The sequence below is a fragment of the Polynucleobacter sp. JS-Fieb-80-E5 genome, assembly GCF_018882015.1.
Lineage (GTDB): Bacteria > Pseudomonadota > Gammaproteobacteria > Burkholderiales > Burkholderiaceae > Polynucleobacter.
On record NZ_JACVPH010000006.1, the window covers coordinates 1 to 115,343 of the forward strand.

Below are 115,343 nucleotides of genomic sequence, written 5' to 3' on the forward strand. Positions count from 1 at the left end.
GAATATATCGACTATTACAACCATGATCGGATCAAACAAAAACTGAAGGGATTGAGCCCGGTTAATTACCGAACTCAATCCCTCGTGCTAACCTAATTAAACTGTCCAACTTTTGTGGGTCAGTTCATGCGGAGTCCTTTTTGATTATCTTTTTACTTAATCATTATGTTTATTAAGCTGCAAACTAGGGTGCAAAGGCACCACCCGCTTCAAGAGACTTCAGTTCATCACCCGCAATACCGAGCTCAGCAAGAAGCTCGCTCGTATGTTCGCCCAGCAAAGGAGGGTGGCGATACACCTGTTGTGGTGTGCCATTCATTTTGACGGCAAAGCCAATATTAGGAACTTTGCCTTCTACCGGATGATCAATCTCCATCCGCATCTTGCGATGGCGGCCATGCTCACTATCAAATGCTTCTGGATAAGTATTAATTGGACCCGCTGGGATACCTGCATCTAGTAGTGCGTTAACCCATTGATCCGCAGATTTATTGGCAAATGATTTTTCTAATTCGGCGGCGAGCTCTAGGCGATTAGCTAAGCGTAGTGGATTTGTTTTGAAGCGGACATCTTCAAATAATTCGGGGCGTTCAATCTTGTCGCAAAGCAACTTCCATAGTTTCTGATTGGTTGCTCCCATCACAAAATACCCATCAGCAGCTTTCATGGCCTGGTAGGGGGCGCTCATATGATTGGCTGTGCCAAGCTTATAGGGTTCAACTCCGGTACCCCAGTATTGAGCGGTATCCCAAATGGAGAATGCCAAAGCGGAATCAAAGAGTGAGGCATCAATAAACTGACCTTCACCCGTTTTCGTTTTGCCAATGTATGCCGACAATATTCCGTATATCGCAAAAAGTGCGCAGCCAATATCAGCTACCGGAACGCCGGCTTTAACTGGAGGACCATCTGGATATCCTGTAACGCTCATGACGCCAGACATCGCTTGCGCCATGAGATCAAAACCAGGGCGATCTGCCCATGGGCCAGTTTGGCCAAAACCAGAAATGCTGGCATAGACCAAACCAGGATTGATATCTTTTAAAGAGGCGTAATCGATTCCTAGTTTTTTCATAACACCAGGCCGATAGTTCTCCACCAAAATATCAGCGGTTTTGACCAGCTCGAAAAATACTTTCTTACCAGCCTCGGTTTTGAGATTTAAAGTGAGACTGCGTTTATTGCGGTTCATGTTCAGAAAGCCCATGCTATCTGAACCTTTCATCTTGAAACCCATTGCGCCACGTGTCTGATCACCGGTACCAGGAGGCTCAATTTTGATGACATCCGCACCAAGGTCGGCCAAGAGCATGCAGCAGTAAGGGCCGGCCATGACCTGGCTGACGTCAAGCACACGTACTCCTGAGAGGGGTAATGGTCTTGATCCATCACGCGCGCTATTTAAAGTGTCATTTATAGGTGTTTTCGTCATTGTCTCGTTGCTTCTTATATGTTTAGAATTAGCTTCTAATAGTATCAAACACAATAAAAACAATATTGGAGACTTTATGTTGCTTAAATCGCCTCAGTGGGCTGTTCGTAGTTTGCTCGCAATTACGTTAGCCACGAGTTCTTTCTTTGCTCTAGGTCAGCAGTCCTACCCAACAAAACCAATCCGACTGATTGTGGGTTTTGCACCCGGTGGTGGTACCGATATTGTTGCACGAGCCCTTGCTCCAAAAATGGGTGAGATTCTAGGTCAAAGCGTGATTGTGGAAAATAAATCGGGTGCGGCAGGGACAATTGCAGCCGATCAAATTGCTAAAGCAAATCCTGATGGCTACACTTTGCTGGTAGGGCACTCCAATTCCAATGCGATTGCACCATTTGTTCTTACTAACGTTCAATACAATCCCGCAACGGATTTCACTCCCATTACTTATTTGGGATATGTTCCTAATGTTTTAGTAGTGAAGGCTTCTTTGCCTGTGAACTCGGTATCACAATTGATTTCCCTTGCTAAAGCAAATCCAGGTCAGATGACTTATGGTTCGTCTGGTATTGGCAGTACGCAACACTTAGCAGGCGCTTTGTTTGCTAAGATTGCCGGCATTCAGTTAAACCATGTGCCCTATAAAGGTAGCGGTCAGGCCATCATTGATTTGTTAGGTGGTCAAATTACGATGAACTTTGATACCTTGCCACCGAACTTGCAGCAAATTAAAGACGGCAGCTTGAAGGCTTTGGCAATCTCCACCCCAAAACGATTATCTATTCTTCCTAACGTACCTACGTTTAACGAAGTGGGTATTACAGGATTTGACGTTACCAACTGGTACTCCATTATGGGTCCAAAGGGTATGGATCCAGCAGTTGTGAACAAGATTGACCAAGCTGTTAAAGCCGCCATGGCTGATCCACAAATTAAAAAGACGCTAGATTCACAAGGCTTGCAGCCTGAGGGGCCAGCAACACCTGCTGCATTTAGTTTGTTCTTGGCTGGCGAACTGGCTAAATACCAGCGTTTAGTAAAGAGTCTGAATATCAAGGCTGAATAAGCGTTTTATGACTGAACAAAATAAGGTGGGCAATATTGCACAGGTCTTATTAGAGATACGCAGCCATGTTGCCCACATTACCTTTGATCATGTAGCAGCCCGTAATGCAATGACAGTAGGGATGTATCAAAGCCTGAAGTCGATCTGTGAGGATATTGCCAAGAATCCAAAGATACGTGTAGCTATCTTGCGCGGCGCTGGCGGCAAGTCTTTTATATCCGGTAGCGATATAGCGCAATTTGCTAGTTTTAAACAGGGGCAAGACGGCATTCGCTATGAAGAGGGTATTGATGATTACCTGGGTCCTCTTGCCACCTTGCCCATCCCAACAATTGCCGTTGTCGATGGTATGGCTGTTGGGGGCGGATTAGCAATAGCCAGTTGCTGTGATTTCCGGATTTCAACTCCCGAAGCTAAGTTTGGCGTACCTATAGCCAAAACACTTGGCAACTGTTTATCTGCTGGAAATGTTGCTTGGTTAGTTGCTCATCTAGGTATCAATATTGTTAAGCGTATGCTGCTTCTTGCGGAGATGATTACTGCTCCAGAATTACTTAAGCAAGGATATCTTTTAGCAACATACGAACAAGAGCAGCTAGGTCAAGAGGCCGTCAATCTCGCAGAGCGACTGAGTAAGTTAGCTCCCATTACCCAAAAATCTAGCAAGCTGGTATTGGCAAGATTAATTAAAAACAATCTGCCCGACTGTAGTGATCTGATCAGTGAAACCTATGGCAGTAATGATTTCCAAAACGGAGTTGCTTCATTCTTAAAGGGTGAGTTACCTATTTGGACGGGTAGCTAGCGCTCAACGCACAGCAACTAAAGCGGTTTAATCCAAAAACAGCTCTTGAAGATTATTCAGGTAGCGCATACCTAATGGAGTGGCTTTCAGTTGACTGGGATTCTCATCCAGCAATTGCTTATTACTAGCTTCAGCTAGGCCTTTGCTAATCACGTTTAAAGGCAGACCAGTTCTCTCGCTGAAAGTATTGGTAGCAACGCCATCTGTCAGTCTTAGGGTATTGAGCATGAATTCGAAAGGCAGATCCTTGGCTTCAAGAACCCTGGATTCTATTAACGCATTACCTTTAGTTTCCATTGCATGCATATAACTGTCTGGATGGCGTTCCCTTACTTGGCGAGTAATTTTGTCTGGAAAAGAAACTTTTCCATGAGCGCCTGCTCCAATGCCAATGTAATCACCAAAGCGCCAGTAATTTAGATTGTGTTTGCACTCTTGGTTTTTCTGCGCATAGGCAGAGACTTCATAACGTGTGTAGCCTGCCTTGCTGAGTAAATCTAAATTCTGCTCAAAAATGGCATCCACTTCATCATCGCTAGGCAATTGCGGAGGAAAGTTTGCAAAGTAGGTATTCGGTTCTAGCGTGAGATTGTAGAAAGACAGATGGGGCGTTTTAAAAGAAAGCGCCGTCTCAATATCCGCTTTGGCTAACTCTAATGTCTGCTTTGGAAGTCCGTACATCAAATCCAGATTCACCGATTTGAAGTGTTTCAAGGCGATTGCTATTGCGCGCTTGGCCTCCTCGCCATTGTGTATACGGCCCAATGCTTTGAGCTGCTCATCCTGAAAGCTTTGAACTCCAATCGATACTCGATTAATGCCTGCCTTTGCAAATCCGGCAAATTTATCGGCCTCGATGGATCCTGGGTTTGCCTCCATCGTAATTTCAGCATCAGGCTCAAGATTCACTCGAGCACGAACGGCACAAAGTAATTGATCCATGCCTTTGGCTGATAGCAGGCTTGGCGTTCCACCACCAATAAAGATGCTGTGAACCTGACGCCCCCAAATATTAGGCAATTCAGTTTCTAGGTCAGCAATCAGTGCATTGATATAGCGCTGCTCATCAAAGCCCGCCTTACTATCGCCTTCTTTAATTTGATGTGAATTGAAATCGCAATAAGGGCATTTCTTTTCACACCAAGGAAAATGAACATACAAAGCCAATGGAGGCAATGCAGTCAGCGTTACTTTGTTGGGGCTGGAATTAAGCACGGCTTTTGAGTTGTGCAATCAATTCACGTAGCGCTTGACCCCGGTGACTGATTGAATTCTTTTTTTCTGGCTCTAATTCAGCAGCGGTGCATTTTTGATCCGGCAAAAAGAAATAGGGGTCATACCCAAAACCATTGCTACCAGCAGCTTGCTCAACAATCTGCCCATACCAACGTGTTTGCACAATGATAGGTTCAGGATCATTTGCGCTATTCACGAAAACCAATGCGCACACATAATGTGCACCTCGATCTTTGTAATCTTTTAAATCTTGAATGAGTTTTTGATTATTGGCGGCATCATCACCTTGCTCACCCGAATAGCGAGCTGACAAAACGCCAGGCTGGCCATTTAAAGCATGGGCACAAATTCCGGAATCATCGGCTAATGCTGGTAAGCCAGATGCTGTGCTAGCGTGTCGCGCCTTAGCAAGAGCGTTTTCCACAAAGGTGAAGTGGGGCTCTTCTGCAGCAGGAATGCCTAATTCACCTTGGGGGATCACTTCAAAGTTCAAGGGCGCTAATAGTGCCTGAAACTCTTTTACCTTGCCGGCATTGTTAGATGCGAGAACGAGTTTTTGCATGTCGATCTTTATTTCAATGCATCGCTTTGCATTTTGGTGAGCTCTTGAATGCCTTGCTCAGCTAAGTCTAGGAGTGCATTGAGTTCTACCCTTGAAAATGCCGCACCTTCAGCTGTGCCTTGCACTTCAATCATGCCGCCTTTACCGGTCATGACAACATTCATGTCGGTATCGCAAGAAGAGTCTTCTGGGTAATCCAAGTCCAACACTGGAACGCCTTGATAAATGCCAACAGAAATTGCAGCAACACTATCAAGTATTGGGTCTTTACTCAGTGCGCCACTTTTAAGAAGTTGGTTTACTGCATCTCGAGCCGCAACATAGGCGCCAGTAATTGATGCGGTGCGTGTTCCGCCATCAGCCTGTAGCACATCGCAATCGAGGTGGATGGTTCTCTCGCCCAATACTTTTAAATCAAAGACGCTACGCATGGCACGGCCAATGAGGCGCTGAATTTCTTGAGTGCGACCAGATTGTTTGCCGCGGGCAGCTTCACGATCGCTGCGGGTATGGGTGGAGCGGGGTAGCATGCCGTATTCAGCAGTAACCCAACCTTCGCCAGAGCCTTTCTTATGTGGAGGCACTTTTTCGAGGATGCTGGCAGTACACAGCACCTTGGTATCCCCAAAGACGATTAATACCGAACCTTCAGCATGCTTGGTAAAGGCTCTAGAAATGGTCACTGGGCGCAAATCGGTGGGCTCACGGCCGCTAGGGCGGGCAATATTGGCTGGGTTTGCTGTACTCATGGAAAGGGGGTCCTGTGGTGTTAGGGTCTGGATCGGGTCTAGTTCAATAATGAATCTACAATGTCCATATGATATCGAGCATGACTGGTTATGGCAGCGCTTCTCGCCAAGTCTCCCTAGGAGCGGGCGTAGTTGCTGATCTGCAGGTGGAATGTCGGGCTGTTAACAGCCGCTTTCTGGATCTAGGATTTCGTCTTCCGGACGAGTGTCGTGGGGCAGAGCCTGCCTTGCGAGAACTGGCTACCCAAAGCCTATCGCGCGGAAAAGTCGAGTTTAGAGCGGCATGGCGAGTCAATAGTGCCGCAGCAGGTGCTGCAAAAAGTAATCCCCACGCCCTAGGTGCAATTAGTCGAGATCGTCTTGATGCCCTTTATACCCTTCAGGAGAAAGCCCAAGAAGCTTTTCCAAAAGCCCAAGAATTGAGTATTGCTGAAGTGTTGCGTTGGCCTGGTATTGTTTCCGAGCCTCGGGGTGAAGAGGATGGTTGGATCACTGCCACTGTCGAGGCTGGGCGCGCAGCCCTAGCAGCCCTCATGGAGAGTCGTCATGCCGAGGGTAAGGCCTTGGTTGGTGTACTTACCAGTATCACTGGCAAGATGCGCGATATCGTTAAAGTAATTGAGCCTAAAGTTCCTGAATATGTAGCCCAGTACCAAGAAAAGCTCACAGAGCGTCTTGCTGAAGCGCTAGCTGCTCAAGAACAAGCCAAGGCGGGCGCTGAACTGATGGAGCGCATTCGTCAAGAGGTTGTGCTTTATGCAGTACGCATCGATGTAGCTGAAGAGTTTGCGCGCTTAAAGACCCATCTTCAAGCGGTAGACACTGCACTTGCAGGCAAAGGCCCTGTTGGTAAGCGTTTAGATTTTTTGATGCAAGAGTTGAATCGCGAAGCTAATACCTTAAGTTCCAAATCTGTATCAGAAGAGTGTACACAAGCAGCTCTAGAGCTCAAGTTATTTATTGAGCAAATGCGTGAGCAAGTTCAAAACCTCGAGTAATCCTTTTTATTGATTTATGACTAACGCTACTTCGACACCATCCTATCAAGGCAGCATGTTGATGATTGTTGCGCCCTCAGGCGCAGGAAAATCTTCTCTGGTTAATGCCTTGCTGAAAGACGAAGCCGGGTTGAAGTTATCTTTATCAACCACAACGCGTGCACCACGACCTGGTGAAGTAGATGGCAAGGATTACCGCTTTCTGACAAAAGAAGATTTTTTGCAAGAACGTGATCAGGGACATTTTTTAGAGTGGGCAGAAGTCCATGGTCATTTTTATGGGACTTCAAAGCCTTGGATTGAATCTCAAATGCAAGCTGGCAGTGATGTCATGTTGGAGATTGATTGGCAAGGTGCCCAACAAATTCGGGAGTTAATACCCTCTGTGCAGTGGATCTTTATCTTCCCGCCATCCATAGAGGCTTTAGAAGAGCGTCTACGTAAGCGTGGTCAGGACGATGAAGCAACGATTCAACGCCGCTTGGCAGCTGCCCATGTAGAGCTTTTGCATGCTCATGAGGCAGATTACATCGTGGTGAACGATTCTTTTGACCAGGCTTTGGTCGATTTAAAGCACATCTTAGCTTCCAGCCGTCTGCGCTCTGGCCCCAGTATGGCCAGAAATCCAGCCCTTTTGAAGCGCCTCGGGGTCTAATCAGTTATCCTATAGGTATTGAAGCTAAATTAAGTGAGTACAGCATGGCACGTATTACTGTAGAAGATTGCCTTAAAACTATTCCAAACCGTTTTGAACTGGTTTTGGCTGCGACATATCGTGCTCGCCAATTAGTACAAGGTCACTCCCCACGCGTTGAGTCCAGAGATAAAGCTACCGTAGTTGCATTGCGCGAAGTAGCTGCTGGTGTGACTGACCGTGACATGTTGACCAAAGTACCTTTGTAATTAAGGGGTTCCGGTGTGGAGCTCCCTTTAGGACTAGCCAATACATCGGAAAAAGTTGGAAGCATCTCGTCTAAGGATGCTTCGCTTGACTCATCACGAGACTCAGCTCAAAGCGGTAAAAAATCCATCATTGCGAGTTTGTTGGCGCAATCGAGTCGTCATTTGTTCGGTCCGACATCTGCGCCCAACCTTCCTCTAAAGCATCAGGTAGTTTCAATTGAAGGATTGCTGGCAAAGCTTTCCTATCTAAAGCCTGAAGAAATTGCGCAGGTTAAAAAGGCATTTCAGTTTTCTGATGCTGCTCATCTAGGTCAATACCGTCATAGCGGCGAACCTTACATTACCCATCCTGTTGCTGTAGCCGAGTTATGCGCAACATGGCGCTTGGATGCGCCATCCATCATGGCTGCATTGATGCATGATGTGATTGAGGATACTGGCTGCACTAAAGCAGATTTGGTTGAAAAGTTTGGCAATAAGGTGGCAGAGTTAGTTGAAGGCTTAACCAAACTCGATAAATTAGAATTTCAAAGTCATGCGGAGGCGCAAGCAGAGAGCTTTCGCAAGATGTTCATGGCTATGGCGCGTGACGTGCGTGTCATCTTGGTCAAACTTGCTGACCGCACCCACAATATGCGCACCCTGGACGCTGTACCCATGGAGAAGCGCCGTCGTGTAGCCGCTGAAACAATCGAAATCTACGCACCAATCGCCCATCGTCTTGGGTTGAACATCATTTACCGTGATCTACAAGATCTCAGTTTCCGTTACTCAATGCCCATGCGTTTCCGAGTCATTGAGGGCGCTGTTAAGCGTGCACGCGGCAACCGCAAGGAAATGGTGGAGAAGATTTTGCAGGCTTCACGCATGGCCTTTGCTAAAGCCAATTTAGAGGTTGATCTGCGCGGTCGTGAGAAGACGCTCTTTAGCATCTATACTAAGATGCGCTCAAAGCATTTAAGCTTTTCGCAGGTATTAGATGTGTATGCATTCCGGGTTACCGTACATTCCATTGATGAATGCTATCGCGCACTCGGTATCTTACATTCTCTATACAAGCCCATGCCAGGGAAATTTAAGGATTACATTGCGATCCCCAAATTAAATGGCTATCAATCTTTACACACCACTTTATTGGGTCCTTCAGGTGTGCCGGTGGAGTTTCAGATTCGTACAACGGAAATGCATGCGGTTGCTGAGGCGGGAGTAGCTGCGCACTGGGCTTATAAAGACGGCTCTCCTGATATGAGCGAAGTACAAAATAGGGCTCATCAATGGCTGCAGTCCTTGATTGATATTCAGGATAGCAGTGGCGACTCTCAAGAATTTTTGGAACACGTCAAAATTGACTTGTTCCCAGATGCGGTTTATGTATTTACACCTACTGGGCAGATTAGGGCGTTACCAAGAGGTGCAACTGCTCTAGACTTTGCTTACTCCATTCATAGTGATCTGGGAAATACCTGCGTAGCCGTCAAAATCAATGGCTTGCAATTGCCTTTGCGTAGTGAGTTGAAGAATAGCGACATTGTTGAAGTCATTACTTCAGCAAGTTCACAACCCAATCCTGGTTGGCTGGCATTTGTACGAACCGGAAAAGCGCGCGCTGCTATACGACATTCCCTTAAAACAAAACATTACTCTGAATCACTTCAACTGGGCGAGCGTCTTTTAGCAAATGCATTACGTCAGCAGGGCGTTGATGCTGCCTTATTAAGCCCAGAAATTTGGGAAAAGCTAACGCATTGGACAGGTGATAAAACTCGCGAAGAAGCTTGCGTCAATATTGCTTTAGGCAGACGCTCACCTCAGGAGCTCGCTATTCGTCTCAAGATTTTGATTGATGATGAAGGAGGTGCTGAGCAAATGCGTTTAGGTGTTGCTGATTGGGTTGCACCTAATCAAGAGGCTAGCCACCATCATCAACGCCAAGCTATCTTAGTCGATGGGCGTGAGGGTAATTCGATTCATTTCCAAACTTGCTGCCATCCCATTCCAGGCGACAACATCATTGGTTACCTTGGCAAGGGCGAAGGATTGCAAGTTCACACCAACGATTGTCCGGTGGCATTGCGCATGCTCTCTAAGGATAGCGATAAGTGGGTCGAGGTTGAGTGGGGCAAAGAACTGAATCGCGAGTTTGAATTGGATCTAGCAATCGATACGCGTCAGGGTAAAGGTGTTTTGGCTAGAGTGGCAAGTAGCGTTACCTCTGCAGACTCCAACATCATGAATGTTTCTATGGAAGATCGCTTCAAAGAAGATTCGGTCACCATTCGCTTTACGATCCAAGTCTACGATCGTTTGCATCTCTCTAAAGTGATGCGCAGTCTGCGCTCTAATCCTGACGTTATGCGGGTAACGCGTACTCGATCTGCTTAGGCTAGCCTAAGTTATTCAGTCCTTAAAGATATTGAACATCTAAAATCTCTATTTCAACCGGTCCAGTTGGAGTTTTGATAAAAACACAATCTCCAATGCGGGATTTAATGAGGGCTTTTGCTAAAGGTGAAACCCAGCTAACATGCCCCTGATCCAAATCAACCTCATCCACACCAACAATGGTGATCAAAGTCTCCTTGCCGGCCTGCATACCTTCTAAGGCCGCATAGGTCACGGTTGCTCCAAAGAACACCTGTTCGGCATCATGTTCACCAGCTTTTCGAGTGGAATTATCAACAACCACAGCAAATTCGAGGCGTTTATTGAGTAAACGAATTCGTCTATCGATCTCCCTCAGGCGCTTTTTTCCATAGATATAGTCGCCATTTTCCGATCGATCACCGTTACTGGCTGCCCAGTGCACAACCTTCACAACCTCTGGTCTATCAAGGTTTAAGAGCTGCAGGAGCTCGCTCTTGATGCGTTCATGACCTGCGGGTGTAATGTAGTTCTTCTCTTTCATGGCATAATTATGGCTGTTGCGGCTGTAGCTCAGCTGGATAGAGTACTTGGCTACGAACCAAGGGGTCGTGGGTTCAATTCCTGCCAGCCGCACCAACTATAAGGGCCTCCTGTCGGGGGCCCTTACCTTTTATACAGTAGATCGCCTTTTGTACAATAAAATAAATTTGTGTCTTGAGCATAGCTTTTACGATAGCGAACAATTCCCAGGGGTGTCCAATACATAATTTGAAGCCTGCTGGTTTGCCACCGGAGAGTTCGCGTAAGTGCTGAACAAACGCCATCATTTCTAATGAAATATATTTTGTAGACCCCATTAGTTAGCGGGAACAGTCTTTTATCAGTCGTTAAGCCTCAAATAGTTTTCCATCAGGGGCAAAATAAGCTAGCTTATTTTAATTGTGTCAACATCCTAGTAAGTCTATAAATGTAAGGATATTGATGACATTTCCGACAACGATCCTCCCAAATGTTAGTTTTTAAATTGAAGAGTGATCTGCAATACCTTAATTTTTAAGAAATTTGTTGCAAATTGTGATGCATAGCAATAGGATGAATATCCTATTTCAGCAAAGCAGAGCAAGAGATTTTCATGGAAACAATAAAAATACTCGTCACAAACCGTAAGGGTGGAGTTGGTAAAAGCACGATTGCCGCTAATCTTGCTGCATACCTAGCTCTTCAAAAGGGCTTGAAAATTTCATTGATTGATTACGACGAGCAAAGTTCATCTTCTGCCTGGATTAAAAAGGCTCCTAATATTGGTATTGAGACTTTTCGAGCTGAGATGTCTTATCAAAGTGCTGGCATTACACTATTGAGCGCCAGATCTTCTTTGCGTAAATTTTCAACAGGTTTTGATGTCAGCATTTCGGATCTTACTTGGACGCCAAATATGGCGGAGAATTTCATGCATGATTTCGATATCATTTTAGTTCCAACTTCAACTTCGAAATTTGAATTAGCTAGTACCGAAATATTTATCTTGGAATATGTATTACGCAACACCCCTTTTATTGCGAAAAATAAACAAGCAATCATGGCAGTTCCTAGTAGAGTCGAAACTAATTTTGCAGAAACCAGTATTTCTACAAATCTTGCTTCATTGAAAATGTGTTACGTCACTCCTCCTGTATTGCGTGCTAATGATATTGATAACTTTGTTTATGAAGATTTTTTCTGCGTATCCAGCAATGCCACTATCTCAAATTACTTTTGCCGCTTTGGGGAGTTTGTGGCCCAACAGATTTTAGATAAAAGGCGTGAGCGTGAAGCGCCTACTTCTAAATTGGGCTCCATTTATTCTGGTCTAGGTAAGGGTATTTTGATATTAGATCGCTACCGTCAAAACAAAAAATTATCAAGCATGCAAGCTCGTTCTCAAGGTCATGCACTGAAGTCTAGTGAGTTGATTGATAATACTTCTGCGTCTATTCCTGCCTTTCTGATAAAGCAAAATTAACGAGGTACGATGATGTTTGGTAAAAAGAATAAAGAGCACAAGTTTTCTGAACCGTTGATTGAATCATTTGGAACCATCATTGGGGGTGCTACAGAATTTCATGGCTCCTTAATTGTTTCTGAAAGTGTGCGAGTAGATGGCAAGATTTTCGGCAATATCGAGGAGCGTGCTGGCCAAAGAATCACCATAGCTATCGGTAAAGGTGGTGAAGTGCATGGTGATATCTTCGCATTCCGAATTCTCGTTGCTGGCATGGTGAATGGAAACACGTATGCACATGAAAGAGTGGAGTTGCATACAACCGCCAACGTTCATGGGGATGTTACGTATGACACCATCGGCATTGAGCCAGGCGCCACACTCAATGGTCAAATGATCTCGAAAAGGGCAGAGCCAAACTCTAGTTCCGACTCAGCTACGCAACTGCAAGATACTATCAACAAGATCAAGCAAGACGCAGGAATTTCTTCTTAGTTCTCTTTAGCTGCTGCTGGCTTAGTGAAAGCCAAGACATCCATTGGATTGAGTAGTGTGCCGTTCTTATAAATACTGAAATGTAAATGTGGCCCTGTAGAGCGGCCAGTATTACCGACCTCTGCAATGAGTTGACCGCGACTGACTACGTCACCTTGGTTTACTAGTAGTTTTTGACAATGAGCATACAGACTAGTGAATCCCTCAGTATGTTTTATTTCAATCACGTTTCCAAGTTCTGGATCCTGCTTTGCCTTAATGACGGTGCCATTACCTGCAGCCAAAACTTGAGTGCCGGCTTTTGCATTGAAATCAATGCCAGGGTGAAAGGCAGGACTGTTAGTGATCGGGTCGACACGTGCACCGAAATTGCTACTTAAGCCGTAGCCTGCGGCTAATGGTGGTTTTGTAGGCAGAGGAATTAGGCGCTCATACTTCTCAAGCCAAACCTCTTTTAGGGACTGTATTTTCTGATTCAGACTCTCTGTGGACTCTAGGGTTTTACTAAGATTAATTCTAAGGCCAGCATTTTCGTCAAAATTCACTTGATAAGGGAAAAGGGGTAGATAAGGACCGCCTTTGCCTGCGCCCGCTTCATTATCCTTATCTTTGCGTCTTTCCTTTAAAGGGAGTGGTGTTGCTAGCGCAGCATACTGTTCGTTAATCTTACTTAGGGCGTCAATTTTCTGGTCCATTGCCTTTAGGTTGCCTTGGAGCTTGGCAAGTTTTTCACGATATTCGTCCTCAAGGTGATAAAGCTCTTCAGAGGTAATGACACCACCCATATCGCGTGCCATGCCGGGATCAAATTTGATGGCGACCCTAAAACCCAAGAAATAAACTGCGCTTCCAATCATGATCAGCAGAATACCGAGTGCAGCAGTAAAACGTGTTAACTGCGTCTTAGTAATATTAAATTTTCTACAGTGGGAGGTTGCCCCTGAAATCCAGATGATTTGCATAATGTAATTCGATGTTTGAAATAAAGGAAGGGCTTAGCTTGCTTGCTTTGCTATAGCGTCACTCGCTATGGTCTTAAATGGATGCGTCATTTTCATATTACAAACGCTCAGTTCTTTGAGGCTTCGATGATTGAGGCGCTAATACCTTGGCTAGCGAGTTTTTTAGATATTGCTTCAGCACTCTGTTGTGTTGGCAAGGGCCCAATGCGCACGCGGAACACATTACTACCATTAATTTTTGCAGGATCAACAAAACTTGTATAGCCCTTTTGATTAAAGGCTGCAACCTGATCATTGGCAATCTCTTTTGTGAAAAAAGCGCCAGTTTGAATAAAGTATTTGGAGTCACTGGAAGGGTTTGCAGAGGCTTTCTCTGGGTTTGAAGTAGAGACATTTTGTGTTGCAGCCAATGGAGTTGTGGTTGCTGGAATTTTTTCAGATGGCTTGATGGTAGTTTTAGGAGGTGAGGCTTTGATGGCTGCCTCACTCCTATCCGCATTGCTTGCCTCAACTACAGTCGTTTTTTTAAGCGAGTCTTTTGAGCCATCGTCCGCCCCAAAGCGGACAATCTTGCGCACCACGCTAACGGAATATTCATTCTTGGTTTGAGAGTTTTCCAGCTTGATCTCAGCAGTACTGCCTACTTTGCCACGAAGCATATTCTTAATATTGCCTGGATCCATTCCTTTAAGACTTGATCCATCGACGCTAATCATGATGTCATTAACTTGAATGCCAGCCTGCGCTGCTGGTGAATTGTGCTCGACATACTTAATGACGATCATCCCATCGGCGTTTTTGGTGTAGCGAACCCCAACAACACCTTGCTTCTCGCTATCGGCATTTTGAGCAAAAACCAATTGTGTAGATAAAAGGAGGATGGCGATAAGGTATTTCACGTAATTACGGGCCTTAGATGCTAGGTTTTTTGCGAGGTTGCAAGAGAGGGTTATTTTAATGTAGTTGGTGATCGATGATGCTCGTCTTGCTGGCTTTTGAAAAGACAGAGAAATTCTTACAATCAGTGGGTAAAAATGCCCCTTTATGGAGCAAAAATTTAAAGGTTCATATGAGGGGGCCGATTGGGTCAGAGCGCTCTAAAAGACTGTTCGCATTGATAGTTTTTGCAAAAATGCTAAAATTGACGCGTTTAATTGTCACATTCCCCCTGATGCCATCCATTTTGACTGAAATTCGCTTATCTAGAAAATTGTGCCTAGCGCACAAATTCATACAATTTTTTCAGGGTGCTCTTTTATTGTTTTTTGTAAGCATTGCTCCTGCATTTGCTTATGTTTCTCCACAGCCTCTAGAAAATCTTCTATTAAAAGGCGATTCAAAAGCAGCTCTTGCACAAGCTGATGCGCTTAAGAAGGATTTATCACCGGTTGACTATGCCAACACTAAAGCCTCAGCTTTATTAATGTTGGGGCGCTGGCAAGAGGCTGCTAACCTTTTAGAGCCATATTATGAAAAGGACCACACAAATCTATTGCTGGCCAATAATTACGCAGTTGCCTTGTGGGGGATAGATAAAAAAGATCAGGCGCGCAAGGTTTTAGAAACCTCCCTCAATACTGCGTCGCCTGCATTCAGAAGTTTGCGTAAAATTTATTCAGCTCAGGCAGCTGAGGCCTATGCAAAAGCTTTAAATGAAAAAAATTTGTCTCCTCCACCCGTTCTATTAGCAGGCTCTAGTGGCGGTACTGATTTGGTGGATAAGCCGGTAGTCGTTACACAGGCTCCCAAAGCCCCCGCACCCCCAACGCCCACAGTGACGGCAGCAGCTCCAGCACCTAGTACCCAGGCGCCCAAGACAAGCCCTGTAGCTACCCCAGTTACAGAGGCGCCACCAGCTAAGGTTGCAGTAGTCGAGAAAGATGCTGCACCTCCTCCGCAAGAGCTCGAAACCATCAATGCAAATATGAATGGATGGGTTAAGGCATGGTCAAGTAAAAACGTGAAATCGTATTTGGCTTATTACTCGCCAAGTTTTTCACCTGACAAAGGCTTATCCTATTCAGAGTGGTATGAGCAAAGGAAGCAAAGGGTCGCTAAACCAGGTGCTATCAATGTTGAAATTAGCATCATGAAAGTGGTTAAATCGAAAGGCAAGATTGTTGTTACCTTTAGGCAGAAGTACAACTCTGCAAACGTCAATACAAATTCTGTGAAGTGTTTGGAATGGGTAAATGACAAGGGAACTTGGTTGATTGCTCGTGAATTTAACAAATAACTCTCACCTTGATAGCGGACACCTAAATTGCGCTTGAAGACCTTATTGATCGCTGGCTTTTTGATAGCCCCAATGCTTTGTTTGGCAAATGGCGATGCTACTGTTCGTCAGGCCACTCAAGAATTGGTTCGCAATGGTAATCTCGACAAAGCCCTAGACTTATTAAATAAGTCTGAAGTTGAGTATCCCAATTTCCGTTTGGCAACATTTATGCGTGCTGAATTATTAACTGCGCTTACCGGCGGGGCAATTGCCAATAAGTCTACGAGCGAGGTGCGGGATGTTGAAGCCCCTCAAAATTTATTATCGGAGCTTCAGTTAAGAAATTCCGTTATCCCTAATTTGACAGATCTTCGCCCAGCTCAGGTTCTGAAAATGCCTAAGAATGCAGATGTCATTTTGGTTGATGCCTCCATTTCTCGCGCCTATCTTTTGCGCAATAAAGATGGTGACCCTGTCTGGGAGAAAGATTATTTCGTCACTATTGGTAAATTAGGTGTAGGCAAGAAAAAAGAGGGTGATCTCAAGTCACCCTTAGGCGTCTACTCTGTCACGATGCAGATCCCTAAGCAACAATTAAGGTCCATCTTTGGGGCTGGTGCACTGGAATTAAGCTTCCCAAATGCGCTCGATAAGAAGTTAGACATTAGCGGTTCAGGAATTTGGTTGCATGGTGTGCCCAAAAACACTTACAGTAGAGCCCCTAAGGCCTCTGATGGATGCCTTGCTTTTGCCAACGATGATGTCCGAGAAATTATTGAGTTAGCTAAAAAACGCCAGATCCATGTGAGTGTGGTTCCTTCAGTTCAATGGCTAAAGAAGTCTGATTGGAATGCGCGTTCAGCTCAGGTCAGCAACGAAATCGCAGCATTTAGGGCCGAAAGCCTAAAAATAAAAACTTCTAGACCACCTGAGGCAATTTATGCCCCAGAGTCAACATCCACCTTGGTGATTGATCAGCCGATTGGCCAGGCACAGGGCTCCCCAGTCTACAGAGAATATTGGGATAAAAACGGCAATAGCTGGACCTTAAAGTTCAAAAGTCGTACTTAATAAAATACAAGCATCCTCTAAAACAGCATTTGATGCGCCCCAGCTTATTTAGGATTTTCCCTAATATTGATACAAATCCATGCTGATGGGGCTAAGATAGTCTTATATCAAGGATTGCTGTTTGAATTTGTATTAAAAAGTCTATTGCTTAGATAGAATCTACAATGACCAATATTGTTACTTGTTGGGTGCTCCAGCGCTGATATTGCTCTCCAGACACAAAAGGATAAGCACTGTATGCCATTAGTAAAAAATTGCTTGGCTAATAAATCGAATACACTCATCTCAGTGAAGCCCTCTGATTATGTTGTAAAAGTATTAGAGCTAATGCGCGATAATTTAGTGCGCTCGGTGTTGGTCATTGATTCCGAAATGTTGGTGGGAATTATTTCTCAAGGGGACTGCGCTATTAAAGTGCTGCTTCCTGGCCTAAGCGCTAAAGAAGTATTGGTCAAAGATGTGATGACTGCTAATCCAATCTCAGTTGGTTATGAAGATGATTTGCGTGACTGTATGCAAATCATGATTTCTAAAAGAATTCGTCACCTCCCTGTAGTAGATGGGGGTGTGGTTAGAGGGGTGATTTCTGTTGGGGATGTGGTGAAAGATACCCTCGAACACAGAACTGGCCAGATCAAATTTTTAGAGCGCTACATTAAAGAGTGGGATAACTCACAAAATGCTGATAAATAGCCTACTCAATACATTATTCATTAGAAAGACATTCTTTTTAGTAAGAAATTAAATGGCACTCTTTGGTAAAAAAACTCAGTCCACTCCTGTTCAGGCACCCAGGGAGCCTGAAAAAGTAGCTCCGGAAAATTCCTATCTAGGGCGCGAACCAATTATTGATCGTGACCAAGCCATCATTGGTTATGAACTTTTCTTCCGTCCAGGAACCACTCTCAAAGCCAAAAGAATTAACGAACGCAATGCGGTCTTGGCTCAAATTGCTAAGCGTCTGGCAGAAGATCCTAAGGCAGAAGTCACTTATCCTGATGAAATTACGGATGCCAATTTGCGGGATGACGATGGTAATGAAGTCAAAGAAGTCACGCTTAGTGAGATGCTTTATGCACTCAAGACAAAAGGTGTAGCTCAGTCACTTGGCCAGCATCTTGGCTTTATCAAAATCCACCCTCATCAATTGGGAGATGAGCTTCGCGGTATTCCTGCCGTGAAGTTTCCTTTGCAATTGGATTTAGCTGAGATCCTGGAGGCAATTCAAAAGGAAGCTTCTGAGGATGAGGATCTAGAGGATAGCAAGAAAGATGTCAAAAATCCTGATGCTTCTGATGAGCCTAAGGTGCCAGAGATTATAGAAAAGCTCGAAAAGCTAGCGAACATCGGGTACAAATTTGTACTTACTGGTTTGACAGAAGTGTTTGATGGCCTTGAAGATATCTTGCCGAAGTTTCGTTATGTCAAACTTGATATTCACCAAGTTGAGAATGCGGCAAGTCTGATCGAAGTCTGTAAAGCTACGCCTTTACCAAGAGATACGAAGTCTCCTGCAAAGAAGGGGGCAAAGACTGGTGATGATGGCGCTGTAATGAAAATGATTGCAACCCATGTAGAGACTCCAGAAGATTTCCATAAGACCCGTGACTTGGGTTTTGATGCTTACGAAGGCTTCTATTTTATTAAGCCTGATCCAGAACTTTCATTACATCGCGGTGATGACTATCGCAAAATATTAAAGCTTCTTACTTTATTGCTTTCATCTCCCGAATTACATGAACTTGTCGATGAGATTGAGTTGAACCCAGTAGTGGCAAAGCATTTAATGGTGATTGCGGAAGTGGATGCTGGCAGAAAGCGAGCCAAGCCAGAAAATATTCGAGATGCTGCGGTGATTTCTGGGGTCAAACGCATTACTCGTTGGACTCAATTATTGTTATATGCAGATAGTAAGGCTAAGGTCTCACTAGAGTCGACTCCTTTGCTTCAATTGGTTTGTGTCAGAGCTTTCTTCATGGAATTAGCATCTGGTAAATTACCTACCGGAGCGGGCTTGGGCTCTAGCGATTTGGCATTCTTAGTAGGCGGTTTATCCTTGATTGACAATCTCTTCGATGAGTCTAGTCGAGATATCCTATCTAAATTCAATTTGCCTGGTGTTGTTGTGGATGCCATTGCCGATCGCAGTGGCGTTTTGGGCGGTTTATTAACTCTTGCCGAAGCTGCTGAAATTGGTGACTTAGAAAAATGCCAGCAGCTGTGCTCAGGAGAATTGGGATTGCTTACCTTAGATGATGTTGCCCAAGATTCTCTTCTGGCTATTAAAACATTCGTTGCCCAAACTCAATTGGCTCCGGATGACGACGTTTGGGAACAGGCAGAAGCTCCGGTTGATGAGTAACTAACTAAGTTATTAAATTAGTGGCTTAATTAGCCGTTAAACTATCATAATCACTAATCAAGCTGGAGCAAACATGAGTGCACGTCGCCACTTTATAAAGACCTTTTCTTTATCTGGAATCGGTATTGTGGCAGCCTCAACTTTGGGATTCTCTTCTGATGCTGCTGCGCGCAGATTTAAATTTGCCAAAGAGCAAGAATCCTTTAGTGGTCCCCATATCATGGTTAAGAATGCCAAGATCCTCTCCATTAAAAATAGTGATGGTTCTGAGACGATGGGTGTCATCAGCCCAAAAGGGGTGATCGACATTCGGGCTGTCTCTAAGAAGCTGAATATTGCTGCTCCATACACTTTGGATCAGCTGCTACAAGAGGGTAACGCCACTGCATTTAATAAAGTCGTAGCTGGCGCTGATAAGTCCGGGGTGCCCTATTTAATGGAATCGAAGATTCGGTATGGCAGACTTTTTAAGAATCCTGGAAAAATTATTTGTGTTGGAATCAATTACCGACTGTATGCAGAAGAGGTTGGGGTAGCCAAGCCAGCAGTTCCTGCCTTGTTTAATAAGTATGACAATAGTCTGGCAGCCCATCATTGCGTTCTTGAAATACCACCACCCGATGTTTCTTATAAGCTAGATTACGAGACCGAGCTCTTAGTGGTGGTTGGAAAAAAGGGCCGCAATATTCCTGAGTCTGAAGCCCTTAATTACGTTGCTGGCTACTGCACTGCAAATGACTTTACTTCACGTGATTTGCAGCTTGATCTTCCAGGTGGACAATGGATGATTGGTAAAACGCTAGATCAATACGCACCCATTGGCCCCCATTTTGTGACCGCTGATTTGGTGGGTGACCCAAATAACTTACAAATACAGACCTTTGTAAACGGTGAAATGCGGCAGAACTCCAATACTTCAGACTTTATTCACAATGTCCAAAAGCTGCTTGCTTATATCAGCACCTACTGGGCGCTTGAGCCAGGCGATATTATTTTCACCGGCACCCCCCAGGGCGTTATTGCGAATATGCCTAAAGATCAACAAGTTTGGCTGAAAAAAGGCGATGTGGTTACCAGCGTGGTGGAAAAGCTTGGTGAGCTCAAATTTACTTTGGGATAGTTGCTAAAACTAGGTTCGAGAGTAGGATAGAGGTCTAGATTGATCTAAAGGAATAAAATGATGAAGCTCAAACTATTCGTAGCCCCAGTTGCTCTAATCATGCTTTCTTCCACTGGCTTTGCCGCTGAAATTGGTGGGGCAGGGGCCCGAGATATTGGCCGTGGTGGCAATAATGGGAACAACGGCTACGGCAACAATAATAACTATGTCGTAGTTCCATATGACGCAGGCAATGTTCCGGGTGCTCCCAATAGCAACCAGCCCGTTACTGTGATGAATGGCCCAAACGGCTCTACCCAAACCCAAGTTGGTACCACTACCTACTATTCTCCTGGCGGTAGTTCAGTTACAAACGGCAATCGAACCATTTATTCCAACGGCTCAAATTGTGTGGTGCAGGGCAACAAAAAGACCTGTAACTAGCTTTAGCTGGAAAAATTGACAGCGCAATGGACCAGAGAACTCAAATCGAGACCCTTTTGCATGATTTGGGTCAGCCTTTGTTGGCCATTCGCTTAAATGCTGAGCTGTTAATGCACTCTCTTGGTGAATCTGGTTCAGATGCCAGCAAGAAAAAAATCCAAGCTATTTTGCATGCAAGCCAAGAATCTATGGATATTGCAGCTCAGCTAGGAAAGTTAGATATAAAAAAATAGTCAATTAAATCAATTGCTTAATATTTATTAATCATAAAATTCAGAATTTCTTGAAATTGGGCTCAAGTTTTTAGTTTGAGGGCCGTAAAAGATGGTGAGGGCTTGTAAGTTATGTAGGTCCGGGTCGAAACCTCACGGTTTCATTGCAAAGATTTGAAAGGATAGCCAGGTTAAAGGAGCTTATATGAATATGCAAATAACTCCATCTGCTGCTGTTTCTAGTTATTCATCAGCCAGCGAATCACAGGCGCGCCAAGGTTACTTGGGCGCTTTGGCTGCTGCTTTGCGCAATGGTGATGTGGTTGCTGCTCAACAGGCCTTAATTGAGTTGCGTGGTGTTGGTGGTGGCGTTAGCCCTGATGCTCTCTTTGAGAAAATTGATAATTCAATCAAATCAAGCCGTTCTGATGAAATCAAGTCCGCATCTTTGGCTTTGGATGAGTACAGAAAAACTGGCCAAACCGACCCATATAACCCAAGTGAAAAAGCGCCTGGCGCCAAAAAAGACCCTATGCCAATTCAGCTAATGGCAGCCTCCGGTACGGGCACCTTGGTCAATATCAAGGTTTAATAGTAGTTCATTAGGCTTAGTTTCAGCTTAAGCCTTGAATCTTGAGAATAAGGCCTAAAAAGTCGCTTTATTCTTCAATTTGAAAATCTCTTCGCTCCTCTACATTGGTAGCTTATTTATCAGGATAGCCAAAGTCCGTCCATTTGCTGACTGGGGCCCCTTTAAACAAGGATCATATGATTGCGACAACTGAGTCTTCTGCGGATTTAAGTACCTCCGAAATTTTTCTTGCGCGCAATTCCGTATTCGATAGTTCGGGTAGGGTGATGGCTTATGAAATGCTCTTTCGTTCCCGTGAAAGCGTGGATGAAGGGCGTCCTGATGATTTAGCAACTAGCACCCAGGTGATCGTCAATTCGATGAGTCATTTTGGTTTAGAGGGAGTGCTTGGTTCTGCTGATGGTTTTATTCATGTGACTGAGAAGTTGCTCATGAGCAATACCTTAGAGATTCTTCCTGCTCAGCGCATCATTCTCGAAATCATGCCTGATGTTTCCTTAGGCTCAGAAATGCTCAAACGTTTGCAAGAGTTAAAAACGGCTGGTTTTCGGATTGCATTAGTAGATTCTAGTTTGGCTGACGCAACAGAATCAAAGGGAACGTTAGAGAGTATCGATACTATCTTGCCTTTAATTGACATTATTAAGGTAAATTTAAAAACAACTTCTCCTGAAGATATTCTGCAATTAATGGAGCGTGTGCGCTTATTGGCAAAGCCGATTTTTTGGGCAACGCAAGTTAAGACAGGCGAAGATTTATCAGCTTGTAAAGCGAAGGGCTTTAGCTTATTTAGCGGCCCTTATTTTTCCCAGCCTGTGGTGATGCGCAGTAAAAAACCCCAAGCATTGCAAGTAAGTCTCATGAAGATTGTAGGACTGCTATTTAAAGACGAAGGTATTGCGACTTTAGAGCCTCTTTTTAAGGCTAATCCTGATCTCACATTAGGCCTGTTTCGTTTAGTAAATTCCGTTGGTGTGGCAGGGCATTTACAGATTAGTTCTGTACGTCAGGCATTAGTTACCTTGGGACAAAAGCAACTCTTGCAATGGATGCTACTGTTAATTTATACGGAGGCTGGTAATGCAGCTACCTCAGAGCTGCAGCGCCGAGTGGTAAATCGTGCTCGCTTAATTGAGCTCCTCTCGCAGCATGAAGATATCACCCAGCCTGGATTAAGTGACCAGGCTTTTGTAGTGGGACTACTTTCTTTGGCGCATAAGGTGACTGGCCAAACTATGGAAGAAGTCCTTAAGCATATCCACCTAGCAGAGCATTTGCAAAATGCCCTTTTGCACCACGAAGGGATTTTGGGTCAATTGCTAGTCTTGACTGATGCCATTGAGGCGGCTGACTTTAGCCGTATGGAGGCCTCTAGAAGCCATTTAGGAATTTCTGCACAGTCCCTAACAGACTTACAGCTTCAGGCTATTGCCTGGACGAACGAGCTTGATCGCCAAATGAGCTCGATGAAGGGCTGATTCACAGGTATATTTGTCATTTTCGGCAATTCTATAGATTTCGTTAGAATGTCATAAAACTAAATTGAGACAGCTTTTATGACATTAATGAAGCATCTACGTATTGCACTTGCAGATGATCATGCGATCATCCGTGAGGGACTCATTCAGGTGCTCAATACACACCCTGGTATAGCGGTAGTGGCTGAGGCGAAGTCTGGTAAAGAGGCTATTAAGCTAGCAGATAACCCTGAGCTCGACTGTTTGGTGCTCGATATTGATTTGCAGGACCGTAATGGTATTGAGGTGATTAAATCTATTCGCCGCAATAATCAAAAGCTGCCTATTCTGGTTCTATCAATGCATCCCCCTTCGCAATATGCCGCCCGGGTTTTGTCTGCAGGGGCCTTGGGTTACATTACCAAAAGCGAGCCCACCCAGGAATTGGTCTTGGCGATACGTCGAGTTGCTACTGGCGCAAAATATATCAGCCCAATCGTTGCTGAAATTTTGGCAGAGCGTTTTGGCGATGCCCAGACTGCTGCTGATCCACATCAATGTCTATCTGATCGTGAGCATCAATTTATGATGATGGTCGCTACCGGTCTTACCGTCAATGCCATTGCCGAAAAGTTAAGTCTTTCCCCTAAAACCGTCAGTATGTACCGTACCCGTACGCTTAAAAAAATGGGTATGAAAACAAACGCAGAATTAGTGCATTACGCGATTAAAAACAATTTATTGGCTTAATTCAGGCCTTTGCAGTATAAAAGTTACTAGAAGCCTACTTAATTAATTTAGTTAAACCGCTTTTACAGGTCTTATGTTGGAATTGTTTGGGCTCAAAGTTTTGTAGTATCTCTATTGGATAAACAAGGTTTTCATACGATCAAAGCAATCGCTTTTACAAGTCAAAATTTAATGCCCAATAGCGACATGCTCTCCCTATATGAAGCTGTGACTGAAATCAGTCAGCAGATGTTACAAGCTGCTCGTCAAAAAGATTGGGATGGCTACGGTAAATTAGAGATTCTATGTCAGGGTTATATTCATCAAATTCCAGTACATGGCGAGCAAGCTCCCCTGACGCCTGAAGCCCTAGAGCGAAAAATTGCTTGCCTCAAAACGATCCTCTCAAACGATAAAGAAATTATGGATTTAATGCAGCCTTGGATGTTGCGCTTGTCAGACATCATGAGTGGTCAGTCTTTCAAGAAATAAGTAGATAGAGTATGCCCACGAATCCGATTGGTGGTATCAATCCAACGGTCGCTCCAGCGGGAATAGGGCAGTCTAGCCAGGCTACCCTGAGGGTTGGCTTGGAGTATGTTGGAAAAATTATCTCCTTTGATCCTGCTGGAATAGCGGAAGTGCAAATTGGTGACCAAGTGTTTGGTATGAAGCTGGGCAGTCATTTTGCAGTCGGAGATGTGCTGCATTTTCGCTTTCTCGGTAGCGATCCAAACCCTACCTTTCTCTTATTAAGTGCTGGCGCTAATCAATCCGCGTTTGAAAATGTCATTTTGAGCGGTACGAGTTTGTTGATCGCCCAATTGCAAGATGAAGCACAGTTACAAGGGCAGCTCTCAAAGGTTGAGAGCTTGCTGCCTCCTATGCTACAAAATCCCCAAAACTCTCAGCTTACTGCGGCTCAATTACAAAACGCTATCGTGATGAGTGGGCTCTTCTATGAATCGCATTTGGCCAACTTTGCTAAAGGCAAATGGCCCTTAAATGCTTTGATGAAGGAGCCTCAAAATCGCCCTAATTTCAATGCTTCGCAAATTGTTAATAAACAGTTAGATGCTTTGGAAAATCAAACCATCCGCTGGAATGGAAACGTCTGGCCAGGCCAACTAATGGATTGGCAGGTAGCATATGAACAGGAGCAATCTTCCTCATTGCCCCATGATGACAATACTGATCAGGCGATCGTCAGTGTGATTGAATTGGATTTACCCCAGTTGGGTAAAGTGCAGGCGCGCTTGACCCTGCGTGGTAATGCTTTAAGTGTTCAGTTGAAGGCTGAAAAGCCCCAGACTGAAAATCTCTTTAGACAAGAAATCTCAGGGCTTACAAATACCTTTAACGCTAATGGCCAAGAGCTCAAAGCAATGGAGGTCATTGCCCATGGATAAGGCCAAGATTTTGCAGCAAGCAGTAGCCTTGACATATGAGCAAGGCGAATTTGCACCAAAGGTATTAGCTAGCGGTAAGGGCCTTGTAGCTGAGCAAATTATTGCCAAGGCTAAAGAGCATCATATTTATATCCATGAATCTAAGGACCTGGTGGGCTTGCTCATGCAGGTCGATCTTGATGAGAATATTCCCCCTGCTTTATACCAAGCCGTAGCAGAAATATTAGCTTGGCTTTATCAGCTAGAAAAGCAGGCCTAGGGAATGACCTGATACAGTAATGCAGTGGATTGCTAAAATATTGGTAGCCAGGTAAGTCATTGAGTCTCAAAAACTATATTGCATGAATTGAAAATATGTCCGTTTCTATTGAAAGTACTCTTATTTTAGAAATGAGCGCTGCTTATAACGCGCATTTTATGCAAAATGCAAATGCGGGCGAAGCCCTGGTGCATATGATGGAGATGTGTAATTCTTTACACCCCAAGCTCAGATCAGTGAATCCTAAGGAGGTGTTGGCTTTATTAGCCATGGGTAAAACCTTTACCAGCAGGGCACAGTTACGAAACTTTGCAGTGGATGTGATTGTCTACCTAGTGGGCGACGTTGTGGGTTCCAAATACTCACACTCTGAGTTGATTGAAGTAACCCAGCAAAAAATTACTAGCTAATTATCACTATTGCGGTTGTGATTGAGCGCTAGACCTGCATATTCATAATGTCGTGATAAGCAGATACAAGCTTATTACGAACCTGTACAGTGGCTTGAAATGATAGGCTCGCTTTTTGTGTGGCCACCATGACATCGGAGAGGTTGACGCTGTCATCGCCTAAGGCAAAGTTTTTCCCCAGTTCTACCGCTTTAGCCTGGTGTTGGTTTACTTGATCAAGTGATGACCTCAGGGCAGTTGCAAAATCAATTGAAGGGGCAGTTTTAGGGCCATCCCCGTTGGTGATACCTTTAATGCCATCTAGACCCTGAATTGGGGCAGCAAGGTTTGCGGGGGCGGCAGAAGACGCAGCCTTTAATTGGGCCAACATTGCTTGAATACGCCCTGAATCTATAGCGCCGACACTCATGATGGAACTCCTCACTGAAACTGAACAATGGAAGTAATGTATCAGCAAAGAACGGCAGCAGTTTTGGCAATAAGAAGGAAAAAAAGGCCTTATTCCTTCAATTGAAATGAAATTTCCCTATTCATAATGACGTCTAAACATCATATTTATTTAGGGAGTATTGGAGAAATCATGCAAAAAACCGATCTTATCAGTTTCCAGAGTGTTCTTCAATCTGCCTTTTCATATCACTAATTGGCTGGGAAAATTGCTATGGAAAGCTTGTTAGCGCGCTTAAATTTGCAGGGCACTAGTAAAAAAGTGCTTCTATCAGCAGGGATTGCTGCGGTTGTTGCCGTGATGGCGGTCTTTTGGATCTGGAGTCAGGGCCCTAAATACAAGGTCGTGTTCTCCAATTTCAATGACAAGGATGGCGGGGCTATTGTTGCCGTTCTGGAACAGCAAAATATTCCTTATAAATTAGCCGATGGCGGCTCTTCCATTCTGGTACCAGCAGATTTGGTGTATCAGACCCGACTCAAATTAGCTGCTATGGGCTTGCCCAGAGGCGGTAATGTGGGTTTTGAGCTTCTTGAAAATCAAAAATTTGGGGTTTCTCAATTTGTAGAGCAGGTGAACTTTCAGCGCGCCTTAGAGGGTGAGCTAGAGCGCAGTATTCAATCGATCTCTGGAGTAGAGGGCGCTCGAGTGCATCTGGCAATACCTAAATCATCAGTATTTGTTCGTGATGCGCAAAAACCAACGGCATCGGTTTTAGTGAAATTAATGCAAGGCCGTACTCTAGATCAACATCAAGTAAGTGCAATAGCCCATTTGATTTCTAGTAGCGTGCCAAATTTAGGCCTTAGCAATGTTGATATCCTTGATCAAAATGGAAGCTTGCTATCAGATGTAAACAAGGGTGGCTCTAAAACTTTGGATACAAATCAACTCAAATATGTTGAAGATTTGCAAAAAAATATTGTGTCGCGAGTTCAGGCAATCATTACTCCAATCGTAGGCGAGAAGAATGTGCGCGCCGAGGCTAATGTCGAAATCGATTTTTCAAATACTGAAGAGGCTAATGAAATTTACAAGCCAAATCAAAAACCTGAAGTTGCTGTTATTCGTAGCTTGCAAACTAATGAGTCTATTGTGCCTTCAGGCTCAAACAATGGCGGCGTACCAGGTGCATTGAGTAATCAACCCCCTGCAAATGCAACTGCACCTTTAAATACAACTAACAATGCTGCTCCAGGCGGGGCTGCCGCTGGTGCAGGTGCTGCTGGTGCAGCTGGCGCTGCTCAAAATCCGATGAGCACGCAAAGAAATTCGATTACGAATTATGAAATTGATAAAACAATTTTGTTTACCCAAAAATCGATGGGTGGAGTGAAGCGTCTTTCCGTAGCAATCGTAGTCAACAATAAAGCTGACGTTGATGCTGAAGGTAAACCAACGACACGTCCTTTAAACGATGCTGAAAAACAGCAAATTATGGATTTAGCTAAACAAGCTATGGGTTTTAATGAAGCTAGGGGTGATAGCGTAAGCGTGGTGAATACACCGTTTACCCCAGTTAAAGAAGCTGATGTATCTGAATTACCAATCTGGAAAGACCCGGTTAATATTGAAATGGCTAAGAATATTGGTCAAATTGTTCTAGGCTTGATCGTGCTATTTGTGATGTATCGTAAGGCAATCAAACCGATGTTGGCCAATTTACTGGCGCCAGATGACGCCCCCGTTGAATTTGACGATAATCTTGACGAAAATGGCAGACCTATACCAAAATTAACTCCGTATCAAAAAGACCTCAAGGCTGTGCAGGCTTTGGCTAAGGAAAATCCAAAAGTAGTAGCTGACGTGGTTGCGGGTTGGGTAGGAAATAGCTAATGGCAACAAATCCAAACGAGAGCAGTGTTCTTAAAGCCGCTATTTTGATGTTGGCCCTCGGCGAAGAGGGCGCATCTCAAGTGATGAAACACGTCTCGCCACGAGACGTGCAAAAGCTGAGTGCTGTCATGACAACTCTGCGCAGGGTTGAGCAGGCTACAGTAGCTGACACTTTACGTGATTTCTTTAGTTATGCTGGTGAAGGTGCATCTCTTAATATTGATACCGATTCATTTACTCGGAATGTTCTAACCCAGGCCTTAGGCCAAGAAACTGCTTCCGGCTTATTTGAGCGTATCTTAGAGAATAAAGATTCTGAAGGTATTGATAACTTGAAGTGGATGGATGCCACAGCTGTCGCCGATCTAATTCGTTATGAGCATCCACAAATTATTGCCACAATTTTGGTGCATCTTGAGCCAGAACAGGCCTCACAAATTTTGACCTTATTCAATGAAGACTTGCGCAAAGACACGATGTTGCGGGTAGCTACCCTAGAGGAAGTAAAGCCTCAAGCGCTCAAAGAATTAAATGTGGTACTTGCCCGATTATTGAGTGGGGCGCAGACTTCCACCAAAAAACAAATTGGTGGTATTCGTGCTGCTGCAGACATCATGAACTATATAGGCCAAGCTCCACAACAAGTTTTAATGGATCGCATTAAAGAATACGACATTGAAATTGCAGAAAAGATTACCGATGAAATGTTCACATTTGACGACATTATCAATATTGATGACCGCGGAATCCAGACCATCTTGCGCGATGTTCAATCAGATGCATTGGTAACAGCCCTCAAAGGGGCAAGTGCTGAATTGCGTGAAAAAATCTTCAAGAATATGTCTTCTCGTGCAGCCGATATGATGCGCGATGACTTAGAAAACAAAGGCCCTGTAAAACTCTCCGAAGTTGAAGCGCAACAAAAAGAAATCCTAATCGTGGTCAGGGGCTTAATTGAGGATGGCTCGGTGATGTTGCCGGGTGCCGGAGGTGGTGAGGATTACCTCTAATATGGAAACATCTCGTGCTTGGCCTAAAGCAATAGGCGAATCTTTTTTTACTGATCTCATTCCGACTAAGCCCGCAGTGAGGCCTGAGCCTAGTGCTTCACAGTCTATTAGCTTCTCTCCTGAGAAAATTAAGGAGATCTTAGATAAAGCCTATTTGGATGGCTATGACCGTGGCATGAAAAGCGGTCACGAAGCCGGCATGAATATGGCAAATGAAAAATTGGCAGTGGAACAAGCCGATTTGAAAAATCTCATGAATGGCTTTTCCAATACTGCTAAGGAAAAAAGTAAGGTCTTGTGTGAAGACGTATTAGCGCTATCTCTCGACATCGCCAAAGCAATGCTTAAAGAGCATCTCAAGGTTAATCAAGAGGCAATTCTCCCTATTTTGCGACAAGCCACCAATAGCCTTATTGACAGTGAAGGGCCGCTGCATCTCAAGTTAAATCCTGAAGATGTCCAAATTGTGCGGAAATATCTCCAGGCCGAATTAAATCATTGGCAGATAGAGGAAGATATTTGCATTGAACGTGGCTCTTGCATTATCGAAACGTCTGGTAATACTGTAGACGCTACACATGAGAACCGCTGGCGTCTGATTTGTGATTCTTTGGGTCAAAATCATGATTGGCTGGCAGAAAAATCATGACTGTTGCCAACCAATTAGATTCGTTCGGTATTGATCAATCCCACCTGAATCTAGATGGGCTTCTCGATAACTACTTACGCCATTGCTCTAGTGCAGTTTCCACTGTAAATAATGTTGAAGTTGCTGGACGTGTTACAAAGGTAACGGGTTTAGTAATTGAAGCCGGTGGAATATATTTACCCATTGGGAGTGTGTGTGTGATTCCAATGGGTGACGGACAGCAGGTTGAGGCTGAGGTAGTTGGCTTTGATCATGGGCGCCTATTTTTGATGCCCCAAAGTAGCATTGAAGGGATTGCTCCTTCTGCTAAAGTTATTTTGAAGTCAATGCCTATTCGCACTTCACAATTTCATAAGCCGTTTGATCACAATGATGATTCCCCACAGAATGAAAGTCGGGTTACTCGTTTACCCGTTGGCGATCATCTGCTGGGGCGTGTACTCGATGCTGCTGGAGTGCCCTTGGATGATTTAGGTCCTCTGCAAGCAGATCATTTTGCTCCCTTACAATCTGAACCAATTAATCCTTTAAAGCGTGCACCCATTGATACGATTTTGGATGTTGGTGTGAAGGCTATTAACAGTCTGCTCACAGTAGGGCGTGGTCAAAGGATGGGTCTATTTGCTGGCTCTGGTGTGGGTAAAAGTGTCCTGCTTGGAATGATGGCTCGCTATACCGATGCTGATGTCATCGTGGTCGGTTTGATTGGTGAGCGTGGTCGCGAGGTCAAGGAATTTATTGAACACATTTTGGGAGAGGTTGGTCTAGCGCGTTCAGTAGTGGTTGCAGCCCCTGCAGATGCATCGCCTTTGATGCGTTTACAAGGCGCTAATTATTCAGCTACGATTGCGGAACACTTCCGCAGTCAAGGTAAGCATGTCTTACTTATTATGGATTCGTTAACCCGTTTTGCTATGGCCCAGCGTGAAATTGCTTTAGCGCTAGGTGAGCCACCCGCAACCAAGGGTTATCCGCCTTCAGTGTTTGCAAAACTACCCAAGTTGGTAGAGCGCGCAGGTAACAGTGATGTCGGCGGTGGATCGATTACTGCCTTTTATACTGTTTTAACCGAGGGCGATGATCAGCAAGATCCGATTGCTGATTCAGCGCGAGCCATTTTGGATGGTCATATTGTGCTGGATAGAACTCTAGCGGAAGCAGGCCACTATCCAGCGATTGATATTGAGCAGTCGATTAGCCGGGTGATGCATAGTATTGTGGATACTCAGCACCAGCAATCGGCGCGTAAGCTCAAACAGCTCAGCTCTAAATACAGTCGCAACCAAGATCTGATTAATGTAGGTGCTTATGTTCCTGGAGCAGATGCTGTTTTGGATGAGGCGATTCAGAAACGTATAAGTATTGAAAGCTTCTTGCAACAAGATTTTGCAACACAGTGCAACACCCAAGAAAGTATCGAGCAGCTTAATCAGATTATTACGCAGCAAGGTTAATCATGGCGAATATCCTCAATGGCATGAATACCCTCTTAGAACTTGCTAAACGTAATCTAGATAATGCTGCCGAAAGATTGGCTAAAGCAAATCGGGATGCTGCACAGGCACTTGATCAAGAAAAGCATTTGCAAAACTATCGTGGCGAATATATTGATCAGCGAAATGCGTTATCGCTGGAGGGTGTTACTGCTACCGATTTGCAAAATTACATGCTGTTTTTGAAGAATTTAGACCAAGCGATTGTTAGTCAGGGTAGTGCCATTCATCAATATGATGAAATCGTTAAGCATCACTTAGCCTATTGGCAAAAATGTCAGGCTAAAAAAAGATCATACGAAGTTATTATTGAAAGAAATCAATTACAAATGCAAAAGCTGGCAGCTAGACGCGAGCAAAAGCAAATGGATGAGTTCAGCAGTAATCAACGCCGCTTTTTATCTGCCAATAATTCTAGCGCTTAAAACACTGCTATGAATATCGATCTCAAAGCTCAAGCGCAATCTTTACTCAACACCAGTGTTGGGCAGGAGCCTGGAATGCAGTCTAACTCCAATGCTGCCAACGCTTCAGCTTTACCCATTTTTAGTCAGTTACTTTCTTCCCAAGTAAAGGTATTTCAAGAGCTAGACGCTAAAAATACAGTGAACACTGCACAGCTTCTATCGCCTAATATTGTCCAGGCCAGTAAATTACAGGCGAAAGATAACTCTCATCAAGAAGAGGTAAGGGCTGCGGTTGCAAGGCAGGCAGATGCCTTTGTGAATATCTCTAAATCAGGCGAAGTTAATTCATTTCAAGCACCAGCAACCCAAAGCACAAATATGAAGCAGGCTCATACAGAGTTTGCTTTTGCCAAACTGGCGGAAATGCAAGCGCAAGCCAAAAATATGCGCGTTATTTCAAGAGGGCCGGGGTTCACTTCTGATGTTGAGATTCTACAAACGCAAGCTAAACTTCTAGGCCCTTCCCAAGCATTATCCAAGAACGCGACATTGGAGATGCCAGGTAAAGATCCGCTAGTGCCCAAGAAGAACGCAAATCTTGAAAGCGATGCGATTACCGCTATCGGAATTTCTGCATCAGAAAATCAGGGTCAAGGTGGTCAAGCTAGCAGTGGTGGCGAATCAGAGTTTGGTAATGCACCAATTCAGGCCAATACGATGCATGGCCAAGTCCATGCCCAGTTTGGTTCCTTACAGTGGAGTGAAGAGATCTCCCAGAGAATGATTTTGATGGTTGGTGCTAATATGCATTTAGCCGTTTTAAATCTCAATCCTGACAATCTTGGACTTCTAAAAATTGTGATTACCGTTAAAGATCAACAAGTCAATGCGACTTTTGTGTCGAACAATGCGGATGTGCGTCAAGCTTTGCAAGATGGTATGGAGCAATTGCGGGGCTCAATGAGCCGGGCCGATCTCATTTTGGAGCAGGCGAATGTCTGCACTGGTACTAGCTATGAAGAAAGTCAGGCTAGCGTTCTCGCTGCCCAAAATCAGTCTGGCTCAAGTCTTTCATCTGAGCATCACAGTGCGCTTAGCCAGCTGCTCAATGAGCAAGCGGCGAAGGGCGGGAAAGTTCAGGATCCAAGTCTGCCGATGCAGTACGATGGCATTGTTAGTGTATTCGTGTAATTCTTTATGGCCACTTATCAACTCATCTACGTCAGTTCTGCAACAGAGACTTTTACTCGAGAAAAGTTTCTGGATATGGCTTTTCTGATGAGTAGTGAAAATACCAAGGTCGGTATAACCGGCATGTTGGTATTTAAAGACGGGAATTTCATGGAGGTTCTGGAAGGGGAAGAATCTGCTATCAAAGCGCTGTTTAGCAAAATAGAGCAAGATTCCCGTCATACCCTAGTAAGCGTGATTCAGGAGGGTGAGATTAGCTCCCGCGAATATCCCAGCTGGGCAATGACCTTTTATAACCCTAAAACTGAGGAATACGAGCATGTTGGCTCGCCAATTCAGTGGCAGGATAAGCTGTGAAACCGGTTCAAAATCCAGAACTAAGGGCGAAAAATCCCTTTATTCTTCGAATTGAATCTCTGCACCCCCTATAAAATCGAACGATGACTGATTTAGGCTTACCTACCTCTTTTGGCAATTCTCTGAACCCCGGCTTTCTGGCTAAAGGGGTTTCTGCTGAATTCCATGGCCCTAAAGGGGGGCAAGCATCCGCTGTAGAGGGTTCTTCATCTAGCTTTGTTGATAGTTTAGGTAGTGTTTTGGGTAAAACACTATCTGGCGGTCTTGCGCTTGCATCACTGGGGAGTTCAATTGCTTTGCCTGGTGCTTCTCTGGGCCTTTCTAAGCTGGGCGATGCCGCTGCAAGCACGCTTTTACATGGCTTACTCAGCAGCAGCAAACCCAGTGCTGACCAGAGTTCATTAGCTGGCATGACTGCCGCTGCAGGTCAAATGTTGCCACGCCACCCTTATCAAGCTCAGCCCGCTGCCTTGCCAGGCGCCAGTTTTATTACTTCGGCATAAGCTTTTCAGAATAATCCCTTCCTTCGGATTGGGATTTCTAAAGTAAACCCCTCCGAATCAACCCTAAAAGCACTATCTAAATGCCTTTATAAGGGGTGTTTCTACCTCTTTTCTGAGTATCTAGTGTCATGATTTCCCCCGATAATGAGGAATGATTTTCACAATGGAGCGGTAAATGGCAGAGAACGAACAGGCAGTTAAGCCTAAATCCAAAAAGATGTTATTCATCATCCTAGGCGTTGTGCTCGCCTTGGCTATTGGTGGTGGAGCAGCCTACTATTTCTTGGTCATGAAAGCCGACTCTCATGCAGCCGAGTCCAAACCAAAGACTCCAGATCTCCAAATTTTTGTTCCTTTGGAAGCATTTACCGTGAATTTGCGACCAGAGAGCACTGAACCCCAACAGTACTTGCAAACGACTTTAAATCTTCAAGTTCCTTCTGAAGAGATGAGCGCCAATTTAAAAGCGCATATGCCAGAGTTGAGAAGTCGTATTTTGTTTATTCTCACCAATAAAAAAGCCTCTGAAATCACCTCAGTTGAAGGAAAAAATACCTTGATCACTGAAATTACTGAGGAACTTCAAAAACCTTTTAGCGGTAGTCAGTCAGAACAAAAAATTACTGGCGTCTATTTAACTTCTTTCATTATTCAGTAAGCACGAGCCCATCATGGCAGATGAAAACCTCACCGCAGGTGAACTTGACGAGCTGTTAAAAGACGTTGAGTTAACTGAAGAGCAAAAAAATGCCCAAATTCAGGAGCAAAACCTGCAGGGCGCACAAGCTAAGACGTTTAATTTAGGCACCCAAGAGCGCCTGGTTCGTGGCCGTATGCCCACGATCGAAACAGTACATGAGCGTTTTATCCGTTTGCTACGAATTACGGCCTCCAATTTATTTGGCCAGCTTATTGAGGTAAAAACAAGCGCAACTACAACCTGTAAGTATGGCGAGTTGCTGGCTAAGCATAGCCAACCTAGTAATATTAATTTGATCAAACTGAAACCACTGCGCGGTACAGGTTTATTGATTATGGATCCCAATTTGGTGTTGTACACCGTTGATAACCTTTTTGGTGGTGGCGCCCGTTTTCCAGTCTCCATCGAAGGTCGTGAATTTACGGCTACTGAGATGCGGATTGTAGGTACGCTATTACAAACCTTCTTTGGTTCCTATAAAGAAGCATGGGCCCCAGCGTACCCTATAGAATGCGAACACGTTAGCTCAGAAATGAATTTGTCATTCGTCAACATTGCGATGGCTAGCGAGTTAATGTCAACCACCACTTTCACACTCGTCATTGGCGAAGCGAATTACGAGATTGAGCTGTGTGTCCCTTACATGATGCTCGAACCCATCATGGATATTCTGACATCTCAGACTCAGGGCATGGTGTCTGAGCATGATCATATCTGGGAACTGAGTTTGCTAGAGCAGGTACAAGCAGTTGAAGTAGAGGTAGTTGCTAATTTGGGCAATAAAACCATGTTGATGGAAGAAATCATTGCCTTAAAGAATGGCGACGTTATCCCCCTATCTTATTTAGCAGAAATTCCTGTGACCGTAGATAACGTACCTGTATTGTCTTGTCGCTACGGCATTTACAACAATCAATACGCATTACGAGTTGAAAAACTCTTAAAACCCGACGCATCTGAATATATTAAAGGAGCCAATGATGGCAAATGAAATTGAATCCGGCAATCAAGAGGGTGCCGAAGTATTTAATGAGCTGGAAGGGAATGATAAGTCCCAGCCACAGGAAAAGGATTTGGAATTTATTAAAGATATTCCGGTCCAGTTGTCTGTGGAAATCGGCCGTACCAAAATTCCAATTAAGACACTTCTGCAGCTAACTCAGGGCTCTATCGTTGAGTTAGATGCCGCATCAGGTGATTTGATGGATATTTTGGTTAATGGCACGATGATTGCTAAAGGCGAAGTGGTGGTGATTAATGAAAAGTTTGGTATTCGCCTGACTGAAATCATTACGCCAATTGAGCGCATTCGTAAATTAAATAAATAAATCAATAAATAATTAATTTAAATAAGCTCAATAAGCCAAAAAAGCACAAGATGACCATCCTGAAAATACGTAACTGGGCAATTCTCTCAAGCCTCTTCTTCGCTGAAGTAGCAATGGCTCAGGTCACCCGCGTTCCAGAGTCGGATGGTGGTCCTTTTAGAGTAATCTTGGGTTTGCTATTGGTACTAGGCTTGATTGCGGGTTTGGCTTGGGCAATGAAAAAACTCAATCATGCCAAGATTGGTAATCAATCCGTTGCCAAAATTGTTGGCGGCGTGAGTGTGGGGCCGCGTGAGCGAGTGGTAGTCGTTGAAATTGGTGGCAATTGGGTGGTTGTCGGTGTGGCCTCAGGTCAAGTCAATAGCTTGGCTAATTTCAAGGTATCGGATCTTGATTTTAGTGATGGCTATGAAGAGACGCCATTTTATGAAGATGAGCCCGCACCAAGTTCATCACAAAATAATCGCGCACAACGCCAGGCAGAACCCCGTTTTCAATTCCGATCTGAGTTTGATGAGGAACAGTCAACATCTTCATCTCAATTTCAAGAAGAGCCGCGCAATATACAAAGCAGCTTTAAACCACAAACTAATGCTGCCAAATTTCATAAAGAAAATGTGAAACGGTTTTTACGAAAAATCTTAAAAGTGGGTGATGGCAATGAATGATTTAACAGAATTCAAACCCATTTCTCTTAACGCAAAGACAATTTTTTGGGCGCTATGCCTAGGTTTTGCCTTGGCTTGTATTTTTTACACCATTCCAAGTTATGCGGCGAATAATTCATCTCTAAATGTTTTATCTAGCTCCGCTGGGCCTGGCGGCAGCCAAAACTACAGCTTGAGTCTGCAGACTCTGATTCTGCTCACTTCCTTATCTTTTTTACCAACCGTCTTATTAATGATGACCAGTTTTACGCGCATCATTATCGTGCTCTCACTCTTGCGTCAGGCTATTGGTGCACAAGCAACCCCACCTAACCAAATCCTATTGGGCTTAGCTTTATTTTTAACCTTTTTTGTTATGGGGCCAGTATTTGATCGAGTCTACAACGAGGCATATCAACCCCTCAATGACAACAAAATCACCATGCAGCAGGCTCTAGAAAAAGGTTCCGTACCGATTCGAGAGTTCATGCTCAAGCAAACCCGTGAAACCGATTTGGCTTTGTTCTTAAATATGTCTGGCAAGAAGGTCGCTTCACCGGATGATATTCCGATGAGTGTTTTGGTGCCTAGCTTTATGACCAGCGAGCTCAAAACAGGCTTTCAGATTGGCTTTAGTATTTTCATTCCCTTCTTAATTATTGATATGGTGGTCGCTAGTGTGCTGATGGCCATGGGCATGATGATGGTCTCGCCAGCAATTATTTCGTTACCGTTCAAGCTGATGTTGTTTGTATTGGTAGATGGATGGCAGCTCTTGCTAGGCTCCTTAGCAGCCAGTTTTGCGCAGTAAACAATAGAAATATAGAAAAATAAGACTAGGATAAAAGTCATGACGCCAGAATCAGTAATGAATATCGGACGCCTTGCAATGGAGACAACCCTCATGGTTGGTGCGCCTTTGCTCTTGGTGTCTCTGGTAGTGGGTTTGATCATTTCGGTGTTTCAGGCGGCAACGCAAATTAATGAAGCAACTTTGTCCTTCATTCCAAAGCTATTAGGCATCTTGCTCACGTTACTCATCGCTGGGCCTTGGATGATCTCTGTATTAGTAACCTATATGCGCGGTATGTTCAGTAACTTTTCGCTCTTGATGGGCTAATACAATAAATCCTCACCCATGCTGACGCTCAATAGCGAACTCATTCAAGCTTGGGTTGTCACCATCTTAATACCGCTTACGCGTATTTTAGGTTTTGTAGCCGTCGCCCCCTTTTTTGGTAATCAAGCGATCTCACTGCAGATTAAAGTAGCGATGGGTATTTTGCTTGCGATGGTGATTGCACCAGCAGCACCAGCAATGCCGAATATTGATTTACTCTCCTTGAGCGGTGCGTTGATTGTTGCCGAGCAATTGATTGTGGGTCTGGCAATTGGTTTTATGGCGCAGCTTATCTTTAGTGCGATTGAGTTTGCGGGTCAGGTGAGTGGTATGACCATGGGCTTTGGATTTGCTACCAATTACGACCCTCAGTCAGGCGGTACAACGGTAGTGATCAGCCAACTGATGGGTATCTTGGCGCTCTTAGTATTCCTAAGTATGAATGGTCACTTGATCATGATTTCTGCATTACTACAGAGCTTCTATGACTTTCCTGTCACTACGCAAGCCCATATGATAGATGGCATGATGATTGCTCTGTGGGGCGCTAAACTGTTTAGCATCGCTTTGCAACTCTCACTACCCATTGTGGCGACTTTACTCATTACCAACCTTGCCTTAGGTATTTTGACAAGATCCTCTCCACAACTCAATATTTTTGGTATCGGCTTTCCATTAACCCTATTGGTTGGATTCTTGGTAATCATGCTGATGCTACCCACCCTAGCAGCCCCTTATCAAATCGTGATCGAGCAGGGGATTGAGGCTAGTAAAAATATGTTGAAGTTGAGGTAAGAATTGGCTTAGTTATTTTTAGGCAAATTAAAGGTGGTTGCAATATTACAAATCCCGGACGCTTATAGGGATTAAGGTTTAAAAGATAGTTTACTTTATACCTATATAGGTATAATATGGACATGTCGAATTACTTAAAATCGTTGTATTGTTTTCAAAAGAAATCGACTAGCGGTATTGCTACTCTAAAACCGGATATGGATTTAATTCATGAGCGTCTAAAAGTTGCTCAAGAACATGCTAAAAGGAAATAGAGTATGACCAAAGTTGAAAACAGCAGCGGCAATGTCTATGCTGACCTGGGTGATAGCCAGGTAGAAGAAATGTTGGTTAAAGCTCGCCTAGCTTATAAGATTGGGGAAATTATCAAGCAGCGCCGTCTGACTCAAGTTGAGGCTGCTGAGCTTTTGGGGCTGACCCAACCGAAACTCTCCGGCTTACTTCGCGGTCAATTTAGAGGTATTAGCGAAACCAAAATGCTCGAATGTCTTAATCGTTTAGGTAGAGATGTGCAAATTGTGATCCGCAGAGGATCACGTTCGCAAGTTGATGGCCACACTAGCGTGGTATTTGCCTGAGCTCATCTTGGGCCTTAGTAGTTCAGGTTAGCGATCTAAAAGAAAAAAGAAAATAACAATGCCATTAACGAAGTTATTTCAAGATACAGTAACAGCTCGGGTTGAGCGTGATCCTGCTTTTAGAGAGGCTCTATTCCAAGAGACAATGTCTGCCTTTATTGAAGGTGATACCGTTCTTGGAAAAAGCTTACTTGGAGATCTAGTGAATTCGATTAATAAGTTAAATGGTCGTTTTAGGTGCCATCTCAGTACGCCCCATGCTCAAAAGTAGTGCTAACTAGATCAAATAATGTTATATTTAATGTGCTAATTATATCTTTATGGTATATAAAATGAACATAAATTATAATAAATCATCTAAAACCCTAGGTTCTCGTATGGCAGGATTAATTACGCACCTATATGAAAAAGGACTCATGACGTTTAGGGTAGCTGACGCCGTTAAATATACGGGACTATCGCCAGTTGCGGTAAGTAACTTATTGCACAAAGCGCAGCAACGCGGGCTCGTTACGCGACTAAAGCCCGGTCTATTCAACTTGGTGCCTTTTGAGTTGGGGGATGTGTCGGAGCATATCGATAGTCCTTATATTATCGCGAGAGAGATTGTAGGGATGGCGCCTTATTTTTTATCGTATGGAACTGCATTCGAGTTGCATCGGATGGTCACACAGCCAATATTCACTACATATGTTTCATCAACTAAGCGTTTACGTCCTCAGACTGTTGGAGGATATGACTTCAAGTTTGTAAATATAAGGGATGAACAGGTCTTTGGGATAGAGAAATACTGGGTAGATAAAGAGCGCTTTGTATTCATCAGTGATTTAGAAAGAACGCTGATTGATGGCTTAAAGCACCCAGAGTATGTTGGAGGAATTACTGAGGTGGCTAGGGGTTTATGGATGCAAAAAGAGGCGATTAATGTTAGAACTCTCATTGCATATGCTAAAGAACTCGGCGTAGGTGCGGTAATCCGGCGCCTCGGATATCTATTGGAGGGATATGGGTTGGCAGATGAAAATATGTTGCAAGAATTACAAAAGCACTTAAGTGCAACCTATCAGCTCCTAGATCCACAATTGCCTCCTGAAGGACCCTTTCTTTCTAGGTGGAAATTACAAATTAATGTGAGTCAAGAAGAGCTTGAAACTGTGAGGTTTGGATAATGATTCCGCAAAGAAATATTTCCCTGATCTCCAATCAATTATTAAGAGAGGGGGGTAAACGTGTTCCCGAGTCCGTGATTGAGCGTGACTATGTATTGGCTTGGTTTTTGACTGGACTTGCCAATCACCCTTTGGGTAAGGTATTGATCTTTAAGGGTGGAACAGCGCTTCGACGTTGCTGGATTGACCACTATCGCTTTTCAGAAGACCTGGATTTCACTTTAACGAAACCTATTGAGTTTTCAGAAATATTAGTTGGCTTAAATGAGATATTTCATAACGTATATAGAGAGTGTGGATTAAAGATAGAGTTCGATAGAGAAGATCAGGCAAGCCACCAAAATAGCTATACTTTTTACCTCAAATATCAAGGGCCGTTGCCAGCATCAAATGATGTCAAGGTAGACATCACGATTAATGAGGTATTTTGTTTCACCACAGAAAGTAAGCCTATTTTCCAAACCTATGATGCATTCGAAGATCTACCACGAGGATCAATGCTAAATGTATATGCCATTGAAGAAATTGTGATTGAAAAGGTCGCGGCTCTAAGTGATCGGGCTAGAAATGAACCTAGAGATCTTTATGACCTTTGGCATTTATTTGGAGAGTATTCAATTGTGCTTCAAGAGTTGCGCCCCGAACTAGAGCGCAAGTTGGCGCATCGTAATAGATTTGTAAATGGCCTTGAGCAAGCAATTGCTGTTAAAAGCGAGCGACTAAAGCGTAACTGGACAGGTCGCCTAGCGCATCAGATGAGTGCTCTTCCAGAATTTGATGGTGTTTTCAGGGACGTTATGAAGGAAATTAGAGCGGCTGATTTACCGGAATGATTACACCCTCTCTAAAACAGCCGGATTAGCAATCGCCCAATATAGAATATGAATACATCCTTCCAAAAAGCCTTCATACTTCACCAACAAGGTGAAGTAGAGCAAGCAAAATTGCTTTACGAAGATATTCTTCAAAATGACCCCAATCATTTTGACGCCCTACATATGTTGGGAGTGGCCATTACCGATTTAGATCCTTCAAGAGCAGTGCAACTGCTTTCTAAGGCGCTCGAAATCGATTCAACTATGCCCGAGTGCTTTAATAATGCCGCCAATGCACTGATGAAGTTAGGACAGCATGCCTTAGCCTTAGAGTGCTGCCGCCATTCCATCGCACTTGAAGGGGGTAATTGGACGACATACGCGAATGCTGCAGAAGCATTGCGCAATCTTCAGCGTCAAGAGGATGCCTTGGTGTCAATTAATGCCGCTATCAGCATTGCACCAACCATGGCCAAGCTCTATTCCAACCGAGGCAATCTCTTTAAGGAGCTAGGGCAGCATGAACAAGCTTTACTCGAATATCAAACAGCGATTGAGCTAGACCCAGAAGACGCTACTTTCTACGTCAACCGAGGGCTGGCGTATCAAGACTTAAACCTGATTTATCCTGCGATTGAGAGCCAAGAAAAGGCGATTGCTCTAGACCCTCAGTTAGGAGCCGCACACGATACCCTGGCAAAGCTCCATTTACTGAATGGCCATTTTCAATCTGGCTGGGGCATGTATCACTGGCGCTGGAAAGGCCTTGGCCTGACAACCCAGCCCTTAAAAACCAGCAAGCCAAGATGGCAAAACGGCAGTACACTTAAAAGACTATTGGTATGGGCAGAGCAGGGCGCAAGTGAGCATATTCTTTTTGGTAGCTTACTACTTGAGATGCAGCGATTAGCACCAAATCTATTGGTACAAGTTGACCCGCGTTTAATGCCGATTTTTGAACGCTCGATGCCAGAAATTACCTTTTATTCGTCAACAGAAACCGTAGATGAATCGCTCTATGATGCTCATATCCCCTTAGGGGATCTACCCGGCTTATTTAGAAACGATTTAGATGACTTTCTAAATGTCAAACTTCAGTATCTCAAGCCAAAATTTGAGCAAAGAAACCTCATTAAAGAAACGCTAACCAAGCCAGATGAGTTACTCATTGGCATTTCTTGGAAAGAAGAAGATCACTCAGCCAATAAATCAAGCAATTCCAACAAAACAAATAAAACAAACAAAGCAAACAACATAGAGCTGACTCAATTAGTCTCTTCTTTGAACATGCCTGGAATTAAATTCGTGAATTTACAACAGGGTATTAGCAATCAAGAGCTTGCAGATCTTCAGTCCAAACTGATGATCCAGGTTTATGGATATGAGCAGCTTAGTAGTTCATTGGGTTTTGATGACTTAGCAGCACTAGTCAGCGCATGTGACATCATCATCTCAGTAGATAATGAAGCAGCTCACTTGGCAGGTGCTATGAATATCCCTTGTTGGGTCTTATTACCCAAAGCACCTCATTGGCGTTGGCTATCTGGTGTGACTTTAAGCCCATGGTATCCCAGCTTAAGGCTTTACCGACAAGAGCAGCAGGGCGTTTGGGATGCGCCTCTAGATAAAATCCGCCATGATCTGGTACCGCTATTAAAGCAGTCTACTCAATACAACTGAGCAAGGTAATTAATGCATAGCACAAAGCAATACACCTAAGCTACTGCTTAGGTGTATTGAATATCAATCGAATTGAGAATTACAGAATTAAGCAGTGTGCTTCATTGGCTCTGCAGCCTCAGCTGGTGCTGCTATGGTTCCAGCCGTTCCCTTGTTGTAAGGGCCTAAGATAACTTCCATTGATGCAATGACCAGGGGAAGATACTCAAAATTCTGTGACTGAATGGCGCCATTGAGAATCTGAATATTGGTGCTATAGATCGTCTTGAGCATGGTGCGGTGTTGAGAATGTAATTTCTCATTGAGATTCTCTTGCACCCACTGTAAACCCTCAGCGATTTCTAATAATCTTTTGTGATTAGTTACAGGATCGAATTCACCAGCCATGATACGTTTGACCATGCTAATGACAGATTCAAACCAGCGTTTTTCAAAGCTAGCACCAGTCAGATTATTATCAACTGACACATAAGCATTAATGGCGTTTTTGCTATTAAACATGATGGTCTCTCGTTATCCGTTATTTTGTGTTCTTAGTTAAAAGTATTCTATCTGAAACCCCTTTGATTTGTATGAACTAATGGTGAAATGATCATTAGCGCAAATCAAAGGGTATCAGGATTCAAATTAACGGAATATTGACAAAATTGCAGCCGCTTCGGTATTCATTTGGCTTACCAAATAGTAGTCCACGCTTTGCTGAGTATTGAACTCTTGTAGCTTTGCTTGCAGAGCAGTTGGATCAATATTGGCAATCGCATCAATCGTCTTTTGCATACCATTCTTGATATTGGTTGCATTTTTCAATTGAGCTTCAATACCAGCTGTTGCTGCAGCAAGAGAAGCTTGCGCTGTAGAAACGGTATCAATTTGACTGGTAATCACCTGTGTTGCTTTATTGGCATTAGCAATTGCAGCATTTTGGGTATTCCAGGCAATCGTCGGTGGGGTAGTTGAGGTATTGCCAGGCTTATTATCAATGGCTAAAACGTTATTGCCTAAGTCAATTGCAGTGAAGTAATTGGTAAATTCAGAAACCTTACCAGTTAAAGAGCCGCCATTAACATCGGTATTGGCAAAAGAGCCGTATAGATTGCCTGTATCGCCACTATTAATAACGTTCTTAAAAGCATCTAAAACTTGTTGAGGGGTTGTAGTCTGCGTGGCTGTAAAAGTCAGACCATTAATAGTTACGCTATCACCAGGAAATAAATTGGCAGTACCAGCTAATAAATTTGTATTGGTAAATGTCAGAGCATTTCTGGTAGTTGTATTGCTATTTTGAGAAAGCAAGGCAATCCCGCCAGGAGTGCTACCTGTTGTTAGTGGATCTATTGTTGTTAAGCTAAATGTGTTGCTTGAAGTAACGGTTGCACTAACGCCATAGGCAGAGCCACCAGTGATTTTGGTGCCGGTATTGGCATTCATGCCTTTAGTGATAATGGTAGAAGGTACGTTTACTGTTACAGGGTTCGCGCCTGCAATAGTGTAAGAAGCAAGGCCTGAAGCAGTATTTCCTGTTGTTAAAAGGTTAGTTAATTGCCCACCTGTGGCGCTGTAGCTCCAAGCAATAGTCGTTGTAGAGCCGCCAGCACTAACTGCTGCTCCTAGTCCACCTACTTTAGAGCCACTCCAAGTACCATATTGACTCAGCGAAGCGGAGTTACCAATTTTGGCTAGAAATGCTGTTGAAAGTTGAGCCGCTGTTGTAGTTGCTGTAGCGGTAAAGGTCAAGCCACCAGCAGAGAAGCTATCACCAATTGCTAAATCACGGAAAGTAATTGTTTGAACTTGAGCAACCGCACTTGTTGTAGTGGTAAAAGTTCCAATGCTTGGATCAGGTTGAACACCATTATTAATGTAGTTAGCAAACGCCGCACTCACTTGTGATGGTGAAATGCCAGCAGCGCTAGTTCCTGGTCCAGGACCTGCAGTAAAAGTTAAATTACCAATCGTCAGAGAATTACCTTGAGCCATACTAGTAGTTGGAAGGGTAATAGTTTGAGTCTGGCTGCTAGCTGGATTGGTATATGTGGCAGTTGATGCTGCCGTTGCAGCTGCTGCTGTAATATTGAGAACACCAACAACAGGGTTTGTGGCTAAGCCTGGCGAAGTTCCGGTGAAGTTACCATATGTTGTTGAGGTACCAGAGGTAATATAAGCTGCAAAAGCGCTTGCTAGCTGGCTAGCAGTCATATCACTTGTAGCAGCGAGAGTTAATGTGACAGGGACTGCTAGACCAATCGTAATCGAGTATGAGTCCCCGGCCTTGATTCCAGCAGTTGGAAAGGTAACAATGGGTGCTATGTTGGTTCCCGTTACGGCGCCAGCTAATGTTCCAATAGCTGATCCAACAACCGTACTAACAGGAGCGGTTAAGTTGCTTGCTGCAAAAGTCTGGTCAGTAATTTGCATGCCAGTAATGAGTAATTGCTTTAGAGCAGTTACTAAATTACCCACATTGGTTGCATTGATTTGAGTTTGAGAACCTGGGGTACCATCAATACCAGTAGTCACTTGTAGACCAAAATCCGTATTGAGTAGATTGGCGCCATTCACGCTAGCGCTAGTAACCAACTGTTGTATTTGGTTCGTTAAATTCTGGAAAGTGAGATTTAAGCTATCGCGATCAGTAGAGGCAAATCCTGCACTTGAGGCTTGGGTAGCCAAGCCTTTTAGCTGACTCATAATCGTCGAGATGGACGTTAAGGCAGACTGAGCAACATCAACTGCGCTACCCGCATCAGTTAAGTTTTTAGTAACTGAGCCATAACCCGAGACTTGAGCAGTCATGCGACTGACAACCCCCGTCTCAGCGGCGTTGAGCGTCGCTTGACCAGAGGCAAGTTGGTTTTGGGTTTCAACAATGCCTTTCTGTACGGCGTCTACAGACTGTGTCAGTGTTGAAGCTAGCGAAGTAATAGTATTGCTCATGATATTTTTTCCTTAAATATCCAATCTTTTTATGTAAAATCCAGGTATACATACTTGAAAATCCTGGCCCCATACACGACAAAAATCAATAATTAGTGAAACTATATAAGGGAATCATCCCTTTGAATCCATTAAAAAAGCCGGGAATTACCCGGCTTTTCTAAGCTTAAACAGCTAAAACACTAGTTAAATCAACGGAATATCGACAAAATCGCTGCTGCTTCTGTATTCATTTGGCTAACCAAATAATAATCGATCGATTGTTGATTGTTCAATTGCTGTAACTTCGCTTGCATTGCAGTAGCATCAATGTTTTGGATTGAGTTTACTGTGTTAGTCAAGCCTGTTTTCAGGGCATTATTAGCGGAAGCCTGAGCAGTTAAGCCAGTAGCTGAGGCTGCCAAAGTAGACTGACCTGTGGATACTGTCTGCAATTGAGTCGTTAAAGATGCTACTGCTGCTGCTGCATTTGTCGCTCCAGCATCAATGATGACTGGTGCAGGTTGAACGCCAGTCAAGCTAGCTGCTTTTGTTAGTGTTAATACTGCGCCAGCCTGAGTTGCAGTTGCATATAAGGCTTGCATTGATGCTCTCGTGATACCGCTAAACGTTCCTTTGACTGAGGTTCCTGATGTAATGTAGCTTGCGTAGTCCGTAGCGATTTGAGTTCCTGTCGCACCTGCGTTACCAGCTGTAAAAACAAGTCCATCAATGGAAACTGTCTGGCCTGCACTAAGGGTAGCACTGCTAAAAGTAACGGCATCGATCTGATTTACTGCTGCTGTTGCCGCAACAGCAGCAGTAGCAGTTACGTGACCACCAGTAGCGGATGACACAGTGTATGACTGAGTACCTGCAACTGCATCAGTTAGAGTCAAAACGCCAGCAGCAGAAGTTGCGCCTGAATACAGTGCTTGCATTGTTGCTACTGAGGCACCTGAAAACGTTCCGTATGTGGATGTGGTACTGGCGCCTGTGATGTAGTTAGCAAAAGCGGTCGCCAGTTGGGTTACGTTCGGGGCCGATGCTCCTACAGTAAATGTTAATCCCGATACAGTAACAGTATCACCAGTAGTTGGAGTTGCAGCAAAGGTGACAGTATCTGTTTGCTTAACGTTTGCAGTTGTGACGTCTGTTGGAGTCGCGTAAGTGCTATTCACCAATAGGTTGCCAACTGTAGTTGCTAAAGTTGGAATATCTACTCCAGCAATAGAAGTAGAGTCTGAATAGGCGCCGCCGATACCAGTTGTTACGGAAAGACCTGTTGATCCACTTAAGAGATTATTGCTATTTACTGAAGAGCTAGTGCCTAGTGCTTTTACTTGACTAGCTAAATTGGCAAAAGTAGCTTGGATGCTATTTCTATCATTTGTTGAGAGACTTGCACTTGACGCTTGATTTGCTAAAGCTTGCATTTGGGTCAAGATTGAAGAAATAGATGATAAAGATGATTGTGCTACAGCAATGACGCTTTGTGCAGAACCAATGTTTGTCAGGGTCTGATCGTAACCAGTAGCTTGAGCAGACAAACGAGTAACAACACCAGCTTGACCTGGATTAAGAGTTTTGACTCCAGCAGCTAATTGGTTTTGTGTATCAACAATTTGATTTTGAACTGATGCAACAGAATTTGATAGGGTCTGTGCTAAACCTGATAATGGCATTGGCATGATTCTTTTCCTTTAGTATAAATTTATGCATCCACAATGGACTGCAATAAACGGTCTGGTTACGCGAAATGCATAACAACAAACCAACTTACGAAAAGCATCAGTGCGCAGTGCGTAGACCACATCAACAGAGCTTGGCGCTAACTTTTACATTAGCTATTTGAAAACTTCCGAAGAAGCCTTCGTTCTATATATTCTTTAACGGAGGAGCTTGGTAAAACTTAAGTATTTTTTAAATTTAATTCTTGATTTTTGCTAATCAAGAAGTGCAGCAGATCAACAAGAAGTATGGCGAGCTTTGTGCTGATTAACCGGCGCTTGCCTTAGCGTTAGCAACAATCAAAGCCTTGTAGGCATTTGGGTCTAACTGGCTAATTAATTGATAGTCAACATTTTGTTGGCTTTGTAATTGAGCCAGCTGCGCCTTAAGCTTTACTGGGTCAATATTCTGAATGGCACTAACTGAATCTTGGGCAGTCTTGGCTAAGCCAGTCAGTTTATTGGCCTGTGCGCTTAGTCTTGTCGATGTCATCTTGAGCAAGGATTGACCATTATTGATCTGGGCTAGTGCGCTATTGAGAGCATTCACTGCTGCTTGGGCATTTTCTGGTGTATCGAGTTTGATGCCACTCATCAAGCCCATGGTCATCATGCCGAAGATGTCTACTGGATTAACAAAGGCTCGTGATGCTGCAGTTTTATCGGTGCCGATGATGACATTCATACCAGCTGTGCCAGAGAGCAGGTTGGTGCCATTGAGGTTAGCTTTAGTGGCTAACTTACCAATTTCTGTTACTAGCTGCTGAAAGCGAAAGTTATAGTTAGTGCTATCAGACGAGCCTAAAGTAGGGTCGCTGGCTTGAGATGCTAGTTGTTGCAGCTGAGGCATCAGCTTCAAGATAGTTGTAATTGCCGTCTGGGCTACACCAATCGTATTTTGTGCCGCAGTAATGCTCGCTTGTGGTGTTGAGTAGCTTTGAGCTGCAGCGGACAGAGTGGTAACTTGATCTTGCTGCGCGGTTGTTAGCGTGGCTTTACCATTCTTTAACTGCGTGTTAATCGAATTAATTTTTGTCTGAAAATCTTTTACATAGTTTGTAAAAGTATTGACTAAATTAGTTTTGGCAATACTCATGATGATCTCTGATCTTGCCTAGGTGATTTATGTTGTTGCTTCAGTTGAATTGATTACGTAACTTCCGTAACGCAGATCATTATTTTTTGAGCAAGGCAACGGCATCGTTAATCATGCCGTCAGCTACTTTGCCAGTATCAACTGTGAACTGACCGCTTTCAATTTCACTGCGGATCATATCTACTTTTTTAGAATCAAACACTGGGCTATTAGCAATCGTTGCTTGCAATGCTTGCAACTGGCTAGACAATGTAGTGATGTCAGCAGCGGGTGGCTTTACTGAATTAGAACTAGGCCCAATCGTTGAAGTGGGATTGCTTTCACTCGCAGCAGGTTTTTCCACTACGGTATTGAGCGCGGTCTTCAAAGAATCATTAATTTTCATGGGAACACATTAGCCTAATTTAGGTGCTACTAGTTTCTCAGTTTCTGATCAAACTATCAAAACACGATAAAACTTGCTTCTCTTTTATTGCTTTTACTTTTTCTACACCTTCTGTAACGGCTTTATTTAGCCTAACTTTAGCTAAATCCGGTTTTCTTGGTAGGTTAGAGGATATGTAAATTATCTGTTTAGACTACTTACTCTGGCCGCCTACCTCAACTATGCCATTTTCTTTAGCAATTCCGGTTACAACACTACCATTACTGACTTTAACTTTAACTATCTCACCTTCGGAAGCTTCATTTAAGGCCTGGCCGTCGGTACTGATCGAGAATCCCTTGCCACCACTAGAAACCCTTACAGATTGCCCTTTTTGCACAATCAGGGGCATTTTGAGCATTTCTTTTTTGAGAACGGTGCCTGCAACTAGAGACATTCGGGCGGTTTGACCGATCACCCGGTTAAATTCCGTAAAGATGCCGGTTGGCAGGATGGTTAGATCACCTTTTTGTAGTTGTAATTCATTGGCGGAGATGGTTTGACCTTGACCGATTGGAGCTCCAGCGACAACATAATTAGCAATGATGCTGACATTAGCCTGGACATACACGGTCCAAGGCTTAGGTTGACCACAACGCACGCCCACAGTCGTTCTGCCCCAAGCAGCGCTATTGGGCGGAAAAAAGGCCTCTGGAGAAGGGCAGTAGGTCAATTGCGTGCCTTCTTCCATGGGGGTGACGGTAATTTCCGGTTTGCCAGGGGAGCCAGCGCTTTGAGCGGTCAAAAACTCCTTAACCTTTTGATTGATAACACGCAGATTCTGGAAAGTAGGCGGGTTACCAGCATTGGTGGCTGGATTCTGTCCTGTAGCTGATGCTGGGGCTGGAGCTTGAGCCCAGCTGATTTTGGGGTAGAGCACCACGAAAGAAAGTAATAAGGAGATCAACACACTAGCAATGATGCCAATGATCAGGGTCTCAAAACCTTGCAAAAAAGACCCAAAAAGGGGCTTTTGGGCTGTTTTCTTGAATTCTAAGGGGGTTTCGTATGAGGAATGCATGTTTAATTCCAGTCCAAAAGGATGGCGAAAACATGATTTTAGGATTCTAGAGGCAAGTCAATGCCTCAATTAGCCGAACTATTACCCCTTTTATTGTCAAATCAAGAAAGGGGCTGGCAAATTACATTAGTGAAAATGCCATAAATAGGTATTTGCAGTGCTACATAACCTATTACGGCTGACTTGAGGATTTCTTTAGGGAAATTGGAGAAATAAATGGATAAATTAGACGCGCTCTTTGATTTTAATGCAACCGCCCTGCGGGTGAGGGCTCAACGCCAAGAAATTTTAGCAGCCAATATCGCCAATGCAGATACCCCGAACTATAAAGCACGGGATATCGACTTTGCCGCATCCCTCAAAAAAGCCCTCGAGGCCAATGTGGCTAGTGCAGCCAATAATTCTGCGGTGAGTTCCAACGGCAATATGTCGCTTACTACTACTCATGGCCAACATATTCCGGGCGGCAATGGCCTCAGTGAAGCTGACTTGCTGTATCGCCCCCTCATACAGGGAAGTGTGGATGGCAACTCGGTCGATGGTGAAGTGGAAAGAACGGCATTCGTGGATAACGCAATTCATTACGAAGCCAATATCACGATGCTCAATGCTCAGATTAAAGATATGACCACAGCACTGAATTCTGGTAATTAATTTAGATAGAACGGAATAACTATGTCCTCCTTACAAAACGTTTTTAATATTTCTAGTTCAGCGATGAGCGCGCAGTCTCAACGCTTAAATACCGTTGCTAGTAACTTGGCCAACGTGGATAGCGCGACAAGTTCTAGTGGTCAGCCTTACAAATCCAAGCAAGTTATCTTCGAAGCAACACCGGTTGGCACATCAGGTCATCAGGGCGTTAAGGTCAATAAGGTGATTGAAGATCAAACACCCGCTCGCATGGTGCATGACCCAGCCAATCCATTAGCAGATAAAGATGGCATGGTAGCAATGCCTAACGTGAATGCTACCCAAGAGATGGTGAACATGATCTCTACATCACGCTCGTATCAAAACAACGTTGAAACGATGAACGCTGCAAAAACGATGTTGCAAAGAACTTTAACCATTGGCCAAAACTAAATAGGACCACACCATGACTACTATCCAAAATAATCCCAGCGTGACTACATTGCCAAGTGCGACTAATAATTCGAGTGCCGCTGGTAGTGCAAGTGCAGCGATTAGCGCCTCTGCTAGCTCTGCCTCACAAATACAGGATCAGTTTATGACCTTATTAGTTGCGCAAATGAAATATCAAGATCCAACCAATCCAATGAACAGTGCCGAGATGACAAGTCAGATGGCGCAGATTTCAACAGTAGATGGCGTGAATAAACTCAATGGCTCCATGAATTCTTTATTAACACAAATGCAAACCAATGAAGCTTATCAAGCTTCCAGTATGGTTGGTAAGAACGTCATGGTTCCTGGCAATACTTTGAACTTGACTAAGGGTCAAGCAAACTTTGGTGTGCAATTGAGCGCACCCGCAAGTTCACTCAAAGTCAATGTGTTAAATGCTGCTGGTCAAACTGTCAATGTGTTGACTTATGGTGCTGAGCCTGCTGGCACAGTGCCACTTTCATGGAATGGTAAAGATGCTGCTGGCAATCAATTGCCTGATGGTAAATACACTTTCCAGTTAGCAGCTAACGTTGCTGGACAAAATGTGAACCCAACTGGTTTAACAGTGGCAAGCGTTACTGGCATTCTGAATCCTACAGCAAATACTAGTACGCAGATCATGTTGGATAACAACACGACTACCAATATTTCTAACGTGGCACAGATTCGTTAATTTGCACGCTAAATATCCACTAATAATACTGATCATCACAAAAGGATTTATATGTCACTCGTCGAAGGATTAAGCGGTTTAAATGCGGCCTCAGAACATTTGAGCGTGTTAGGTAATAACATTGCCAACAGTGCAACTGTGGGTTTTAAGACTTCGAGTGTTGACTTTACCAACGTACTCGCAAGCCATCTGAATGCTGCTAATTCTGGATCACCAGTACAAACGGGTGGTGGCGTGCTGGCATCCAATGTGATGCAGTCTTTTACACAGGGTCCGATTAATACAACTACAGCACCACTTAATGCAGCCATTGTTGGCCAGGGAATGTTTGTATTGAAAGATCCTGTTTTGGGTCAGACAGTTTATACGCGCAATGGACAATTTACCGAGAGTGATACTGGATTTTTAGTAAATGGCTCTGGGTTTAAGGTTTTAGATATCACTGGTACGGCAATTCAATTGCCATTAGCACCGAATGATATTCGCCCTGGCTCAGCCAATACCAATCAGGTAGATGCGATTGGCTTTAATTCACCACTATCTCCTTATGGCACGGTTACTTTTGGTGGCTTAAGCTACACCAATACCGATGGCAAAACATTGACTGCTGCGCAAGTTGCATCCTTGTTTAGCGGCTTACAAGCGGGTGATACACCTGATACGATTGCAGCTCGCTTTAGCAATTCTGCTACGAATAATTACCCACTATTTACGCCTGCCAATAACACGGTGAGCTTTAATAATCTCGCCGCCAATGAGAGCATTACTGTCGCAGGGATGACATTTACCGCTGGTGCATCAGGCGCAACAGCAGCGAATGTGGCAGCAGCCTTTGCCGGTCTAGCGGATGGCACTGTTAAAAATAGTGTGAGCGTGACTGATGGCGTCATTAATGGCACTTTAACTGGCGTTAATACTACCGGCGCACAAGTCAGTAATGGCGCTCTTGCTTTTACCAATAGTAATAACACTACCAATATACAATTACCAGTAAGTGCTTCGAATGGAAATACTCCCAGTGTTGCTAATGCAGCACCAGTGCGTACTGGCCTATTCGCTGGTGTATTAAGTAATTACAACACGCTCGCTGCAGTGCCGGCTAATATTCCGACAACCTATTTAGGTCAGAATATTACACCCGCTCAGCAAGCAAATACCAGTTGGGTGCAGGCAACTTATACCGGATTTGGGTCGCAGCCAACAATTAATGTAACTGCATCTGGGTTCCTGACAGGATCTAATCCGCTAGTCGAGACTAAGACTCCTGGAACAGTTGTAGCCCATTTAAATACCATGGCTATTGATGAAACTGGCACCATTATTGGTACTTACAGCGATGGCCTCACTAGCAAAATTGCGCAAATTGGTGTGGCTACTATTCCTAGTTACACCGGTTTAAAAGCGGTAGGTAACGATACTTGGGTACAAAGCTCAAAATCAGGTACACCTGCGCTAGGTACGGTGCAATTGGCTGGTAGCAAGATGCAAGGTTCTGCACTTGAGGGGTCCAATGAGAATCAAACACAAGACATGGTGGCTTTACTAGCAGCACAGCAGGCCTATCAAGCCAGTGCTCAAGTGGTCAAAATTGAAAATCAAATCTATCAAACCCTCATTGGCATGAACGGCTAAGACGGATAGATGATGAGAGTTGAAAGCTAAGGAGAAAATATGGATCGTGTAATTTATACCGCAATGACTGGAGCCCAACACATCTTGGACCAGCAGGCGACGAACTCCAATAATTTGGCTAACGTATCGACTACCGGATTTAAATCTCAGATCGATTCTTTCCTATCCGTACCGATTAAGGGTGGTAGCTTAGATACGCGCTCTTTTGTAGTTAACGCCTCCGGCGGCACAGACTTTAGCCCGGGCGCTATTAAACAAACCGGTCGCACCTTGGATGTGGCGATTGAAGGTAAGGGCTGGTTTAGTGTGCAACGCCCTGATGGATCAGAGGGTTTGACCCGCAATGGCTCATTCAAGATTAGTGAGAATGGTATTTTGCAAACTGCTGGTGGACGCAATGTGCTAGGTGGTGGTGGCCCAATTACCATCCCCCCAAACGTGAATATCTCCATTGGTGCTGATGGCACTATTTCCAGCGTGGATCCTGCAGTGAGTGGAAGTCCTTCTACTCCGATTGACGTCATAAAGCTTTCGAATCCTGATGAAAAAAGCTTAGTTCGCGGTGACGATGGTCTATTTAAATCTGCCAGTGGCGCTGGTTTTGTAGCAGATCCTACCGTTAAGGTAGTGAATGGCGCCTTGGAGGATAGCAACGTGAGCGTGATTCATAGCATGGTCAACATGATTTCTTTGGCTCGTAGCTTTGATATTCAAATGCAGCTCATGAAGAATGCTGAGAATAGCGACCAACATGCCGCTCAGCTCTTCAATTTAAGTTAAGACTTTATGTGTCAAGATGCACCTAAATTAAAGGAAATAAGATGATACGCTCGCTCTGGATTTCAAAAACTGGCCTAGAAGCACAACAAACCCAAATGGATGTGATCTCCAATAACTTGGCGAACGTGAGTACATCTGGCTTTAAAAAATCACGTGCGGTGTTTGAGGATTTGCTCTATCAAACCCTACGTCAGCCTGGCGCCCAATCATCGCAGCAGACCCAATTGCCTTCTGGTATGCAAATCGGTACCGGTGTAAAGCCCGTAGCTACTGAGCGCATCTTTACTCAAGGTAACTTGCAGCAAACTAGCAACAACACTGATATCGCCATTAACGGTAGCGGTTTCTATCAGGTCTTGATGCCAGATGGCACAACCCAATATACCCGTGATGGCAGCTTCCAGATTAATAGCACTGGTCAGCTGGTCACTTCAAGTGGTTATACGATTCAGCCGCCGATTACAATTCCGGCTAATGCTCAGACTGTGACTGTTGCCGCTGACGGTGTGGTTTCTGTCACTTTGCCAAATACTGTTGCGCAAACGCAAATTGGCCAAATTCAGTTGGCAACCTTTATTAATCCAGCAGGTTTGAGTGCAAAAGGTGAGAACCTCTATGCAGAAACTGCAGCCTCTGGTACACCGAATCCATCGAATCCTGGCGCCAATGGCACCGGTGTTTTGGTACAGGGTTTTGTGGAAACTTCTAACGTGAACGTCGTTGAAGAAATGGTCAATATGATCCAAACGCAACGCGCTTATGAAATCAATAGTAAGGCGATTACAACATCCGATCAGATGTTGCAGCGCTTGGCACAATTGGGTGGTTAATTCAAATGCGTTTACCGTTTAATTCTCACTTGAACGCTTTATCTTGCGGCTCTACTATCAAAATGATCAGTGCCATCTCGGCACTATCGATCTTGGGAGCTTGTGCAGTAACGCCCTCGACAATTACGCAAAATCCGGGCCCAGGAACTACCCGTTCTTACGCTGGACAAGCTGCTCCTGGAACTATTTATAGCACTGGGAGCTATCGACCCATTTTTGAAGGTAATCGTGCCCGTGCCGTAGGCGACACTGTCACAATTGTGGTGGCCGAGAGTACTCAGAGTAAAACGACTTTAGATAATTTGTCATCTAAGACTGCATCATCTACTGCTACTGCAAAAGACCAGTTTGGTAATACGGTCAGTCCAACTTGGAGCTGGGCTAATGGTCTTTCAAATGAGAACAAGGGCGGGGGGCAGCAAGACAATACTTTTACAGGCAGCATTGCAGCAACTGTGCTCGAAGTATCACCTAATGGGTACTTAACAGTAGCAGGCGAGAAGCAAATCGGCTTTGATGAAGGTGCACAGTTTATTCGTTTCTCAGGAACGGTTAATCCAAAAATGATTACTGTTAATAATACTGTTGATTCCAATACCGTTGCAGATGCGCGCATTGAGTATCGTACCAATAACACCATTGATAGTTCTTATATGGCGAGTTCCGTAACCCGTTTTTTCAAAACCATGTTGCCTTTCTAATTGCTTATGTTATTGCTAAACAGAACCCATCGTTTTTCATTGTTTAGAGCAGACAAATCACCTCAGTGGCTAAAAAGTCTTGTGGTGTTTTTGGTCATTTGCGCTGGATTTTTGGCAAGTATGGTGATTGCTCCTACTGCACATGCAGAACGTATTAAAGATTTAGCAAATATCCAAGGCGTTCGTAGTAACCAATTAATTGGTTATGGCTTGGTAGTGGGTTTAGATGGAACTGGTGACCAAACTACGCAAACTCCATTCACCCTCCAGAGTACCTTGAACATGTTGCAGTCCTTAGGGGTTACTCTGCCTCCGGGTACTTATTCACAAATTCAGTTAAAAAACGTAGCTGCAGTAATCGTGACTGCCAACTTGCCACCATTTGCGCAAATTGGTCAAAACTTAGATGTCACCGTCTCCGCTATGGGTAACGCAAAAACACTGCGTGGCGGCACACTCTTATTAACACCCTTAAAAGGTGCTGATGGACAGGTTTATGCCATGTCCCAGGGTAACGTCGTGATTGGTGGCGCCAGCGCATCCGCTAACGGTAGCTCAGCAACCATTAACCAGCTCAATGCTGGTCGTATTTCTGCGGGAGCAACGGTTGAAAGAACCATTCCTAATAATTTGTTGGGTATGGAAATGGTGAGCCTTGAGCTAAGGCATTCTGATTTTTCAACCGCCAGTATCGTTACCTCTGCAATTAATAAGCGTTTCGGTAAACCGATTGCATTTGCTCAAGACTCTAGAGTGATTCAGATTGACCCGAATACCGTAGAAAACGGCAACCGCGTGCAATTCTTAGCCGCCCTAGAGAGTATTGATGTGATTCCGGCAAAGGGTGAGGCTAAGGTCATTCTTAATGCGCGTACTGGTTCGATTGTGCTCAATCAAACAGTTGAGCTAGAGAACTGCGCTGTAGCGCACGGTAACTTGACTGTTGTTATCAGCACAACGCCGGTGATTAGTCAGCCAAGCGCATTTTCCAATACGGGTACTACTGTTGAGGCTAAGGTATCCCAAGTTAGTCTGAACCAAGACCCTGGTAATGTGATTCAGTTGGCTGGTGGTGCATCATTATCTGATGTGGTTCGCGGACTCAATGCGGTTGGTGCCACACCGCAAGACTTGGTAGCTATTTTGCAGGCCATCAAAGCAGCTGGTTCGCTACGTGCTGAACTTGAAATCATTTAAGTCATAAAGATAAGAACGCAATGGCATTGCCTAGCAACTCTATTTCGGCGTCTGATGTCAGTAATCAGCTGGCATTAGACACGAATAGTTTATCTAGCCTCAAGAAATCTGCTAAAGAGAACTCGCCTGAAGCCATCAAGGGGGTTGCTAAGCAATTTGAGGCGATCTTTATCAACATGATGCTCAAAAGTATGCGTGAAGCCAGTCCACAGGACGGCCCCTTTAATACTGAGCAAAATAAACTCTACACTTCGATGTTTGATCAGCAGTTGAGCCAAAAGCTCTCATCGGGCAAAGGTATTGGCTTGGCTGATGTATTGGTGAAGCAATTGAGTAAGTCTGCAGGCATTCCAACGGACTCACAGAAGCCAGGGGATGATCCTATCACTTCCAAAGCTTTGGGCCTGAATCGCTTTGATCCTAATACTAGTTCAAAAGTAGCTGCCTATACCTCCATGGCATCTATGTCGAGTACTAAAGCGAGCCCGTCTTTCATGGATAAGGTTTCCAAACTCTTTACGTCGCTAGAGGATGCAGGTGAGGCAATGGCCTCCTCTGTGGGTAGTACTCTGAAAGAAACAGTCAGCTCCTTTACGAACAAAATGGCTGGTTATGCACAGCAAGCTAGTAATGCTACTGGGTTACCAGCACAGTTTATGTTGGGTCAAGCAGCACTAGAGACAGGTTGGGGTAAAAAAGAAATTAAAGGGGCTGATGGCACCCAGAGTAATAATTTATTTGGCATTAAGGCGGGCGGCAGTTGGACGGGTAAAACTGTTTCTGCAGTCACCACTGAATATATCAATGGTGAAAAGCAACAAAGAGTCGAAAAGTTCAGAGCCTACGATTCTTACGCGGATTCATTTAAAGATTTTGCAAACTTGATTTCGAGTAATCCACGCTACCAGAACGTTCTCAACAACCTCGGTAATATCAACAGCTATGCTGACGCAATGGCAAAAGCAGGATATGCCACTGATCCGGATTACGCCAAGAAGTTGGCTAGCGTGATTAAGCGCGTTAGCAATCCCTCTTAGTAAGTTCGGGCGAATCAACCCACTAGGTTTATTGCACCCACTCTTTGAGGGGGACTAGTTGCTCGTCTATAAATGCTTCCATTACGAAGCGATCAGCACCACTAAGATTGGGATTGATATGCTTGCATAATAGAAAAACAATCATTTGAATAGCATTTTTACGAAATTCATGAGGAAACATGACGTTCAATTGCAGATTCGAGGCGGCTAGGACACTTTTGGAGTCAAGGGATTTAAGTTCTGGAATCTGACTCTTTTGACCATCTATCATCTTCACTAAAGCGACTTTATATTCAGCCCCACTGCGCATGGCGTCATTAAAAGCCTGACACAGCAGTCGGGCAGCTCTTTTGTCGGCTACTCTGATTTTAGAGGCACTGGTTTTCATGGGATTTGGGTTATAAAGTCCTGGGATACCGCTTCATTTTAGAAGATGTCATAATGCCATGAATATTAAGATTTAATGTATTCAAAACTATAAAAACTGGACCCTGTATGGCTGCTTTAACCGAATCCGAGCTCATTGAAAGATTATGCAGAACCTTTAATACTCAGTTTTCTGGCAATCGTAATGCCATGCAATCGCTGGCTACGACTATCGAACTCTCAGAAAGCTTGCACCCTGGATTGCGCGGACTGAATGGCAAGAATTTTTTATCCTCATTCACAGATCGTATGAATGTTTGGCACCCAGATGAGGTGAGAGTACTCGTGATTGATATGATGATTCATTTGGTCAAAGAAAAAATCACTACGGATTCATCAAAACAAGCCCTCAACAGAGAGATTGACGGCTACTTATTGCCTATCAAGTTTTGGTAACGCGAGTTGACAGATAATAGCCTAGCAGCTAGGCAAGAAAATAACGATTAACCAGTTATTTTTTGATCGCCATTTCTTTCATCTTATCCCGCATACCTTTTAATTCAAACTCGACGCTTTCTACGCGAGTGCTAACACTGACCACTTTTTCGCGGGTCGATTCAAAAGCATCAATTGCATTACGGGCTTCTGCCTGATTTTCTTCAATGATTCTAAATAATGTCTTGAAGGTTTTTTCTTGCTTATCAATCGCATCACTCAGCTTGACCACGAAAGCAGCAATCCCGATCACCATAATGATCAAGATAATAAAGAGGAGGGGGCCGAGTAGATCAAGGAATGACATAGGGTGAGATTATAGCGTCAGTGTGTTTAGTTGGTTACAGACGGCACTCAAATCAACTTTATTGACTCTTCGTTTCCATAGGCTGATTCTGGGGCTGCACCGCTGGTTGCACTAACTTAGCAGGTGCAATATCGGAACCGGGTTGTTGGACAGAATCGTTCAATAGCAAAATTGAGACCCTTCTATTTTTTGCCTTCCCTACCGCAGTGTCATTTGAATCTATAGGTCTGGATGAGCCAAAACCGGTTGCACTCAAGCGGGATTCGCTAATGCCTTTTTGATTCAAGATATTCAGAACAGTAGTAGCCCTGATAGCGGAGAGCTCCCAGTTGGAGTTAAAGGCTTTGGTATTGATGGGTTGGTTATCGGTATGACCTTCAATATCAATTGCTTGATCACTTTTGGCCAGAATGGGGGCAATTTGGGCAAGCGTATTGAGCGCAGCAGGGCTAGTGACGCTAGCTGAGCCGGGGCTAAATAAATAACTATCAATGATGTCAATACGCACCCCTTTAGAGGTTTGCATTACTCCGATTTTGCCGTCTTCTATCAGTGGTTTTAAGGCCTTAGTTAGGTCTTTCTCAACTCGATTCATCTTCTCGCGCTTGATAAAGGCCATATCACGTTTGAGTCTAATTAGACCCAAGGGGTCAATGAGGATAGGGCTTGCGTCAGTTTGAGTCCCTGCAATATCGCCGTTAGACTTCATTTTGCTAGCTATCTTGTTATCCCCTTCGGTGGCTTGCAATGGTGCAAAGGCGGATATTAGAGAATTAGATAAGGCATCGTACTTTTTTTCATTAATACTGGAGCTGGCATACATCACTACAAAAAACGCAAAGAGCAGGGTAATGAAGTCGGCATAGGAAACTAACCAGCGATCATGGTGTTCGTGATCTTCTGGGCGCTTACGTCGCTTGAGGGGTGGGTTTTTAAAGGAGGTATCCAGACAAACGGTCCTCTATCACCTTGGTGTGTTCGCCATAAGCTATGGATGCTAAAGACTCAACAAGCATCTCGTATTTGGAAACTTCAAGCTGTAATAGCGTTTTGAGCTTGTTGGCAATCGGAATGAAAACCAGATTGGCCAAACCCACACCATAAATCGTCGCTACGAAGGCAATGGCAATACCGCTACCCAGTAAGGTCGGGTCAGAGAGGTTTTCCATTACATGGATTAAGCCCATAACTGCTGCCAAAATACCAATCGTAGGCGCATAACCACCAGCAGAGTCCCAAATCTTGATGGCATTACGCTCATGAAGTTCGTATTGGTAAATATCATTAGCACCGATTTCTTTAATGGTTTGCGGTGGCGCACCATCAATCGCTAAACGTAGGATCTTCTTAACAAAAGGATCGGGAGTCTCAACCATAAAGTTCTCGAGCTTTAAGACACCTTCTTTTCTGACCACCATGCTCCAGTGTGAAATCTCCATCGCCAAAGCCGTGCGTTGATCAACAGGTTCAACAAAGACATATTTGAGTTTGGCAATTCCGCTCCGAAAGTTCACGGGGCGACTTTGCAGTAAGACTGCGCCAAATGTACCAAAGGTCACAATGAAAAAGGCTGAAGGCTGCAGGAGTGATCCAATTCTGCCGCCATCAATCGATTGACCAATCAAAATTCCGATTAGTGCAAGTGCAATACCGCCTAGGCTGGCCCAGTCCATAATTTCTCTTTTAAGGTTGCGCGTATCCGAGCGACTGCTTGGCTATGCATTTGGGAAACACGAGATTCGGTGACGCTCATCACAGCACCAATTTCTTTTAAGTTCAGTTCTTGTTCGTAATACAAGCCCATCAACATTTTTTCACGTTCTGGCAAGGCATCAATCGACTCTTTCAGAGCCTCTTTAAAGTCCCTAGACAGCAGGCCGTTGATGACATCACTTTTATTATTCTGAATAAAGCGATCGAGAAAGTGATCTTCTTCTTCATTCTTATGAACATCTTCAAAGTAGATTAGCTGGTGTCCACCACAGTCAGTCAGAATCTGGAAATAATCGGCAATGTCGATCTTGAGCTTTTTAGCTACTTCGCTTTCGGAAGGGGCTCTGCCAAGACTATGTTGTAAGCTGGCAATCGCTTTTTCAACATCACGCATCTGTTTACGAATATTGCGCGGCAACCAGTCGGCACTGCGAAGTTCATCCATGATGGCGCCATGAATACGTTGAGTCGCATAGGTCTTGAACTGGGCGCCTTGGTTATCTTGGTACTTACCGGCGGCATCTAGTAAACCCATCATGCCTGCTTGGATCAAATCATCTGCCTCAACGCTAGCCGGTAACTTGGCCTTGATTTGATAAGCCATTTTTTTGACTAGGTCGGCGTATTGGTGGACCAGCGTTTCTTTTTGGTCTGTTTTTCCGTCGGCCTTGTACATGATTTATTGAGTGGGGGTTACGCCAAATTGGGGGGTAAAAATAGGGTCTCTTGTCATCGTTTGCGTCATTGCTGGGTATAAGTCTAAAACTACTGGACTTACCCAATTGTTACTAAGTGTACTAAAACCAATGATTTCCAGTTGAATCTGTGAAAAAGTCCGGCTGGCATGCTTTAGGTTACGAAAAACCGTCTTTGCTGTCTCCGCATTTTGGGCGCTGACGATAATGCCAAAAACCCGGTTTTCAGGACTTTTGGCCAGCAACTTAATGATCCCAAATGCCCGCTTTATAGATTCAGAGCTTTGCGCCAATTTGAGTACGATTTCGTGTTGATTTAAGAGTGCCAAGGGGAGCTCCTGAGCCCGGTCTAGGCTCATATCGATAAAGTGAATATTCCGTCCACCGATATCCATAGTTAGGTCTTGTAGAAGCTGACCTTTGCCTTGGGCTAGTTTTGTACTTAAGGCTTTAATTGGGCAAGCCTTGGTTGGCATCAAAATCCGCCTGAGACCTTCTGCTTGATCGCGTGGATTAAGCATATTGAACGTGCCCTTGTGTTATCGCTGTAGATTTGCTGAAAAAAGCAGGCAAGTCTTCTGGTCTGACAATCGAGAGGTGATCACTAGAGTCTTCTTGTTTGAAAGCCTCTTCAATCAAAGCGATTTTATCGACTAGAGCAATGTCTTCTGGAACACGTTGACCATTGGTGAGATACAGGACTTTCAGTTTATTTTGCAGAACCACATTAATAACGCCGCCCAAACCAATTGCTTCATCTACTTTAGTGATGATGCAGCCATCCAAACCTCTGCCAGCAAACGCCTTGCTCACATTATTGAGCGTATCCAAGGTGCCACTAGCATTTAGGCAAATGATTTTTTTGATATCACGTGATGCCTCGCACAGCATATCAAGCTGACTACTAACCATCTTGTCTTTTTGGCTTAAACCAGCCATATCGATGAGGACGAGCTTCTTGTCTTGTAATTTCTCAAGGGTCTGTTGCAATTCTTGAGCATCTTTTGCGGCAAACACTTCAACACCCAAAATCTTGCCATAAATACGCAATTGCTCATGACCGCCAATACGATAAGTATCAGTGCTTACCAAGGCAATGTCTTGATTGCCATGTTTAAGGACAAAGCGTGAGGCAATTTTGGCAATCGTCGTAGTTTTGCCGACACCAGTAGGCCCAAGCAAAGCATAAATACCATGTTGGTTCATGATTTCCGCTTCATTTTCTAGGGCCTGCATATTCTTAGCCAGTAAATTCATTGCCCAAGGCTTGGCTTCTTTAGCCGAAAAATCAGAAGGGAGTTTGCTAATCACGCGTTTAGCCAGATCTAGATTAAAGCCAGCAGATAAAAATTGACTCATCAAATCCCGTTTATTAGGGCTGAACTCAAGGGTGCTATTAGAGAGAGTCTCCAGTTGTGCCTGGAACTGATTGCGCATTTCGCGCATTTCTTTAAGCATCCCCTGAATCTGAGGATGATTGATGATCTCAACGGGCTGCTCTTTAGGCGCTATCACCTCTACATTAGTAGTAGTCAACTCGACAACAGGGGCAGCTACCTTAGAACTAGATCTACCATTGAGTAAATCGACAGTAGCCTGTACCTTTTTGGCTTGCAAGGCTTTTTCCGCTTGTTCCTTAGCAGTAGACACGCTGCCCAGCAGGTTTGAGCCAGGAAGAACGCTGGATTCACTGCGCGCCAAAATTTCTGTCCAGCCGTTAATCGAGCGATTAGAAATAATGGTAGCGTCTTCACCAAGCTCTGCTTTGACTTGCATCAAAGCCTGACGAGTCGTTTTGGCTAGAAATTTTTTCATGGTCATACTGAACCTCCAATTAAGTTGGCAACACGGATAGTTTTGGAATCGGGTAATTCTTCATGAGAGAGCACGCGTAGATTAGGCGTAACCCTCTTCAAAAATTTGGCTAAGGTCGCGCGTAAGGGTGAAGCAACGAGCAATACTGGGGAATGTCCGTTTCTCTCTTGTGCTTTAGCTGCTTCATTCGCTTCGTTGGCAAGGGTTTTAGCAATGCCAGGCTCAATTGAGCTGTTATCGCCAGAGCCAGTCACTGCTTGCATCAATAAACGCTCAAGATTGTTTTCTAATGAAATCACTGACATCTCATTGCTATTAGGGAAGAGCTGTTGCGTAATTGCGCGACCCAATTTGATTCTGACTTTCGCAGTCAGATCGGCAGGATCTTGTGTATGAGGAGCATATTCAATGAGCGTTTCCATGATGGTGCGCATATCGCGGATCGTGACACCTTCAACCAAAAGATTTTGCAGTACTTTTTGTACTACTGAAATCGTCAGTAATTTGGGAATCAGGTCTTCAACCAATTTTGGTGACTCTTTAGCAAGTAGAGTGACTAATTGCTGAACCTCCTGATGTCCCAGTAATTCTGAGGCATGCATCCCAATCACATGATTGAGGTGAGTAGCAATTACTGTACTTGCATCGACTACGGTATAGCCTTTACTTTGGGCGTCTTCGCGTAGTGAATTATCAATCCAGATAGCAGGTAAATCAAACGCAGGATCAGAAGTCACCGGGCCAGGTAGTTCACCAGTCACGTTACCAGGATTAATGGCTAAAAATTGACCGTAGTGGGATTCTCCTTTGGCAACCTCTACGCCCTTAAGCTTAATGACATAGGCAGATGGCTTGAGATCCAGGTTGTCGCAAATATGCACAGGTGGAGTTAAAAAACCCACATCTTGTGCAAACTTTTTACGAAGTGCCTTAATGCGTTTAATGAGATCACCACCGTGACGTGAATCAACCAAGGGAACGAGACGAAAGCCTACTTCAAGACCCAATGCATCGACTGGCATGACATCATCCCAAGTGGCATCAATAGATTCTTGAGCCACTTCTTGGCTTGCATTTGTCTCTGACTCCAGCAATTTTTTAGTTTGATTCTTTAATGAATAAGCAATGCCGGCAAGGGTGGCTGCAAGTAAAAGGAAGGCCAAATTCGGCATGCCTGGAATGAGGCCCATGCCACCAATAATGATGGCTGTAATATTGAGAATCTTCGGATTGGTAAAGAGTTGCTTGGTTAACTGTGTGCCAATATCTTGATTATTCGCAACGCGTGACACCACAATACCGGCCGCAACTGAAATGATGAGCGATGGAATTTGGGCTACTAAGCCATCACCAATAGCCAGTAAAGTGTAATTTTTAACGGCTTCACTAAAGCTTAAATCATGCTGGAGCATGCCAACAATCAGGCCGCCCAGAATATTGATGACGATTACCAGAATGCCGGCTATCGCATCGCCACGAACATATTTCGAGGCACCATCCATGGCACCATAAAATTCAGCTTCTTGACCAATATCTGCACGGCGGCTACGCGCTTCATCTTGACCAATTAAACCTGCATTGAGATCAGCATCAATTGCCATCTGCTTACCGGGCATCGCATCTAAGGTAAAACGAGCACCTACTTCAGCAATACGCCCAGCACCTTTAGTTACAACTGTAAAGTTAATGATGGTCAAGATGATAAAAACTACAATACCAACAGCGTAGTTACCGCCAATCAGGAAGTGTCCGAAAGCTTCGATGACCTTACCAGCGGCAGCAGGGCCTGTATGACCTTCAGTTAACACTAAGCGGGTAGAAGCTACGTTTAAGCTCAAACGTAACATCGTTGTGACTAAAAGCACTGTCGGAAAGGCTAAAAAATCCAGCGGTTTAGCAGTTTGCAGTCCGATCATTAATACCAAGATGGACAGGGCAATATTGAAGGTGAATAAGAGATCCAAGCCAATTGCAGGAATCGGCAAAATCATCATGGCCAGTAACATCACGATGATGATAGGACCTGCAATCGTCTTGCTATTGAGGTTTTTGAGAGACTCTAAAAATTGTGTGAAGTTCATGATGCAAGCTCAAGTTGCTTAGTGTTAGATAGCGGGTCTAATTCATCTGGCACAACAATATTGTGTGGTTGAGTTGGGTAAGCGCCGCTGCGACCATTGAAGTTCTTCACCTGGAACACAAAGGCCAAAATCTCAGCAACAGCGAGGTATAGGGATTCTGGAATTTCTGCATCAAGTTCAGTATTGGCATAAATTGCACGCGCAAGTTTGGGTGATTCCAATATCAAAATTTCATGCTCTTTAGCAATTTCTCGAATACGTAACGCCAAGGTATCTGTCCCTTTAGCTAGGAGCATCGGAGCTCGCATATCACCTTCTTTGTATTGAATGGCAACAGAGTAGTGCGTAGGGTTGGTGATAATGACATCTGCCTTTTGTACATTCGACATCATGCGGCGACGTGACATCTCTCTTTGTTGTTGGCGAATCTTGGCTTTGATTTCAGGGTTACCGTTACCTTCTTTAGATTCTTGCTTTAATTCTTGGCGGCTCATCTTGTGTTTTTCAGCATAGCGATAGAGTTGATAGGGGACATCAACTAATGCAATGACTACTAAAGCACCCACAATAAAAATGAATGCTTTGACAAGAAATAAGCCGGTCTTTGCAAGGCCTACTTCAACTGGAATCAGCGAGAGCGTAATCAGCTGAGGAAAATCTGCAGAAATTACAAAGTAAGCTACTACACCTATCAGGGTTGCTTTAGCAATGGATTTAACGAGCTCCACTAGGGAGTTTTTAGAAAAGAGATTGCCCATGCCTTTGATGGGATCAAGTCTTTCTAAATTGGGTGTGAGTAATTGAGTGCTAAAGTTCCAGCCGCCAACCAATACTGGCGCTGCAAGGGCGGCAATCATTAATGCAAAGCCAAGCGGAGCAAAGGCGATTAATAAGTCGATAACCTGATCAGATAAGCGGCCAAGACCGGCTTCTGGATTGAATGCCAATTTGCTATCAAAAGTCAGACCACTACTCAGCAGGTCTTTTAATGCGGAGTTGAGGTGATAACCCAACCCCCAGACTGACATGCCGGCAGTAAACAGCAAGACGCAAGTCGCCAATTCCTTGGAGCGAGGAACGTCACCCTCTTCGTACGCTTTTTCTAGTCGCGTCGACGAGGCCTGTTCTGATTTTTCTAAATCGCTTTCTTCTGCCACCGCTACACCTTAAAAGGATTAAATTGCTGATAAATGATTTTCAGCGAGCAGGGCTTAAATGAATTGCTGGAAAAGGGGGGTGAACCCCCCTTAATTCAAGCTTCTAAAACCCAGTTTATTGGCAATGGAAGGCCAAAAACATCCGATTTAGAGTGACTGTTGGGTATAGCGACGACCTTAGATGGGGCTTAAAACAGCTTCCAGTCAGGGTCTTTTTCAGCAGGATTTGCTGCGGGATTTTCAAGTTCTGGACTCTTTGGCGCATCAAGTGAAGTAGTCTTGACAGGGGTATTTTGAGGCGCTGAAACTGTCAAATGACCAAAAGTCTCAGCTAAAGCATTGGCATGTTGCAAGAGCATTTCCCCGCTGAGAGCCGTATCTTTCATGGTTTCGACATTTTTCTGGGCAATTTTTTCGACCTGGGACACGGCGCCATTCACCTCGTAGAGGTTCAGGCTCTGATCTAAAGAGGCGGTCGTAATGTTGGCGCTCATATCAGCAACATATTGCGTGGAGCTGGCAATACGCTCAACGACCTTATTAATGCCATCTATTTTCTCAGAAGGAATTCCTGCCTGAGCTACTTCGGTACTTAGGGCGTTAGCCATTTCTGTACTGGATACTGCCATGAGCCGAACTTGCTTAGCGTTTTCAGCATTTTGTTTAGTGCTTTCACCCAAACCTTGCATCTTCAGGTTTGAGTTTTGCAAGACTTGAGCCTGCTCTTGTGCGCCTTTGATCAGGCTTGCATGGTAAAGCGTTAATTCCTTAGCTAGCTTCTGAATTTCTACCCCTTGAACTTGGGCAATACTACTGAACTCTTCCATTTTATCTAGCAGTTGATTCATGGTCTTGTTGAGTAAATTGACTTCTTCCAGTTCGCTATCAACGGATAGCCGTTTACTTAGATCATGGTTTTGCAACGCTGCTGGAATGGTTTGAGCTTGCGCTAAAGCTTTTTGGAGTGCTTGCTCAATAGTGCGCTGCGCAGATTCAGATGCTTGACCTTTTTGCATTGCCAGATCAATAGTAGTGTTGAGTTCTTGAGCGAATTCATAAAAAGCACCGCGATGCTGATCTGCATCTCGGCGGCCTAAGAGTTTGCCGTCTTGCAGGGCGGCGTTCAAAATGCTGGTATCCAGTATGAACTGTTTCCACTCACCCTGAATCGCTTTAATGGCCGCCATTGCACTGCTATGATCACCTGCACTCAATGCAATGCGGTAATCTAATTGGCCGCTAGCGATATAGCCTGCAGCCTTCGTTAATTCTTCAGGACTAGCGCCTAAACTATGTTTGAGAGTTCGAGAGATTTGAGCAGCCAGGCTCAGCATGATTAGCATGCCGACAGCAATAATCATCAGCTTGTCAGTTGGCAAGCTGTTGTTGGAAGAGGGGGCGCTTGATTTTGCTGAGGGAGTATCTAAGGAAGCTTCGTTTGGCCGATTGGCTGGCTCACTTACAGAAGTTACGGGAACCGAAGGGGCTGCAGGATTCACTTCAGCAACACTTTTCTTTTGTAAGGCAATTAGTTTTGCGCTCGCTTGTGCCTTGATAAGAGCATCTAGATCTGTCATCACTTGCGTTTGCAAGCCTTGAGTGCGAGCGAGTAATGCGCTGGCTTGCGATAAATAATTGACTTGCAAAAGGTCAACGGCAGGTTTGATAGATTGGTTAACCAGCTTGTCAAAATCGCTTGTAAATTGGCTTGCTACCGTTTTTTCTTCAGCGCTTAAAGGCTGCGCTAAGAAGGACTGCCACATAGCATTCATCTGTGCAAGATCTTGAGTGACGCGTTCCGCTAGATTACGCACTTCCTCTGAGACGGGATCAGGAGATTTTTTCTCTGCGTATGCGGTATTTAAAAAAATACGATTTTGTGCAATCAGCTCTTTGAGCTTATTTAAATCAACAGGTGCAGGCGTATCCACTTTTGGTGATTCAGATGCAGTGTTTGTTGATGATGAAGAGCTTGACGACTTTAAAGTTATCTTGAATTCTGGAGTCCAGCTTTGGGTATTGATTAAGAGCAAGCCTGCCATAACAAGCGCGGTCAATAACATGCCGAGCAGGCTAACCTTGACTGGCAAGTAAGGAAGTTTCGAAAGTCCGGTATTGAGTTTGATCATGATTTACATTATTACAAATAAACGGAAGGGTAAATAACTCAATTGAAGTGGCAAAGCCTCAGGGTTTAACTTCTGTCTTAGCGGCTGGCTTCACATCTGGCTTGGCGTCTACCTTAGTGGTTGGCTTTGCCTCAGGGGCTGAAGTTGGGGCGCTTTTAGGGCCTGAAGCTTGTATACCTTTTTGTACCCCTTCAGCATTACCAGCTTCAATGGACATATTTTTCTCTATGCGCTCTTGCGCTTTTTTGTTCATCACAATAATGGAGATGCGGCGATTAATGGGGTTTAGTGGATCTGTCTTGTCATATAAAACTGCAGAAGAAAGACCAATCACTTGGAGTAATTTAGTTTCGTCCATACCGCCGTTAACCAATTCTCGCCTGGCAGCATTCGCTCTGTCGGCAGACAGTTCCCAGTTGCTATAAGACTTTTCTTTATTAGGGAAGGGCAATGCATCGGTGTGACCAGACAAAGTAAGTTTGTTCTCAACACCATTGAGTGACTTGCCAATCGTTTTCATAATCTCCCGCGCATAAGGCTGGAGTTCATCATCGGATAAGGCAAACATGGGTCTTTTCAGGTTATCCACAATCTGAATACGTAAACCGTCATCAGTAATATCAATGAGAATTTGTTTTTTCAAGCTTTGCAGTTGTGGGTTATCTTGAATAACAGATTCCACTTTGGTTTTCAGTTGCTTGAGGCCCTCCTCATCCAGCATCTTTTGTGGAGATTTATCGCTGTTGTCATCTGCTTTAGAAACTTCACCGTCTTTACGCGTCAGATCTTTACCGCCACCAACGAAAATACCACTTGAACCAGTAGTGCTAGGACCTGTGGAGACTATCTTTTCAATCGGCATCTTGAAATATTCAGAGATGCCTTTTAAATCTTCCTTAGAGACTGATGCTAAAAGCCACATCAACAGGAAGAAGGCCATCATGGCGGTTACGAAGTCTGCATACGCAATCTTCCATGCACCTCCGTGTGCCCCACCAGCCACTTTTTTAATGCGTTTTACAACAATGAGAGGCTTTTCTTCTTTAGTAGCCATGGATTAACGCGTTTTAGCGCCTTTAATATATTCTTCGAGCTCCAGAAACTCAGGACGTTCGGTTGAGTTCAATACCTTACGTCCAAACTCTACTGCAATCGTTGGTGCATAACCATTTAAGCTGGCTAGCAAAATGATCTTAGCGGTCTGTAGCATCTTAGAAGATTCATTCAGCTTTTGTTCTAGGATAGTTGCCAATGGGCCAACGAATCCGTAGCAAAGCAAAATACCCAAGAACGTTCCCACTAGCGCATGGGCAATCATGACGCCCAACTCATTGTTTGAAACTTGGCCAACTGAGGACATCGTGTGGACCACGCCCATCACGGCCGCCACAATACCAAAGGCTGGCATACCGTCGGCCATTTTTGCAACAGCATGACAGACCGCATGACCTTCATTGTGATGTGTCTCAATGTCCACATCCATGAGGTTTTCAATTTGAAATGGCTCCATATTGCCTGAGAGCATCATGCGTAAGTAATCGCATAAAAAGTCCATCAAATGATGGTCTTTCATAATCTTTGGGTATTTGGTGAAGATGGCGCTGTTCTCTGGATTTTCAACGTCTTTTTCGATGGCCATCATGCCGTCTTTACGAATCTTGGTCAAAAACTCAAACATCATTGCCAGCAAATCTAAATAGAGGGCTTTGCTGTAGCTCGATGGAGCAATCACAGTTGGCAAAGCTTTCACTGTTGCTTTAATGGTTTTCATATCATTGCCGACCAAAAAAGCACCAAATGCAGCGCCCCCAATCATCAATAATTCGATTGGCTGGAGGAGGGCTGCGAGATGTCCGCCGGCCATCGCAAATCCACCGAAGACTGAGAAAATAACGACTACATAACCAATGATGACAAACACTAGAAGCCCCTTTTTGCCTGAATAACAGAAGAATACCTGTAATTACGACATTTAATTGCCTGAATAAAGCATGATTATGGCGCCTGTCTTCCCGTTAAGTAGGGCGATATTGGCCAATGACGTAGACAAAGCATTCGCGCTGGTCTGAGCTAAAGCCCATTTTCTGTGATTCATCAATGCCAGGGACGGGAAATTCATGGCTAATTAAGAGGCTTTCGCTATTCATCTCCAAAAGGGCCTTGTCCCAGAGTTCGGGCATTGCTGCAGGAGAAAGGTAGGCAAAAATCAGGTCATAGTCGGAAAAATTCACTTTTTCATAGTTGCCTAGACGAAAGCGAACCCTAGAAGTAAAGAATTTGGCTTGTATAAGACTTATAAGCCAGGGCAAAGGCGCTATCTCAATGCCCTCAACCCGAGATTCTGGTCGTAATTGGGCTATGCGGAGTGCAAAATTGCCTAGACCGCTGCCAATTTCCAGAATTCTGAGCTTTTTGCCCGGTAAAAGTTCAGAAACTGCAGTCCAAACCTCGGGTTTGGAGGGGTAAAAAGGCACTTGAGTGATAAAAACTGACCAAAAGAGGGCTCCAGTAAAGATGAAACCCGCTAAAAAGTAGCTGGTGGGAATGTGTAGTTCCAATGCCGCCCAAATAGCTAGTGGGAAAAAAAGTTGAATATAGCGCCACCAGTGCGCCATTTTAAATTGAGCGCTTAAAAAATAGGCAAATATACCTTGCGCTACAAATAAGCATGCCAGGCTGGGAAGCCATTTATAGAAATGAAAGCCCAGTTGTATTAAAAGCCAGCACAGGGTGGCAGCCAAAATAAAAGCAATACCCTGAACGAGAAGGGCAATAAGAGCAGGCGGAGCCTTACTAAAACCAAAATACCTTGCCATCAAAACTTCAGTTTTTAAAAATCATTTAAGTAAATCCTCATCAATTGCAATTTTGAGCCGTAAAGGGAATATATAGGAATCTATACAAGCGGACTCTATTTAAATGTTTGTTGGTATTGAAGTATTCAAGTGAAGAAGTTTAGGGTTTATGGGCTAAGGATATGTCGCGTTTAAATTATCTTTCATTATTGATTGTGAGTCTTCTGATTTGTTCAGGATGTACATCTGCGAGCTCGCCCTACGCAGTCAACTGTGAAAATTGCAATGCTCAACCTTACTACTCAGTGATGATTATTCAACCTGGTATGTCTAGTGATTTTCCAGTGAGTTATCGCGTTCGACTTCCTGAGGGTGATACGAAGCTCAGTAAGGTAATGCCAACTGAGGCAGTGAGTTCAAGAGCGGTACCCCAATGAAATTGCATTTAAATCCTTTCGTATTCTCGATTCGCCTTGCAAGCACATGCGCTTTTTTTTCTGCAGTATTTTCCTTGAGTGCACACGCCCAGACACAAGCAAGTCAAGAGAGGACTGTTTCACCTTATCCATTTCGATATGAGGCCATTTCCCTCATTCCAAGTACCTCATCTTCTGGCGCCTTAAATACAGCCTCGATGTTTATCGCTGAGCAGTTAGAGCGTAATCTTTCCCCGGAAATGAGAAGCCGTGCATTGGTAGTCACAGATTTTGTTGATCTCAGTACTTTGAATGAGACTTCTCAGCTAGGCCGGCTCTTGGCGCAAAACTTGATGCATGAAATGCAGTTAAGAAATTGGTCTGTCACAGACGTTACCTTCAGAAAAAATATTCTGATTGAATCTAGCGGTGAGTTTTCTCTGAGTAGGGATGTCAAGCAACTGAAGCCACCGGTACAAACCGGTAGCATTATTACTGGCACTTATGTGAATACCGCTGAGGGACTTATTCTGAATGTCAGAATGATTCAGGTCATCAGTGGCGCTGTAGTATCCACAGCGCAAGTTAAGTTGCCGCAAGATCGTTTGATCTCGCATTTGTTGAATGGTCCTCCAAGACCACCAGCTATGCCAATTTTAAACCTCGCTAATTAATCGTACTAGTACCCACTAGTAGAATACGACTTTTATTGATATTCTGAATCGATATGTCTATTCGCCAATCCCACAACTTTTCTTATCTATCTATAGGTATTGTTTTTCTCTGTGTACTTTTGGGTCTTACCGCTTGTGGTACCACTAGTCGTAGCGATGCTCAGTGCCTTACATTTGAAGATAAGCTGCAAGCAACGGATTTAACTGTCTTGGTTTCGGGCATGGCAACTGAGCTCAATACCTCATTACCTAAATTTGATCCTAATGGTCCAGACGAGTACGGTGTGTTACTCGTGGCTGATTTTGTCAATGTCAACACGCTCAAAACAGAGCCTAATGTCCTAGTCATGAGCGAGATGATGCGGAGTTATCTTGCGCGTATCCCCGGGAAGAAGGTAGTGCAAGTAGAGTTTGGTAAAGATATTCGTATCAGCGATACCGGCATTGTGTCTTTGACTCGCAAGATTGGTCAGGCTGGTAATACGAAGGTTGGCGCCAGTCAAGTGATTGTTGGAACTTACCTCAATTTGCCCAACAAGCTAGTGATTAATGTTAAAGCCATTGATCCCAGCAATCAAATTATTAGCGCTGCGATTGTGCGAGAGCTGAACTATTCTTGCAGTGGCGGTAAATTAAGACTCGACAAATAGCAATGCTATCTAATCCATTGAGTGATTTGATTTACTAGCTCTTTAGGATCTACCGTTTTAGAAATACAGCCATTCATTCCATGATCAAGGCATTGTTGAGAGGTATCTGCACACACTCTGGCACTAAGCCCAATGATGGGTAAAGACTTCAAATGCGCTTGTTCCCGAATTTGCTTGCAAGCTTGTAAGCCATCTAACACTGGCATCTGAATATCCATCAAAACTGCGTCGTATTGTTTGGTCTTTAAGAGTTCTAGCGCATCTTGTCCATTGTTTGCGACGTCGATACGCGCGCCAAAAATTTCTAAGTATTCTTTTAGTGCTTCTTGTGCGATAGCATTATCTTCAGTTAACAGAATGACAAGATCTTGAAGCGGTCTATCTTGAAGACTTTGTTGAGTGCTTTGCTTGCGATGATGTGATTCGTACTTATCAAGATATTGTTTTAAATAAATCCTAGTCTCTGCAAGTACCTCTAGAAAATCATGATAGTTTTCAGCAGGGAGTTGGCCGAGTCTTAAGTCTGCATCTAGAAACTGTGCTGCAGCAAATACTGCATCGGCTCCAATGGTGCATGCAGACCCCTTAAATGCATGAATCCTTTTTTGTGCTGCCTGGAAATCATTCATTGCAACTTCATTTTGCAGGCCTACGCTGCAATCCCTGCAATCCACTACAAATAGGTTGAGTAACTTGAAAGTCAAAGTAATATCATTCATCAACAATGCAATTTTATTGATGTTAAAGCCGGGCAAGTCCTGCATTACCGTATCGGATAGCTTTTGGGGATCAGCAATATCTGTATTGGTTGATTTCAGATGCTCGCGTAGGGGTCGTAATTGCAAAATGCAATTGACCACTGTTTGATATAGCCTGTTTGGATCGATGGGCTTACTAATAAAGTCGCTCATTCCATAATCAAAGCACTGTTGAATTTCATCAGCGAATACACCTGCGCTAAGCCCAATGATGGGTAAGGACTTTAAATGCGCTTGTTCCCGAATTTGCTTGCAAGCTTGTAAGCCATCTAATACTGGCATCTGAATATCCATCAAAACTGCGTCGTATTGTTTGGTCTTTAAGAGCTCTAGCGCATCTTGTCCATTGTTTGCCACATCGATACGCGCTCCAACGCGCACCAGAAATTGCTTAATGACAACCTGATTAATAAGGTTGTCTTCAACAATGAGTACTTGAGCCGTTGCTAATACCGGGTGGTATCCATTTGTTTGGCTCTCCATAGAGCTTGTGTTGTTTATAGTCACAGTTTTGCTCTAAATTCTGTGAACTGAGCACAAGAAATCTTAATATCTAAATTGAGTGAGAGAGTATTAGGGCTGGGTGATGATGGAGTCAAGCTCATTGCATTGCCTAATTTTTGGTAGCTTCGTGGCGTATACAAAATTTGGTCTCCATTTACACTTAGGCCTTATAAATCGGGCTTTTGCTAACCATTCGAATTATTTTTTTTGCTGATTACCTAGGTCTATTGCGACTTATTGAGACTGTCTAATCAGCAGCACAAAAACATCTTATACAGTTTTGTAAGTATTTTCCTTACTAAATTTGTAGCATTTATCTCATTTAGAAAAAAATTGGGTCGGGCAAACTACATTCATCGCGAAAGTACTAAATCGCATAAATTAAGTGAGATAGAACATGCAACTGATTGATAAATCACAAGAAAGCATTATGACAGAAATTCGTGAAGCGAATCTGAATTATTTAATGCTGGCTCAACAGATGATTCAAGCAGACAAGGATCAAGCTGTTTTCCGCCTTGGTGTGAGTCAGGATATCGCTGATTTAATTGGGGATTTAAGCAATTCTCAGCTGATCAAGTTGGCTAGCTCCAACATGATGTTGATGCGCTTTCGCTTTGATGATGCCGCTATGTTGGGTATGTTGACCAAGAATACTAAGGGTTTATCCCAATCCATTGTCCACAGCTCAATTTTGATGGCCGGCCAAAAAGCCGAAGCTATTGCCTAATTTCTGCAATACCTATAAAGAAAGCGGAATTTAGATCATGAAAGTCAAAAGCATCGTTGGTGAGACCGAGCAACTTCAGTTAGCAATTCAGTTAATTAACTTAGGTGCTCGCCTGCAGTTGCTGGAGTCGCATACTTCTTTGTCACGCGAGCGTTTGACTAAGCTTTACAAGGAATTGAAAGGTATCTCACCTCCAAAAGGGATGTTGCCATTCTCAACCGACTGGTTTTTGACCTGGCAACCGAATATTCACTCCTCTTTATTTCTCAATATCTATAATTTCCTAAAAGAAAATACTGGTGTTACTGGTATTCAGGCGTTAATTAAGTCTTATCAGCTTTATCTTGAGCAATATCACATCATTGAGCAGGCTGACGACCATCCTGTCAGCGATGAGCCAGTCATCAGTTTGATCCGTGCGTGGACTCTGATTCGTTTTGTAGAGCAAAAACTCCTGAAAACTGAAACTTGTTCATGCTGTAAAGGGAAGTTTGTTGTTGATGTGTATGACTTACATGAAGAATATGAGTGCAATCTGTGTAATGTGCCCTCAAGAGCGGGCAAGTATCAGAAGAATAAGAAATTATTACTTGCTGCCTAAGCTTTCAAAGCCCATCATTCAAATCAGTTTTATCCTTTTATAAATCTCTTTCCAGACGCTATTTCTAGCGGAGTCTAGGAATTAAGGCTATTAAATGCCTTTTTTCTAGCCATTAAAAAAACAGTAATTAATTAATATGGCTTAGTAACCTAAGCCATTAATTTTATTGTGTTTTTTAGTTTGTATGAATAATTCAATCACTTCCTTAGCATCTAGTCTGCAAAGTGCAGTCAATGATGTTCAGGCACGTCTTGATAAAACGCAAACACAGATTGCCAACGGTAAACAGCCTCTCTCAAAACAAGATGCTAGTGTCGTTGCTAGATTATCTAATCAGGCCACTAGCCAAGATGCTGTTCAAGGCAATATTACTAATGCCAACAACATCATCGATATTACACAAACAGGCTTAAGTTCAATCTCATCGATTTTGTCCCAAATGCAAGGTTTGGCCACGCAAGTGTCTAATGGTTTATTTAACTCCGTTGATCAGAGTAATTTGTTTGCTGAATTTGCTAGCCTTAATAAACAAATTGGACAAATTGCTGCGACAACTAGCTTAAATGGCAATAATTTACTTACTGGTAACCAGACATTATCAGTAGTGAGCGGTACCGATGGTGTGAATAACCAAACTACTGTCATTCAGGGTATAGATATCACCCGCCTACAAGCGGCTCTGAATGCCATTACTTTTGCTGTAGCTTCTCAAAATTTAACGCCAACTACAATAGTAGATGGTGTACCTACTGTTAGTGCCCCCACTAGCGCACAACAAACGATTACCTTTAATGGTTTGGCAAATGGCGATAGTGCAACTGTAGGCGGGCTCACTTTTACAGCCACTCGAGATTTAACGGCGGCGCAAGTGGCAGCAGCCTTTACACAAAAGATCAATAACCCAAGCAGTACTCCTGCAGGCGGTAGCTTTGCGAATAGTTTTACAAGTAGCTTTACTGCTGCTGATAATGGTAGTGGCATAGTGATCCTTACGGGATCGATCGCTGGACCACAATCTATTTCCGTTAGCGGCAACATTGCTAGTGCAACATCTCCAATTACTAGTGGCAACATTACCATTAACATCCCTGGAGTAGCTTATGTAGCCCCTACTAATGCACAACAAACTATTAGTTTTAATGGTTTAGCGAGAGGTGACAGCGCGACTGTAGGTGGCTTAACATTCACTGCTGCTAGCGATTTAAGTGCAGCGCAAGTGGCAGCAGCCTTTACTCAAAAGATCACTACCCCCAGTAGCACTCCAGCAGGTGGTAATTTTTCGAATAGTTTTATAGGTGGTCTTGATGCCACTGACCTTGCCAATGGTTCAGTTAGATTGACGAGTAATCCTTTAGGCTTTCGAAATCCAGTTGCAGTCAGTGGCAACATTACGAGCGCAACATCTCCAATTACTAGCAGCAATATCACTAGCAACATCTCTGGAGTGACCTATGTAGCGCCTACTAATGCTCAGCAAACCATCAGCTTTAATGGTTTGGCTGGAGGGGATAGTGCTACTGTAGGTGGGCTAACTTTTACTGCAAATAGTGATTTAACGGCGTCACAGGTTGCCAGCATTTTTTATCAAAAGATTGCAAATAGCAGCAATAGCGCTGCTGGTAACTTTACCAATAACTTTCAAGGTGGTTATAACCTAACGAGCCCGGGCTCTGGAAATGCCGTGACCTTTACTGCAACGGCAACCGGTCCAAGCTCGATTGGGGTTGGCGGTAATATTACAAGCGCAACAACAGCGATCACTTCTGCGAATGTTGCTAGCAACCGCACTGGGGTGGCCTATGTGGCACCATCTTATGCACAACAAACCATTCGCTTAAATGCTATGGCGCCTGGTGATACTGCTACTGTCGGTGGCCTAATACTAACTGCCACCACTGGCTTAACAGCAGCGCAAGTGGCAGCAGCCTTTGCACAAAAGATCAATAGCCCAAGCAGTACTCCAGCAGGCGGTAATTTTACGAGTAGCTTTATAGGTGGTTTTAGCGCTGTTGACAATAGCAACGGTACTTTTACGCTTAATGGAAATGCAGTAGGGCCGATGAGCGCAATTGTCGTAAGCTCTACCTTGTCTTCTTCTATTAGACCTGCATTAAGTGCAAGTGACATAACCATTATTGCTGCCGGAAGCCCTTCTTTAGCAGCCCAGTTTTCAGTTGTATTGCATTCCTTGGCAGCGGGAGAAACTGCTACAGTTGGAGGTCTTACATTTACAGCGAGCTCAAATGTAACGGCAACTCAAGTTGCCGATATTTTTGCAGCCAAAATTAATTCGAATACAGATAGTTCTTCAGGGACATTTTTGAATGCGTTCTCGGGTGGATTTACTGCAACATCATCTGGGATGGGAAATTTAGCTCTTAATGGAACTTCATTTGGTGCGAGAGCAATGGAGGTTAGCGGTAGAACTGTAAGTGCAACCATTATCCAGTCCTCAGATGTTTCTATTTCTGTAACAGGTAATTACTCTAGCTCAGGCAACTATGCTCAGCAGTTGATTCAGATGAGGGCCTTATCTGCTGGCGAGACTGAAACTTTAGGAGGTCTTACTCTTACCGCAAATTCAAATATGACGGCAAGAGATGTGGCGATTGCATTTTTAAATAAACAGCAATACAACTCAGATCCACCTTCAAGTGCTGGCTCCTTTGGTGGCACTAGTTTTACTTATGGCTCGCAATTCTCTTTAAATAACTACAACGTAACCCTTGGACAACTGTCTGCAAATGCTTCTAGTCCAGGCCCCAGAGATTTGCTACCCGCATCTGGAACTGTGACCGGAGGTAGTGGTAATAGTGCGCTGAGCGCGTCTGATGTGACAACAATTTCTGTCGGAACTGCAAGTCAAGCCGGCGCTTATGCGCAGCAAACTGTGCAGTTTCATGATCTGTTTCCTGGTGAGAGCGTTACTGTTGGTGGCCTTACCTTTTACGCCAATACTTTCGTGAATGCAGCTACAGTGGCAAATAATTTCTCTGCGCGGATGACTAGTAATACCAGCTCACCTGCAGGCGGATATTTTGGCGGCTCATTTTCTGCAAACTTTGCCCCAGGATCTATATCAAGTGGTTCTTTATCAATCACCGGTACTTATTACGGACCACAAGGCGCAATTTCAGTTAGTGGAAGTTCAAGTAGCATTCCATCGAGTAATGCTTATTTGTCGTCATCTAACGTTACAACTGTAGCCGCTGGTTTTGCAGGTATCACAGGTGTCTACGCACAGCAAACAGTCAGTCTGAATGCTCTAAATGCTGGTGATAGTGCCACGATTGGCGGATTAACATTTACGGCTGCTAAGGATTTGACTGCAACTGAAGTAGCACAAATGTTTGCAGATAAGACTGCTGCTAGCAGTCCGCATGATCCCCTTAATGCAGAGGGATCCTTTGTGGGCTCATTAACTGGTTTTAATGGCGCTAGTACGGGAAATGCATTGACTTTAACCGGCACTTCATTTGGACCGATGAGTACAGTGAGCGTGAGCGGCAGTGTGACTCCTAGAGTCGCCATATCTTCGTCTAATGTCACTACTCAAGCTGTAGGTTCTAATGGAACTGCAGGTGTCTACGCACAGCAAACAGTCAGTCTGAATGCTCTAAACGCTGGTGATAGTGCCACGATTGGTGGGTTAATATTTACGGCCGCAGCTGATCTAACGGCGGCCCAGGTTGCTACTATTTTTGCAAATAAGACTGCTGCATCACCAAGCGATCCATCGGCTAGCGATGGAATCTTTACCGGTATATTTATCGGTGGTTTTCGTGGTTCTAGTACGGGAAATGCATTGACTTTAACCGGCACTTCATTTGGACCGATGAGTACAGTGAGCGTGAGCGGCAGTGTGACTCCTAGAGTCGCCATATCTTCGTCTAATGTCACTACTCAAGCCGCAGGTTCTAATGGAACTGCAGGTGTCTACGCACAGCAAACAGTCAGTCTGAATGCTCTAAACGCTGGTGATAGTGCCACGATTGGCGGATTAACATTTACGGCTGCTAAGGATTTGACTGCAACTGAAGTAGCACAAATGTTTGCAGATAAGACTGCTGCTAGCAGTCCGCATGATCCCCTTAATGCAGAGGGATCCTTTGTGGGCTCATTAACTGGTTTTAATGGCGCTAGTACGGGAAATGCATTGACTTTAACCGGCACTTCATTTGGACCGATGAGTACAGTGAGCGTGAGCGGCAGTGTGACTCCTAGAGTCGCCATATCTTCGTCTAATGTCACTACTCAAGCTGTAGGCTCTAATGGTGTGTTGGGTGTCTACGCTAAACAGGCGGTTACTCTTCGCGATCTTAATTCTGGCGATAGCGCCACGATTGGTGGGTTGACGCTTACGGCCAATACCAACTTAACTGCCTCTGAAGTGGCTTCGATATTTGCTAGTAAAATTACTACAGGTAGAGATCCAGGTATAAATCTCGGGGTTTTCGGCGGGACATTTGTTGGTGGATTTACTGGCGAAAGTACTCGAAGTACCTTGACCTTAACTGGAACAGCCTACGGGCCGATGGCTACTGTTACTGCTAGTCAAATGGTTTCGGGTCAAGACAACGCGCCTAAGGCGATTGCTTTGATCAATCAATTCATTTCAGAGATCTCATCTACCCAAGCATCTTTGTCGGCTGCGAGTACGGATCTGAACGGCGCTCTTGATAAAAGTACAAAATTAGCGACAAGCTCGCAGAAAACAGTAGATGCAATTCAGAACATTGATTTGACAGCCTTGCAAGCAAGTCTGCAGGCTCTGAGTACCCAACAAAGTCTAGATTTTCAGGTAGTTGCGCAGATGAATACAGCCTCTGCTTCCATTCTGTCGATCTTTAGGTAATTACTTACCGGCATTTTCTTCCGCTTCTTCATCTTGATGGGCCTCAAACTGTTCGGGCAGGCCTGCGATCTTGAGAATGGCATTAGCAGTGTGGTGCGAGAGGATTTTACTATCGAACGGAAAGTAGATCCCTGTAATTGGTGAGAACCAAATGTCGTGATTGCCCCGGTGGGCTGGCGCATGATAGTTACAACCAGCTTCTTTGAGTATGACTAGTAAATCTGTAGAAAAAGAGTTACCACGATAAGACCCGATCACTTTTGCCATGATTAAGCCTCAGTTGGTATGTGAGCTACTGACGACTTACGGGCTAGCACTTCATACACAATTTCAGGCTGTTCCGTAAGTTTATTTAAAAGTATTAACTCTGGAACCATGGAAGAGAGCTTATTAAAGAGGATGTCAATAGAGTCAGCCTCAGTTGCCAATCCCAATACATCATCGGAGGTGGCGGACCAAATGCTCGCATCGTTATCCCACTCTGCGCGGATCAAAAATACTTTTTCCATGTGATCTCCAGTAACCAGATTGGTTCGACCTTTTAACATTCAAGAGTGCCCTAAGGATAATATAATAGAATAATGCGGAAATCTCTTAATTTATCAAAAATACCTATATAAATCAGTCACTAAGCCATGAAACCCACAAACATCTTAATTGTTGACGATACCGCTGAAAATATTGATCTATTAAAGGCTGTATTAGAGAGTCGTGACTATGCTGTTAAAACAGCTGCTAGTGGCGCCGAAGCCCTCAAATCTATCGAAGAGTCTATGCCTGATCTCGTGGTGCTAGATGTCATGATGCCTGAGATGTCCGGATATGAGGTGTGTCAGGCCATTCGTCAAAAACCACAAACTGCATTACTACCAGTAGTTATGCTCACAGCGCTGGATCCTTCCAGTGAAAAAGTCAAAGGAATAGAGGCTGGCGCAGATGACTTTTTAAGTAAGCCAATTAATCAGGCAGAACTGTTAGCGCGAGTAGATTCTTTGCTGCGTATCGCCGGCCTTCAAAAGGAAATTGCCGATAAAAATAAAGAGTTGTTACAACTGAATCAAGACCTAGAAAAAAAGGTTGCCCAACAAGTTGAGGAAATCGAGAGCCTTAATAAGCTCAAACGATCTTTGCCTGCGGATGTTGCCACCAAGATTGTTTCTGATAAACAGGAGGGTCTCTTACAACCTCATCGTAAAGAAATCACCATTGCGTTTTTTGAGTTGCGTGGCTTTGGTAATTTGGTGATGGATAGAGAGCCAGAAGAAGTCATGATCATTCTGAGCGAGTTTCATCAGATTCTTGGCAAACTCATTAGTCAATTTAATGGCACTGTCCAGCGTTTTTCTTGCGACGAAATCGTGATCTTTTTTAATGACCCGATACCGGTTGATAACGCTCCAATGCAGGCTATTAACCTGGCAAAACGGTTTCAAACGGCTTTTGCCAATCTCAAAGTTCGCTGGAGTCAAAAAGGCTACAACCCATCTTTGTCAATTGGGGTTGGTGTTGCCACTGGATTTGCTACCTTGGGTATGATGGGTTTTGAGGGGCGTGAAGACTATACCGCAATTGGTGCAGTCACTGAAATTGTTTCAAGGCTATGCCGTGAAGCTAAGGCTGGAGAAATTTTGATGGATGTGCGAACTCAGTCACGCTTAAATGCAGATTCTGGTGCTAAACCCCGTGGCTCAATTATGTTTAAAGATATCGATAAGTCCATTGAGGCATTCAAAATTGCACAGTAAAAATTCACTTCAATCCGCTTGATTAGGAGTTAATAGATGCAGAAACCTGAAAATCCAATAAATGAATCAGAAAGACTGGCGGGATTACGCCAACTTGAGATTCTAGATACGGAACCTGAAGAGCGTTTTGATCGCGTTACTAAACTAGCGCGCTCCGTATTTAATGTACCAATTGCATTGGTCTCTTTAGTAGATAAAGATCGGCAGTGGTTTAAATCGAGTTGTGGTTTGGATGCCTCAGAAACTCCACGAGATATTTCTTTTTGTGGACATGCTATCTTAGGTAAGGATATTTTTCTGATCCCCAATGCGCTAGAAGATAGTCGCTTTAAAGATAACCCACTGGTCACCGGAAAACCATTCATCCGTTTTTATGCGGGTATTCCATTGCATTTACCAGGTGGTTTGGCGGTTGGTACCCTTTGCATTATTGATACTGCGCCAAGAAATTTCTCAGAAAAAGAGTTGGGTCACCTCCGAGATCTTGCACTGGTAGTAGAGCAAGAGCTACAAGCCCACTTTGAAAGCTAAGGCTTTAGGGCTGGAAATCCTTCTAAAATTGCGAACACTCCATTGAAAAATAATCGTTTAGTCATTATCGCTTCGGGTGTTGCTTTGGGCCTATTGGTTGTTGCGATAGCCATTGCCGCTAGTTTTTTCTTGAAGTTCAATGCTGAATCGGAATGGAAGAGGCAGACAGATAATGTTTCTTTCACATTATCTGAGCACGCTGCGCAAACGTTTATTTCTGCGGAAGTTGCACTTAATAGTATCTACAACGCTTTACCGCAAAGCAGCTTTTCCAATGAATCTGCTTTTAAGCAGTATGCCGCTCAAAAGATAGTTCATCAACTGCTTGCTGAAAAGATTGCATCAAATCCCTTGATTGATGTGGCATCTATCGCTCTAGATGATGGGCGTTTAGTTAATTTTTCTAGATCTTATCCGCCACCACCGATCAACTTATCCGAGCGAGATTATTTTAAAGAACTCAGAGATCACTCGCTAAGCACTAATTTTTTTAGTTTGCCAGTTAAAAATAAGGGTACTGGCCAGTGGGTATTTTATATTGCCAAAAGACTGCAAACCCCAGCTGGTGAGTTCTTGGGAACATTACAGGTTGGTGTTTCAGCAGCAAACTTTTCTGAATTTTATAAAAAAGTGATTAGTAGTCTAGGTGAGGGTGCCTCCGTTTCTTTATATCGAAATGATTTTTCTTTAATGACTGCCTATCCCTTTAGGGAAGATTTAATTGGCCAGAAGATTTTGTCTAGTAGCACCAAGAAATTAATGTCAGATCAAAATATTAATCATGCTGTTGCAGAGGTTAGTACGCCAAGAGCTATTCAGGATGGCCTGTCTGAAACCCGTATTGTTGCCCCCAGAAGAGTAACTAATTTCCCATTCATTGTCACACCAGTAGTGGCGGACAATATTTATCTCAATAGTTGGCTAAGGTCGCTTTATGCGATATGGCTTATTGCAATTTTGAATTTGGTCTTGCTATTTATTTTTATCAAAATGATTTTGAATCGTAATGAGCAAATTCACGAGGAGTTGGTGCGAATTAGTAATGCTGAAAGTGCATTAAGGGAGTCTCAGTTAATTATTGAGAAGCAGAATATGGAGCTTGATAACAAGGTGCGTGAGCGCACTTTAGAGCTCGAGACAAATCAAGTCCGTTTGCAAGAAAGCAATCTCTTGCTGGAAAGTGCTAATCGACATAAATCTGAATTTTTAGCCAATATGTCACATGAGCTCAGAACACCACTCAATTCCATTATTGGATTCTCAGAACTTCTCAAAGAAAAGATTTTTGGTGAAATCAATGTCAAGCAGGCTGAATATGTCAAAAATATTTTTAACTCGGGCAAGCATTTACTCGATTTAATTAACGATATCTTAGACCTCTCCAAAATTGAATCCGGGGAAGTTGTGATATTCAGAGAAATTTTTTCTCTGAATAAGGCTATTCAATCTTGCGTTGCTATCGTGTCAGAGCGAGTCAAGAAAAATAAATTAAAGCTTAATGTATTTATCAGTGAGGGTGAAAATCTCATCTTTGCTGATGAGCGAAAAATGAAGCAAATACTTCTGAATCTACTAACGAATGCTGTCAAATTTACACCTGAGGGTGGTGAAATCGTAGTTCAGGCTGAAAGTACTGAGGCAGGCGTCAAGATCCTTGTGAAGGATTCTGGAATCGGCATTGATCCAAAAGATCAAGAGAAAATTTTCGAAGAATTTAAGCAAGTAGAAAATAACTACACCAGAAAATTAGAGGGAACTGGTCTAGGCTTGGCAATTGTTAAGCGTCTAATAGATCTACAAGGTGGCTGGCTTAAACTGGATTCAGCACTAGGTGAGGGTACATGCTTCACAATCTTTATCCCCAAGGTTGATAAGGGGGGGTGCAGATTGACCCATATATTGATTGTCGATGACAGCATTCTTAATTCAGCTCTCGCAAAGGATATTTTGCAATCCTCTGGTTATGAGACTAGTGAAATAGAGTGTGGTGAGGATTTACAAGGACAACTTCTAAAGCAGGTACCAGATCTCATCTTGATGGATATTCAAATGCCCGGTATGAGCGGCTTTGATTGTTTGAAGTTTATGCGCGCCGATGATCGTTACGCCGCCATTCCCGTCATTGCATTTACAGCTTCTGTTATGCAAGAAGACAAGCAGGCCATTATGGATGCCGGTTTTAATGCCCTTATAGAAAAACCGATCGGTTTTAGAGATTTTCTGAGCACTATCGCATCCACACTAGAAAATCCTGTTGCATAAGCCAATATTTCGACCTAGTTTTGATTTTTTACCTAAGAATCAAGCGTTGCTAATTATTCAGTTAATTCTATAATTTGGTCATATGACGAATACCAATCACTCCCCAGGCATTCAGGGGCAGCTAGCGCAGTCGGGGAATGATGAATCTTTCTCCGTGATTGGACAAGATGAATTCTTGAAGCTAGCTGGGGTAGTCATTGCTAATACCAATGATATTGTTGTCATAACCGATGTTCCAAACGACCATCAAGAGCCACGCATTGTTTATGTAAACGAGGCCTTCATTCGAGAGACCGGTTATTCACTTAGCGACGTGTTGGGGAAAAATCCTCGAATGCTTCAGGGCCCAAGATCCGACCCAGAAACCAAGAGTAGGATTTTCAAAGCCCTTGGCGAGTGGAAGCATGTACGCGAAGAAATATTAAATTATAAAAAAAATGGTGAAGAGTTTTGGCAGGAGCTGAACATTATTCCCATTGCCAATGAAGCGGGCACTTTTACATATTGGGTTTCAATTCAGCGAGATATTACAGAGCGTAAATTAGCTGAAAAAGTAATATTTGAAACGAATAATCGCCTGCAGTTGGCGGCTCGAGCAGGCTCTGTTGGTATTTGGGATTTTGACTTCTTCAATAATCGTTTGGTTTGGGATGACCAAATGTGTAAATTGTATGGCATCACGCGAGATCAATTTAATGGTTCATATGATGGCTGGGCTAGCGCTCTTCATCCTCAAGATCGAGATGCAGCTGAATCAGCTATAACCAAAGCGCTTGAAGGTGCTAGTGAATTTAATACTCAATTCAGAATCCTGTGGCCAGATGGAAGTGTTCGTGTCATCAGAGGTCTAGCGACTGTTGAGAGAGATGAGGACAATAAACCGCTCCGAATGGTCGGTACTAATTGGGATATTACTGAGCTCATCAGCGCTAAGGTAGATGCTGAATCTGCGCTCAATGTGAAAACACAGTTTTTAATGAACATGTCTCATGAGATTCGTACGCCGATGACAGGCATTATTGGCCTGTCTACCTTGGCCTTGTATGAGCCCTTAAGCCCAGTGGTGCGTGAATATCTGCTGGGAATCGAATCTTCAGCCAAATTATTACTTGAGATTGTCAATGATATTCTCGACTTCTCTAAACTAGAGGCGAATAAGGCACGTATCAATGCTGCGCCATTTTCAATTGAAGATCTCTTTGTCAGGGTGCGTAGTCTATTTTTAGAAAATGCTAAAGCGAAGGGTTTGCAATTCAATCTTTTTTGCGACTTAGAACCCAACACACAACTCATCGGTGATTTTTTCTATCTCAGCCTGGTGATTAACAATCTCATTGGTAATGCGATTAAGTTTACAGAACATGGCTCGGTAGACCTTTCAATTCAGAAAGTCAAGCTAGAAAACTCCATCTTCACCTTACATTTTTCTGTTAAAGATACGGGAATAGGCATCTCTCCAGAATCTCAACAGCAAATATTAGATCCCTTTTCTCAGGCTGATGGCTCTATATCACGGCGTTTTGGAGGTACTGGATTGGGCTTAACCATTAGCAATCGAATTTTGGAGTTGATGGGCAGTACTTTAAATATTGATAGTGCAGAAGGGCGAGGCTCAACCTTCAGTTTTGATTTGGTAATAGTGAAAGAGCGCCGTAAGTAAAAACTGTCGAAATAAGCCTTGCGACTTATTTGGGCCTGCATAAATAAGTGAAGACTTTAAAATTGAGTACATTAGGTGGAATACTGAGCCAATTCTCTGGCTTGTTAGATGAAAAGATGCGATCGCCCTGCCCATTTTTTTCAGTGTAGGCATATTTCTCTAAAAAACGCGCTTTGTTTTCGGTGCAATCATATTCATAGTAGGCCACCCCAGAATATACGTCTCTATCGCCCTCAAAAATTTGCATTGGTTTTTTAAGGTCAAATAAAACCCAAGCGTCGATTGAGTATGGGTTTCGTTTAATGGTGCTGGTATCTACCTTCACAACGGCAGTATCATTGCTTCCAAGCTCAAGCCAATTGGCCATTGCTACAGAGCTAATGCAACACAGGATGATTGCAGTGAATTTTTTCATTGAAGTTCTTTTATTTACAGTCAGTGTTTAATACTCAAAATATTCTATTCTGTATTTTATGGCTAATGTACATTTCTGAATGACTATGTCATCTGAACTTCAAATTCTTTGGCTAGAATCAAGACAGGCTGTATTTGGGGTGTTCTAGAGCTTTAAAAAGATGGTCGGGGTTTATCTTGGGGCCCCATAAAAGCGAGTGCGAGTCTGTATTTGATCAAATACAGTAAAATCGAGGCAAATTAAGACCTGTTTTTTATCCCCTTTGCCATGGCACTCTTTAAGAAAAAATCCCTAGCTGCACCGATTCAGGCTCTTAGAAGCCCTGAAAAAATTGTGCCAGAAAATCCTTATCTTGGACGTGAGCCCATCATTAATAGAGAGCAGACGATCATTGGATATGAGCTTTTCTTTCGACCAGGTACTACACTTAAAGCTAAAAGACTGAATGATCGTAATGATGTTATGGCGCAAATTGCTAAGCGCTTAGCCGAGGATCCCAAAGCCGAAGTGAATTACCCAGAGGAGGTGACCGATGCCAATCTCAGGGATGATGATGGTAAGGAGGTGACTCAAGTAACTCTATCTGAAATCCTCTACTCCCTAAAGACAAAAGGGGTTACTCAATCCCTGGGTCAACATTTAGGTTTTATTAATATTCGTGCCGATCAATTGGGTGATGAGTTGCGCGGATTTCCGGCAATAAAATTTCCCTTGCAAATTGATCTTGCGGAAATTCTAGATGCGATTGAGGCTGAGGCTGAACTTACTAAAGAGGCCGAACAAGATCCTGAGGCTAATGCTGGTGCTAAAAAGGATTTTGAGGACTCTGGAGAACCTAAGGTTCCTGAAATTATAGAAAAGCTTGAAAGACTTCGAAGCGTAGGTTACAAATTCGTATTAACGGGTTTGACTGAAGTCTTTGATGGCCTAGATGATATTTTGACAAAGTTTCGTTATGTGAAGTTAGATCTTCAAAAGGTCACTAAACCATCCAGCCTGATTGATTACTGTAAGGGCATTCCTTTGCCGCGCGATGAAAAATCCAAAGATGGCAGCAGGACATTGCAAATTATTGCGTCCAAATTACATACCCCAGAAGAGTACCATCATGCGCGCGATATTGGATGCGATGCGTTTGAAGGTTTTTACTTTGTTAAACCTGATCCTAAGCTGTCATTGCATCGCGGTGATGAATATCGTAAGTTATTAGAGTTATTAACTTTGCTACTGTCTTCCCCTGAGTTAAAAGAATTGGTAACTGCAGTGGAGGCTAATCCGGTAGTTTCTAAACACCTCATGGTGATCGCTGAGATTGACTCACGGAGAAAGCGTGAAAAGCCGGAGAATATTCGTGATGCTGCTGTAATTTCAGGCATTAAGCGCATTACACGATGGACCCAACTCCTGCTCTATGCCGATACCAAGGCAAAAGTAGCCTTAGATGCCACACCTTTATTGCAGCTTGTTTGTGTCCGAGCTTTCTTTATGGAATCTCTGTCAACCAAATTGGGGGCGGGTGGAGGCTTGGGTTCTAGTGATTTAGCCTTCTTGGTTGGCGGGCTATCCTTAATTGATAATCTTTTTGACGAGCCGGCTCGCGAATTACTTTCTCACTTTAACCTTCCCAGCGTTGTCGTAGATGCCATTGTCGACCGCTCCGGTATTTTGGGGCAATTGCTTTCACTGGCTGAGGCTGCAGAAGTAGGTGATTTGGAGAAGTGCCGTCATCTGTGTTCTGATGAGTTGAAGACGGTAAGCCTAGACGATGTTGCTCAAGATTCCCTATTGGCGATTAAAAACTTTGTGGCTCAAACCCAGTTTGCACCAGAAGAGGATGTTTGGGAGGCTGCAGATTCACCGAATGAAGAATTGGCATAAGGGCCAATCAGGCGATGTGGGTCAAGAGCGCTAAAGGGTTCCGCCCAGCTCTTGTAGATCTCGGTTAGATTGGTTAAAAAAATTGTCATGGAATTGAAATACTTGCATTGTGACAATTAGTGTATACACTATCCTAAGTTCATGATTATTATAGGCAATGTTTAGCTGGCCAATGTTTTTAAGGTCTCCTTCTCATGATTTATAGAATCTAAATAATGATTCAATACTGATTGGTGTTGCAATTGTGTGCTGGGCAAGCAGTTGATTTTTTTGCTCACCCTTAAAGGAGATTTGGTGTCTGACAAGCAAAAAAATCTATTACCCAGAATAGTGGGTGAGCGCTTTAGGGATGCCAGGGAAAAGCAGGGCTTATCTATCGAGGAATTAGCAAATAAAGCGATTCTTTCTAACAGTCAAATTCGGCAAATCGAAGGCAAAGAGCAGGGCGCATTCTATTCCCCAGACATCAAATATTCGAGCGCTAAAAAGGTAGCCAAAATTCTGGGGCTACCTGAAGAGCAAGCTTTTGTTTCAAGCGAAACAATGCTCGATGGAGATATTGAAGTCTCAAGAGAGCAAAAAGAATTCAATGAGATCGAAGCCATTCTGGCGCAAAAAATGATCAACGAGATCAAATTTGAAAAGCCCAGCTTGATTCAAAAGATTATTGGCAAGAAAACCTCTATGCAATTGCCAATCCAAGGCATTGAGGTGACCTATGCCACTGGTCCTAAATTAGTCTTCAAGCGTATTGTCTTTTTACTGATTTTGCTTGCGGTCCTTGGCATCGGGTATTGGCTGCTCAGCCCATACATTCATATTTCCTGAGCTGATAACAATGCCCTCTATCACCAATATCACCAGCATCATCACTGCAATCCGCAATCGCCTAGCAGAAAGATTGCTAAATGATTAAACCAATTGTTTTGCTTTGGACAATCTTATTTGCTAGTCAGGCGTATGCTGATTGGACTAAAGTGACAGCCAATCAAGATATTTCTGTTTACATAGATGCCCAGGCAATTCAAAGAAATAAAAGTTTGGTGAAGGTTAAAGTTTTAGTCAATGAAGCCAAAGACTTAGTCGTTGATAAAGATCAGTATCCCTATCAATCCTTTAGAACTTACATAGAGTACAACTGCAAGAAAGAGCTTCAAAGAGCGCTGTCTACTAAATGGTTCTCTGATCCAATGGGCGAAGGCAATATAGTTTATCAAGATAAGCACCCCTACCCCTTTGCTCCTGTAGTAGAAGGCACTCTAGGCTTGGTTGTGATGAAACGTGTCTGTAAGGGCGTCTGATGTATAGAATAAGGCAATACAAACTTCAATTCCCCCAGAAAATCATTCCTTTACCATCTTTTTATTTATTTTATTTCTGCTAAAACATGCAAACTCCAGTCAATCTATACCTACCTATTGGCATTGCAATTGGAATTCTTCTTGTAGCCGCTTTTTTGTATTGGTCTTGGTCAAAAGTGATTTACCAATCTAGCGCTCAAATTAAAGACCTTTGTGGTGAGCTCAATGGTAAAGAGGCGGCAGGCGGGGATATTTTTACGGCGGCTATCGGGTCGACTACCAATGCTCGAATCATTGATTTACTCCAAGAGAGTAAAAGAAATCTCATCGACATCCGAGGGGATTCTGGGTCTAAGCAATACTGTCTTAAACCGTATTCTGATATTTGGACTGCTAGAAATATACTAGCTGGAAAAATTAATCTCTCATTGTATGAAACTATGCCGAATATTTTGATCGGTGTAGGTTTGATGTTTACTTTTATATTTCTGGCATTAGCATTAAATGATGCTGGTCAGTCTATGAGTGGTAACCAAGAGTCTCGTGATGCCGCCCTTAAGGGTTTGATTGCTACAGCGGGCGGCAAGTTTATTACCTCGATTGCTGGTTTGTTAACTTCTTTAGTTTGGAACTGGGCTGCTAAGCTTACACTTGAAAAGTTGGAAACTGCTATAGATGAATTGCAGGCTCAGCTCAGGGCAATTGTTCCCGATAATGGTCCGCAAGCAGTTATCCAAGCGCAACTTGGCATGTTCCATGAAATGCTGTCGCAAAACCATGAGCAAGTAAATCAATTAAAACGATTTGAAACGGACTTTGCGCTATCCATATCCAAGGCGATCGGCAATGCACTCGAGCCTTTATTTAATGACCTTAGCGTAAAACTCATTGATGCTTTCGATAAATTAACCGAGCGTATCAGCCGTATTAATGAAGAAGCTCTTAAAAACATTATGGAGAAATTCTTAGAGGCGATTAAAGGTGACTCCGCAAAAGAGATGGAGCAGTTCAGAAAAACCTTGGTAGAGGTGACTGAAAAACTCAATACTGCTGGTGTAGGAGCTGGGGTCTCTCTTGCTCATGCTGGAGATTCTTTTGGTAGCGCCATAAGCGCTTTAGAAAAGACGGTTACCAAAACCAATGAAACCATGCTTGGTTTAGAGTCTGGGCTCCAAAGAGCAAAAGACTTCACTAGCGAAGGCGCTACTAAATTAGAGTTTGTCTTGGGTGGATTGATTGGTTCAGTCAACGGCATCGACAAGGTGATTGTCAATGTTGATTCCTTTGTGCAAAAAATTCAATCGAGTACAGAGTCGCTAGGTCTAATAGCCCGCAGTTTAGATACAACAGTAGCTTCTCAAGAAGTCATTAGTAAAGAATTTGGTGTTGGCATTCCTGCGATGTCTAGTGCTCTCAAAGACGCTGTTCATGAAATTAAATTAGGTACCGATGCTTCTCGTGCGGCGCTCAGCTCCTTAAGGGCCGATTTTGAATCTACCAAGACCTCGATTGATCAAACCGTCAATCATTTGACTAGTGGTGTGTCAGATTATTCTAATAAGGTGGTGCAGTTACATTTTAAATTAGATGAAAAACTGGCTCAGGCTATTTCTTCTATTCATACAACCATCACAACCTTAGAGCAAACGATGGATGACTTTGTTGAGTCACTTCCCAAGAGTTAATTGGATATCTTCGCCGAGACTAAAACATCACTATGATTTTTTTACCGTCTAGCCACAATAAACAATCTGAAAAGGTTGAGGAAGCGGGCTATCTCGCTTCTGCAAGTGATTTGATGATAGGTCTATTGTTTGTTTTTATCATCATGGTAGTAATGCTTTCTCAAAGGGTCGATTCGATTCAAAGAGGAGAAAGCGTTAACGACCCACTCGCAAGCGCGGTACTGATCATTGGGCAAAAGTTTAAGGAAGCTGGCTTAAATGTGGTGATTGATCCGCAATCCGGGGTTATAGGCCTTCCGGCTGATGCTTTATTTGGATTTAATAGTGCAGTTTTGAATGAAAATTCAACTCAAACATTAAAAAAAGCTAGAGAGTCCTTGATTAAGATTCTGCCTTGTTATGTTCATTCTGAAAGAGCTTCTAGACCATTAGACTGCCCACCAAATGATGAGCAAGCAGAAATCGAAACAATTTTTATTGAAGGGCATACTGACTCTAAGCCCCTTCAACAAGGCAACTACACTAATTGGCACCTGGGTTTAGATCGTGCCCGTGCGGTTTATGAAGTTCTGACCGAAGGCAAGCCCCAGTCCTATCAAAATGAACGTAAGTTAGACGTCTTTGGCATTAGCTCTTATGCTGATAAGCGCGTAATCAAAAGTTTTGGTTTAGAGGATGCAGAAAAAAGCCGGCGAGTTGAGTTGCGCTTCATTTTGGCATTTAAGCCCGACTCCAAAAAAGGCAAAGCAGCTAGAGATGCTTTAGATTCTGCTGGTACTCCAACTGCTGCTGCGGCCCCAAACATTCCTGCAGCTGTTGTTTTGCCTGGAGCGAATGCAATGCAAGGCCCTAACAGCAAGCCTATTACAGCGCCAAAATGAACTTAGCGACACTACCTGAAGATTTTCCTCTGCTAGGAAGTGCTGCGCAAAAAATCGACTCAGAATCGATATCGATTGAAAAAATGGGTTTACCGCCTGATATTTTTGCAGTTGGTGAGCGTACTTTTATTCGCTTCTCATTGGCGCAGCTGTCAGGGCATCAAGTGGATCAACGCTATTGGCGTTATTTTCCTTATGCTATTTGGCTTGAGCAAGAACGTAGTTTATCTGCGCGAACGGATTATTTAAGTGAATACTTTGAGATCCATCTTCCGCGCTCTCTCAAGATTGCTAAAAGAGCGATGAAGTGGGCTGAGCCCTTATTCTATGTTTACCTCTATCACTTTAAGCCTAATGACCCTGTATTTGAGAAGCTGGCTCAGACAGCGCAGCGTTTTTTTGCCAGTAGCGCTATTAAATCAGGCTCTCCACTGAAATCCTTGACCCATGATTTAAATCTATTGAATGCATCTGAGGGGCCTTATTTCATTGCTGAGTCTATCCTCAAAACAAAAAGAGGGTTGATGGGGTGGATCAATCAATTTGATCTATGGCCTGGATTTGCAAGCACTGCTTTTGCTCACGCCGCTTTTATTGAATTGCTTAAATCTCCAAAAGAAAAAAGACGGCAAGAAGACTATATCCACTTGGTCTTTGATTGGGGTATAGACAACCAAAATCAATTTCGCTATCCCCAGGTTCAGGCGCTATTTAATGATGCTTTGCTATTAGCCTGGAAAGGAGTAAAGCCGCCAGACGATTTGAAAGCAGCGATAAGTGCAAAATTGATCAGTGTTATTGGCGATCCTAGGGCATATCCAGAGCGGTGGCAAGGTACCAGTAGTGATGCAGTTCAGGTGCTTGTGGGCTGGCTTAATACCAAAGCATCTTAATCAGTGCTCATGTAATTATTTGTAATTAATCAAGAATTACTCATGAGGATGATTTAAATCCATTTCTAACATGATTTCTTCTAATGCTAGGACTATGCTGATCTGGCAGTTATATTTAATAACTGCAATGCCCCTTATAGGAACGGCTGTATTTTATTTTTTACCCCCAATCATTTTTTGCTGCAACTAAAGGTCTGATTTTGCAATCATTCTAGAGAGCTGATTCAAGATAGGAAATTGAGAATGATCTGTACTATAGGTAAAGTCAACTTTAGTCTTTTACCAATAGCTTATTTCTTTATTACGCAGCCTAATGGTAAGGCTTCCATAAATTCGGTTCTTAATTTGTACAATTGTGCACATTGCAAGCCTATAGAAACAAGGGCTTAGGAGCCCTGAAGCATCAGTCCTATTAATATACAATTATTCCATGTAAGTTATTGATTTATATCGGTAAAGTGTCAATCAGGGATATTGGCTATGAACCAAGGTGTCGTGGGTTTAATTCCTGCCAGCCGCACCACCTTATTGAATGGCCTAGTTGAAAGACTGGGCCCTTTTTCTTTTTAGGCTTTTCTCAGATCTTTCACAGAGATACCTTATAGTCTGCTTATGAGCAATTCTGCCACCATTTCTGCCGTTTCTGACGCCCCAGTGGCTGTTTGGTCACAGGTTGATGCCAATAATGCCAAAGTACTAATGAGTGGCAATGTGAATGTCTATTCCTTGGGCGGCATTTGGACTCAAATCCGTGATTCTCAAGATGTGTGGCTCAAACAGGGTGATGGCAAAAGCAAGTCCCTGACTTTTGATGCAGGCAAAGTCACTTTTTTAGATGGGGCTGGTATTGCATTTCTGATTGGGATTGAAGAGGCTCAAACAACTGCGGGTGCAAAGTTTGATGTTGTGGGCTTAGATCCTCGCTATGAACCGTTGCTAAGTGAATTCAATCCAATCGGTAATTTATTTCCAGTTCCCGTTGTAAAGCCCAAAAGAAGTTTTGTGGTCAGCACTGGAATGGCCGCCCAAAATTTAATTGATGATGCCATTGGCTTAATTACGTTTACGGGTCATCTTGCATCAGATTTAGCTTGGTCTATTCGCTATCCTAATCAAGTGCGCTGGGGCGATTTTGTTAATGCTGCTGTGCAAGCGGGTATTGCAGCATTACCCATCGTTGGGCTAGTCGCGTTTTTGATTGGCGTCATCCTGTCTTTTCAGGCGGCTATCGGTATGCAGCAATTTGGCGCCGTATCCTTTGTCGGCCCGTTGGCGGCTTTGGGTATTGTGCGAGAAATGGGCCCATTAATTACCGCCATTTTGCTAGCAGGACGTTCCTCAGCAGCATTTGCTGCCGAGATTGGCACGATGACTGTTAATAGCGAAGTAGATGCGTTGGTTTCTGGTGGCTTAAGCCCAATTCGGTTTTTAGTTGTGCCACGCGTATTAGCAGGTATTTTGGTTGCGCCTATTTTGACTTTATTTGCTGACATCGTCAGTATTTTTTCCTCAATGTTGACGATGTTGATTTACGGCATTCCTTTTATTAACTTCTACAACGGCATGCTCTCGGCTGTAGATATCGAAGATATTAGTTCGGGTCTAATTAAAGCGACGCTTTTTGGCGTGGTTATTTCAGCGGTTGGTTGCCTGCGTGGCATGCAAACGGGGAATGGTGCCGCTGCAGTTGGTATTTCAGCTACAAGAGCAGTTGTCAGTAGTATTGTTTTGATTGTGCTGGTTGATGGTATTTTTGCCTTCATTTCCTATAAGACGGGTTTCTGATGGATACGCCAAATAAATCACAATGCGCGATTGATGTTCAAAACCTCACCGTAGGTTATGGCTCTAACATCCTGATGCAAAATCTGAATTTCACAGTGAATTACGGTGAAATTTTTGTGATTCTGGGTGGCTCGGGTTGTGGCAAATCCAGTTTGTTGAAAAACTTGTTTGGCCTCTATCAGCCTCTGTCTGGCGATGTTCTGATTGAAGGGCAAAACATTACTACCGCAGCTGGAGCGGAGCGCCAAAAGATCATGACAAGCTTTGGCGTGATGTATCAACAAGGCGCCTTATTTGGTTCCATGAACTTGCTCGATAACGTGACTTTGTTTATGCAGGAATATACCCAGCTAACCCAAGGGCAAATGGATTTACTGGCGCGCTGCAAGCTAGATTTAGTCGGTCTATTACCTTATGAGTCCTATATGCCCAGTGAAATTAGTGGAGGCATGCAAAAGAGGGCGGCGATTGCTCGGGCAATGGCACTTGATCCCAAAATATTATTCTTAGATGAGCCATCTGCTGGCTTAGATCCAATCACCTCTGCAGATCTCGACAGCACGATCCAGGATTTATCAAAAAACCTAGGCATCACCTTTATCATCGTATCCCATGAACTTGCTAGCATCTATGCCATAGCTGACAAAGTGATCATGCTCGATAAAGGGGCTCAGGGAATAATTGCTGAGGGCGATCCAAAAGTGTTGCGCGATACCAGTAAAGATCCGCGGGTACATCAATTCTTCAATCGTATTATGAGCAAGGACGCAGCATGAGTAACAACTCAAATCCCAATTATTTTCGCTTAGGCGCTTTTGTGCTCGCTGCAATTAGTGTACTGATTGCTGTGATTCTCATTTTTGGCGGAGGCAAATTCTTCCAAAAATCATTTATGGTCGAAACCTATATCAAGCAGTCTGTAACCGGCTTAGATGCAGGGGCGGCTGTACGGTTTCGTGGAGTTAAGATTGGTCAGGTCACATCGATTGGACTATCTGGTGATATCTATGAAAAAGATTTGCCTTTTCATGATCGCCGTCAATATGTTGTTGTCAGAATGCAAATTTTTGGTGACAAAGTAAATGAAGATCAAATTAGCGAGTTTGTAAAAAATAATTTGCGAGCTCGCATCAAATCTATGGGCATTACGGGTGTAAATTACGTTGAGTTTGATTTTATTGCTCATGCATCCGATACTCCCGCTCTCCCTTTTTCTTGGAAGCCCGAGTATCCAGTAATCCCATCTATGCCAAACCAAGCGGATGAAATTATTTCGGGCATTCAGAATTTGATTGGTTCTTTGAACAACATGAATATCGATGGCACTCAGAAGAAATTGGATGCCTTGCTGGGTAATCTCAATGTGCTGATGGCAGGGGATGGTAAAGGTAATCAGGGCGTTATTGAGTCAGTTAATCAGTTAAACGTCATCATGGCTCGCATTAATAAAGCAACCGATAAAGAGGAGCTCGGTGTTCTGATGCGTGAATTGGTAGCGGCTACCACTTCTTTGCGGCAGACTATTACGAGTGTGCAGGGCGACACTGTGCTAACAATAGAAAATATTAAGCAGGCGAGCGAGAATCTAAATGAATTTAGCCGTATTGCAAGTCAATCGCCATCAAGCTTAATTTGGAGCGACCCACCAAAGAAAATTACACCCACTAGTAGCGGCGGTCAGTCTGGAGCTCAGAAATGATCAAGCGAATTTTATTTGGCTTTGCCATCTTGGGCTTAACCTCTTGCTCGTTGCCTACCAGACCGCCAGTAGGACCTACTGTCTGGATGGTGTCTCCAGATAGAACTGCGGCACCGCGCCAAGCCCGCACAGATATTTGGCTAAAGATGGGATCTGTTTCGGTTACACCACCTTTTGACGGCAGGTCTTTGGTGTACCGCACTGGCGATCAACGTTATGAAAAGGATTTTTATAACGTTTACGCAACCATTCCTGCTGAGATGATTGGTAATACAGAACGCCAGTGGATGAATAAGGCAAATATTTTCTCCTCAACAGTAGGTCAAAGTAATAACCTTTTTCCTTACTATTATTTACAGGCAACAGTAGAAGAGTTTTATGGTGATTATCGTAAACAACCAGAGGCGGTAGTGAGCGTGGAGTTTTTCTTGAGCGCAACTGGTGCTGGCAAAGTTAATCCCTTGATTGGTGCAAATCGCTATACCAAGCGCGTCGCTCTTAAAGACAATACTCCTGAAGCGCTGGTATTGGGTCTGCAAGAAGCGCTGGCTCAGATTTTCCAGGAGTACGAGGCGCAACTTTATAAATATGCCGGTAATTTACCAAAACCTTTAGGTCAGTAATTTTATGAAATACAACTCAGTAAGCATCGTCAAATTCGTTGGAGCAACATTCCTTGTTGCCGTAAGTACCCTGACTGCGGTTCACGCAGATACATTCCCGAATAAACCTATTCGCTTAGTTGTTCCATTTGCACCTGGCGGAAGCACAGATATTATTGCGCGAGCCGTTGGTGATGCCTTGGGTCGTCAGTTGGGTCAACCAGTGATTGTTGAGAACAAGGCTGGCGGTGGTGGCTCTATTGGCGCATTGGAAGTCATGCGCTCACCGAAGGATGGTTACACCATTGGCATGGCTACCGTTTCTACTACTGCAGCCAATCCAGCGATTAACCCAAAGATTGGCTACGATCCTGTGACCGACTTCACGGCCATCAGCAATATTGCTGCGACACCAAACATCATTGCGGTAAATTCATCATTCCCGGCAAAGGATTTCAAAACTTTTATGCAGGTTTTGAAAGCTAATCCTGGAAAATATTCTTATTCAAGCTCTGGTACTGGTGGTATTGGTCACCTTCAAACCGAACTTTTCAAAAGTTTGACTGGGGTATTTATTGTGCATATTCCTTATCGTGGAGCTGGTCCCGCATTGGCTGAAACAGTGGGCGGTCAGGTTTCAATGATCTTTGATAACTTGCCATCGTCTTTGCCATTCATTAAAGACGGTAAGCTAGTACCGATTGTGGTGGCTGCACCTAAGCGCTTGGCTCAATTACCCAATGTACCGACTTTTGCTGAAGTGGGTCTAGCGCCAGTTAATCGGATGGCTTATTACGGTCTATTGGGGCCTGCAGGAATGCCAAAAGATATCGTGGATAAATATACGGCTGCTTTACAAAAAGTAGTGACCGATCCTGCTGTCAAGAAGCGCATTGAAGATACTGGCTCGATTATTAATGTGAATGGTTCTGAAGCATTTGCAAAAGAAATTAAAGCCGAATACTCCGTCTACAAAGAGGTGGTCGCCAAGCAGAAATTGCAGTTAGATTAATTATAAAAATTAGTTTTTGGAGATGAGATGGACTTAGGATTAAAAGATAAGGTTGCATTGGTGATGGCGTCTAGCCGTGGCTTGGGTCAGGCAATGGCTGTGTCATTGGCTAAAGAGGGCGTAAAGGTTGCTGTTACCGGTAGAAATGCTGAGGGCTTGAGTGAGTCCGTGAAGCTGATAGAGGCTGCAGGTGGACAGGCTTTGGCACTGAATTGGGATCTAACGGATTCTTCGTTTATTGATAGCTTGGTCTCAAAAGTAGAGCAGGAACTTGGCCCCATCGATATTTTGATTAACAACACAGGTGGGCCGCCGCCAACACCAGCAGCCGGTCAAGATCCGGCGCTTTGGCAAAAGAGCTTTAACGATATGGTTTTATCGCTCATTGCCATTACAGATCGTGTATTGCCCGGCATGCGCCAGCGTAAGTGGGGTCGCATTATTACCAGCACCACTTCCGGCGCAATTGCTCCTATTAAAAATCTAGCCATTTCCAATACCTTACGCGCTGCATTGCTGGCGTGGTCTAAAACATTGGCTGCAGAGGTAGCTGCTGAAGGCATCACTGTTAACGTCATCATGCCTGGAAGAATTGCAACCGCTCGTCTGCGTCAGTTAGATGAAGCGCGCGCAAAGCGGGAAGGCACCAGCTATGAAGATGTTGTAAAAGCTAGCTTAAGACAAATTCCAATGGGTAGATATGGCGATCCCAAGGAGTATGGCGATGCCGCTGCATTTTTAGCCAGCCAAAATGCCTCATTTATTACCGGTACCGTCATGCGTATTGATGGCGGACAAATTCAAGCAATTTGATTAAATCATTTCTTCGTTTCTTGGGTGGTTTGAGACGTGATTTGCGTTCAAGTGAGTTAGCTTGGCTATTCGTTGCATTAACTCTTTCGGTAACAGCGTTATCTAGCGTCAGCTTTTTAGCGGATCGAATGCAAAGGGCTTTTGCATTCGATGCTCGCCAACTTTTAGCTTCAGACTTGCTGATCGTTTCTGACCAGCCTTTACCCAATGTCTTTTTAGATGAGGCAAAGAATAAAGGTCTTCAGCAAGCTCAGACGATCGTATTTCCGAGTATGGCAACTGTGGGCTCACACAGCAAACTCGCTTCACTTAAGGTGGTAAGTCCTCAATATCCCCTGCGTGGTGCTTTGCGCGTCCACTCCAGGTCTCAAGACAAGACATTGACTAATGGACCTCAGGAAGGATCAGTGTGGGTTGACCCCGCTATGTTGGCAAGCCTCCATGCAAATGAAGGCGACTCCATTCAGCTTGGTCAAAAAGTCTTTGTGATCGGTGGAATCTTAGAGCGCGAACTCGATCGTGGGGCAGGGTTTATGAACTTTGCACCCCGAGTAATGATGCCCATGTCAGATCTTGCTGATACAGGACTTATAGGCCTTGGTAGCAGAGTAACTTACCGATTATTATTGGCTGGTCCTGATGAGCAAATTCATTCTTATGGTGAATGGGCAAGTCAATATATTGAATCCGAGGGCATTAAAGGTGTTCGCATTGAAACTCTTGAGAATGCGCAACCCCTGATGCGCAAAACACTTGAGCGCGCAGATCGTTTTCTTTCCTTGATTGCTTTATTGACTGCGATGGTAGCTGCTGTTGCTATAGCTTTATCGGCTCATCGCTACACACGCAAACAGGCAAATACCTGTGCTGTTCTGAAATGTCTTGGGGCCAGCTCTACCATGATCCTCAGGCGACAAGGGCAGACTCTTTTAGCGCTTGGCTTCATTGCCGCATTGATGGGCTCTATTTTGGGTTACCTTGGGCAGTATGTTTTAACCCTCCTCTTAGGAAATTTAGTCTTAACAGAATTACCATCCGTCTCTTTTGGGCCCGTGCTCTGGAGTGTAGTGGTGGCTTGGTTCTTATTGTTTGGTTTTGCTGGCCCGGCAATATTCAGTTTGGTAAAGGTATCCCCAATTAGATTGATTAGAAAAGAATTTGATGGCATTGGCATCTCTACCATTTGGACTGCTGTATGTGGATTAGCCGCAGCAGTGATATTGATCATGCTTGCGGCACGCGATTGGAAACTAGCTTTATGGACAAGTCTTAGCTTTGGTGTTGCTATCCTAATTTTTGCTTCTGTATCTTGGGGCATATTGAAGCTGCTTTGCAGGATACGCACTCAAGGTTTTGCCCTGGGATTTGTCATTCTTTCCCAAGGGCGAAGAACCGGTCTGGCAGTGTTGCAGATTACAGCGCTCGGTATTGCATTGATGGCACTCTTATTGGTTTTGCTCTTGCGTGCTGATTTCTTAAGCGCATGGCAAGGCAACATACCGACTGATGCGCCTAATCGCTTCATGATTAATGTTCAAGGCGATCAGAAGCAGGGGCTTACAGAGTCTCTTCAGAATGCAGGCGTTTCAGCTCCGCAGTTTTATCCAATGGTACGTGGCCGCTTGATTGAGGTGAATGGCAAAGACATCACACCTAACGACTATGTAGAAGAAAATGCAAAGCGCTTAATCGATCGAGAGTTCAATTTATCGTATACAGATCAATTGCCATCAGGAAATCAAATCCAATCAGGAAAGTGGATTGAGGGTGATGCGCCGCAAATTTCCATGGAAACTGGTATCGCTAAAACCTTGAAACTGAAATTGGGAGATCAGATAACCTTTGAGGTTGCCGGAGAAAAAATTGTTGCCCCAATTACTTCCTTGCGAAAGCTTGACTGGGGTTCAATGCGCGTGAACTTTTTCGTCATCATGCCGCCCGCTCAGTTGCAGTCATTGCCGCAATCTTGGATTACTTCTTATTACCAGTCGCCTCAACAGGAATCTTTGGATTTTGAGTTAAGCCAAGCTTATCCCAACTTAACTATTGTGGATGTATCAGCCTCACTGCAACAAATTCAGGAGGTATTGAATAAGCTTTCCTCCGTATTGGGATTGCTCTTAGCATTTACGATTGCAGCAGCATTCTTGGTTTTAATGTCGGCAATTGCAGCCACTCAAGATGAGCGCTATAAAAATGCGGCCCTATTAAAAGCTTTAGGCGCCTCTCGAAATACCTTGGCCAAAATTGCAAATATCGAATTAGTCATGATTGGCCTAGTGGCTGGCTTGCTAGCAGGCCTGGCCTCTGGTGCCGCAGCTTGGGCTTTGGGCTATTTCGTACTGGAGATCCCATTTAACGCCTTTGGTGAGGCGATACTCATGGGTATCGCATTTGGAGTCAGCGCTTGCCTTGCGTCTGGATATCGCTTCCAGAGCAGAATTCAGAAGGCCACTGCAGTGGAATGTCTGCGCGAAGCTTAAGACGCAGTTCTTAAGTCAGGGTAACGAGGTTTTTGGGTAGCTCAACCAAGCGTGTTCCAGCTAATCGGTCTGGAAGGCTTTGGCGATAAAGAAAACTCTGACGATCTAAATAAATGCTGAGTGGCCAAATTAACAAAGCTACGGTAAATAGCATTTCAATGATCTGCCATTTCTCTAAATGAAAAGCCCATTGCAAAAGAACGCAAGGAATAAGCCAGAGCGATCCATAGACATAGCGCCAAAAGGCTTGTCGTTTAGTGAGATTGAAACCGCCGCGTCCAACAAGGCGAACCCGCCATGTTTGCATGGCGAGAGTTTGACCAGATTTAGTCCAGTACCAAACAAAATAAATCCCCAGCACAGCGTAGAGATATATAAATGTCAGCCAGCTGGGTAATGAGATACCTAATAGCATCCCTAAGCCAAGATTAGGGACTAGAAAAGTAAAGGCAATGACACCAAGCAATACGAGCTGTTCATAGAGACAGCAAGACGCTCGTCGCCAAAATTGAGGTGAGGGTAATGCATCTAATTCAGCAGGTGTCATGCGACCGCTTAATAAGGAGAGCCGGCTTCTGCATTGGATCCAGCACCTTCTGCTGGCGCGGGTGCGCTCGGAGCAATGACGGCGGCGGGGAGAGCGGCCTTAGGTGAAATAGGATGTTGCTGTAGTGTTGGGGCATTAGCAGCAGTGGGCTTTTTCTTGAGTTCAGATTCAGCCAACTTCTTCTTTTGCTCATCACTCAGCTTTTGGTAGGCATACCATGCCTCCGCTTTTTTCTCTGCAGGAAATTTTAGGCTGGTGAGGTAGTTTTCGCGGGCAATGCGACGATCCTTCTGCGAAAGATTTGACCAGCTTGTCATGCGAGACTGAAGTCGCTCTTGATCTTGTGCGCTCATCTTAGGGTAGATGTTAGCTACCTGAATCCATTTTTTGCGACTATCAGGCAGCATGTAATCCCAGTCGCTTTCTAGCGGTGCAAGAATTTTCTGTTGTGCTGGCTTTAAACCATCCCAAGTACCATCAGGTTTCTTTTCAGGAATAGCGGCAGCCTTTCCATGTGGAGCGCTAGGCGCTCCTTGCGCTAGAGCTGGGCTCACCTGGGCGGCGCAGAAAAATGCCAATAGGGCAGCGCCACAAACTTGACCTGTTCTAGTTCTCATAGACATCAAACGAGTCAAGATTATTTGCTGCGTACTAAGTCGGATTGGCTATCAGATTCGGAGAGAGGGCCGTTTTTGAGGAAGGCCATAAATCCACTGTCTGCATATGCATCAGGAGGCACATCATCAGACAAAAGAGCGGCATCCACTTCGGCGATGTCATTAATACGAGAATCATCTTGCCATTGGGCAATGCCAATCAGGCCAAAGACGAGGACTACTAGCGGAGCAATCCAACCAACACTATCCCAGAGGCTATTAGATCCAGAGGTCCAATTACGCGATGAACCAGCAAATACTTGCTTCTGAATGCGTACTTTTTCAGGTTTTCTAACTGAAAGGGCCTTCATACGTGCTGCATATAGGCGATCTTTCAGATGCTTGGGAATGCTCTGAGTACCTTGACGAAGCAGGGCAGCGCTTGCCTGGCCAAATTGGTCGACTTGGGTCTGGGTAAATTGGTCATCAAAGTGTTTCACAGCGTAATTCCTTTTAATTTCAATGCTTTAGCTAATGTCTGGGTGGCTCTAGAACAGTGCGTTTTGACGCTTCCTTCACTACAACTCATTGCTTTGGCCGTCTCAGTAATGCTTAGCTCATCCCAATAACGCATCAGGAAGGCTTCTCGTTGACGTACAGGCAATTTAGATATTTCTGACTCAAGAGCCTGTAAAAGCTGACTTTTTTCAAGCTTTTGAGCCCCATCTTGGTGAATTTCACTGTCATCAGGTGCTGAAAGTGATTCCAAGGGGTCGAAATCATCGCTTTCATCGGTCTTTTTGCCCATATTGGAAAACAAGGTGACCCAGGTATTTCTGACCTTTTGCCTTCTAAACCAATCATGAATGCGATTTTGCAGAATTCTGGTGAATACCAGCGGAAGTTCTCCTGCTGGTCGATCGCCGTATTTCTCCGCTAATTTGATCATGGCATCTTGCACAATATCCATCGCAGCATCGTCGTCACGCACGGCGTAAACCGCCTGCTTAAAAGCACGCTGCTCAACACTGCTGAGAAAGTCGGATAGTTCTTGGGCTGATGCCATGCAATGGATTAGACCTGAATCTGTAAGAATTGAGTCATTTTAGGGGATTGCTATAGAATATAGGGCTTACTACCTAGAATCTCATTCAAGAAGTGGTTTTTTCCGGTAGCAGCGCCGTTCGAACTCAGGCCAAAAGCAAGGGATAGAACAGACCAAACAATTTTTTGCCGAAAATTGCAAAGGACGAAAGAAAATGAATACAAGCAGCGCCGAATTTTTAGCTACTAAAGCTAACAAAGACACAGTAAATACAAATCTCGTAGAAGCGCCTCCAGAAATGATTGGTGCTGAAATGCTCGTGCATGCACTGCATAAAGAGGGTGTTGAATTTGTCTGGGGTTACCCAGGCGGATCGGTTCTCTTTATCTACGATGAAATTTTTAAACAAGATAAGTTCGAACACATTTTGGTTCGCCATGAGCAAGCAGCAGTTCATGCTGCCGATGGTTATGCGCGCGCAACCGGTAAGGTTGGCGTTGCACTAGTTACCTCTGGTCCTGGTGTTACCAATGCGGTGACCGGAATTGCAACCGCCTATACAGATTCGATCCCGATGGTGATCATCAGCGGTAACGTGCCAACGTACGCGATTGGTGAAGATGCTTTCCAAGAAGCTGATACCGTTGGTATCACTCGCCCAGTAGTGAAGCACAATTTCCTTGTGAAAGATGTTAAAGATCTTCCATTGGTTCTGAAGAAGGCCTTCCATATTGCGCAGACAGGTCGCCCTGGTCCTGTATTGATTGATATTCCTAAGGACGTATCCGCAGCCAAAGGTCCATTCGTTTATCCAGAAACGCTGGAGATGCGTTCGTACAATCCAGTTGTGAAGGGTCACAGTGGCCAAATTCGCAAGGCAGTAGCTTTGCTTCAAGAGGCGGAGCGTCCATACATCTATACCGGTGGTGGCGTGATTCTGTCAGATGCTGCTCCAGAACTTAAAGAATTTGCCGATTTACTGGGCTATCCCGTCACCAATACCCTGATGGGTTTGGGTGGATTTCCGGGTACTAGCCCCCAGTTCGTGGGCATGCTCGGTATGCACGGCACTTACGAAGCCAATATGGCGATGCAACACAGTGACGTGTTGATTGCGATTGGCGCTCGTTTTGATGACCGCGTGATTGGTAATACATCACACTTTGCAAGTCATCCACGCAAGATCATTCATATTGACATTGATCCTTCTGTGATTTCAAAGCGTGTGAAGGTAGACGTTCCTATTGTTGGCAATCTCAAAGAAGTATTGGTAGAGATGACTGCCCAATTGAAAGCTGCTGGTCCACGTAAGAATGGCGACAAAGTTGCTGCTTGGTGGGATCAGATTAATGAGTGGCGTAAAAAAGATTGCTTGAAGTACGACGAAGCCTCACAAATTGTGAAGCCACAGTATGTGGTTCAAAAGCTGTGGGAGCTCACTGGTGGTGATGCATTCATCACGTCTGACGTAGGTCAGCATCAAATGTGGGCAGCTCAGTTCTATAAGTTTGATCAGCCACGTCGTTGGATCAATTCGGGTGGTCTGGGTACCATGGGCGTAGGTTTGCCTTATGCCATGGGTATCAAGAAAGCATTTCCGGATAAGGATGTATTTGCCATCACTGGTGAAGGCTCTATTCAGATGTGTATTCAGGAGCTCTCTACCTGCAAGCAATACAACACTCCCGTGAAGATCGTGTCCTTAAACAACCGTTACCTAGGTATGGTTCGCCAGTGGCAAGAGCTAACGTATAACAAACGTTATTCCAGCTCATATATGGATTCTTTGCCTGACTTTGTGAAGCTGGCAGAGGCCTATGGTCACGTTGGCATGCGTATCGAGAAAAAATCCGATGTTGAGGGCGCGCTCAAAGAAGCGATTCGCTTAAAAGATCGTACGGTGTTTATGGATTTCCAGACCGACCCAGAAGAAAACGTTTGGCCTATGGTCCAAGCAGGCAAGGGTATTACTGAAATGCTTTTGGGTAGCGAGGACCTGTAATGCGACACATTATTTCTGTACTCATTGAGAACGAGCCGGGCGCCTTATCGCGTGTCGTGGGTTTGTTTTCTGCGCGCGGTTACAACATTGACACTTTGAGTGTTGCACCTACTGAAGATCCATCTTTATCTCGCATGACTATCGTCACTTTTGGTTCGGACGATGTCATTGAGCAAATTACTAAGCACTTAAACCGCTTGGTTGAGGTGGTAAAAGTATTTGATTTAAGCGAAGGCCCTCATATTGAGCGCGAGCTCATGATGATTAAGGTGCGCGCGGTAGGTAAAGAACGCGAAGAGCTCAAACGTACTACTGATATCTTCCGCGGTCGCATCATTGATGTGACCGATAAGAGTTACACCATCGAGTTAACAGGTGATGGTGCCAAGTTGGATGCCTTTATTGATTCGATCGATCGTGCATCGATTCTGGAGACTGTCCGTTCGGGCGGCTCTGGAATTGGTCGTGGCGAACGTATTCTCAAGGTTTAATTTTATTAACTGATTACTGCATTAATTACATTTTCAATACAAGGAAAGAGCATGAAAGTTTTTTACGATAAAGACGCTGATTTGTCCCTCATTAAGGGCAAGAAAGTCACCATCATTGGTTATGGTTCACAAGGTCACGCACACGCATTGAATCTAAAAGATTCCGGCTGTAACGTTACTGTTGGTTTGCGTAAAGATGGTGCTTCCTGGAGCAAGGCTGCAAACGCTGGTTTGACAGTAAAAGAAGTTGGTGAAGCGGTTAAAGATGCTGACGTAGTCATGATGCTCTTGCCTGATGAGCAAATTGCTGATGTTTACAGCAAAGAAGTTCATGGCAACATTAAGCAGGGCGCTGCATTGGCTTTCGCTCATGGCTTTAACGTTCACTACGGTCAAGTTCAGCCACGCGCTGACTTGGACGTAATTATGATTGCTCCTAAAGCTCCTGGCCATACAGTTCGTGGCACATACGCTCAAGGTGGCGGTGTTCCTCATTTGATCGCTGTATACCAAGATAAGTCTGGCTCTGCTCGCGATGTTGCGTTGTCGTATGCCACTGCAAACGGCGGCGGACGTGCTGGCATTATCGAAACCAATTTCCGTGAAGAAACTGAAACTGACTTGTTCGGTGAGCAGGCTGTCCTTTGTGGCGGCGCGGTTGAATTGATCAAAGCCGGTTTTGAGACTTTGGTTGAAGCTGGTTACGCTCCTGAAATGGCTTACTTCGAGTGCTTGCATGAGCTCAAGTTGATTGTTGACTTGATCTACGAAGGTGGTATTGCCAATATGAACTATTCCATCTCTAACAACGCTGAGTATGGTGAGTACGTTACGGGCCCACGCGTTGTGACTGAAGACACTAAGAATGCAATGCGTCAGTGCTTGAAAGATATTCAGACTGGTGAGTATGCTAAGAGCTTTATCTTGGAAAACAAAGCAGGTGCGCCTACTCTGATTTCTCGTCGTCGTTTGAATGCTGAACATGACATCGAAGTTGTTGGTGCTAAATTGCGCGCTATGATGCCTTGGATTGCTAAGAACAAGTTAGTTGACCAGACTAAGAACTAAGCTAAAAGCTAAGCATCTACTAATAGCAGTTCAATAAAAGGCTCAGAACAAAGATGATGTATCCACACCCCATTATTGCGAAAGAAGGTTGGCTGTACTTAGCGTTAGTGGGGGCAGTGACTTTGCTGGTTCACTATTTAGGTGGCATAGCTTGGTCATGGCCTCTTTGGATCATTTTTTTCTTTGTTCTGCAGTTCTTTCGTGACCCACAGCGTATCCCTGCTTTAGGTCGTGATCTTGTTTTATCTCCAGCTGATGGCCGCATTGTTGTTGTTGAAAAAACCAATGATCCTTATGCTGGTCGTGAAGCGCTCAAAATCAGCGTATTCATGAACGTATTCAACGTGCACTCTAATCGTAGCGCGGTAAATGGCTTGGTTAAGGAGATTCAATACTTCCCAGGTAAATTTGTGAATGCAGATTTGGATAAGGCATCTACCGAGAACGAGCGAAATGCCGTTGTTATCGATGCTAATGGCCAAGTAGTCACTTTGGTCCAGGTTGCTGGTTTAATTGCGCGCCGTATTCTTTGCTACATTCATGTTGGCGATCGCCTCAAGGCAGGTGAGCGCTATGGATTTATTCGTTTTGGATCACGTGTTGATGTGTATTTACCCCTAACTGCTGAACCATTAGTCAGCGTTGGTGATAAAGTATTTGCTACAAATACAGCCTTGGCTCGTTTGCCTGGTTTGGATTGATTCGAAATATTATTCACTGGGATATTCTTTGACTACATTTCGCCGTCGTGGTCGTATTGACCGAAGCCGTCTCTCTCAAAGACGTGTTACTTCTTCAGAAGATCAATGGGCTGAAGACTTAGGTGATGGTATTGATTACGAAGTAGAGGAGTTACATCCTCAAAAGCCCCGCTTACGCAGCAAGGGTATCTACCTTCTTCCAAATGCCTTTACAACCGCAGCTTTGTTTTGCGGCTTCTATGCCATTGTGAACGCAATGAACCACCAGTTTGAGATTGCGGCAATCGCTATCTTTGCTTCAATGGTATTGGATGGCATGGATGGCCGTGTGGCCCGTATGACCAACACTCAAAGCGCTTTTGGTGAGCAGTATGATTCTCTCGCTGACATGGTCTCCTTTGGGGTTGCGCCTGCATTGGTCGCTTATGAGTGGGCTTTAAAAGATTTAGGTAAGTGGGGGTGGTTAGCGGCATTCACATATTGTGCTGGCGCTGCCTTGCGTTTAGCGCGATTTAATGTGAATACTGGCGTAGTGGATAAGAAGTTTTTTCAAGGCCTGCCAAGTCCCGCTGCAGGTGCACTAATGGCTGGCTTTATTTGGTTGGCTGATGACAATAAGATTCCAGTTCGAGATACTGCAATTCCTTGGATTACCTTCTTTATAGCTGTTTATGCAGGACTTACCATGGTTTCAAATGCCCGTTTTTATAGTGGTAAGGCCTTGGATATTCGTTACCGCGTGCCATTTGGCGTGATGGTTTTAATGATCTTGACCTTTGTTTTGATTTCCTCAAATCCGCCTTTAACGCTGTTTGGTTTATTCGTGGTGTACTCCATCTCTGGCTATGTAATTTGGGCTTGGGAGCGTCTCAGCGGTAAACGTTTTAGCTAATTCCCTATTTTTGGGGTATATTATTTCCATGTTGATGAATTTCTCACCTGTAACTGGCCTCCTTCTGCTAGCACTAAGCCTAAAGCTTGGGGCGGGTAAGGCCTGAGTTAATGAGATAAAGCAGATTCATTAACCACCACATACCAGCCCCAGCTAATTGCTGGGGTTTTTGTTTTATGAGATTGAGTTATCTGAAGAAGTTCAGAGGTATTTAAAACCGGAGAGTAGTGATGAGCGACAAAGTAATCATATTTGATACCACCTTGCGTGATGGTGAGCAATCACCGGGCGCATCCATGACTAAAGACGAAAAAGTACGCATTGCGCGTCAGTTAGAGCGTCTTAAAGTAGATGTGATCGAGGCAGGCTTCGCTGCTAGCTCGGAGGGTGACTTCCAGGCAATATCTGCGGTTGCAGCTGCCGTAAAGGACTCTATTGTTTGTTCGTTGGCTAGGGCTAACGACAAGGACATCACACGAGCTGCTGATGCATTACAAGCAGCAAACGCAAAACGAATTCATGCGTTTTTGGCAACAAGTCCATTGCATATGGCCGTGAAATTACGCATGTCTCCAGAAGAAGTTTTGGAGCAAGCTAAACGCTCCATTCGTTTTGCGCGTAACTTAGCGTCAGACATTGAGTTTTCTGCTGAAGATGGTTACCGCTCAGAAATGGATTTCTTGTGCAGAGTGGTTGAGGCGGTTATTAACGAAGGTGCATCTACTATCAACATTCCAGACACTGTCGGTTATGCAACCCCTGAGTTGTATGGTGAATTCATTAAAACCTTGCGAACCCGCGTACCTAACTCTGATAAGGCCGTTTGGTCAGTGCATTGTCATAACGACTTGGGAATGGCGGTTGCCAATTCCTTGGCGGGTGTAAAGATTGGTGGAGCACGTCAAATTGAGTGCACGATTAACGGCTTAGGCGAGCGTGCAGGTAATACTGCTTTAGAGGAAATTGTGATGGCTTTGCGCACTCGTAAGGACTACTTTGATATGGTGTGCGGAATTGATGCAACGCAAATTGTTCCAGCATCTAAATTGGTATCTCAAATCACCGGCTTTGTGGTCCAGCCTAACAAGGCGGTTGTTGGTGCCAATGCCTTTGCACATACTTCAGGCATTCATCAAGACGGTATTTTGAAGAACCGCGACACCTATGAAATCATGCGCGCAGAAGATGTGGGTTGGTCTGCTAATAAGATTGTTTTGGGTAAGTTATCTGGCCGAAATGCCTTTAAGCAGCGCTTGCAAGAATTGGGAATAGCTGTTGAAGCTGAGGCTGATTTGAATGAAGCCTTCGCCAGATTTAAAGCATTGGCTGACCAAAAGTCTGAGATATTTGATGAAGATATCATTGCCATTATGTCTGATTCTGCTGCTGCAGAAGAGGGTGAGCACTATAGATTTATTTCCTTAAGTCAGCATTCTGAGACTGGTGAGCGACCTAAATCTCGTGTGACATTTCGCATGGGGGATAAAGAGATTAGCTCTGAAGCAGAAGGTAATGGTCCAGTAGATGCGAGTTTGAATGCAATTGAAGAAATTGCAAAGAGTGGGGCAGAGCAGTTGCTCTATTCAGTCAATGCCATTACTTCGGGTACGCAGTCCCAGGGTGAGGTTACTGTGCGCTTGGCAAAAGGGGGTCGCATTGTGAATGGTGTAGGTACCGATCCAGACATCATTGCCGCTTCTGCAAAGGCTTATTTATCTGCTTTGAATAAATTGCATGATCCGAGCCAGGCTAAGCTCAATGCACAGATGACTCCTTAATCGTTGAGTCATCTGTAAAGAGATTTACTGATTTAAGTCAGTGTTCTTATAGTACTTGGTGCCTTTGCCGGTGATTTCAGCGGCAAGGCCAGAGTCTGTCAATTGGTACATTAAAACTCCTGGAGCAACCACAGTGGCATCCTGGTATGCACCACCATCTTTTTCGTATTTCGCAGCAGCGCTTACCTGGCCACCAAAAGTCCAGCCTGAGTTAATAAAGTCGTTCATCGCCGCTTCGGTTTCAAATACAAAAATATTCTGAAAGGATTTGATGCCAAAACCCAAGCCAGCCTGAACTTCAGCCATATTCATGTAGACGGGCTTCTTGTTTGCTTTGTTAATCACAACGCCGCTACCAGTTCCACCTCCCGCAATCAGAATTTTCATGCCAAAGTTGCTAAAGGTCGCATAACCTACGGATTTATCTACGAGCTCTTTGGATTTGGGTTGTGCTTTATATAGGTGTCTCAAAATGTCATCATTCTTTTTGAGGATTTCTTGGCGTTGCTGGGCCACTGTTTTATCTGTTCCAAATGGGTTTGAAAATTGCGCCAAAACAGCACTGTTTAGGCAGAAACAGAGGGTAAAGAGGGTTGCTAATGAGCGGAAAATTGGATTCATTATTTGTAAGTTATTGATTAATATAGATAATTTAATAAATTGCTGTGTTATTTATATCAATAGCATACCAATATCTAGTGTCTTACTCGCTCTTTTGGGGCGCAGTCTGCTACAATTCGATGGCTTTGATTTATAAAGCTTTTTTGTTTTATTTTGTTAATCGCACGACACGGATTGGGTGAAAGCTCAAGTGTTCGCAAGTAAGGAGTATTAAAAATGGCAGTTGCTGATATTAAAACGGCGGAAATCGTCAAAGACAACGCGCGCAGCGCAAACGATACGGGTAGCCCTGAAGTTCAAGTTTCATTGCTCACAGCCCGCATCAATGAATTAACCCCCCATTTCAAGGCTAACGCTAAAGATCATCACAGCCGTCGTGGTTTGTTGAAGATGGTTTCACGTCGCCGTCGCCTCTTGGATTACCTCAAAGGCAAAGATTTGGATCGCTATCGCGCATTGATTGAGAAATTAGGTCTCCGTAAGTAATTCTTATCGGTATGCAATGCCATCTATCTTAGGATTGTTTCTTTGCGGATCCAGTCTTAAGCAGATGGCATGTTTTTTGGGCGCTTCAAGATTATTTGTGTATGGGATTGTGTCATTCCAATGAGCTTCTGATAGTTGATTCAGAGCCTCCCTGGAATGGCATCCCTTGTGATCTTAAATCGCTCCAGTGTTGTCGTGACACTGCTTTATCCCACGACAAGCGCAACTCTCATGTGAGTTTTGCGTGAACAATTTGGAGAAGATCAGAATGACAATGTTTAAAAAAGCAGTAAAAAGTTTTCAATGGGGCAATCATCAAGTAACTATGGAAACAGGCGAGATTGCTCGTCAGTCCGGTGGTGCCGTTATTGTTAACGTCGATGACACAGTAGTTATGGGCACAGTAGTTGCCTCTAAGTCTGCAAAGCCTGGCCAGTCATTTTTCCCGTTGACTGTTGACTATCTAGAAAAAACATACGCAGCAGGTAAGATTCCCGGCGGCTTCTTCCGTCGTGAAGGTCGTCCATCAGAGGGTGAGACATTGATCTCCCGCTTGATCGATCGTCCATTGCGCCCACTTTTCCCAGAAGGCTTCTTGAACGAAGTTCAAGTAGTGGTTCACGTGTTGTCTATCAACCCTGATGTTCCTTCTGATATTCCTGCTTTGATCGCTGCTTCTGCAGCATTGGCTATTTCAGGCATCCCATTTGCTGGTCCAGTTGGCGCTGCACGTGTTGGTTACGCTAATGGTCAATACCTCTTGAACCCAACTCGTGCTGAGCAAGCTACTAGCGAGCTCGACTTGATCGTTGCTGGTACACAAGCCGCTGTATTGATGGTTGAGTCTGAAGCTAACCAGCTTTCTGAAGAAGTCATGTTGGGTGCAGTTGTATATGGTCACGACCAAATGCAGATTGCAATTAACGCTATCAACGAATTGGTTTCTGAAGCTGGCAAGCCAGAGTGGGATTGGGCTGCTGCTCCTAAAGATGAGCCATTTATCGCCAAGGTTACTGCTTTGGCTGAAGCGCCATTGCGCGAGGCTTATCAGATTCGTCAAAAAGGGGCTCGTTCAGACAAGCTCAAAGAAATTACTAAAGAAGTGGTTGCTAAGTTACAAGAAGAGGGTGATGTTGACGCGGTAGCCGTTAACGACATCTTGTTTGAAATTGAGGCGAAGATTGTTCGTAGCCAGATTTTGAACGGCGAGCCACGTATTGATGGTCGTGACACACGTACTGTGCGTCCGATTGAAATTCGCAATGGCGTATTGCCGCGTACACACGGCTCTGCATTGTTTACTCGCGGTGAAACACAGGCACTCGTTGTAGCTACTTTAGGTACTGCACGTGACGAGCAAATCATTGATGCGCTTGAAGGTGAGTACCGTGATCGTTTCATGTTCCACTACAACATGCCTCCATTCGCTACTGGTGAAACAGGTCGTGTAGGTAGCCCAAAGCGTCGTGAAATTGGTCACGGCCGTTTAGCTAAGCGCGCATTGATTCCAGTATTGCCAAGTGCTGAAGATTTTGCATACAGCATCCGCGTGGTTTCAGAGATTACTGAGTCCAATGGTTCATCTTCAATGGCTTCTGTTTGCGGCGGCTGTTTGGCGATGATGGATGCTGGTGTTCCAGTTAAAGCACACGTTGCTGGCGTAGCAATGGGTTTGATTCTTGACGGCAATCGTTTTGCTGTATTGACAGACATCTTGGGTGACGAAGATCACTTGGGCGACATGGATTTTAAAGTAGCGGGTACTGCTAACGGTATTACTGCACTCCAGATGGATATTAAAGTTCAAGGTATTACTAAAGAAATTATGCAAGTGGCTTTGGCACAAGCAAAAGAAGGTCGTTTGCACATCTTGAGCAAAATGCAAGAAGCAATGAGTTCAGTTCGTACAGAATTGTCAGCTCATGCTCCACGTATGGTTTCTTTCAAGATCCATCCAGACAAGATTCGTGAAGTAATCGGCAAAGGCGGCGCAACAATTCAAGCCTTGACTAAAGAAACTGGCTGCAGCATCGACATCAAAGATGACGGTACTGTAACCATTGCTTCTACTTCCGCTGAAGGTATGGCTGAAGCTAAAGCGCGTATCGAAGGTATCACCGCTGAAGCTGAAGTAGGCAAGATCTACGAAGGCCCAGTTGTGAAGTTGCTCGAATTCGGCGCTTTGGTCAATATTCTTCCTGGTAAAGATGGTCTCTTGCACATCTCTGAGATTTCTAATGAGCGTGTAAAAGAAGTTAAAGATTATTTGGCAGAAGGCCAAGTGGTTCGCGTGAAACTGCTTGCCGCTGATGAGCGTGGTCGTTTACGTTTGTCATTGAAAGCTGCGATGGCTGATGAAGGTGGCACGATCGCTCCTTTAGCTGGCGCTGCTGAAGTTGCTGTTGAGGCAGCTCCTGCATCCGACGAAACTGCTTAAGTAATAATCAGCGGGAGTATTTATGCGCGTTATTGAAATTAAAGAATTTGGCACCCCAGAAATGCTGGTGCCAACTACTCGACCCGATCCAGCAGCTCCTGCTGCTGGGACCGGCGAAATTTTGATCAAAGTTCTTGCTGCTGGAATTAATCGACCTGACGTTTTGCAACGTAAGGGGCATTACCCGGTTCCAGCTGGCGCATCTGATATTCCCGGTCTTGAAGTTGCCGGTGAAATCGTCGGCGGTGATTTATCTCATCCTGACAATGTATTTGGCTTAAAGCTGGGTGATAAGGTTTGTGCACTCGTTCAAGGTGGTGGTTACGCTGATTTGTGTACTGCGCCTGTAGCCCAGTGCTTACCTTACCCTAAGGGGTTTTCTGACCAAGAAGCTGCAGCCTTGCCTGAAACGTTTTATACCGTATGGAGCAACGTCTTCATGCGGGGTCAATTGGCCGAAGGCGAAACTTTATTGGTTCAAGGTGGCTCCAGTGGTATCGGCGTGACTGCAATCCTGATCGCCAAAGCCTTAGGCCATAAAGTATTTGTAACTGCTGGTACGGATGAAAAATGTGCCGCATGTGTAG

Annotated in this window: 119 protein-coding genes, 1 tRNA gene and 2 pseudogenes (1 of these 122 running past the window's edge); 86 read left to right on the top strand and 36 right to left on the bottom strand. The window is 44.1% G+C overall.

Features of this window, described 5'->3' with window-relative positions; translation table 11 throughout:
• Nucleotides 1-96: IS3 family transposase (locus ICN44_RS09490; protein WP_216205431.1), on the top strand; the 96-nt coding region annotated here is incomplete at its 5' end.
• A gap of 88 nt (nt 97-184) precedes the next feature.
• Here the strand turns inward: ICN44_RS09490 and ICN44_RS09495 are convergent.
• Entirely contained in the window at nt 185-1,432 is a 1,248-nt protein-coding gene (locus ICN44_RS09495; protein ID WP_216263757.1) for a CaiB/BaiF CoA-transferase family protein, read from the bottom strand.
• Between the two features lie 76 nt (nt 1,433-1,508).
• On the opposite strand from ICN44_RS09495, the gene ICN44_RS09500 reads away from it, so the two are divergent.
• Nucleotides 1,509-2,498: a tripartite tricarboxylate transporter substrate binding protein gene (locus ICN44_RS09500; RefSeq protein WP_216263758.1), complete on the top strand. Its 990-nt coding sequence runs from the start codon at nt 1,509-1,511 to the stop codon at nt 2,496-2,498.
• A gap of 7 nt (nt 2,499-2,505) precedes the next feature.
• Nucleotides 2,506-3,303: an enoyl-CoA hydratase/isomerase family protein gene (locus ICN44_RS09505; RefSeq protein WP_216263759.1), complete on the top strand. Its 798-nt coding sequence runs from the start codon at nt 2,506-2,508 to the stop codon at nt 3,301-3,303.
• Nucleotides 3,304-3,330: 27 nt separating this feature from the next.
• On the opposite strand, the gene hemW is transcribed toward ICN44_RS09505, so the two are convergent.
• From hemW to rph, 3 genes are read right to left on the bottom strand one after another with little or no spacing between them, the layout of a single operon-like run.
• Nucleotides 3,331-4,518 carry a radical SAM family heme chaperone HemW gene (hemW, locus tag ICN44_RS09510; RefSeq protein WP_216263761.1) on the bottom strand — a complete coding sequence of 396 codons (1,188 nt, stop codon included), beginning with the start codon at nt 4,516-4,518 and terminating at the stop codon, nt 3,331-3,333.
• Nucleotides 4,511-5,101: an RdgB/HAM1 family non-canonical purine NTP pyrophosphatase gene (gene rdgB, locus ICN44_RS09515; protein ID WP_216263762.1), complete on the bottom strand. Its 591-nt coding sequence runs from the start codon at nt 5,099-5,101 to the stop codon at nt 4,511-4,513. The genes hemW and rdgB overlap by 8 nt, the downstream gene beginning before the upstream one ends.
• An 8-nt stretch (nt 5,102-5,109) precedes the next feature.
• Entirely contained in the window at nt 5,110-5,850 is a 741-nt protein-coding gene (gene rph / locus ICN44_RS09520) for a ribonuclease PH (protein ID WP_216263764.1), read from the bottom strand.
• Nucleotides 5,851-5,918: 68 nt separating this feature from the next.
• Here rph and ICN44_RS09525 point away from each other — a divergent pair, with 68 nt between their 5' ends.
• Genes ICN44_RS09525 through ICN44_RS09540 form a run of 4 tightly spaced genes read left to right on the top strand, consistent with a single transcriptional unit; the run spans nt 5,919 to nt 10,133 of the window.
• The gene (locus ICN44_RS09525; RefSeq protein ID WP_216263766.1) at nt 5,919-6,848 is read left to right on the top strand and encodes a YicC/YloC family endoribonuclease; all 930 of its coding nucleotides are present in this window, start codon (nt 5,919-5,921) and stop codon (nt 6,846-6,848) included.
• A gap of 16 nt (nt 6,849-6,864) precedes the next feature.
• Nucleotides 6,865-7,503, top strand: a complete 639-nt coding sequence (gene gmk / locus ICN44_RS09530) for a guanylate kinase (protein WP_216263767.1) — start codon at nt 6,865-6,867, stop codon at nt 7,501-7,503.
• A gap of 44 nt (nt 7,504-7,547) precedes the next feature.
• Entirely contained in the window at nt 7,548-7,751 is a 204-nt protein-coding gene (gene rpoZ, locus ICN44_RS09535) for a DNA-directed RNA polymerase subunit omega (RefSeq protein ID WP_011902918.1), read from the top strand.
• Nucleotides 7,752-7,766: 15 nt separating this feature from the next.
• Nucleotides 7,767-10,133 (top strand): RelA/SpoT family protein, encoded by a 2,367-nt coding sequence (locus ICN44_RS09540; RefSeq protein WP_216263768.1) that lies wholly within the window; start codon nt 7,767-7,769, stop codon nt 10,131-10,133.
• A gap of 22 nt (nt 10,134-10,155) precedes the next feature.
• Here the strand turns inward: ICN44_RS09540 and greB are convergent, their stop codons facing one another.
• On the bottom strand, nt 10,156-10,656 hold the full coding sequence (gene greB, locus ICN44_RS09545) for a transcription elongation factor GreB (RefSeq protein ID WP_216263769.1): 501 nt from the start codon (nt 10,654-10,656) through the stop codon (nt 10,156-10,158).
• 18 nt (nt 10,657-10,674) lie between these two features.
• Between greB and ICN44_RS09550 the strand changes: the two genes are divergently transcribed.
• The 3 genes from ICN44_RS09550 to ICN44_RS09560 all read left to right on the top strand — a co-directional run bounded on the left by ICN44_RS09550 (nt 10,675) and on the right by ICN44_RS09560 (nt 12,591).
• Nucleotides 10,675-10,751 (top strand) — tRNA-Arg (locus ICN44_RS09550).
• A gap of 496 nt (nt 10,752-11,247) precedes the next feature.
• Nucleotides 11,248-12,117: an AAA family ATPase gene (locus ICN44_RS09555; RefSeq protein ID WP_216263771.1), complete on the top strand. Its 870-nt coding sequence runs from the start codon at nt 11,248-11,250 to the stop codon at nt 12,115-12,117.
• Nucleotides 12,118-12,126: 9 nt separating this feature from the next.
• Complete coding sequence (locus tag ICN44_RS09560; RefSeq protein WP_216263772.1) at nt 12,127-12,591, top strand: polymer-forming cytoskeletal protein; 465 nt, start codon at nt 12,127-12,129, stop codon at nt 12,589-12,591.
• On the opposite strand, the gene ICN44_RS09565 is transcribed toward ICN44_RS09560, so the two are convergent.
• Nucleotides 12,588-13,553, bottom strand: coding sequence for a M23 family metallopeptidase (locus ICN44_RS09565; RefSeq protein ID WP_216263773.1), 966 nt, complete (start codon nt 13,551-13,553; stop codon nt 12,588-12,590). The genes ICN44_RS09560 and ICN44_RS09565 overlap by 4 nt on opposite strands.
• A gap of 107 nt (nt 13,554-13,660) precedes the next feature.
• Complete coding sequence (locus ICN44_RS09570) at nt 13,661-14,452, bottom strand: SPOR domain-containing protein (RefSeq protein WP_216263774.1); 792 nt, start codon at nt 14,450-14,452, stop codon at nt 13,661-13,663.
• A gap of 359 nt (nt 14,453-14,811) precedes the next feature.
• On the opposite strand from ICN44_RS09570, the gene ICN44_RS09575 reads away from it, so the two are divergent.
• From ICN44_RS09575 to ICN44_RS09640, 14 genes are all read left to right on the top strand, one after another.
• Nucleotides 14,812-15,789: a tetratricopeptide repeat protein gene (locus ICN44_RS09575; RefSeq protein WP_216263775.1), complete on the top strand. Its 978-nt coding sequence runs from the start codon at nt 14,812-14,814 to the stop codon at nt 15,787-15,789.
• A 33-nt stretch (nt 15,790-15,822) separates the two neighbouring features.
• Entirely contained in the window at nt 15,823-16,842 is a 1,020-nt protein-coding gene (locus ICN44_RS09580) for a murein L,D-transpeptidase family protein (protein ID WP_216263776.1), read from the top strand.
• Nucleotides 16,843-17,079: 237 nt separating this feature from the next.
• Complete coding sequence (locus ICN44_RS09585) at nt 17,080-17,535, top strand: CBS domain-containing protein (RefSeq protein ID WP_216263777.1); 456 nt, start codon at nt 17,080-17,082, stop codon at nt 17,533-17,535.
• Between the two features lie 52 nt (nt 17,536-17,587).
• Entirely contained in the window at nt 17,588-19,204 is a 1,617-nt protein-coding gene (locus ICN44_RS09590) for an EAL and HDOD domain-containing protein (RefSeq protein ID WP_216263778.1), read from the top strand.
• Nucleotides 19,205-19,277: 73 nt separating this feature from the next.
• Entirely contained in the window at nt 19,278-20,324 is a 1,047-nt protein-coding gene (locus ICN44_RS09595) for a fumarylacetoacetate hydrolase family protein (protein WP_255537577.1), read from the top strand.
• A gap of 57 nt (nt 20,325-20,381) precedes the next feature.
• Entirely contained in the window at nt 20,382-20,747 is a 366-nt protein-coding gene (locus tag ICN44_RS09600; protein WP_216263779.1) for a hypothetical protein, read from the top strand.
• 26 nt (nt 20,748-20,773) lie between these two features.
• Nucleotides 20,774-20,980 carry a hypothetical protein gene (locus ICN44_RS09605; protein WP_216263780.1) on the top strand — a complete coding sequence of 69 codons (207 nt, stop codon included), beginning with the start codon at nt 20,774-20,776 and terminating at the stop codon, nt 20,978-20,980.
• 184 nt (nt 20,981-21,164) lie between these two features.
• Entirely contained in the window at nt 21,165-21,551 is a 387-nt protein-coding gene (locus ICN44_RS09610) for a hypothetical protein (protein ID WP_216263781.1), read from the top strand.
• Nucleotides 21,552-21,727: 176 nt separating this feature from the next.
• On the top strand, nt 21,728-23,029 hold the full coding sequence (locus tag ICN44_RS09615) for an EAL and HDOD domain-containing protein (protein ID WP_216263782.1): 1,302 nt from the start codon (nt 21,728-21,730) through the stop codon (nt 23,027-23,029).
• 78 nt (nt 23,030-23,107) lie between these two features.
• Nucleotides 23,108-23,758 carry a response regulator transcription factor gene (locus ICN44_RS09620; protein WP_112294491.1) on the top strand — a complete coding sequence of 217 codons (651 nt, stop codon included), beginning with the start codon at nt 23,108-23,110 and terminating at the stop codon, nt 23,756-23,758.
• A gap of 171 nt (nt 23,759-23,929) precedes the next feature.
• The gene (locus ICN44_RS09625; RefSeq protein WP_133092081.1) at nt 23,930-24,229 is read left to right on the top strand and encodes a flagellar protein FliT; all 300 of its coding nucleotides are present in this window, start codon (nt 23,930-23,932) and stop codon (nt 24,227-24,229) included.
• 11 nt (nt 24,230-24,240) lie between these two features.
• Complete coding sequence (locus ICN44_RS09630) at nt 24,241-25,146, top strand: flagellar hook-length control protein FliK (RefSeq protein ID WP_216263783.1); 906 nt, start codon at nt 24,241-24,243, stop codon at nt 25,144-25,146.
• Nucleotides 25,139-25,405, top strand: a complete 267-nt coding sequence (locus tag ICN44_RS09635) for an EscU/YscU/HrcU family type III secretion system export apparatus switch protein (protein ID WP_096672456.1) — start codon at nt 25,139-25,141, stop codon at nt 25,403-25,405. Before ICN44_RS09630 ends, ICN44_RS09635 begins: the two co-directional genes overlap by 8 nt.
• 95 nt (nt 25,406-25,500) lie before the next feature.
• Nucleotides 25,501-25,815 (top strand): hypothetical protein, encoded by a 315-nt coding sequence (locus tag ICN44_RS09640; RefSeq protein WP_096672457.1) that lies wholly within the window; start codon nt 25,501-25,503, stop codon nt 25,813-25,815.
• A 28-nt stretch (nt 25,816-25,843) separates the two neighbouring features.
• On the opposite strand, the gene fliE is transcribed toward ICN44_RS09640, so the two are convergent.
• Complete coding sequence (gene fliE, locus ICN44_RS09645; RefSeq protein WP_096672458.1) at nt 25,844-26,224, bottom strand: flagellar hook-basal body complex protein FliE; 381 nt, start codon at nt 26,222-26,224, stop codon at nt 25,844-25,846.
• A gap of 252 nt (nt 26,225-26,476) precedes the next feature.
• Here fliE and fliF point away from each other — a divergent pair, with 252 nt between their 5' ends.
• The 20 genes and pseudogenes from fliF (at nt 26,477) to ICN44_RS09745 (ending at nt 42,541) form a co-directional block, all read left to right on the top strand.
• Nucleotides 26,477-28,099 (top strand): flagellar basal-body MS-ring/collar protein FliF, encoded by a 1,623-nt coding sequence (gene fliF / locus ICN44_RS09650; RefSeq protein WP_216263784.1) that lies wholly within the window; start codon nt 26,477-26,479, stop codon nt 28,097-28,099.
• Nucleotides 28,099-29,109 (top strand): flagellar motor switch protein FliG, encoded by a 1,011-nt coding sequence (fliG, locus tag ICN44_RS09655; protein ID WP_215313777.1) that lies wholly within the window; start codon nt 28,099-28,101, stop codon nt 29,107-29,109. Before fliF ends, fliG begins: the two co-directional genes overlap by 1 nt.
• A 1-nt stretch (nt 29,110) precedes the next feature.
• On the top strand, nt 29,111-29,758 hold the full coding sequence (locus tag ICN44_RS09660; protein WP_216263785.1) for a FliH/SctL family protein: 648 nt from the start codon (nt 29,111-29,113) through the stop codon (nt 29,756-29,758).
• On the top strand, nt 29,755-31,212 hold the full coding sequence (gene fliI / locus ICN44_RS09665; RefSeq protein ID WP_215357093.1) for a flagellar protein export ATPase FliI: 1,458 nt from the start codon (nt 29,755-29,757) through the stop codon (nt 31,210-31,212). Before ICN44_RS09660 ends, fliI begins: the two co-directional genes overlap by 4 nt.
• 2 nt (nt 31,213-31,214) lie before the next feature.
• Nucleotides 31,215-31,676, top strand: a complete 462-nt coding sequence (gene fliJ / locus ICN44_RS09670) for a flagellar export protein FliJ (RefSeq protein WP_216263786.1) — start codon at nt 31,215-31,217, stop codon at nt 31,674-31,676.
• Between the two features lie 9 nt (nt 31,677-31,685).
• Nucleotides 31,686-32,849 (top strand): flagellar hook-length control protein FliK, encoded by a 1,164-nt coding sequence (locus ICN44_RS09675; RefSeq protein ID WP_216263787.1) that lies wholly within the window; start codon nt 31,686-31,688, stop codon nt 32,847-32,849.
• 6 nt (nt 32,850-32,855) lie between these two features.
• Nucleotides 32,856-33,206 carry a BLUF domain-containing protein gene (locus ICN44_RS09680; RefSeq protein ID WP_216263788.1) on the top strand — a complete coding sequence of 117 codons (351 nt, stop codon included), beginning with the start codon at nt 32,856-32,858 and terminating at the stop codon, nt 33,204-33,206.
• Between the two features lie 83 nt (nt 33,207-33,289).
• Nucleotides 33,290-33,709 (top strand): hypothetical protein, encoded by a 420-nt coding sequence (locus ICN44_RS09685; RefSeq protein WP_215274839.1) that lies wholly within the window; start codon nt 33,290-33,292, stop codon nt 33,707-33,709.
• A gap of 175 nt (nt 33,710-33,884) precedes the next feature.
• A complete protein-coding gene (gene fliL, locus ICN44_RS09690; protein ID WP_216263789.1) occupies nt 33,885-34,367 on the top strand; it encodes a flagellar basal body-associated protein FliL in 483 nt (160 codons plus the stop codon).
• 13 nt (nt 34,368-34,380) lie between these two features.
• Entirely contained in the window at nt 34,381-35,400 is a 1,020-nt protein-coding gene (fliM, locus tag ICN44_RS09695; RefSeq protein WP_215274836.1) for a flagellar motor switch protein FliM, read from the top strand.
• 88 nt (nt 35,401-35,488) lie between these two features.
• Nucleotides 35,489-35,737, top strand: a pseudogene (gene fliN / locus ICN44_RS09700) (flagellar motor switch protein FliN); the annotation flags it as partial.
• Between the two features lie 50 nt (nt 35,738-35,787).
• Complete coding sequence (gene fliO, locus ICN44_RS09705; protein ID WP_216263790.1) at nt 35,788-36,405, top strand: flagellar biosynthetic protein FliO; 618 nt, start codon at nt 35,788-35,790, stop codon at nt 36,403-36,405.
• Nucleotides 36,398-37,195 (top strand): flagellar type III secretion system pore protein FliP, encoded by a 798-nt coding sequence (gene fliP / locus ICN44_RS09710; RefSeq protein WP_216263791.1) that lies wholly within the window; start codon nt 36,398-36,400, stop codon nt 37,193-37,195. The genes fliO and fliP overlap by 8 nt, the downstream gene beginning before the upstream one ends.
• A gap of 39 nt (nt 37,196-37,234) precedes the next feature.
• On the top strand, nt 37,235-37,504 hold the full coding sequence (fliQ, locus tag ICN44_RS09715) for a flagellar biosynthesis protein FliQ (protein ID WP_112294507.1): 270 nt from the start codon (nt 37,235-37,237) through the stop codon (nt 37,502-37,504).
• Between the two features lie 18 nt (nt 37,505-37,522).
• Nucleotides 37,523-38,299, top strand: a complete 777-nt coding sequence (gene fliR / locus ICN44_RS09720; protein ID WP_096672473.1) for a flagellar biosynthetic protein FliR — start codon at nt 37,523-37,525, stop codon at nt 38,297-38,299.
• A 257-nt stretch (nt 38,300-38,556) separates the two neighbouring features.
• Nucleotides 38,557-38,877 carry a helix-turn-helix domain-containing protein gene (locus tag ICN44_RS09725; protein ID WP_096672474.1) on the top strand — a complete coding sequence of 107 codons (321 nt, stop codon included), beginning with the start codon at nt 38,557-38,559 and terminating at the stop codon, nt 38,875-38,877.
• A gap of 58 nt (nt 38,878-38,935) precedes the next feature.
• A complete protein-coding gene (locus tag ICN44_RS09730; protein ID WP_096672475.1) occupies nt 38,936-39,148 on the top strand; it encodes a hypothetical protein in 213 nt (70 codons plus the stop codon).
• A 61-nt stretch (nt 39,149-39,209) separates the two neighbouring features.
• Nucleotides 39,210-40,046 (top strand): hypothetical protein, encoded by an 837-nt coding sequence (locus tag ICN44_RS09735; protein ID WP_216263792.1) that lies wholly within the window; start codon nt 39,210-39,212, stop codon nt 40,044-40,046.
• Nucleotides 40,046-40,879: a nucleotidyl transferase AbiEii/AbiGii toxin family protein gene (locus tag ICN44_RS09740; protein WP_216263793.1), complete on the top strand. Its 834-nt coding sequence runs from the start codon at nt 40,046-40,048 to the stop codon at nt 40,877-40,879. The genes ICN44_RS09735 and ICN44_RS09740 overlap by 1 nt, the downstream gene beginning before the upstream one ends.
• 48 nt (nt 40,880-40,927) lie before the next feature.
• On the top strand, nt 40,928-42,541 hold the full coding sequence (locus ICN44_RS09745; protein ID WP_216263794.1) for a tetratricopeptide repeat protein: 1,614 nt from the start codon (nt 40,928-40,930) through the stop codon (nt 42,539-42,541).
• A gap of 87 nt (nt 42,542-42,628) precedes the next feature.
• Here ICN44_RS09745 and ICN44_RS09750 read toward each other — a convergent pair whose 3' ends face one another.
• From ICN44_RS09750 to flgA, 6 genes are all read right to left on the bottom strand, one after another.
• Nucleotides 42,629-43,042, bottom strand: a complete 414-nt coding sequence (locus tag ICN44_RS09750; protein ID WP_088526022.1) for a hypothetical protein — start codon at nt 43,040-43,042, stop codon at nt 42,629-42,631.
• Nucleotides 43,043-43,168: 126 nt separating this feature from the next.
• Nucleotides 43,169-45,475, bottom strand: a complete 2,307-nt coding sequence (locus ICN44_RS09755) for a flagellin (RefSeq protein WP_216263795.1) — start codon at nt 45,473-45,475, stop codon at nt 43,169-43,171.
• A gap of 191 nt (nt 45,476-45,666) precedes the next feature.
• Entirely contained in the window at nt 45,667-47,145 is a 1,479-nt protein-coding gene (locus tag ICN44_RS09760; RefSeq protein ID WP_216263796.1) for a hypothetical protein, read from the bottom strand.
• Nucleotides 47,146-47,452: 307 nt separating this feature from the next.
• Complete coding sequence (locus ICN44_RS09765; RefSeq protein WP_216263797.1) at nt 47,453-48,280, bottom strand: flagellin; 828 nt, start codon at nt 48,278-48,280, stop codon at nt 47,453-47,455.
• Between the two features lie 79 nt (nt 48,281-48,359).
• Nucleotides 48,360-48,665 carry a flagellar biosynthesis anti-sigma factor FlgM gene (flgM, locus tag ICN44_RS09770; RefSeq protein WP_215313788.1) on the bottom strand — a complete coding sequence of 102 codons (306 nt, stop codon included), beginning with the start codon at nt 48,663-48,665 and terminating at the stop codon, nt 48,360-48,362.
• A gap of 193 nt (nt 48,666-48,858) precedes the next feature.
• Entirely contained in the window at nt 48,859-49,725 is an 867-nt protein-coding gene (gene flgA / locus ICN44_RS09775) for a flagellar basal body P-ring formation chaperone FlgA (RefSeq protein ID WP_216263798.1), read from the bottom strand.
• A gap of 216 nt (nt 49,726-49,941) precedes the next feature.
• Between flgA and flgB the strand changes: the two genes are divergently transcribed.
• The 9 genes from flgB to flgJ all read left to right on the top strand — a co-directional run bounded on the left by flgB (nt 49,942) and on the right by flgJ (nt 57,706).
• Complete coding sequence (gene flgB / locus ICN44_RS09780; protein ID WP_216263799.1) at nt 49,942-50,379, top strand: flagellar basal body rod protein FlgB; 438 nt, start codon at nt 49,942-49,944, stop codon at nt 50,377-50,379.
• A gap of 21 nt (nt 50,380-50,400) precedes the next feature.
• Nucleotides 50,401-50,811, top strand: a complete 411-nt coding sequence (gene flgC, locus ICN44_RS09785; protein ID WP_216263800.1) for a flagellar basal body rod protein FlgC — start codon at nt 50,401-50,403, stop codon at nt 50,809-50,811.
• A gap of 13 nt (nt 50,812-50,824) precedes the next feature.
• Complete coding sequence (locus ICN44_RS09790; protein WP_216263801.1) at nt 50,825-51,529, top strand: flagellar hook assembly protein FlgD; 705 nt, start codon at nt 50,825-50,827, stop codon at nt 51,527-51,529.
• Between the two features lie 51 nt (nt 51,530-51,580).
• Nucleotides 51,581-53,161, top strand: coding sequence for a flagellar hook-basal body complex protein (locus ICN44_RS09795; RefSeq protein ID WP_096672487.1), 1,581 nt, complete (start codon nt 51,581-51,583; stop codon nt 53,159-53,161).
• Between the two features lie 39 nt (nt 53,162-53,200).
• Entirely contained in the window at nt 53,201-53,941 is a 741-nt protein-coding gene (gene flgF, locus ICN44_RS09800) for a flagellar basal-body rod protein FlgF (RefSeq protein ID WP_216263802.1), read from the top strand.
• A 41-nt stretch (nt 53,942-53,982) separates the two neighbouring features.
• Entirely contained in the window at nt 53,983-54,771 is a 789-nt protein-coding gene (gene flgG / locus ICN44_RS09805; protein WP_112294522.1) for a flagellar basal-body rod protein FlgG, read from the top strand.
• A 62-nt stretch (nt 54,772-54,833) separates the two neighbouring features.
• A complete protein-coding gene (locus ICN44_RS09810) occupies nt 54,834-55,472 on the top strand; it encodes a flagellar basal body L-ring protein FlgH (RefSeq protein ID WP_215307969.1) in 639 nt (212 codons plus the stop codon).
• A gap of 120 nt (nt 55,473-55,592) precedes the next feature.
• The gene (locus ICN44_RS09815) at nt 55,593-56,669 is read left to right on the top strand and encodes a flagellar basal body P-ring protein FlgI (RefSeq protein ID WP_255537591.1); all 1,077 of its coding nucleotides are present in this window, start codon (nt 55,593-55,595) and stop codon (nt 56,667-56,669) included.
• 20 nt (nt 56,670-56,689) lie between these two features.
• On the top strand, nt 56,690-57,706 hold the full coding sequence (gene flgJ / locus ICN44_RS09820; protein ID WP_216263804.1) for a flagellar assembly peptidoglycan hydrolase FlgJ: 1,017 nt from the start codon (nt 56,690-56,692) through the stop codon (nt 57,704-57,706).
• Nucleotides 57,707-57,734: 28 nt separating this feature from the next.
• Here flgJ and ICN44_RS09825 read toward each other — a convergent pair whose 3' ends face one another.
• Nucleotides 57,735-58,094 (bottom strand): hypothetical protein, encoded by a 360-nt coding sequence (locus ICN44_RS09825; RefSeq protein WP_215282631.1) that lies wholly within the window; start codon nt 58,092-58,094, stop codon nt 57,735-57,737.
• A 107-nt stretch (nt 58,095-58,201) separates the two neighbouring features.
• On the opposite strand from ICN44_RS09825, the gene ICN44_RS09830 reads away from it, so the two are divergent.
• On the top strand, nt 58,202-58,528 hold the full coding sequence (locus ICN44_RS09830; protein ID WP_216263805.1) for a hypothetical protein: 327 nt from the start codon (nt 58,202-58,204) through the stop codon (nt 58,526-58,528).
• A 55-nt stretch (nt 58,529-58,583) separates the two neighbouring features.
• Here ICN44_RS09830 and ICN44_RS09835 read toward each other — a convergent pair whose 3' ends face one another.
• From ICN44_RS09835 to ICN44_RS09890, 12 genes are all read right to left on the bottom strand, one after another.
• Nucleotides 58,584-58,874 (bottom strand): hypothetical protein, encoded by a 291-nt coding sequence (locus ICN44_RS09835; RefSeq protein WP_216263806.1) that lies wholly within the window; start codon nt 58,872-58,874, stop codon nt 58,584-58,586.
• Between the two features lie 58 nt (nt 58,875-58,932).
• A complete protein-coding gene (locus ICN44_RS09840) occupies nt 58,933-59,823 on the bottom strand; it encodes a flagellar motor protein MotB (protein WP_216263889.1) in 891 nt (296 codons plus the stop codon).
• Nucleotides 59,807-60,547, bottom strand: a complete 741-nt coding sequence (locus tag ICN44_RS09845; protein WP_096672496.1) for a flagellar motor protein — start codon at nt 60,545-60,547, stop codon at nt 59,807-59,809. The genes ICN44_RS09840 and ICN44_RS09845 overlap by 17 nt, the downstream gene beginning before the upstream one ends.
• A complete protein-coding gene (locus ICN44_RS09850) occupies nt 60,529-61,263 on the bottom strand; it encodes an RNA polymerase sigma factor FliA (RefSeq protein WP_215282630.1) in 735 nt (244 codons plus the stop codon). The genes ICN44_RS09845 and ICN44_RS09850 overlap by 19 nt, the downstream gene beginning before the upstream one ends.
• Before the next feature lie 3 nt (nt 61,264-61,266).
• Nucleotides 61,267-61,803, bottom strand: coding sequence for a hypothetical protein (locus ICN44_RS09855; RefSeq protein ID WP_216263807.1), 537 nt, complete (start codon nt 61,801-61,803; stop codon nt 61,267-61,269).
• Nucleotides 61,796-63,103 (bottom strand): flagellar biosynthesis protein FlhF, encoded by a 1,308-nt coding sequence (gene flhF, locus ICN44_RS09860; protein ID WP_216263808.1) that lies wholly within the window; start codon nt 63,101-63,103, stop codon nt 61,796-61,798. The genes ICN44_RS09855 and flhF overlap by 8 nt, the downstream gene beginning before the upstream one ends.
• Nucleotides 63,100-65,178, bottom strand: coding sequence for a flagellar biosynthesis protein FlhA (gene flhA / locus ICN44_RS09865; protein ID WP_215313806.1), 2,079 nt, complete (start codon nt 65,176-65,178; stop codon nt 63,100-63,102). Before flhA ends, flhF begins: the two co-directional genes overlap by 4 nt.
• Nucleotides 65,175-66,335, bottom strand: coding sequence for a flagellar biosynthesis protein FlhB (flhB, locus tag ICN44_RS09870; RefSeq protein ID WP_216263809.1), 1,161 nt, complete (start codon nt 66,333-66,335; stop codon nt 65,175-65,177). Before flhB ends, flhA begins: the two co-directional genes overlap by 4 nt.
• Nucleotides 66,336-66,523: 188 nt before the next feature.
• Complete coding sequence (locus tag ICN44_RS09875; protein ID WP_216263811.1) at nt 66,524-68,464, bottom strand: Tar ligand binding domain-containing protein; 1,941 nt, start codon at nt 68,462-68,464, stop codon at nt 66,524-66,526.
• A gap of 58 nt (nt 68,465-68,522) precedes the next feature.
• Nucleotides 68,523-69,518: a flagellar motor protein MotB gene (motB, locus tag ICN44_RS09880; protein WP_096672503.1), complete on the bottom strand. Its 996-nt coding sequence runs from the start codon at nt 69,516-69,518 to the stop codon at nt 68,523-68,525.
• Nucleotides 69,519-69,521: 3 nt separating this feature from the next.
• Nucleotides 69,522-70,385, bottom strand: coding sequence for a flagellar motor stator protein MotA (gene motA, locus ICN44_RS09885; protein WP_096672504.1), 864 nt, complete (start codon nt 70,383-70,385; stop codon nt 69,522-69,524).
• 94 nt (nt 70,386-70,479) lie between these two features.
• Complete coding sequence (locus tag ICN44_RS09890; RefSeq protein ID WP_216263812.1) at nt 70,480-71,280, bottom strand: cyclopropane-fatty-acyl-phospholipid synthase family protein; 801 nt, start codon at nt 71,278-71,280, stop codon at nt 70,480-70,482.
• A 161-nt stretch (nt 71,281-71,441) separates the two neighbouring features.
• On the opposite strand from ICN44_RS09890, the gene ICN44_RS09895 reads away from it, so the two are divergent.
• From ICN44_RS09895 to ICN44_RS09905, 3 genes are read left to right on the top strand one after another with little or no spacing between them, the layout of a single operon-like run.
• Entirely contained in the window at nt 71,442-71,696 is a 255-nt protein-coding gene (locus ICN44_RS09895; protein WP_216263813.1) for a hypothetical protein, read from the top strand.
• Complete coding sequence (locus ICN44_RS09900) at nt 71,693-72,349, top strand: FlgO family outer membrane protein (protein ID WP_112294540.1); 657 nt, start codon at nt 71,693-71,695, stop codon at nt 72,347-72,349. Before ICN44_RS09895 ends, ICN44_RS09900 begins: the two co-directional genes overlap by 4 nt.
• 53 nt (nt 72,350-72,402) lie before the next feature.
• Nucleotides 72,403-72,999: a FlgO family outer membrane protein gene (locus ICN44_RS09905; RefSeq protein WP_112294541.1), complete on the top strand. Its 597-nt coding sequence runs from the start codon at nt 72,403-72,405 to the stop codon at nt 72,997-72,999.
• Between the two features lie 5 nt (nt 73,000-73,004).
• On the opposite strand, the gene ICN44_RS09910 is transcribed toward ICN44_RS09905, so the two are convergent.
• Nucleotides 73,005-74,240 (bottom strand): response regulator, encoded by a 1,236-nt coding sequence (locus ICN44_RS09910; RefSeq protein WP_216263814.1) that lies wholly within the window; start codon nt 74,238-74,240, stop codon nt 73,005-73,007.
• Between the two features lie 418 nt (nt 74,241-74,658).
• Between ICN44_RS09910 and flhD the strand changes: the two genes are divergently transcribed.
• From flhD to ICN44_RS09925, 3 genes are all read left to right on the top strand, one after another.
• On the top strand, nt 74,659-74,991 hold the full coding sequence (gene flhD / locus ICN44_RS09915) for a flagellar transcriptional regulator FlhD (RefSeq protein WP_096672510.1): 333 nt from the start codon (nt 74,659-74,661) through the stop codon (nt 74,989-74,991).
• 37 nt (nt 74,992-75,028) lie between these two features.
• Nucleotides 75,029-75,592: a flagellar transcriptional regulator FlhC gene (flhC, locus tag ICN44_RS09920; protein WP_096672511.1), complete on the top strand. Its 564-nt coding sequence runs from the start codon at nt 75,029-75,031 to the stop codon at nt 75,590-75,592.
• Nucleotides 75,593-75,776: 184 nt separating this feature from the next.
• A complete protein-coding gene (locus ICN44_RS09925; RefSeq protein WP_216263816.1) occupies nt 75,777-80,447 on the top strand; it encodes a hypothetical protein in 4,671 nt (1,556 codons plus the stop codon).
• On the opposite strand, the gene ICN44_RS09930 is transcribed toward ICN44_RS09925, so the two are convergent.
• Entirely contained in the window at nt 80,448-80,714 is a 267-nt protein-coding gene (locus tag ICN44_RS09930; RefSeq protein WP_096672513.1) for a hypothetical protein, read from the bottom strand. It lies immediately after the preceding gene.
• A gap of 2 nt (nt 80,715-80,716) precedes the next feature.
• Nucleotides 80,717-80,995 carry a DUF1902 domain-containing protein gene (locus ICN44_RS09935; RefSeq protein ID WP_215313622.1) on the bottom strand — a complete coding sequence of 93 codons (279 nt, stop codon included), beginning with the start codon at nt 80,993-80,995 and terminating at the stop codon, nt 80,717-80,719.
• Nucleotides 80,996-81,082: 87 nt separating this feature from the next.
• On the opposite strand from ICN44_RS09935, the gene ICN44_RS09940 reads away from it, so the two are divergent.
• The 4 genes and pseudogenes from ICN44_RS09940 (at nt 81,083) to ICN44_RS09955 (ending at nt 86,645) form a co-directional block, all read left to right on the top strand.
• Nucleotides 81,083-82,192, top strand: coding sequence for a response regulator (locus ICN44_RS09940; protein ID WP_216263818.1), 1,110 nt, complete (start codon nt 81,083-81,085; stop codon nt 82,190-82,192).
• 36 nt (nt 82,193-82,228) lie between these two features.
• Nucleotides 82,229-82,708 (top strand): annotated as a pseudogene (locus ICN44_RS09945) (GAF domain-containing protein); the annotation flags it as partial.
• A 57-nt stretch (nt 82,709-82,765) separates the two neighbouring features.
• On the top strand, nt 82,766-84,985 hold the full coding sequence (locus ICN44_RS09950) for a hybrid sensor histidine kinase/response regulator (RefSeq protein WP_216263819.1): 2,220 nt from the start codon (nt 82,766-82,768) through the stop codon (nt 84,983-84,985).
• 82 nt (nt 84,986-85,067) lie between these two features.
• Nucleotides 85,068-86,645 carry a PAS domain-containing protein gene (locus tag ICN44_RS09955; RefSeq protein ID WP_216263820.1) on the top strand — a complete coding sequence of 526 codons (1,578 nt, stop codon included), beginning with the start codon at nt 85,068-85,070 and terminating at the stop codon, nt 86,643-86,645.
• A gap of 25 nt (nt 86,646-86,670) precedes the next feature.
• Here ICN44_RS09955 and ICN44_RS09960 read toward each other — a convergent pair whose 3' ends face one another.
• Nucleotides 86,671-87,060, bottom strand: coding sequence for a surface-adhesin E family protein (locus tag ICN44_RS09960; RefSeq protein WP_215313617.1), 390 nt, complete (start codon nt 87,058-87,060; stop codon nt 86,671-86,673).
• 267 nt (nt 87,061-87,327) lie between these two features.
• Between ICN44_RS09960 and ICN44_RS09965 the strand changes: the two genes are divergently transcribed.
• The 13 genes from ICN44_RS09965 to ICN44_RS10025 all read left to right on the top strand — a co-directional run bounded on the left by ICN44_RS09965 (nt 87,328) and on the right by ICN44_RS10025 (nt 102,092).
• Nucleotides 87,328-88,938 carry an EAL and HDOD domain-containing protein gene (locus tag ICN44_RS09965; protein WP_216263821.1) on the top strand — a complete coding sequence of 537 codons (1,611 nt, stop codon included), beginning with the start codon at nt 87,328-87,330 and terminating at the stop codon, nt 88,936-88,938.
• A gap of 294 nt (nt 88,939-89,232) precedes the next feature.
• Nucleotides 89,233-89,766, top strand: coding sequence for a helix-turn-helix domain-containing protein (locus tag ICN44_RS09970; RefSeq protein WP_216263822.1), 534 nt, complete (start codon nt 89,233-89,235; stop codon nt 89,764-89,766).
• Nucleotides 89,767-89,846: 80 nt separating this feature from the next.
• Nucleotides 89,847-90,239, top strand: a complete 393-nt coding sequence (locus tag ICN44_RS09975) for a surface-adhesin E family protein (protein WP_216263823.1) — start codon at nt 89,847-89,849, stop codon at nt 90,237-90,239.
• Between the two features lie 86 nt (nt 90,240-90,325).
• Complete coding sequence (locus ICN44_RS09980; RefSeq protein ID WP_216263824.1) at nt 90,326-91,924, top strand: hypothetical protein; 1,599 nt, start codon at nt 90,326-90,328, stop codon at nt 91,922-91,924.
• A gap of 32 nt (nt 91,925-91,956) precedes the next feature.
• Nucleotides 91,957-92,805: an OmpA family protein gene (locus ICN44_RS09985; RefSeq protein ID WP_216263825.1), complete on the top strand. Its 849-nt coding sequence runs from the start codon at nt 91,957-91,959 to the stop codon at nt 92,803-92,805.
• The gene (locus tag ICN44_RS09990; protein WP_216263826.1) at nt 92,802-93,698 is read left to right on the top strand and encodes an EH signature domain-containing protein; all 897 of its coding nucleotides are present in this window, start codon (nt 92,802-92,804) and stop codon (nt 93,696-93,698) included. Before ICN44_RS09985 ends, ICN44_RS09990 begins: the two co-directional genes overlap by 4 nt.
• 612 nt (nt 93,699-94,310) lie before the next feature.
• Nucleotides 94,311-95,483, top strand: a complete 1,173-nt coding sequence (locus tag ICN44_RS09995; RefSeq protein WP_216263827.1) for an ABC transporter permease — start codon at nt 94,311-94,313, stop codon at nt 95,481-95,483.
• A complete protein-coding gene (locus tag ICN44_RS10000) occupies nt 95,483-96,259 on the top strand; it encodes an ABC transporter ATP-binding protein (protein ID WP_216263828.1) in 777 nt (258 codons plus the stop codon). Before ICN44_RS09995 ends, ICN44_RS10000 begins: the two co-directional genes overlap by 1 nt.
• Nucleotides 96,256-97,182, top strand: a complete 927-nt coding sequence (locus tag ICN44_RS10005; RefSeq protein ID WP_216263829.1) for an MlaD family protein — start codon at nt 96,256-96,258, stop codon at nt 97,180-97,182. The genes ICN44_RS10000 and ICN44_RS10005 overlap by 4 nt, the downstream gene beginning before the upstream one ends.
• A complete protein-coding gene (locus tag ICN44_RS10010; protein ID WP_216263830.1) occupies nt 97,179-97,805 on the top strand; it encodes a membrane integrity-associated transporter subunit PqiC in 627 nt (208 codons plus the stop codon). Before ICN44_RS10005 ends, ICN44_RS10010 begins: the two co-directional genes overlap by 4 nt.
• 4 nt (nt 97,806-97,809) lie before the next feature.
• Entirely contained in the window at nt 97,810-98,796 is a 987-nt protein-coding gene (locus ICN44_RS10015; RefSeq protein ID WP_255537585.1) for a tripartite tricarboxylate transporter substrate binding protein BugE, read from the top strand.
• Between the two features lie 27 nt (nt 98,797-98,823).
• Nucleotides 98,824-99,609, top strand: a complete 786-nt coding sequence (locus ICN44_RS10020) for an SDR family oxidoreductase (protein ID WP_216263831.1) — start codon at nt 98,824-98,826, stop codon at nt 99,607-99,609.
• Nucleotides 99,606-102,092, top strand: a complete 2,487-nt coding sequence (locus tag ICN44_RS10025) for an ABC transporter permease (RefSeq protein ID WP_216263832.1) — start codon at nt 99,606-99,608, stop codon at nt 102,090-102,092. Before ICN44_RS10020 ends, ICN44_RS10025 begins: the two co-directional genes overlap by 4 nt.
• Nucleotides 102,093-102,102: 10 nt before the next feature.
• Here ICN44_RS10025 and ICN44_RS10030 read toward each other — a convergent pair whose 3' ends face one another.
• From ICN44_RS10030 to ICN44_RS10045, 4 genes are read right to left on the bottom strand one after another with little or no spacing between them, the layout of a single operon-like run.
• Complete coding sequence (locus ICN44_RS10030; protein ID WP_216263833.1) at nt 102,103-102,639, bottom strand: RDD family protein; 537 nt, start codon at nt 102,637-102,639, stop codon at nt 102,103-102,105.
• 8 nt (nt 102,640-102,647) lie between these two features.
• Nucleotides 102,648-103,262 (bottom strand): DUF3106 domain-containing protein, encoded by a 615-nt coding sequence (locus ICN44_RS10035; protein ID WP_216263834.1) that lies wholly within the window; start codon nt 103,260-103,262, stop codon nt 102,648-102,650.
• 14 nt (nt 103,263-103,276) lie between these two features.
• Entirely contained in the window at nt 103,277-103,735 is a 459-nt protein-coding gene (locus ICN44_RS10040) for a DUF3619 family protein (protein WP_215356914.1), read from the bottom strand.
• The gene (locus tag ICN44_RS10045; RefSeq protein ID WP_072582501.1) at nt 103,732-104,301 is read right to left on the bottom strand and encodes an RNA polymerase sigma factor; all 570 of its coding nucleotides are present in this window, start codon (nt 104,299-104,301) and stop codon (nt 103,732-103,734) included. Before ICN44_RS10045 ends, ICN44_RS10040 begins: the two co-directional genes overlap by 4 nt.
• 193 nt (nt 104,302-104,494) lie before the next feature.
• On the opposite strand from ICN44_RS10045, the gene ICN44_RS10050 reads away from it, so the two are divergent.
• The 6 genes from ICN44_RS10050 to ICN44_RS10075 all read left to right on the top strand — a co-directional run bounded on the left by ICN44_RS10050 (nt 104,495) and on the right by ICN44_RS10075 (nt 111,212).
• Nucleotides 104,495-106,282, top strand: a complete 1,788-nt coding sequence (locus tag ICN44_RS10050; protein WP_216263835.1) for an acetolactate synthase 3 catalytic subunit — start codon at nt 104,495-104,497, stop codon at nt 106,280-106,282.
• Nucleotides 106,282-106,773 (top strand): acetolactate synthase small subunit, encoded by a 492-nt coding sequence (gene ilvN / locus ICN44_RS10055; RefSeq protein WP_011902903.1) that lies wholly within the window; start codon nt 106,282-106,284, stop codon nt 106,771-106,773. Before ICN44_RS10050 ends, ilvN begins: the two co-directional genes overlap by 1 nt.
• Nucleotides 106,774-106,824: 51 nt before the next feature.
• Complete coding sequence (gene ilvC / locus ICN44_RS10060; protein ID WP_046329933.1) at nt 106,825-107,841, top strand: ketol-acid reductoisomerase; 1,017 nt, start codon at nt 106,825-106,827, stop codon at nt 107,839-107,841.
• Nucleotides 107,842-107,894: 53 nt separating this feature from the next.
• Complete coding sequence (locus ICN44_RS10065) at nt 107,895-108,542, top strand: phosphatidylserine decarboxylase (RefSeq protein ID WP_216263836.1); 648 nt, start codon at nt 107,895-107,897, stop codon at nt 108,540-108,542.
• A gap of 28 nt (nt 108,543-108,570) precedes the next feature.
• Nucleotides 108,571-109,434 carry a CDP-diacylglycerol--serine O-phosphatidyltransferase gene (gene pssA / locus ICN44_RS10070; protein WP_216263837.1) on the top strand — a complete coding sequence of 288 codons (864 nt, stop codon included), beginning with the start codon at nt 108,571-108,573 and terminating at the stop codon, nt 109,432-109,434.
• 230 nt (nt 109,435-109,664) lie between these two features.
• The gene (locus ICN44_RS10075; RefSeq protein ID WP_216263838.1) at nt 109,665-111,212 is read left to right on the top strand and encodes a 2-isopropylmalate synthase; all 1,548 of its coding nucleotides are present in this window, start codon (nt 109,665-109,667) and stop codon (nt 111,210-111,212) included.
• Nucleotides 111,213-111,236: 24 nt separating this feature from the next.
• On the opposite strand, the gene ICN44_RS10080 is transcribed toward ICN44_RS10075, so the two are convergent.
• The gene (locus ICN44_RS10080) at nt 111,237-111,833 is read right to left on the bottom strand and encodes a YSC84-related protein (protein WP_216263839.1); all 597 of its coding nucleotides are present in this window, start codon (nt 111,831-111,833) and stop codon (nt 111,237-111,239) included.
• Between the two features lie 216 nt (nt 111,834-112,049).
• On the opposite strand from ICN44_RS10080, the gene rpsO reads away from it, so the two are divergent.
• The 3 genes from rpsO to ICN44_RS10095 form a co-directional block, all read left to right on the top strand.
• A complete protein-coding gene (gene rpsO / locus ICN44_RS10085; protein ID WP_011902897.1) occupies nt 112,050-112,319 on the top strand; it encodes a 30S ribosomal protein S15 in 270 nt (89 codons plus the stop codon).
• Nucleotides 112,320-112,587: 268 nt separating this feature from the next.
• Nucleotides 112,588-114,756: a polyribonucleotide nucleotidyltransferase gene (gene pnp, locus ICN44_RS10090; RefSeq protein WP_216263841.1), complete on the top strand. Its 2,169-nt coding sequence runs from the start codon at nt 112,588-112,590 to the stop codon at nt 114,754-114,756.
• Between the two features lie 22 nt (nt 114,757-114,778).
• A protein-coding gene (locus tag ICN44_RS10095; RefSeq protein ID WP_216263842.1) for an NAD(P)H-quinone oxidoreductase crosses the window boundary here: on the top strand, nt 114,779-115,343 show its 5' portion. The gene runs 434 nt beyond the window's last position; 565 of the gene's 999 nt are visible here — the first part of the coding sequence; the start codon lies at nt 114,779-114,781; the stop codon falls past the right edge of the window.

Coding starts and splice junctions, on each gene's coding strand:
- ICN44_RS09975 (WP_216263823.1), top strand. CDS start 89,847: ATGATTAAACCAATTGTTTTGCTTTGGACAATCTTATTTGCTAGTCAG.
- ICN44_RS09875 (WP_216263811.1), bottom strand. CDS start 68,464: ATGATCAAACTCAATACCGGACTTTCGAAACTTCCTTACTTGCCAGTC.
- ICN44_RS10005 (WP_216263829.1), top strand. CDS start 96,256: ATGAGTAACAACTCAAATCCCAATTATTTTCGCTTAGGCGCTTTTGTG.
- flgJ (WP_216263804.1), top strand. CDS start 56,690: ATGGCATTGCCTAGCAACTCTATTTCGGCGTCTGATGTCAGTAATCAG.
- ICN44_RS09615 (WP_216263782.1), top strand. CDS start 21,728: ATGATTGCGACAACTGAGTCTTCTGCGGATTTAAGTACCTCCGAAATT.
- gmk (WP_216263767.1), top strand. CDS start 6,865: ATGACTAACGCTACTTCGACACCATCCTATCAAGGCAGCATGTTGATG.
- ICN44_RS09735 (WP_216263792.1), top strand. CDS start 39,210: ATGAACATAAATTATAATAAATCATCTAAAACCCTAGGTTCTCGTATG.
- ICN44_RS09685 (WP_215274839.1), top strand. CDS start 33,290: ATGACTGATTTAGGCTTACCTACCTCTTTTGGCAATTCTCTGAACCCC.
- fliR (WP_096672473.1), top strand. CDS start 37,523: ATGCTGACGCTCAATAGCGAACTCATTCAAGCTTGGGTTGTCACCATC.
- ilvC (WP_046329933.1), top strand. CDS start 106,825: ATGAAAGTTTTTTACGATAAAGACGCTGATTTGTCCCTCATTAAGGGC.
- ICN44_RS09910 (WP_216263814.1), bottom strand. CDS start 74,240: ATGGAGAGCCAAACAAATGGATACCACCCGGTATTAGCAACGGCTCAA.
- ICN44_RS10045 (WP_072582501.1), bottom strand. CDS start 104,301: ATGGCATCAGCCCAAGAACTATCCGACTTTCTCAGCAGTGTTGAGCAG.
- ICN44_RS10030 (WP_216263833.1), bottom strand. CDS start 102,639: ATGACACCTGCTGAATTAGATGCATTACCCTCACCTCAATTTTGGCGA.
- ICN44_RS09640 (WP_096672457.1), top strand. CDS start 25,501: ATGTCCGTTTCTATTGAAAGTACTCTTATTTTAGAAATGAGCGCTGCT.
- ICN44_RS09525 (WP_216263766.1), top strand. CDS start 5,919: ATGATATCGAGCATGACTGGTTATGGCAGCGCTTCTCGCCAAGTCTCC.
- ICN44_RS09895 (WP_216263813.1), top strand. CDS start 71,442: ATGTCGCGTTTAAATTATCTTTCATTATTGATTGTGAGTCTTCTGATT.
- ICN44_RS09680 (WP_216263788.1), top strand. CDS start 32,856: ATGGCCACTTATCAACTCATCTACGTCAGTTCTGCAACAGAGACTTTT.
- ICN44_RS09630 (WP_216263783.1), top strand. CDS start 24,241: ATGCCCACGAATCCGATTGGTGGTATCAATCCAACGGTCGCTCCAGCG.
- fliQ (WP_112294507.1), top strand. CDS start 37,235: ATGACGCCAGAATCAGTAATGAATATCGGACGCCTTGCAATGGAGACA.
- ICN44_RS09740 (WP_216263793.1), top strand. CDS start 40,046: ATGATTCCGCAAAGAAATATTTCCCTGATCTCCAATCAATTATTAAGA.
- ICN44_RS09850 (WP_215282630.1), bottom strand. CDS start 61,263: ATGTACAAGGCCGACGGAAAAACAGACCAAAAAGAAACGCTGGTCCAC.
- ICN44_RS09855 (WP_216263807.1), bottom strand. CDS start 61,803: ATGCTTAATCCACGCGATCAAGCAGAAGGTCTCAGGCGGATTTTGATG.
- fliE (WP_096672458.1), bottom strand. CDS start 26,224: ATGAGTGTCGGCGCTATAGATTCAGGGCGTATTCAAGCAATGTTGGCC.
- ICN44_RS09830 (WP_216263805.1), top strand. CDS start 58,202: ATGGCTGCTTTAACCGAATCCGAGCTCATTGAAAGATTATGCAGAACC.
- ICN44_RS09765 (WP_216263797.1), bottom strand. CDS start 48,280: ATGAGTATTGCCAAAACTAATTTAGTCAATACTTTTACAAACTATGTA.
- flgB (WP_216263799.1), top strand. CDS start 49,942: ATGGATAAATTAGACGCGCTCTTTGATTTTAATGCAACCGCCCTGCGG.
- ICN44_RS09635 (WP_096672456.1), top strand. CDS start 25,139: ATGGATAAGGCCAAGATTTTGCAGCAAGCAGTAGCCTTGACATATGAG.
- fliF (WP_216263784.1), top strand. CDS start 26,477: ATGGAAAGCTTGTTAGCGCGCTTAAATTTGCAGGGCACTAGTAAAAAA.
- ICN44_RS10065 (WP_216263836.1), top strand. CDS start 107,895: ATGATGTATCCACACCCCATTATTGCGAAAGAAGGTTGGCTGTACTTA.
- ICN44_RS09750 (WP_088526022.1), bottom strand. CDS start 43,042: ATGTTTAATAGCAAAAACGCCATTAATGCTTATGTGTCAGTTGATAAT.
- pnp (WP_216263841.1), top strand. CDS start 112,588: ATGACAATGTTTAAAAAAGCAGTAAAAAGTTTTCAATGGGGCAATCAT.
- flhF (WP_216263808.1), bottom strand. CDS start 63,103: ATGACCATGAAAAAATTTCTAGCCAAAACGACTCGTCAGGCTTTGATG.
- ICN44_RS09675 (WP_216263787.1), top strand. CDS start 31,686: ATGAATATCGATCTCAAAGCTCAAGCGCAATCTTTACTCAACACCAGT.
- ICN44_RS09590 (WP_216263778.1), top strand. CDS start 17,588: ATGGCACTCTTTGGTAAAAAAACTCAGTCCACTCCTGTTCAGGCACCC.
- fliO (WP_216263790.1), top strand. CDS start 35,788: ATGACCATCCTGAAAATACGTAACTGGGCAATTCTCTCAAGCCTCTTC.
- ICN44_RS10010 (WP_216263830.1), top strand. CDS start 97,179: ATGATCAAGCGAATTTTATTTGGCTTTGCCATCTTGGGCTTAACCTCT.
- ICN44_RS09990 (WP_216263826.1), top strand. CDS start 92,802: ATGAACTTAGCGACACTACCTGAAGATTTTCCTCTGCTAGGAAGTGCT.
- ICN44_RS09585 (WP_216263777.1), top strand. CDS start 17,080: ATGCCATTAGTAAAAAATTGCTTGGCTAATAAATCGAATACACTCATC.
- ICN44_RS09955 (WP_216263820.1), top strand. CDS start 85,068: ATGACGAATACCAATCACTCCCCAGGCATTCAGGGGCAGCTAGCGCAG.
- fliL (WP_216263789.1), top strand. CDS start 33,885: ATGGCAGAGAACGAACAGGCAGTTAAGCCTAAATCCAAAAAGATGTTA.
- ICN44_RS09940 (WP_216263818.1), top strand. CDS start 81,083: ATGAAACCCACAAACATCTTAATTGTTGACGATACCGCTGAAAATATT.
- flgA (WP_216263798.1), bottom strand. CDS start 49,725: ATGCATTCCTCATACGAAACCCCCTTAGAATTCAAGAAAACAGCCCAA.
- ICN44_RS10080 (WP_216263839.1), bottom strand. CDS start 111,833: ATGAATCCAATTTTCCGCTCATTAGCAACCCTCTTTACCCTCTGTTTC.
- ICN44_RS09825 (WP_215282631.1), bottom strand. CDS start 58,094: ATGAAAACCAGTGCCTCTAAAATCAGAGTAGCCGACAAAAGAGCTGCC.
- ICN44_RS09625 (WP_133092081.1), top strand. CDS start 23,930: ATGCCCAATAGCGACATGCTCTCCCTATATGAAGCTGTGACTGAAATC.
- ICN44_RS09600 (WP_216263779.1), top strand. CDS start 20,382: ATGATGAAGCTCAAACTATTCGTAGCCCCAGTTGCTCTAATCATGCTT.
- ICN44_RS09755 (WP_216263795.1), bottom strand. CDS start 45,475: ATGAGCAATACTATTACTTCGCTAGCTTCAACACTGACACAGTCTGTA.
- flgM (WP_215313788.1), bottom strand. CDS start 48,665: ATGAAAATTAATGATTCTTTGAAGACCGCGCTCAATACCGTAGTGGAA.
- flhC (WP_096672511.1), top strand. CDS start 75,029: ATGAAAGTCAAAAGCATCGTTGGTGAGACCGAGCAACTTCAGTTAGCA.
- ICN44_RS09725 (WP_096672474.1), top strand. CDS start 38,557: ATGACCAAAGTTGAAAACAGCAGCGGCAATGTCTATGCTGACCTGGGT.
- ICN44_RS09905 (WP_112294541.1), top strand. CDS start 72,403: ATGTCTATTCGCCAATCCCACAACTTTTCTTATCTATCTATAGGTATT.
- fliI (WP_215357093.1), top strand. CDS start 29,755: ATGACTGTTGCCAACCAATTAGATTCGTTCGGTATTGATCAATCCCAC.
- ICN44_RS09995 (WP_216263827.1), top strand. CDS start 94,311: ATGAGCAATTCTGCCACCATTTCTGCCGTTTCTGACGCCCCAGTGGCT.
- fliP (WP_216263791.1), top strand. CDS start 36,398: ATGAATGATTTAACAGAATTCAAACCCATTTCTCTTAACGCAAAGACA.
- ICN44_RS09935 (WP_215313622.1), bottom strand. CDS start 80,995: ATGTTAAAAGGTCGAACCAATCTGGTTACTGGAGATCACATGGAAAAA.
- ICN44_RS09815 (WP_255537591.1), top strand. CDS start 55,593: ATGGTGATTGCTCCTACTGCACATGCAGAACGTATTAAAGATTTAGCA.
- fliJ (WP_216263786.1), top strand. CDS start 31,215: ATGGCGAATATCCTCAATGGCATGAATACCCTCTTAGAACTTGCTAAA.
- ICN44_RS09925 (WP_216263816.1), top strand. CDS start 75,777: ATGAATAATTCAATCACTTCCTTAGCATCTAGTCTGCAAAGTGCAGTC.
- ICN44_RS10050 (WP_216263835.1), top strand. CDS start 104,495: ATGAATACAAGCAGCGCCGAATTTTTAGCTACTAAAGCTAACAAAGAC.
- ICN44_RS09495 (WP_216263757.1), bottom strand. CDS start 1,432: ATGACGAAAACACCTATAAATGACACTTTAAATAGCGCGCGTGATGGA.
- ilvN (WP_011902903.1), top strand. CDS start 106,282: ATGCGACACATTATTTCTGTACTCATTGAGAACGAGCCGGGCGCCTTA.
- ICN44_RS09845 (WP_096672496.1), bottom strand. CDS start 60,547: ATGGACTGGGCCAGCCTAGGCGGTATTGCACTTGCACTAATCGGAATT.
- ICN44_RS09745 (WP_216263794.1), top strand. CDS start 40,928: ATGAATACATCCTTCCAAAAAGCCTTCATACTTCACCAACAAGGTGAA.
- ICN44_RS09965 (WP_216263821.1), top strand. CDS start 87,328: ATGGCACTCTTTAAGAAAAAATCCCTAGCTGCACCGATTCAGGCTCTT.
- rph (WP_216263764.1), bottom strand. CDS start 5,850: ATGAGTACAGCAAACCCAGCCAATATTGCCCGCCCTAGCGGCCGTGAG.
- fliM (WP_215274836.1), top strand. CDS start 34,381: ATGGCAGATGAAAACCTCACCGCAGGTGAACTTGACGAGCTGTTAAAA.
- ICN44_RS10000 (WP_216263828.1), top strand. CDS start 95,483: ATGGATACGCCAAATAAATCACAATGCGCGATTGATGTTCAAAACCTC.
- ICN44_RS09560 (WP_216263772.1), top strand. CDS start 12,127: ATGATGTTTGGTAAAAAGAATAAAGAGCACAAGTTTTCTGAACCGTTG.
- rdgB (WP_216263762.1), bottom strand. CDS start 5,101: ATGCAAAAACTCGTTCTCGCATCTAACAATGCCGGCAAGGTAAAAGAG.
- rpsO (WP_011902897.1), top strand. CDS start 112,050: ATGGCAGTTGCTGATATTAAAACGGCGGAAATCGTCAAAGACAACGCG.
- ICN44_RS10075 (WP_216263838.1), top strand. CDS start 109,665: ATGAGCGACAAAGTAATCATATTTGATACCACCTTGCGTGATGGTGAG.
- ICN44_RS09795 (WP_096672487.1), top strand. CDS start 51,581: ATGTCACTCGTCGAAGGATTAAGCGGTTTAAATGCGGCCTCAGAACAT.
- ICN44_RS09595 (WP_255537577.1), top strand. CDS start 19,278: ATGAGTGCACGTCGCCACTTTATAAAGACCTTTTCTTTATCTGGAATC.
- motB (WP_096672503.1), bottom strand. CDS start 69,518: ATGGCTACTAAAGAAGAAAAGCCTCTCATTGTTGTAAAACGCATTAAA.
- flgF (WP_216263802.1), top strand. CDS start 53,201: ATGGATCGTGTAATTTATACCGCAATGACTGGAGCCCAACACATCTTG.
- ICN44_RS09500 (WP_216263758.1), top strand. CDS start 1,509: ATGTTGCTTAAATCGCCTCAGTGGGCTGTTCGTAGTTTGCTCGCAATT.
- ICN44_RS10020 (WP_216263831.1), top strand. CDS start 98,824: ATGGACTTAGGATTAAAAGATAAGGTTGCATTGGTGATGGCGTCTAGC.
- ICN44_RS09900 (WP_112294540.1), top strand. CDS start 71,693: ATGAAATTGCATTTAAATCCTTTCGTATTCTCGATTCGCCTTGCAAGC.
- greB (WP_216263769.1), bottom strand. CDS start 10,656: ATGAAAGAGAAGAACTACATTACACCCGCAGGTCATGAACGCATCAAG.
- ICN44_RS09505 (WP_216263759.1), top strand. CDS start 2,506: ATGACTGAACAAAATAAGGTGGGCAATATTGCACAGGTCTTATTAGAG.
- rpoZ (WP_011902918.1), top strand. CDS start 7,548: ATGGCACGTATTACTGTAGAAGATTGCCTTAAAACTATTCCAAACCGT.
- ICN44_RS09790 (WP_216263801.1), top strand. CDS start 50,825: ATGACTACTATCCAAAATAATCCCAGCGTGACTACATTGCCAAGTGCG.
- ICN44_RS09980 (WP_216263824.1), top strand. CDS start 90,326: ATGCAAACTCCAGTCAATCTATACCTACCTATTGGCATTGCAATTGGA.
- ICN44_RS09660 (WP_216263785.1), top strand. CDS start 29,111: ATGGAAACATCTCGTGCTTGGCCTAAAGCAATAGGCGAATCTTTTTTT.
- ICN44_RS10015 (WP_255537585.1), top strand. CDS start 97,810: ATGAAATACAACTCAGTAAGCATCGTCAAATTCGTTGGAGCAACATTC.
- ICN44_RS09930 (WP_096672513.1), bottom strand. CDS start 80,714: ATGGCAAAAGTGATCGGGTCTTATCGTGGTAACTCTTTTTCTACAGAT.
- flhD (WP_096672510.1), top strand. CDS start 74,659: ATGCAACTGATTGATAAATCACAAGAAAGCATTATGACAGAAATTCGT.
- ICN44_RS09890 (WP_216263812.1), bottom strand. CDS start 71,280: ATGGCAAGGTATTTTGGTTTTAGTAAGGCTCCGCCTGCTCTTATTGCC.
- fliG (WP_215313777.1), top strand. CDS start 28,099: ATGGCAACAAATCCAAACGAGAGCAGTGTTCTTAAAGCCGCTATTTTG.
- flgC (WP_216263800.1), top strand. CDS start 50,401: ATGTCCTCCTTACAAAACGTTTTTAATATTTCTAGTTCAGCGATGAGC.
- ICN44_RS09835 (WP_216263806.1), bottom strand. CDS start 58,874: ATGTCATTCCTTGATCTACTCGGCCCCCTCCTCTTTATTATCTTGATC.
- ICN44_RS09610 (WP_216263781.1), top strand. CDS start 21,165: ATGAATATGCAAATAACTCCATCTGCTGCTGTTTCTAGTTATTCATCA.
- ICN44_RS09565 (WP_216263773.1), bottom strand. CDS start 13,553: ATGCAAATCATCTGGATTTCAGGGGCAACCTCCCACTGTAGAAAATTT.
- ICN44_RS09760 (WP_216263796.1), bottom strand. CDS start 47,145: ATGCCAATGCCATTATCAGGTTTAGCACAGACCCTATCAAATTCTGTT.
- flgG (WP_112294522.1), top strand. CDS start 53,983: ATGATACGCTCGCTCTGGATTTCAAAAACTGGCCTAGAAGCACAACAA.
- ICN44_RS09985 (WP_216263825.1), top strand. CDS start 91,957: ATGATTTTTTTACCGTCTAGCCACAATAAACAATCTGAAAAGGTTGAG.
- ICN44_RS09620 (WP_112294491.1), top strand. CDS start 23,108: ATGACATTAATGAAGCATCTACGTATTGCACTTGCAGATGATCATGCG.
- ICN44_RS09730 (WP_096672475.1), top strand. CDS start 38,936: ATGCCATTAACGAAGTTATTTCAAGATACAGTAACAGCTCGGGTTGAG.
- ICN44_RS09605 (WP_216263780.1), top strand. CDS start 20,774: ATGGACCAGAGAACTCAAATCGAGACCCTTTTGCATGATTTGGGTCAG.
- ICN44_RS09810 (WP_215307969.1), top strand. CDS start 54,834: ATGATCAGTGCCATCTCGGCACTATCGATCTTGGGAGCTTGTGCAGTA.
- ICN44_RS09960 (WP_215313617.1), bottom strand. CDS start 87,060: ATGAAAAAATTCACTGCAATCATCCTGTGTTGCATTAGCTCTGTAGCA.
- ICN44_RS09555 (WP_216263771.1), top strand. CDS start 11,248: ATGGAAACAATAAAAATACTCGTCACAAACCGTAAGGGTGGAGTTGGT.
- flhA (WP_215313806.1), bottom strand. CDS start 65,178: ATGAACTTCACACAATTTTTAGAGTCTCTCAAAAACCTCAATAGCAAG.
- ICN44_RS10035 (WP_216263834.1), bottom strand. CDS start 103,262: ATGTCTATGAGAACTAGAACAGGTCAAGTTTGTGGCGCTGCCCTATTG.